This window comes from Caballeronia grimmiae (assembly GCF_022879615.1).
Classification (GTDB): Bacteria; Pseudomonadota; Gammaproteobacteria; order Burkholderiales; family Burkholderiaceae; genus Caballeronia; species Caballeronia grimmiae.
Genome location: NZ_CP084271.1, coordinates 964,979 through 1,078,766, shown reverse-complemented (window position 1 = coordinate 1,078,766; position 113,788 = coordinate 964,979). Strand labels below are relative to the sequence as shown.

Here is a 113,788-nt window from a genome sequence, read left to right as displayed (position 1 = left end):
CAACGAACTGCCTTCGCCATCGTCAGTATCTCCGAAGCTCTTCAGCATCGAATTGCCGCCGCTATCCCCGCTCGAACCCGCGCCGCCAAGCATCGCCCCGGCGACCCGTTCAACCGCGCCAAGCCAGTCAAAACCGCTTCCACTACCACCTGAACCACCGACCGCGCTTGCCGTGGCGGCAGCTTTGGCTGCAACTCGGCTGGACACGTATGGCGTGTCATCGATGAAGAAACCGTTCGCATCGAGCGGTGAATACTGGCCATTACAGAACCCGTAGACCGTAGGCTTCGGATCGGGTGTCCGCTTCGGCCAGCTTTGCGGCGCGTATTGCCGGGCGACCCGCCGACTACCCCGCCAAGCGCGGTCAATGGCAGGAATGAGTTGACCATCGCGTACCGCATCGCGAAGAATACACGTGATATCGTCCCCATCGACCGGCGGAGACAATCCCGAGATGCTCAAGTGTGCGCGGATAAAGGCAGCATACTCACCGAAATCCCTACAGGCGCGTGCGGCGCAGCGGTCGATGGAAAGTCGGAACAACCGGTCGAAGTCTCGCTGATCTTGCTCGATCTGTTCTTCGCACTCCTTGCGTGCTTTCTGACGCTCTTCGTAAGAGAGCTTCCAGCCGCGATCAACGTCCTGCACATCGCGGGCAGGTACAAGCGAACACTGCCAGTCGCTCGTTAGCGGCACCCACAACGCGTTATACGAACGCCCCCATTCTGGAAACGACATGTCACCTCCATCTTTAGCAGGAGTGCGAATCGTAAACGAGTGATGATGTGTATTTCGAGCCGCATCTCAATAATGCGAAGGGCGGCGCGATCACTTGCCAAGGACGCGCTTCGCCCTACTTCCGTCACCGGGCGGCGCAGCCCCAACAAGTCCGTGACGGTGATGCGCCCGTGTAAGCTTATTCGGCACCGTAGCGCAAGCGCTCGCTTCGCAGGGGCCACGGGCCTAGCCACGTTCGCTGGCCCACCGCGGAAGCTGCGGCGGCACCCGTAGGCCGTCGCAATGGCATATATCGATGCGAACGGAAACGCTTCGATGTCAGGTCAACGGCACATCGAGGTTTTTCAACAGACCTGGGTCATTTTGTGGGCCGGAAGAGCAAAAGCCCCGCAAGGCACAAACCTTACGGGGCTTTTCTTCCTACCACTGGCGGAGACGGAGGGATTCGAACCCTCGATCCAGTTTTTAGCCAGATGCTCCCTTAGCAGGGGAGTGCCTTCGACCTCTCGGCCACGTCTCCCAAACTTTTCGTCGCACCGGGAGTGCAGTGCAACGAGATCGAGATAATAGCGTGTTCCCCGGCAGTGGTCAAATTCACATGACGATTTTTTCCAATGGATCGACCACGAATGTTCCCGACGCCGACCACCGGAGCAAACCCCGCGCTTCTTACGCGCGATCCAGCTCGAACGCCTTGTGCAGCGCGCGCACCGCCAGCTCGGTGTATTTCTCGTCGATCAGCACCGAGATCTTGATTTCAGAAGTCGAGATCATCTGGATGTTGATGCCCTCTTCCGACAGCGTGCGGAACATCGTGCTCGCGATGCCCACGTGCGAACGCATGCCGACGCCCACCACCGACACCTTCGACACCTTCGGGTCGCCCAGAACCGTCTCCGCCTGCACGTGCCCCTTCACCTGACCGTTCAGGATTTCGAGTGCGCGCTGATAGTCGCCGCGGCCGACCGTGAACGTGAAGTCGGTCTTGCCGTTCACGCTCTGGTTCTGGATGATCATGTCGATGTCGATGTTCGCATCGGCCACCGGCCCGAGAATCTGATACGCGACGCCCGGCTTGTCGGGCACGCCCATGACCGCGATGCGCGCTTCGTCGCGCTGGAACGCGATGCCAGAAATCACTGCTTTTTCCATGTTCTCGTCTTCTTCAAAAGTAATCAGGGTGCCCGAGTGCATCTCTTCCTCGAGCGCCATCAGCGGGTCGGTCAGGCTGGAAAGCACACGCGTCTTCACCTGATACTTGCCGGCGAATTCCACCGAGCGGATTTGCAGGACCTTCGAGCCGAGACTCGCCATCTCCAGCATCTCTTCGAAGGTCACGCGGTCGAGCCGGCGCGCATCGTCGACGACGCGCGGGTCGGTCGTATACACGCCGTCGACATCCGTGTAGATGAGGCATTCGTCGGCCTTCAGCGCCGCCGCGATCGCGACCGCCGACGTGTCCGAGCCGCCCCGTCCGAGCGTCGCGATGTGCCCTTCCGGATCGACGCCCTGGAAGCCCGTAATGACCACGACCTTGCCGGCATCGAGATCGTTGAGCACGCGCTCACCGTCGATTTCGCTGATGCGCGCCTTCGTGAACGCGCTGTCCGTCTTGATCGGCACTTGCCAGCCGGCATAACTCACGGCGTCGAGACCTTCGGCGTGCAGCGCGATGGCCAGAAGGCCGACGCTGACCTGCTCGCCCGTGGAGGCAATCATGTCGAGTTCGCGCGGGTCCGGGTTCGCCGTGATGTCTTTTGCGAGGCCGAGCAAGCGATTCGTTTCGCCGGACATCGCCGACGGCACGACGACCATCTTGTGGCCGGCCTTGTGCCATTTGGCGACGCGCTTGGCGACGTTCTTGATGCGCTCGACCGAGCCCATCGAAGTGCCGCCGTATTTGTGTACGATGAGTGCCATTGTCGTTTTGAACAGAAGGGAAACACGCGCTGACGCGCTCAATGCAAGGTGCTGTGCGTTGCTCGACCGCTTCGGGGATGGATGAAGCCAGCAACGATACGCGGGATGCCGCCGCATGCCCGCCTTGCGGTCAGAACTCACGCAAGTGTGCTCAAGAGGTGCGTCAAGGGCGCGCGTTTGCAGGCGAAATTCGCGTCTTTTGAACGGAGATGCTGCGCAAAGCGCGTGGCGGGCAAGCGAGCTACGGTACCCGATCGAGGCCGAAATTACAAGATTGCACGCTTGCAACGGCCATTTTACCGGCTCGCGCGCAACGTCGCCGCTTCAGGCCAGCAGCAGGTCGGGCCGCCACACGATGCGGCGTAGCGGAGCGTTCGCGCTGTCCGGTCCGATCTCCGGCGCGACCTCACGATTCACGCCGATGCACGGCACGAACAGCAGCGCATCGCGGATGAAGAGCAACGGGACATCGCGTTTCCACGCCGGCACCCCGCGCTCCTGAAACAGGTTCTTGAGCGTGCGGCTCGGCGCATCCGCCGCGAGGCGCATCCGCTCGCCGCCCGCCCGCGAACGCGCGACGAGCGGCGCCGCGCGAAGCAAACCTTCCGCGATCACATCGGCGCCGGGCGTATCGACGGGCTCGAACACGAACGATCCCCGCCACTGCGGCAAGCGCCAGACCTCATCGCCTTGCCAGCGCAACTCGCCGGGCGCTCGCGCGATGGCCGCGCCCTGATCGAAATCGGGCGCATCAGCGCTATCGCCCTGCTCCCAGAACAACGCATTGCGATACACCCGCAGGCACTGCCCCGCATGATCGACGCGCAATGCGTGACCATCGCGCGCACGCGCCGCGTCCCGAAGCTGGCGCAGCATATCCGCGCTGCGCGCCGTCGATGCCGCCGGCAAGCCGCACACGCGCATCCAGTAGCGCAGCAGATTGATCGCGCGTTCGTCGTCGAGTGCGAGCAGCGTATCGAGCGCGAGCGCGCCCTCTTCGTCGCCGCGCGCCGTATCGAAGTCGATGCGCGCGAGGTCATCGAGCAGCCGCTGCGCCGAAGCCGCATGCGACGCCGTGCGCGCGAGCGCATCGCGAAAGCCGGGGAAATGCACGGCGAGCACCGGCAGCACGTCATGCCGCAGCGCGTTGCGCGCATAGCGAGTGTCGGCGTTGGACTCGTCGTCGATCCAGGTGAGATCGCGCTCGTGCGCGTATTGCTCCAGTTGCGCACGCAAGAGCCGCAACAGCGGACGCAGGCGCGGCGTCGCGCCACCGAGACGCTGCGGGGCCATCGCGGCCAGACCCGCGACGCCCGCGCCGCGCAACAACTGCAGCAGCACCGTCTCGGCCTGATCGTCGGCGTGATGCGCAATCAGCAGCGCCGACGCACCCGCTTCATCGCACATGTCGTCGAGGGCGCGGTAACGCGCATCGCGGGCGGCGGCTTCCAGGCTCTCGCCGCCCGAACGCATCACCTCGACGTGACGCGACGCATGGCGCACTTCGAGCGACGCAGCGAAGGCGGCGCAATGTGCGGCCCACGCATCGGCGTTCGGGCTCAGGCCGTGATGAACGTGCAGCGCCACGACGCGCGCCGCGCCGAAACAGCGCACGGCGGCATCGACGAGAACAGTGGAATCGAGACCGCCGCTCAGCGCGACGGCGAGCCGCGCATCGGAGGGCAGCGCGGCATCCGACACCGCAGCGCGCACCGCCTCGAGAACGAGGCGGCCGGCCGGGGTGTCGGTATCGGAGATCACGAGGACACGTGAAAGAGAGAAGGCCCGCTCATGCGCCGGGCAGCGATTCCTTGAACTTGCCGTATGCCATCAGCTTGTCGAAACGGCGATCGCGCAATTCCTGCACGCTCATGCCCTGGAACTGGCGCAGCGAGTCTGCGAGCGCACGCCGCAGCATCGCGGCCATGCCCTTCGGATCGCGATGCGCGCCGCCGAGCGGCTCGTTCACGATCTTGTCGATGAGCCCGAGAGCCTTCAGGCGATGCGCCGTCAAGCCGAGCGCTTCGGCCGCTTCCGGCGCCTTCGCCGCGCTCTTCCAAAGAATGGACGCACAGCCTTCCGGCGAGATCACGGAGTACGTGGAGAACTGGAGCATCATCACCGTATCGGCGACGGCGATGGCCAGCGCGCCGCCCGAACCGCCTTCGCCGATGATCGTCGTAATGATCGGCGTCTTGAGCTCCGCCATCACGTAAAGATTGCGTCCGATCGCTTCCGACTGTCCGCGCTCTTCCGCGCCGATGCCCGGATACGCGCCCGGCGTATCGACGAACGTGAAGATCGGCATGCCGAACTTCTCGGCGAGACGCATGAGCCGCTCGGCCTTGCGATAGCCTTCCGGACGCGGCATGCCGAAGTTGCGCAGCGCCCGCTCTTTCGTGTCGCGGCCCTTCTGATGGCCGATCACCATGCACGGCTGGCCGTTGAAACGCGCGAAGCCGCCGACGATCGCGAGGTCATCGGCGAATGAACGATCCCCATGCAGTTCATGGAAGTCGGTGAAAAGCTCGTTCACGTAGTCGAGCGTGTACGGACGCTGCGGGTGACGCGCGATCTGCGAAACCTGCCACGGAGACAGGTTGGCGTAGAGATCCTTCGTGAGCTGCTGGCTCTTCTTGGAGAGCCGCTCGATTTCTTCCGAGATGTCGACAGCGGAATCGTCCTGAACGAAGCGGAGTTCTTCGATCTTCGCTTCGAGTTCAGCGATCGGCTGCTCGAAATCCAGAAACGTGGTCTTCATGTGTTCGAGTCCTAGGAACAACGGGCAGGGCGCAGGGGCGTCTATTCTAACCGCGTCCGTCCCTGATAAATACGCGCGGAAGCTATCGATTATAAAGCAACGATAGCGCGCTAATTGCTGTGTGAAATCAGTGGTCTGCGGGAATCGGGTTGAGGCTGCGCCACATGTACCACGTCGCGACCGTGCGCCACGGCTCCCAGTTCGCCGCGACTTCGCGCGCTTCGCTGCGCGTGACGGGTTCGCCGCTGAAGTAATTGACGCTGATCGCCTGGATCAGGCCCAAGTCGTCGAGCGGCAGGACGTCCGGGCGCGACAGATTGAAGATGAGGAACATCTCTGCCGTCCATCGACCGATGCCGCGAATCTGCGTCAGCTCGGCGATGACGGCTTCGTCGTCCATCGACGCCCACGTGTCGACATGCAGCACGCCCGACACGAAATGCTGCGCGAGATCCAAGATGTACTCGGTCTTGCGCTTCGACAGTCCGCACGCCTGAAGCTTCTCCGGCCCGAGCTTGATGAACTGCGCGGGCACGACTTCCGGACACGCGGTCTTCACGCGCTCCCAGATGGCTTGCGCGGCTTTGACCGAAATCTGCTGTCCGGCAACCGACCGTGCGAGCGTCGAGAAGGGATCGCCCAGATTGACGAGATGGATCTCGCCGAACTTCGGAATCAGTTTTTTGAGGATACGGTCGCGCTTCATTAGATCAGCGCATGCCTTGTCCCAATAGTCAGGACGCGTGGCTTCGCGCGTCAGGCCGCCGACTTGCACCGATACCTCGGCATCCGCCGTGACGACGCGCGACTTGCGCACGACTTCGCCGTGCTCCTTGTCGGCGACGAGCGCCTGTGCGTTGGCGGCATCGGCCGCGACAGCGCGGCCATTGCCCTTCGCCGGCTGCGCTTCCGCTTCCACGGTGCGCGGCTTCGACGCACGCGCGGATACATCCTCGCCGTTGCCGCGCCGCGCGCTGCTTACGCTGTCGCTCGCCGCACGCAGCGAGATCGCGCGCTTGGCCGCGGTCTTGCGGGCCGTCGCCGTCGTTGCACCATTGCTCTTCTGCGTCGTCGATTCCGGTTGCGCACCGCGCGCGCGCTTCGTTGCGGGCGACGCGGCGCTTCCTGACGCGGGTCGCTTGACCGGCGTCTTCCTGGCCGTTGCCATCTTGCCTCCTGCCTGGCGAGTCGATCAGAGGGTTCGAAGGTTCGCGATCATACGCGGCGCCATTCGGTCGACCCACCCGGTTTGTCTTCAAGCGCAATACCGGCTTCGAGCAATGCGGCGCGAATCCGGTCTGCTTCGGCAAAATCTTTCGCCTGCTTGGCGGCGATGCGCTCGGCGATCTTCGCTTCGATCTCCTGCGGCGACAGTCCGTCCGCTGCCTCCGTGCCCGCCGCCTGTTGCAGGAACGCACGCGGCTCACGCTCAAGAAGCCCGAGCACCTGGCCCAGACCCTTCAGCTGGCGAGCGAGCGCCGGCTCGCGCGTGCGGTTCACTTCGCTTGCGAGATCGAACAGCACGGACACGGCCACCGGCGTGTTGAAGTCGTCGTTCATCGCAGACTGGAAACGCTGCGCGTTCGCCTCATTCCAGTCAAGTTGCTGATTGTCCGGCTCGACATCTTTCAGCGCGGTATATAGGCGAGTCAAGGCGTTCCTTGCATCGTCGATATGCACGTCGCTGTAGTTGAGCGGCGAACGATAGTGCGCACGCGCGATGAAAAAGCGCACGACCTCGGCATCGAACTTGGCCAGCACTTCACGGATCGTGAAGAAGTTGCCGAGCGACTTCGACATCTTCTCGCTGTCGATCTGCACGAAGCCGTTATGCATCCAGTAGTTCACGAAGGTCTTGCCGGTCGCGCCTTCGCTCTGCGCAATCTCGTTCTCGTGATGCGGAAACTGCAGGTCCTGACCGCCGCCGTGAATGTCGAACTGTTCGCCGAGCAAGGTGCAGGCCATCGCCGAACATTCGATATGCCATCCCGGACGGCCGCGTCCCCACTTCGAGTCCCAGCCTGAATCGGCAGGCTCGCCCTCCTTCGAATGCTTCCACAACACGAAGTCGAGCGGGTCTTCCTTGGCATCGTTCGCAGCAACGCGCTCGCCCGCGCGCAGGTCTTCGAGCGACTTGCCCGAGAGCTTGCCGTAGCCCGCGAACTTGCGCACCGCGTAATTCACGTCGCCGTCCTTCGCGTGATACGCATAGCCGTTCGCCTGCAACGCATCGATCATGCCGAGCATCTGCGGAATGTAGTCGGTGGCGCGCGGCTCGAGGTCCGGGCGCGCGACGCCGAGTGCATCGGCGTCTTCGTGCATCGCCTGGATGAAGCGCTGCGTGAGCGACTTGATCGGCTCGTTGTTCTCGACGGCGCGGCGAATGATCTTGTCGTCGACGTCCGTGATGTTCTGCACGAACGTGACCTTGTAGCCGATCGTCCGCAGCCATCGCTGCACGACATCGAACACGACCATCACGCGCGCATGACCGATGTGACAGTAGTCATAGACGGTCATTCCGCAGACGTACATGCGTACCTCGCCGGGGCGAAGCGGCGTAAAGGGTTGCTTGTCACGCGCGAGCGTGTTGTAGATGCGCAGCGAATTCATAGAGGGCAGTGCGTGTACCGGAACACCGTGCGTTGTCGACGAGGTGACGTGCTCGATGCTGGCGGTAACGGATGACACGCACACGCGAGCGCGAACACGACGGTCAGTCGACCAGGACGGAGACGGCCACGAGTGGCAAAGAGAGTCCGGCGTTGGCAACGCGCGACCACGTGTGAAACATGGCGTGCAAGGCGTGCGCGGAACGGGCGGACCTTTTGTTAGAATGGGTCGGAGTATAACACTCGGACTTGAGCCTATGAAATCTCCAAGCGGCCGCACGACGGGCGTTGCCAGTCATGCCGCGAGCCAGGCTGAAGCCCTCGCAGTGCATCGTGTTTCGAGTGGCGTTTCGCGCTTCATTCCCCTTCTCTTCCCGCTCCATTCCTTGACCCGATTCCAAGTGACTCACGCTCAAGCGCGCATGTCTTCGCAAGTTTCCCGCCTGCCGGCTTCAGTTCGTTCCCGCGATGCCTTCCGCGCGACGCTTTCGCGCGCCGCGGCCGTTGCCGTCATCGGCGTAGCCGCGTGCTTCGGAGCGTCGACGGCGGCGCTCGCGCAGGTTTCGTCGGCGACGGCGGACGGCACGCCGGAAATCGATGCGTCCATCGCCGGCAAGGACTGGAACGCCGCGCTCAAGCAACTCGACGCGCGCATCGCGACGAATCCGCGCGACGTGCAGGCGAAGTTCAAGCGCGCAACGGTGCTCGCCCGCCTGAATCGCGACGACGAAGCCATCACCGCGTTCACCGAACTGACGCAGGCCTACCCGGAACTGCCCGAGCCGTACAACAATCTGGCCGCGCTCTACGCGAAGAAGGGCCGCTATGAAGATGCGCGCGTCGCGCTGGAAACGGCGGTGAAGGCGAACCCCGGCTACGCGCTTGCCTATGACAATCTCGGCGATCTGTACCTTCGGCTCGCGAGCGAATCGTACAAGCGCGCGCAGTCGCTCGGCTCGACGAGCCCGCTCACGCGCCAGCGGGTTGCGGGCATCCAGAACATCATCACCCCGCCGCCGAAGAAGCGTGCCGCGAGCGCGGCTTCCGGCGCACAGGCCGCATCGGCGCCGCGCGTGCCATCGGACGAATGGACGCCGACGCAAGGCGAGAATTCGTCGACGATGCCATCGCCCGACAGTTTCTCGCCCTTCGGCGGATCGACCGGCTCGTTGCCGACGTCGCCCTATGTCGCGCCGAATCCGCAGCCGTGAAACGGACCAGCCGGCCCCGCCCGCGCAGGAGTTAAGCTGTAGTCTTCGCGCGGCGGCATTTCACGCACGCCGTCGCGGTTGACGCTTTGCATTCATCACCCGAGGATCGAACCTTCATGAAATTGCTGATGTTGGCGCTTTCCGGCGCCGCCCTGATCGCGACCGCCCCCGCCTTTGCTCAACCCGGGCAACCCGCGCAGGCCGCGCATCCGAACGTGCTCTTCAAAACTTCGCAAGGCGACATCCGCGTCGAGCTTTATCCCGAGAAGGCGCCGAAGACCGTCGAGAACTTTCTCGCCTACGTGAAGTCCGGACAGTACAGCGGCACGATCTTTCATCGCGTCATTCCGGGCTTCATGATTCAGGGCGGCGGCTATAACACGAGCTTCGCCGAGAAGCCGACCCGCGCGCCGATTCCGCTCGAAAGCCGTAGCGGCCTGAAGAACGCCACCGGCACGATCGCGATGGCGCGCACCAGCAACCCGGACTCGGCCACGGCCCAATTCTTCATCAATACGGTCGATAATGCGGGCCTCGACTATCCGAACCCGGACGGCAACGGTTACGCGGTGTTCGGCAAGGTCGTCGCGGGCATGGATGTCGTGAAGAAGATCGAAGGCAGCCCGACCACCACGCGCGGCCCGATGGCCGACGTGCCGCAGAAGCCGACCGTGGTCGAGTCGGCGACGGTGGTCTCGCAGTAACGCGAATATCCTGGCGGCGTGCCCTCGCGCGCCGCCCAACTACAACCGAACACACCGGAGAAAACACATGGTCGAACTGCATACGAACCACGGCGTCATCAAGCTCGAACTCGACGCAGAAAAAGCGCCGAAGACGGTCGAGAACTTCCTCAACTACGTGAAGAAGGGCCACTACGACAACACGGTGTTCCATCGCGTGATCGACGGCTTCATGATTCAGGGCGGCGGCTTCGAGCCGGGCATGAACCAGAAGCCGACGGACGCGCCGATCAACAACGAAGCGAACAACGGCCTCACGAACGACAACGGCACGATCGCGATGGCGCGCACCAACGATCCGCACTCGGCGACCGCGCAGTTCTTCATCAACGTGAAGGACAACGACTTCCTGAACCACTCGTCGCCGACGCCGCAGGGCTGGGGCTACACCGTGTTCGGCAAGGTCGTCGAAGGCATGGATGTCGTCGAAAAGATCAAGAAGGTCCGGACCGGCTCGAAGGGCTTCCATCAGGACGTGCCGGTCGATGACGTCGTGATCGAAAAGGCCGTGGTGGTCTGACTTCCCATCGCATGATCGAGTCGAAGTCTTTCGGTCGCGAAACGGAACAGGAAGCAGCGGGCGCAGCGCATGACGCGCGCCCGCTGTTTTTCATTTCGGACCTGCACCTGAGCGAGGCGATACCGAACACGGTCGCCGCGTTCGAGCATTTCATCGAGGTGACGGCGAACGAGGCCGACTCGGTTTTCATCCTCGGGGATCTTTTCGAATTCTGGATCGGCGACGACGTGCTCGATCCCGCCGTCACCGACGAGCGCGGCCGCTTTGCGCGCCGCATGACGAGGCTGCTGCACACGCTGTCCGAGCGCGGCATCGCGCTTTACGTGATGCACGGCAATCGCGACTTTCTGCTGGGCAGGCGCTTCATGAAGGAAGCCGGCGCAATGCCGCTGCCCGATCCCTTCACGATGACCGCGTTCGGCACGCGCATCGTGCTCGCGCATGGCGACGCCCTCTGTACCGACGATACCGGTTATCAGCGCTTTCGCCGTTTCGCGCGCAACGGCATCGCGCAGCGCCTCTTTCTCGCGCTGCCGCTGAAGACGCGGCTTGCCATCGGCCAGCGCATGAGAATGACGAGCGAAGGCGCGCGAACGCACGAGGCATCGGCGAAATACGACGTGACGCGTCCCGCCGTCGCGTCGCTGTTCGAGCAGAGCCACACGCATACGATGATTCACGGCCATACGCATCGCCCGGCGATGCATCGCGAAGCCGATGGCGTGCGCTGGGTGCTGCCCGACTGGGAACTCGATATCGACGAGCCGCGCGGCGGTTACCTGCGCGTCGATGCAAATGGCGTGCGCGCGCTGCCTCTATAACTGACGCTCGACGCCGCGCGTTTCGCCGTCCATCGCGGAGCACATGCGCTTCAGGTCGACGAGCGTCGCGCCATCCACGCCTTCCACGCCATGCAGCGCCTCCACACGCGCGCCGAGCCGCTCCAGCGCGGCGACGATCTCATCGGTGCGCAGCGACTGCTTCGACGCGTGATCGATCAGGCCGTGAATCGCGAGAGACACCGGGTCGTCCGCGTTCGGCGTGATGCCGTAGGCGCAGAAGCCGTCGCGGGCATCGGTCTTCGGCTTCGGCACCGCAGGCATCACGATGCGCGCCGGATTGCCGACCGCCGTGCCGCCCGCCGGCACCGGCTTCACGACGACCGCGTTCGAGCCGATCTTCGCATTCGCGCCGACGGTAAAGCTGCCGAGCACCTTCGCGCCCGCGCCGACGATCACGCCGCGCTCGAGCGTCGGATGCCGCTTCGCCCCGCGCGTGAGCGACGTGCCGCCGAGCGTGACGCCCTGATAGATCGTGCAGTCGTCGCCGATTTCCGCCGTTTCGCCGATCACCACGCCCATGCCGTGATCGATGAACACGCGCCGTCCGAGCGTCGCGCCCGGATGAATTTCGATGCCGGTCAGAAAGCGCCCCATCTGCGATACGAAGCGCCCCGACCAGCGCCAGCCGCGACGCCAGCACGCGTTCGCAAAGCGATGCAGCACGATCGCATGCAGGCCCGGATAACACGTGACCACTTCGAGCACGCTGCGTGCGGCGGGATCGCGCTCGCGGATGGCGGCAATGTCTTCGCGGATTCGGTCGAACATGTCGGACTCTCGGTCGGGGGAAGGGGCGCTGCTGCGCCGGTGGCTTAAGCAGATTTAGCGCAATGCTTATATCGGCATGCCGTTTTCGCCGATTGTAGGACGAGCGCGCGAACCGCGCCCGATGCCCCCGCTGACAGCGCGGTCTGCCTCAGTCCTTGTTCGTCCGCAAGAGAATGTGTTTCGCGATGCCGCGCAGGATGTTCACTTCCTCGTGTTCCAGCCCCGAGCGCGCGAACAACCGCCGCACGCGCGACATCAGCTTCTTGGGATTGGCGGGATCGAGAAAGTCCAGCGCAACGAGCGCCTCTTCGAGGTGCGCGTACATGCCCTCGATTTCATCGCTCGATGCGCTCTGCTGCGCCGGCGCCGCGAGCGACGGCGCAGGCGCGGCATCCTGAAACGCGATGCGCAGTTCGTAGGCAAGCACCTGCACCGCTTGCGCGAGATTCAGCGAGCTATATGCCGGATTGGCCGGGATGTGCGCCAGCGCGCTGCATCGCTCGACATCGGCGTTGGAGAGGCCCGTGCGCTCGTTGCCGAACACCAGGGCGATGTCGCCGTGCGGCACGAATTCATGCGCGCGCTGCGCGACGGCTCGCGGCGGCATGTGCGGCGGCCCGTATTCGCGCGTGCGCGCCGTCAGCGCCACGGACCAGCGCACGCCGACGAGCGCTTCCGCGAGCGTATCGACGACCTGCGCGCCAGCGAGGACATCGTCGGCGCCGCTCGCCATTGCGATGGCTTCCGGCTCGTTCTTGACGTCCGCGACGCGCGGCGCGACGAGCACGAGGCGCGAGAAGCCCATCGTCTTGAGCGCGCGCGCCGCTGCGCCGACATTGCCCGGATGACTCGGCTCGACGAGGATGAACCGCGTGGACGCGAAGCCGCCGGCGGGAGAAGCAAGTTGATTGGAGTCCAAGGCGCGGATTCTGCTGAAGGGTTGCGAAAAAACTGAAGCGGGGAATCGGCTATCTTATCCCGAAGCCCGGCCGCCGCTCGCGGCAATCGGAAACATCCGGCTTCGGGTAAAATGCTCCGTTCGCGCCGTGACCGCGTAGTGGTCCGCGAGCGCCCCGCTCTTATTCAATTCGTCTTTCGTCGACATAGTCGTTGTCGCCAACTTCATCGCCCGCGCCATTGCAAAGCACGCGGCGGTCAAAGGATTTCGCTCATGCAACCGATGCTCAATATCGCTGTCAAGGCCGCGCGCCGCGCCGGACAGATCATCAACCGCGCGTCGCTCGACCTGGATCGACTCCAGGTCAGCAAGAAGCAGCACAACGACTTCGTGACGGAAGTCGACAAGGCGTCCGAAGCCGCGATCATCGAGACGCTGCGCACCGCCTTTCCCGATCATTCGATCCTCGCCGAAGAATCCGGCGCGGACGAACGCGAGTCCGAGTATCAGTGGATCATCGATCCGCTCGACGGCACCACCAATTTCATCCACGGCTTTCCGTATTACTGCGTGTCGATCGCGCTCGTGCACCGGGGCATCCCGACGCAGGCCGTCGTCTACGATCCGACGCGCAACGATCTCTTCACCGCATCGCGCGGGCGCGGCGCGTATCTGAACGAGCGGCGCATTCGCGTCGGCAAGCTCGATCGCCTGTCGGACGCGCTCATCGGCACCGGCTTTCCGTTCCGCGACGGCCAGGGCCTCAACGCCTACATGCGCCTCTTCAGCGAAATGACGCTGTCGTGCGCCGGTCTGCGCCGCCCCGGCGCCGCCGCGCTGGATCTTGCGAACGTCGCGGCCGGACGCCTCGACGGCTTCTTCGAGCAAGGCATCCATCCGTGGGACGTCGCGGCGGGCAGCCTGATCGTGACCGAAGCGGGCGGGCTGGTCGGCAACTACACGGGCGAATCGGACTTCCTGTTCAAGAACGAGATCGTCGCGGCGAACCCGAAGGTCTACGCGCAGATGGTCAAGATTCTCGACATGTACTCGCGCACGCGTCTGACGGGCGAATAACACCGCTTCACGGGGCGCCGGGCGCGCCCCATGCTCCAATCGGCGCGCTGCTTCACGCCTGACGCGGCGCCGTCCGCTGTCCGCTTCCCGTACTTGCCCGCTCGATGCAAGACCGTCGCACGTTCTGCCGTTCCGCTCTTCCTCGTCGCGCCCCAGCCTCCGCCCGACATGAAAAAAGGCTTCTACACGATCATCGCCGCGCAGTTCGTTTCGTCGCTCGCCGATAACGCGCTTCTCATCGCGGCCATCGCGATGCTCGCCGTCGTGCAATCGGCGCCCTGGGTCACGCCGCTGCTGCAAATCTTCTTTACGATCTCGTACGTGGTGCTCGCGCCCTTCGTCGGTGCATTCGCCGACGCCCTGCAAAAGCGCCATGTGATGTTCATCTCCAACGCGCTCAAGGGGGGCGGCTGCGCGCTGATGATCGCGGGCGTGCATCCGATGATCGCGTATGGCGTGGTCGGCCTCGGCGCGGCTGCGTATTCGCCCGCCAAATATGGCATCCTCACCGAGCTGCTGCCGCCGGAGAAGCTGATTCCGGCGAACGCGTGGCTCGAATCGGCGACGGTCGGCTCGACCATTCTCGGCACCGTGATCGGCGGCGCGCTCGTGAGTCAGGTCGTCGGCCGCTGGGTCGAGCATGCGCACGTGCCGTTCGTGAGCACCGCCGCGCACGCCGCGATGTTCGCCGTGATGGTGATCTACGCGTCGGCGGCGGTCATCAATGCGTTCATCCCCGATACGGGCGCGCGCTATCCGAACCTGCTCATGCAGCCGACGCGCCTCGTCCACGATTTCTCCCACTGCTTCAAGGTGCTGTGGCGCGACAAGCTCGCGCAGATCGCGCTTTGGGTGACGACACTGCTCTGGGGCGCAGCCGTCACGCTGCAACTGCTCGTGCTCAAATGGGCCGACGCGAATCTCGGGCTGTCGCTGTCGAAGGCGGCGGTGCTGCAGGGCGTGACGGGCGTGGGCATTGCGCTGGGCGCTGCGGCGGCGTCGGCGTGGATCGTGCTGCGGCAGTCGCTCAAGGTGTTGCCGGTCGGCGTGCTGATCGGCGCGGTTGCGGTGGCGATGGCCTTCTACAACAAAGACCTGTTTCCGGCGGGCGCAGGCGTGCATGCCGGGCCGGTGTTCATGCCCGCGTACATTCTGATGGCCTATCCGCTGATGATCGCGCTGGGCGGCCTGTCGGGCTTCTTCATCGTGCCGATGAACGCGATCCTTCAGCATCGCGGCGCGACGCTGCTTTCCGCGGGCCATTCGATCGCGGTGCAGAACTTCAATCAGAACCTCGCCGTGCTCGCGATGCTCGGCTCCTACGCGCTGCTGCTGACGGAGAAGGTGCCGGTGCAGTGGATCATCGTGATTTTCGGCGTGTTCGTCTGCGGCATGATGGCGCTGGCGATGCGCCGCCACACGCAGAACGAACGCGAAGTCGACCTGGGCGCGCTCGCCGAGGAATGAAGCTTGCTTCGACGTGATATCGGTTCATCGCCTCGGGCCGCCCGATTCGCGACAGAGGGAGGGAACGATGGCGGACGAGTCGAAGTCGTAACAGCAGTGAACGAGAGGATGAATCAGCGCATGATGCGCAGGCAGCGCGCGATTGAATGCGCTGCCATTCTTCGGCACGTCAATAAAGGAGCATGAAAATGGGATTGTTCACACGTTCGACGCTCGATAGCAAAATCAATGGCGCAGCCGACGTCGGCCAGCGCGCGGTGCGCGGGGCGAGCGATGTCGTCGATTCGGCCAGCGACCAGTTGCGCAGCTTTCTCGATGAGTTGGAGGATTCGCTCCACAGCGCGAAGGACATCGACTCCGACAAGCTGCGCAAGCAATTGCAATCGAAGCTGAAGTACGCGCGCTCGCAAATGGGCGGCGCGGGTTCGGCGATTACCGACCGCTTCGGCAATGCAGCCGGCTACGCCGATGAGTTCGTGCACGACAGGCCGTGGCACACGCTCGGCGCGGTCGCGGGGCTTGCGCTCCTGATCGGCTTTCTGGCGGGCCGCGCCTGATCGCAGCGGCGTTCGACTGTCACATGCCGGGGTCATCGTTCGATGGCCCCGCTTCGCTTCGCGATTCGGCCTATCCCTCCCGGCCGCCTCCTTCCCCCAACCCCGACAGGTTAAACTCTTGCACTATTGGCTGACCCGCGGCTGAACGCACGCCGCGTTCGGTCCATTCGCTTTTACCGCACGCAAGATGGGCAATCACACGGCAACTCCCGACTCTCTTCCGGCATCGGCCGCACCCGCGCTTGCTGCGGATTTCTCGCAGCACACGCCGATGATGCAGCAATACCTTCGCATCAAGGCGGATCATCCCGGCACGCTCGTTTTCTATCGCATGGGCGATTTCTACGAGCTGTTCTTCGATGACGCCGAGAAAGCCTCGCGCCTGCTCGATCTCACGCTCACGCAGCGCGGCGCATCGGGCGGCAATCCGATCCGTATGGCCGGCGTGCCGCATCATTCGTGCGAGCAGTATCTGGCGAAGCTGGTGAAGCTCGGCGAATCCGTCGCGATTTGCGAGCAAATTGGCGATCCGGCCACGTCGAAGGGACCGGTCGAGCGCAAGGTGGTGCGGGTGGTGACGCCCGGCACGCTGACCGACGCGGCGCTTCTCTCCGACAAAAACGATGTCTACCTGCTTGCGCTCTGCCCCGCGCATAACCGTCGCGGCGTGGCGACGAACGTCGGCCTCGCGTGGCTCAATCTGGCGAGCGGTGCGCTGAGACTCGCGGAAGTCGCGCCCGAGCAAGTGGCGGCGGCGCTGGAGCGCATCCGCCCGTCGGAAACGCTCATCGCGGATACGGTCGTCGACGTGCAGGCGAATTTCGGCGTACCGACGCTCGCTGCCACCACGCGTGTGCCCGCCTGGCACTTCGACGTCGGCTCGGGCGCGGCGCGTCTTCGCGAACAACTGGACGTCGCGAGCCTCGACGGCTTCGGCGGCGAATCGCTCACGTGCGCGTGCGGCGCGGCGGGTGCGCTGCTCCTCTACGCCGCGGCGACGCAAGGCCAGCAGTTGCGCCATGTGCGCAGCCTGAAGGTCGAGTATGAATCGGAGTACATCGGGCTCGATCCCGCGACGCGACGCAATCTCGAACTGACCGAGACGCTGCGCGGCACGGAATCGCCCACGCTGTATTCGCTGCTCGACACCTGCGCGACGACGATGGGCAGCCGCCTCTTGCGGCACTGGCTGCATCATCCGCCGCGCGATGCGTCGATCGCGCAAGCACGTCAGCACGCGATCGGCGCGCTGCTCGATGCGCCATCATCGACCGGTCTCGACGCTTTGCGCACCGCGTTGCGCAAGATTTCCGACATCGAGCGCATTACCGGACGGCTCGCGCTGCTGTCGGCGCGTCCGCGCGATCTGTCGTGCCTGCGCGATACCTTCGCCGCCCTGCCCGATCTTCAGGCGATCGTCGCCGCGCTGCCCGCGCAACCGGCTGCGCTCACGCGCATCGGCGAGGCGCTCGAACCGCCTGGCGAATGCCTGCATCTGCTTACGAGCGCCATCGCGCCGGAGCCGGCCGCGCTGATTCGCGACGGCGGCGTGATTGCTCGAGGCTACGATGCCGATCTCGACGAACTGCGCGACATTTCCGAAAACTGCGATCAGTTCCTGATCGATCTCGAAGCGCGCGAGCGCACGCGCACGGGCATCGGCAACTTGCGCGTCGAATATAACAAGGTGCACGGCTTCTATATCGAGGTCACGCGCGGGCAGACCGACAAGGTGCCGGACGATTATCGCCGCCGTCAGACGCTCAAGAATGCCGAACGCTACATCACGCCGGAACTGAAGGCGTTCGAAGATAAGGCGCTCTCCGCGCAGGAGCGCGCGCTTGCCCGCGAACGCGCGCTGTACGATGCGCTGCTGCAGAACCTGCTGCCGTTCCTCGCGGATTGCCAGCGCGTCGCGAGCGCGCTCGCCGAACTGGATCTGCTCGGCGCGCTTGCGGAACGCGCCCGCGCACTCGACTGGGTCGCGCCGGAGTTCGCCGCCGATGCGGGCATCGATATCGAACAGGGACGGCATCCGGTTGTCGAGGCGCAGGTGGAGCAGTTCATCGCCAACGACTGCTGCCTGAGCGACGAGCGCAAGCTGTTGCTCATCACCGGCCCGAACATGGGCGGCAAGTCCACGTTCATGCGGCAGACCGCGCTGATCGCGCTGCTGGCGTATGTCGGCAGCTACGTGCCGGCGAAGCGCGCGCGCTTCGGCAAGCTCGACCGCATCTTCACGCGCATCGGCGCAGCGGACGATCTCGCGGGCGGCCGCTCCACCTTCATGGTCGAGATGACCGAAGCTGCCGCCATCCTGAACGATGCGAGCTCATCGAGCCTCGTGCTCATGGATGAAATCGGACGCGGCACGTCCACGTTCGACGGCCTCGCGCTCGCGTGGGCCATCGCGCGGCATCTGCTGTCGCACAATCACTGCTACACGCTTTTCGCCACGCATTATTTCGAGCTGACGCAACTGCCGGCGGAGTTCGCCCAGGCAGCGAACGTGCATCTTTCGGCGGTGGAGCACGATCACGGCATCGTGTTCCTGCATGCCGTCAGCGAAGGCCCGGCGAATCAGAGCTACGGCTTGCAGGTCGCCCAGTTGGCGGGCGTGCCGGCGGCGGTGATCCGCGCGGCGCGCAAGCATCTCGTGCATCTGGAACAGCAGTCGATCGGCCAGCCGACCGCGCAGTTCGATCTTTTCGCGAGCCCGCCGTACGCATTCGAAGATGCGGCCGACGAGCCCGCCCAAGCCGATGCGCCGGAGCATCCGGCGCTGGAAAAGCTGCGTGCGCTCGATCCGAACGATCTGCGTCCGCGCGACGCACTCGATCTGCTCTACGAACTGCATGAACTGGCGAAGTCCGCGCCGGATGCATCGCGATGAGCGTAACGCTCCGCGCGCGATGACGCGCAGTCGGTCGCGCATCGCGAGCGCGACGTTGCGCGCCATCCTGACGACGCTGCTGTTCGCCGTATGCCCGATCACCCATGCGCAGGACGGCGACCCGCTCACGTTCGCCGTCATCGCCGATGCGCTCGCCCGCCCCGCCGACGAAGCGCCCGTTCGCCAGATGCTCGACGCCATCGGGCGCGACCGCGATATCGCGTTCATCGTCTACGACGGCAACGTTAAGGGCAGCACGGAGGCGTGCCGCGACAGCATCTATCAGTCGCGCCGCGATGTGCTCGACGGCTCGCGCACGCCGCTCGTGCTGCTGCTAGGGCAACACGACTGGGCCGACTGCGGCCTCGCACATACCGCCGCCTACGATCCGGTCGAGCGGCTAGATTTCGTGCGCCAGCTTTTCTTCGCGGACGCCAATTCGCTCGGGCAACAGCCGCTCGCGCTATCGCGTGAAAGCGACGTCGCGCGCTTTCGGTCGTTTCGTGAAATCGTGCGGTGGCAGGCGCAAGGTGTGGCGTTCATCGGCCTCAATGCGCCGAGTCCGAACAATCACTATCTGACCGCGGGCGGGCGCAACGGCGAGTTCGAGGACCGCGCCGTCGCGACTTCGTTCTGGCTCGAACATGCGGCGGAATCCGCGCGGCGCTCGGGACTGCGTGCACTCGTGATCATCCTTCAGGGCGACCCCGACTTCGCGCGTTACGAGCGGCGCGACCGCTTCGCGTGGCTGCGCTTCTCGCGCACGACCCCGCCGCGTGACGGCTTTCTGGAACTCAAGCGCAGTCTCGTGAAAGCGGCCGAGACGTTTCGCGGGCCGGTCATCGTGATTCATCGCACGGAGGCACCGGAGCCGAATGGCTTCCATATCGATCAGCCGCTGCGCAACGACAAGGGCCTGACGGTCACGAACCTGACGCGCGTCGCGCTCGCGTTGAAGAAGCCGCAATCGCAATGGCTCGAAGTATCCACCGATGCCGGATGGCGGCCGCCGTTTCGCTTGCGTGTGCGCGACGGGCGGACCGTGCGCGATACACGCGGTGCGAACGAAGCCCGCAAACGCGAGCCGGTCGATCCGCAAGCTGATCCGTACGCGATACCGTATGGGTCGCCGTACTCCGCGCCGTACTCTGCGCCCGCATCCGGGCCGGCGGCGCCGTTGCATCACGATCTGCCCGACGCGTTGCCGCCTGCGCCATCGCTGATTCAGCCGGCGTCCGGTCTTCCGCCGATCCTCACGCCGCCGCAGGCGCTGCCGCCGATTTTGCCGACGCCGGCATCGAGCGTGCCGCCCTCCGGGCCTGGCAATACGAACGGTCGCGCACAATAAAAAAGCGCAGCCTCGCGCTGCGCTTTTTCTAACGACCGCCTGCTGCGTCCGATAGACGCTCAGTAAAGCCGCTCAATGAAGCGTCGGACCCGAGTCCTTGCGCGGACCGGCTTCTTCGTCGTCATCTTCGTCTTCATCCGCGATGTGCAGGCCGTCTGCACCGTGCGCATGCTGATGCTCGATCTCGTCTTCGGTCGCCGTGCGCACTTCCTGCACCGACAACGCAAAACGCAACGCCATGCCCGCGAGCGGATGATTGCCGTCGAGCACCACCTTGTCTTCGGCGACGTCCGTGACGGTGTAGATGAGCGAGTCGAGTTCGTCGTCGCTATCTTCGGGCGTGCCTTCGAACTGCATGCCCACTTCGAGCGGCTCGGGGAAGCGGCCGCGTTCTTCGACCTTCACGAGTTCGGGATCGTATTCGCCGAACGCGTCCTGCGGTTCGAGTTGAATCAACGTTTCGTAGCCAGGTTCGCGGCCGTCCAGCGCTTCCTCGATCTTGGGGAACGTGCCATCATAGCCGCCGTGCAGATAGACCATCGGCTCGTCGCTTTCTTCGATCAGATTGCCTTGTGCATCCGATAGCTTGTACGCGACCGAAACGACAGTGTCTTTCGCAATTTTCATTGAATCCTCCAAGATACAAGCCTCGATTATACGATGCGCCAGCGGCCCTCAGACGTTACTCCTTTGCCTCCAGACAACCATAACGAACCCGCCCGAGCGCCGCTTCCAGACGAAGTGTCGCCCCTTTTGGGCAACCGTACGCCGCGACAGTTCATGCGGCGTTACTGGCAGAAAAAACCGCTGCTGATTCGCCAGGCGATCCCCGGCATTTCTGCCCCGCTCCCTCGCGAGGAACTCTTCGGACTCGCCGATTCTGACGACGTCGAATCGCGCCTCATCACGCATTTTCGGAACACGTGGAATCTGGAGCACGGACCGTTCGCAGCCGACGAACTGCCATCGGTCAAGAAGCGCGAATGGACACTGCTCGTGCAAGGCGTGAACCTGCATGACGACCGTGCACACGCGCTGATGAACCGCTTCCGCTTCATTCCCGACGCGCGGCTCGACGATCTGATGATCTCCTACGCAACGGATGGCGGCGGCGTAGGTCCGCACTTCGACTCCTACGACGTGTTTTTGCTGCAAGTGCATGGCAAGCGCCGCTGGCGTATCGGCGCGCAGCGCGACCTTTCGCTAAAACCCGGTTTGCCGTTGAAAGTTTTACAGCACTTCGAAGCGGAAGAAGAGTGGGTGCTGGAACCGGGCGACATGCTGTATCTGCCGCCGCATATCGCGCATGACGGGGTCGCCGAGGGCGAATGCATGACGTGCTCCATCGGCTTTCGCGCACCGTCGGCGCAGGAACTGACGTCGCAGTTCCTGTATCACCTCGCCGAGCGAACCGGGGACGGCGCACGAGCCAAGGCAGACGCGCGTTATCGCGATCCCGCGCAACCGCCTGTCGATACGCCCGCCGCGTTGCCGCCGCTGCTCGTCGAACGAGTAGGCGCGATCCTTGCAAACGTCAGTTGGACTGATAAGGATATTGCGGAGTTTTTGGGCAGTTATCTGAGCGAGCCGAAAGCGAATGTGGTATTCGATCCGCCGGTTCGCGCGCTGAATGAGCAAAAATTTGTAGAGCGCGCGAAAAAGACGGGTATCAGGCTAGATAGAAAGACGAATTTGCTCTACAACACGCACTCGTATTTCGTTAATGGCGAAGCCGCTGCGTTATCCGCAAAGGCTAAAAAGTGGCTGCCCGAACTCGCTGATACTCGGCGTCTGGAGGCGAAACGCTTTGTAACACTTACAGACGATCTGACAATGACATCGTTGCTGCACGAGTGGTATCGTGCGGGCTGGATTCAGACGGAGTCATCGGCCTGAAACGCTTGACGTGCAAGCGCTCGGGAGTTTCTGGAATGCCGGGGTTTTGCTGTTCCGCAATACGAAAATTTGTATGAGAAAGACAACGTATCGGCCCCTCATTTATCGACGGTCGTTGCGAAAGTGCCTATAATTTCCGGCCAAGCCGTAGTTGGTCTCACACCAAAAAGAATTGTGAGGCTCCACAGCGGCCCTGGTCGGTGTTGGAGCACACATTACCGGTACTTTGCGCTGTTGCTTACCTTTAACCATAAAAGGACGTGATCATGAAGAAATCCCTCCTCGTAGCATCCCTGTTGGCTGCTGTTGCTCTGGCTGCATGCAACAAGTCTAGCGATACGGCTGCTCCGAGCGCTGCAAGCGATACGTCGGCTGCTTCGGCTCCGGCTGCTGCCGCTTCGGACGCTAACGTTGCTGCATCGAGCGCTTCGGCCGCTGCAAGCGACGCAGCTTCGGCTGCTGGCGCGGCTTCGGACGCTGCTGCTTCGGCTTCGGCTGCTGCTCCGGCATCGGGCGCAAGCCAGTAAGGCCGTCAGGCGCTTACGCCAGCGCGTTAAGCCTGGCACAGGCCGCTCACCGCGGCCTGAAACAAAAAAACCGGCTCTTGGGCCGGTTTTTTTGTGTCTTCGCAATGAATGCGTCGAACGCTTCGCTCATCTCATAGCGACAGCCAGTCGAACCCTTCTGCTTGTGTCGCCACGACGACATCCGGCGCCGCTGCACCGAGCACCGCTGCCAGCGCAGCCTGTGCAAGATGAGGCAGATTGTTTTGCTGGCTGAGATGCGCGGCCACCAGGTGACGCAGCTTCGAACGATCCAGCGAAGCAAGGATCGCAGCCGCCGCATCGTTGTTCAGGTGCCCGTGCGTGCCGCCAATGCGCGCCTTCAGCGACGCCGGATAACGGCTCGCGGAAAGCATCGCAAGGTCGTGATTGGATTCGAGCACGAGCGCGTCGCAGCCGCTCAGCACGTTCGTGATATGCGGCGTCGCCACGCCCACGTCCGTCAGCACGCCTAAGCGGCTTGTACCGTCGGAGAAGACGTATTGCAACGGCTCGCGGGCATCGTGCGGGACGGTATAGGGCAGCACGCTGACATCGCCGATGGCGACGCTTTCATCGCCCCACAGCACGCGCAGGTCGATCTTGCCTTCGTCCGCGCCGACCGCGCGCGCGGTGCCCCAGCTCATGTGAAGCGGGATGGACCACTTGCGCGCCAGGGTCAGCGCGCTGCCGATGTGGTCCGTATGTTCATGCGTGATGAGGATGGCGTCGAGATGTTCGGCGCTGGTCCCGAGCCGAAGCAGCCGACGCTCCACTTCCTTCGCGGAAAAACCGCAATCGAGCAGCACGCGCGTGGTGGTCGCGCCGCTCGTCGATTCGACGAGCAACGCATTGCCTTCGCTACCGCTGCCGAGACTGGCGAATCTCACAATCGCTCGCGCCGCCCGCCTAGTTCAACTGCGCGTGCAGCAGGGACACGATGCGCTGTGCGTCGGACGAGTTGTCCGGCTGGCCATTGGCATCGACGACGGCGACCTGCGTCACCGCATCCGCCTTCGGACGCACGTTCACGAGGAACTGGCGCGTGGGCTTCGGCGTGTTGCTGGAGAAGAGCTTGCCGAAAAGGCCTTCCTTCTTCAGTTCCGCCATCGAGTCCGAGTAATGCACGTAGTAGATGCCCTTCTCGCGGTCGCGATTGTCGACCGTGAAGTTGGTGCGATCGAGCGCGAGGCCCACGCGCAGCCAGGCGCGATCGAACGGCTCGGCGAGATCGAGCGTCGATGCGCCCGCCGTCTGCTCCACGGCCACCTTCGCGCCCGCCGGACGCGCCTGCGCAATCAGTTGCTTCGACTGGTCTTCGGTCAGGCCGAACTTCTGCATCATCTTTGCAAGGAACGCGGCCTCGAGCGCCGGATTGCGCGGCCGTGTCTCCCAGCGCGACGATGTCTTGTCCTGACCCGTCAGCACTTCTTCCATGGCGCTATGCGTGACGGAGATATCGGTCGAGCCGTCCGCCGCGCGATCGACCTGCGTGCGGAACATGTCGCGCGTGCCCGACGAGTAGGCGAAATCGAGCAGCTTGCCGACGCTCTTTCTGAACCAGTCGTCCGGAATGTTGGCGCGGTTCTCGGCCCAGTCCGTCGCCATGATGCCGGTCTGTGCGGAATCGGTTTTCAGCGTGAAACCGTTCTCCGTCCAGAACTCCTGCAGCTGCGGCCAGATCTGATCCGGCGCGCGGCCATCGACGACAAGCCAGCGGCGGTCGCCATCGCTTTCGACGTGCATGCCATACGGGTCCTGCGCGTTCGGCACGCCGAGCGTCAAATTGCCGGCCGGCGTGACGTTGCGCTGCGTCGCGCCGCCGAGCGTGTTGATCGGCGGCGGCGCGGCGTAGCGCTGGCTGATGTCGGCCGTGCTGAGATCGGACGGCACGTTGAGCGCCGGTGCGGTCTCGGCCGCCTTGTAGTTGACGCGGTCGGGCGCGAGCCAGTCGTTCAGCGTTTCGCAGCCCGCAAGCGAGAAAATGACGCCGGCGCCCAGCGACAGCACGCTCAGGCGTTTGGCTTGAGTAAGAAGAGCGGAAGATTTCATGAGGTCCTTCTTTGCTGCAGATAACGGCTGAATACGCATTGCCCCGCGTCGGTTCCGGCGCGCGGACGCGCGGTTCATCGAGGTCAACGAATGGCAGTGGATGAGTGGCTCGGCTTCATTCGATCAGTGCTGCGGCGCGGTCACGTTCGATTCATCGCCTGACGTGACGCGCGCCGCTGCGCATGATCAGCCGAGAAGCCCGGCGTCGCGCAATGCGCCGCGCACGACGTCGTGGTAGCGCGCATCGAGCGGCGTCAGCGGCAAGCGGATGCCGCCTTCCATGCGGCCGAGCGCTTGCAGCGCCCACTTCGCCGGAATGGGGTTCGATTCGCAGAACAACTGCTTGTGCAGTTCCAGCAGGCTCAGGTGGATGCGGCGCGCGGTGATTGCGTCGCCTGCCAGCGCGGCGCGGCACAGATCGCTCATCTGCTTCGGCGCGACGTTGGCCGTCACCGAGATGTTGCCGTGGCCGCCGAGGAGCATCAGCGCGATGGCCGTGGGATCGTCGCCGCTCAGAATCGCGAAGTTGGCCGGCGCGTGCTTGATGAGATACGCGGCGCGATCGATGTTGCCGGTCGCCTCTTTCACGCCGATGATGCCCGGCACCTCGGCGAGACGCAGGATCGTCTCGTTGCTCATGTCGGCAACGGTGCGGCCCGGCACGTTATAGAGGATCACGGGCAAATCGACGGCTTCCGCAATCGCGCGGAAATGGCGATACATGCCTTCTTGCGTCGGCTTGTTGTAATACGGCACGACTTGCAGCGTGGCGTCGGCGCCGACCTTCCTGGCCTGCTTCGACAGCTCGATGGCTTCCGCTGTTGAATTCCCACCCGCGCCCGCGATGACCGGAATGCGCTTCGCGGCGTGCTCGACCGCGGTTTGCACCATCAGGACGTGCTCTTCGACCGACAGCGTCGCCGATTCGCCGCTCGTTCCCACGACGACCAGCCCGTTCGACCCCTGTTCGACGTGCCAGTCGATCAGCTTTCGAAACGCCGGCAGGTCGAGGCTGCCGTCCTCGTGCATCGGGGTGACGATGGCAGGAATGCTGCCACGGATCTGGATGCCGCCGTTGGTGCCGCTGCTAGTTCCGTTTGTCATGAAACTCTATGAATTTAATCGTGAATTTAATCGCGAAAAGCGATATTACGCGATTGTAGCGGATTAGCCCGCCAAATCGTAACGCGGCGGACCCGGGGGTGTGTTACCAATCGTGAGCCGGTTACCGGTTGCCTCGACTTCACTTACCGCGCAGATTCGCTGCACGTAGGCAGCACGCGGTGTCTCGACAAAACCGTCTTCGAAGGCGATGACGCGAAGCCGGCCGCGCACCGCTTCCAGCAGCTCGCCGGCTTCCAGCAGGAACGCGGGATTGGACGGCTTGCCGATACATTCGTTGCCTGCGGCAAACGTCTCGTAGATCAGGACGCCGCCGGGCGCGAGGCTGTCGATCAGGCGCGCAAACAGCGGCCGATGCAGATAGTTCGTCACGATCACCGCGGCAAACCGGCGGTCGGCGGGCAACGGCCACGGCCCGCCTTCGATGTCCGCAACCAGTGTCTCGACGCCCTCGCATCCGGACATCGACGCGAGCGCGTCAGCATCGCGATCGACGGCGAGCACCGCATGGCCGCGCGCCGCAAACCAGCGCGCATGACGCCCGCCGCCCGATGCGACATCGAGCACTGGCGCGCCGGCCGCGACCAGACGCGCCCAGCGCGTGACCCATGTGCTCGGGATGCCCGCTTCCATCAGTTGTACGAGAGTCCCATTGCCTCGCGCACGTCGCGCATGGTTTCGACGGCGAACTTGCGCGCCTTGTCACAGCCATCGGCGACGATTGCGCGCAGCAGCGACGGATCGTCCATGTACTTCTGCGCGCGCTCGAGCATCGGCTGCTGTTCACGCAGGATGCCTTCGATCACCGGCTGCTTGCAGTCGAGGCAACCGATGCCCGCGCTGCGGCAACCCTTGTGCACCCACTCGTGCGTGGCTTCGTCCGTGTAGACCTGATGCAGTTGCCACACAGGGCACTTGTCGGGATCGCCCGGATCGGTGCGGCGCACGCGCGCCGGGTCGGTCGGCATCGTGCGGACCTTCTTCGTGATGGTCTCGGCATCCTCGCGCAAGCCGATGGTGTTGCCATACGACTTCGACATCTTCTGGCCATCGAGACCCGGCATGCGCGACGCTTCGGTCAGCAGCACCTGCGGTTCGACCAGGATGATCTTGCGCGCGCCTTCGAGATAGCCGAACAGGCGCTCGCGGTCGCTCATCGACAGGCTCTGCGATTCCTGCAGCATCGCGCGGGCTTGTTCGAGCGCTTCGGCATCGCCTTCCTGCTGATACGCGACGCGCAGTTCGTGATAAAGCTTCGCGCGCTTGCCGCCGAGCTTCTTCGCGGCGTCGAGCGCCTTCTCCTCGAAATCCGCTTCCTTGCCGTAGAGGTAGTTGAAGCGGCGCGCGATCTCGCGCGTCATTTCGACGTGCGGCACCTGATCCTCACCGACCGGCACCAGCGACGCGCGATACAGCAGAATGTCCGCCGCCATCAGCACCGGATAGCCGAGGAAGCCGTACGTCGACAGATCCTTTTCCTTCAGCTTCTCGATCTGCTCCTTGTAGGTCGGCACTCGTTCGAGCCAGCCAAGCGGCGTACCCATGCCGAGCAGCAGCGACAGTTCCGCATGCTCGGGCACGCGGCTCTGGATGAAGAGCGTCGCCTGCGCCGGGTCGATGCCCGATGCCAGCCAGTCGATCAGCACTTCCCAGACGTTTTTCTCGATGACCTCGGGCGTCTCGTAGTGCGTCGTGAGCGCGTGCCAGTCGACGACCGCGAAGAAGCACGGGTATTCGGACTGCAGCCGCACCCAGTTTTTCAGCACGCCGTGATAGTGGCCGAGGTGCAGCGACCCGGTGGGCCGCATGCCGGAAAAGATACGGTCAGGGAACATGATCTTATGGGAATAGTGAAGCGAAGGGATTCAGAATGGCCGTTACCGCCGCATAACCGACGCTCACGAGCGGGCTCAGCCAGAAGCGCGTGAGCACGCCCGTCACGACGAGCGCCATCACGATGAAGAAACCGTAAGGTTCGAGCTTCGAAAACGCAATCGATGCGCGCGCCGGCAGAAGCGCCATCAGCACGCGCCCGCCATCGAGCGGAGGCAGCGGGAACAGGTTCAGCACGCCGAGCACGAGATTCACGCCGACGCCCGCGGCGGCCATGCGCGTGAGAAACGCTTCGTCGACATTGAAAGCCGCGAGCAGCACCGCCGTCACGCCCCAGACGAGCGCCTGCACGAAGTTGCTGCCGGGCCCGGCCGCCGCGACCCACAGGCTGCCCCAGCGCGGATTGCGCAGGTTGCCGAACGCGACCGGCACGGGCTTCGCATAGCCGAACATGAAACTGCCGTTCGTGACGAAGTACAGGACGATGGGAATGACGATGGTCCCGATGGGGTCGATATGGCGCATCGGGTTCATGGAAACGCGGCCGAGCACGTAGGCCGTGTTGTCGCCGAGCAGACGCGCGGCATAGCCATGCGCGGCCTCGTGCAGCGTGATCGCGAAGATCACCGGGAGCGCGTAGACCGCGATGGTTTGTATCAGAGAAGGATCCATGGGGCGTTATTGTATCAAGCGGGAGGCCGTCTACAGGCGCGCGCGACGCCCCTTGGCACGACGAATCGCGCGTTGGCCGAGCGGCCTATGCCGCCAGTCCGAACGGCTCGAGGCTTCCCCGTCCGGCGCGCACGAGCACCGGCTGGCCGCTGGAAAGATCGATCACCGTCGACGGCTCGGCGGGACACGCGCCCGAATCGACCACGAGTTCGATTTGCTTTTCGAGCCGCTCGCGGATCTCCTCGGCGTCGTTGAGCGGCTCGGTGTCGGGCGGCAGGATCAGCGTCGACGCGAGCAGCGGTTCGCCGAGCGCTTCGAGCAGCGCCAGCGTGATCGCGTGATCCGGCACGCGCAGCCCGATCGTCTTGCGCGACGGATGCGACAGCCTGCGCGGCACTTCCTTCGTCGCCTGAAGCACGAAGACGTAAGGCCCCGGCGTCACCGACTTGATCAGCCGGTATTGCCGGTTGTCGACCATCGCGAAGTTCGATAGCTCCGACAGATCGCGCACGAGCAGCGAGAGCAACTGCTTGTCGTCGATGCCGCGAATGCGCCGCAGCCGCTCGACCGCGTCCTTGTCGTCGAGATGGCAGGCGAGCGCATAGCTCGAATCGGTCGGCAGCGCGACGATGCCGCCGTCGCGAATGATCTGTACCGCCTGATTGATGAGCCGCGGCTGCGGATTGTCCGGATGAATACGAAAGAATTGGGACATGGCGACGCCTCTTGTTCCGATCGTGTTCGCGGTTCGACGCGCTCGCGCGTGGGACTTCTGCGACGCGGACGCGGGCTAGTCAGGCATGATGCGACGCAAGGCGCATGCGCGCCAGTCATTTGCAACCGCAGCTTCAGACCCAGCGGTGCCAGACGGGCGTGAGGTCTTGCGGCAGCGGCGGAAGCTGCCCCAGATCGATGCGCCCTTCTCCCGGCGCATGAAAGTCCGAACCACGCGACGCTTCGAAGCCATAACGGCGCGCGACGTCCGCGTACTCGCGATACTGGTCCGGCGTATGGCTTCCGGTCACGACTTCGATCGCGTTGCCGCCGAGCCCGATGAATTCGTCGAACAGCGCGGCGAACTCGACCGGCGTGTAATCGTAGCGCCCCGGATGCGCGATGATCGGCTCGCCGCCCGCATGTCGAATCCACGTCATTGCGTCCGCGAGCTTCGCCCAGCGATGCCCGACGAAGCCGGGCTTGCCGTCGCCGAGATAGCGCGCGAACACATCGGACGTGCTCTGCGCGTAGCCTTCGTCCACCAGAAAACGCGCGAAATGCGTGCGCGAGATCATGTCGGGGTCGTCCGTGTAGCGCAGCGCACCCTCGTAGGCATTCGGAATGCCGACCGCCGCGAGCGCTTCGCCGATCGCCACGCCGCGCGCCGCACGGCCATTGCGCGTCGCTGCGAGACCGTTCGCGAGCTCCTCGTTCTCCGGATCGACGTTCATGCCGACGACATGCACCGTGCGCCCCGCCCACGTCACCGAAATCTCCACGCCCGCGAGATAGCGCATGCCTAGCGCCTCGGCCGCCGCGCGTGCTTCGCGCTGGCCGCCCAACTGGTCGTGATCGGTCAGCGACCAGATGGCGACGCCGCCCGCATGCGCGCGTGCGGCCACGTCGGCGGGCGCGAGCCGGCCGTCGGAAACGGTGGAATGGCAGTGAAGATCGGCGTTGATGGTGGTGGGATTCATGGACGTGATTTTACGTTAAGGGCGCGGATCGCCGCTCGCGGCGCCCGCAGCCGCTCACGACGGTTCACGCGCAGAACGACTCGATTAATTCCGCGACGCGCTCGGGCTGGTCGTGATGAATCATGTGCCCCGCGCCGCTCACGACTTCCTCGCGCCAGTCGCGGAAGGCGGCGAAGCGCGTCTTGAATTCGGCGATGGGCATGTCCCCGGCGAAGCGCGCGAGCGTCGGCGACGCCTCGGCCTCGAGGTGCAGCACTTTCGCCTGCACGCGCGACCAGACGGCCATCACTTCGTCGAGCCGGTACAGCGTAGGGCTGCGCAGCTTATGTGCCGGGTCCGCGAGCAGGTGGTAAGCGCCGTCGGCTTCGCGGCGCGACCAGTGATCGGCGAGAAAGCGCGCCCGCGAACGCGCAAGACGCGGATTCGTCTTGATCAGACGATCCGCGACGTCATCGAGCGTTGCGTAGCTGCGCAGTTCGGACGGTACGCGCAACTCGTCGAGCCATCGCGCGATGGCCCCCGGCGCCTGCGACGGACGCGCCGCCGCGAGTCCGAAGCCCTCCAGATCGACGACGCGCCGCACCCGCTCCGGCCTGATCCCGGCATAGTGAAGCGACACGTTCGCGCCCATGCTGTGGCCGACGAGATTGACCTCGCCGGCAGGCGCGTAGTGGTCGAGCAGCACGTCAAGATCGGCGAAATAGTCCGGAAAGTAGTAATGCCCGCCGCCCCGTTGAGCCACCGGCCAGTCCGACAGGCCGAAGCCGCGTGCGTCGGGGGCGAGCACCTGCCAGTCGCCAGCCAGCGCGTCGACGACGAACTGGAACGACGCCGCCACGTCCATCCAGCCGTGCAGCATGAAGAGCATGGGCGCGCCGGGCGAACCCCAGCGGCGCACGTGCAGCCGCACGCCGCGCGCGTCGACGAACTCGGAGCGCGAATCTTTCATGGTCCCGCCTTCGATCAGAAAAGGATGATCGTTCGAGTATAACGGCGACCGCGCAGCTTCCGCCGTGGCGTCAGGCGGAATCGTCGAGACCCGCCAGCGCGCGAAGCTCGGCCTCGTCGAAGCCGGCGTCGCGGCGCGCTTCGAAGTTGAACGGGCCGCGCAGCTTCGGCGCGTGGTACTGCTCGGCCAGGCGCTCGTACGTCGTGTGCGGGTCCAGCGAAGCCTCGTCGCACAGATGCCGGAACCAGCGATTGCCGATCAGCACGTGGCCGATCTCGTCGCGCAGAATCACGTCGAGGATCGCGGCGGATGCATGATCGCCCGCCTGCGCGAGCCGCTTGCGAATCGGCGGCGAGGCGTCCAGTCCGCGCGCTTCGAGCGTGCGCGGCACGAGCGCCATGCGCGCGAGCACGTCGGCGCGCGTGCGCTGGGCCGTGTCCCACAGGCCGTCGTGCGCGGGGAAGTCGCCGTATGCGTGACCGAATTCCGAGAGCCGCGCGCTCAGCAGCGAAAAGTGATGCGCCTCTTCCGCCGCGACTTTCAACCAGTCGAGATAAAAATCGCCGGGCATCGACGGGAAGCGCCAGACGGCGTCGAGCGCGAGGTTGATCGCGTTGAATTCGATGTGCGCGAGCGCATGCAGCAACACCGCGCGCCCCGCTTCCGACTGCATGCCCCGCCGCTTCAGCGACGACGGCTCCACGAGCTCGGGCCGCGCCGGGCGGCCGGGCAAGTCGCCGGGGTCGGGCAGCGCGAGCGCCGGATCAATCCCTAACGCGCTCGCGCGGGCCGCTTCGTATAGCGCCCGCGCCTGCTCGGCCTTCGTGGCGGGATCGCGTTCGCGCAGAATCGCCAACGAGCTGCGGCGGGCGCATTCGAAAGAGGACGGAAAATTCGGCATGGCACGTCTGAACAAAAGCGAAAAGGCACGCTCGGCGGCGGAATGCCGCAAACGGCTAAAATGTTAACCCCGGCGCAGGCACAAGGCGCTCGAGGTGTACAGCGATTCGCGCTAGGCGAGGCGCGCATTCTAGCGCCGCGCGGCTGCGATCCCATCGACGACCAGACGAAGACCTGAGGAGACACCGTGGCAATTTACAAACTCGGCGACGACGCCCCCACCATCCATGAAAGCGTGTTTCTCGCCGATACCGCGACCATCATCGGCCAGGTGACGCTCGAAGAGAACGCGAGCGTCTGGCCAGGCGCGGCGCTGCGCGGCGACAACGAGCCGATCGTCGTCGGGCGCGGCAGCAATGTGCAGGAAGGCGCGGTGCTGCACGCGGACCCGGGCTTTCCGCTGACCATCGCGAACGACGTGACCGTCGGCCACCAGGCGATGCTCCACGGCTGCACCATCGGCGAAGGCACGCTGGTCGGAATTCAGGCCGTGGTCTTGAATGGCGCGGTAATCGGCCGCAATTGTCTGGTTGGCGCGGGCGCGATCGTTACCGAAGGCAAGGTGTTTCCCGACAACACGCTGATACTCGGCGCGCCTGCCAAGGCGGTGCGCGAGATCGGCGAAGCGGACATCGCCCGCATGCGCGCCGCGACGGCAAGTTATGCCGACCGGCGTGAATACTACAAAGCGCAGCTCGTGCGCATCGGCTGAACGGCGGCGCTGCGCGATACGCAGCGCCGCACGTTCCGCCTCAACACCCAAGGAAGAGTTGTGAACGACCAGTTGCAGAAATTCATGTTCAACGCGGCGCCCGTGCGCGGCGAAATCGTCTCGTTGCGCAACACGTGGCAGGAAGTGCTCGCGCGCCGCGCGTATCCGCCGGCCGTGCGCAACGTGCTGGGCGAAATGATGGCCGCGTGCGCCCTGTTGTCCGCGAACCTCAAGTTCGACGGCACGCTCGTCATGCAGATTTATGGCGACGGCCCCGTGAAGATGCTGGTCGTGCAGTGCAACTCGAATTTGTCGCTGCGCGCGACGGCCAAGCTCGCCGAGGGCGCGGAAAGCGAACTGCAGAACGACATGTCGCTCGCCGACCTGCTCAACCGCCACGGACATGGCCGCTGCGTCATCACACTCGATCCCTCCGACAAGAAGCCCGGCCAGCAACCGTACCAAGGCATCGTGCCGCTGTCGGGCGAGCATGGGCCGCTCGCGTCGATGGCCGAGGTGCTGGAACACTACATGCATCACTCGGAGCAGCTCGATACGCGCATGTGGCTCGCCGCCGACACCGACCGCGCCGTCGGCGTGCTGCTGCAAAAGCTGCCGGGCGATGGCGGCATCGTTCCGCATCCGGGCGAGCATGACGCCGATACGTGGCAGCGCGTCTGCCACCTCGGCAGCACGCTCTCGACCGAGGAATTGCTGAAGGAAGAACCGGAGACGGTGTTCCGTCGTCTCTTCTGGCAAGAGAACGTGCAGCACTTCGAGCCCGCGTCCGCGCGCTTCCAGTGCACGTGCTCGCGCGAGAAGGTCGGCGGCATGCTGAAGATGCTCGGTCGCGAGGAAGTGGACAGCGTGATCGACGAACGCGGGGCCGTCGAAGTGCATTGCGAGTTCTGCAACCAGCGCTACGAGTTCGACCCGGTCGACGTTGCGCAACTTTTTGTCGCAAAAGAACTCTCACAGGGCGTGAGCCCCGCAGCCGACCGGCGCCATTGAGCGCCGCCGGAGCCTTGTCCGGCGTGCCGTCGAGCGTGCCGGGCGGGCGTCGGATCGCCTGAGCGGGGGAAACGGTGCGCGTGGCTCATGCGAGCCACCGCACGCTATGATGGACCTTTGTTTAGTTGTCCGACCGGCTGGAGGTCGAAAATGAGAAACGTCCCGTTCCTGTTGAAATTATCGTCCGGCGTGGCCGCGGTATCGCTCGTCGCCGGCTGCGCGATGGACCCGCCCGGCCCCTCGCCGATCTATAGCCGCCTGCCCAGCACGTCGGCTCCGGTGCAGCAAATTGTCACGCCCGAGCAGGAGATGGAGCGTTATAACGCCATCGACAAGCAAGCGCTGGCCGAATCGCAGCAATCGGCGACATTCGGCAACAGTGCGAAGATGATGTCCGGCTACGCGACGACGCCGATCAACGTGTACGGCGGATATTCGAGTGGCGGCTGGGGCGGTCCTTATTGGGGAACGGGCGTCGGCTTCGGGACCCGGTGGTAATCAACCCGCTTTCTGCCGGACAAAAAGAAATGGCGCAGTCGATGACTGCGCCATTTGTCTTTTCCGCCCGCGATATTACTCTGCCGCGCCCTGCTTTTTCTTCGCGTCTTTTTCCTTGCGCGCCTTGCGATCGAGATCGCGCAATTCCTGTTTCGAACGCGATACCGGATTCGGCACCACCCGCAGCGGCGCCGCCGATACCTGCCCGCGCGTCGAGCCGTTCACCGCCGGCGCATTTGCCGAGTTGACCGGCGCCGTCGAGTTGGGCGACACGAACTGCACGAACACCTCGCTGTCCTTCACCATGCCCATTTCATAGCGGGCGCGTTCTTCGACGGCGGCGGTGCCGCTTTGCAGGTCCTGCACTTCGCCCTGCACGCGCTCGTTGCGCAGTTTCAGGTTTGTGTTCTTGTCGGTCTGCTGCGCGAGTTGCTGCTGCAATTCATGCACGCGCAGCCAGCCGCCGTGCCCCCACCAGAGCGGGTATTGGATCAGCACCAGCAACAAGACCAGAACGACAGTTACAAGCCGCATTCGAGTAGCCGAAATAAGCGCCGCCGGACGGCTTCAGTGACACCGAAGCCGGCGCGGCGGACAGAGAATAAAGCTAACGTCCTTATCGACTAAAGCGGCGAAAGCTTTAGCGCAAGTTGTAGAACGCCGACTTGCCGGGGTAGCTTGCGATATCGCCGAGATCTTCCTCGATACGCAGCAACTGGTTGTACTTCGAGATGCGGTCGCTGCGCGACAGCGAGCCCGTCTTGATCTGACCGGCGTTCAGGCCGACGGCGATATCGGCAATCGTCGAATCTTCCGTCTCGCCCGAGCGGTGCGAGATGACCGCCGTATAGCCCGCGCGCTTCGCCATTTCGATTGCCGCGAACGTCTCCGTCAGCGTGCCGATCTGGTTGATCTTGATCAGGATCGAATTCGCGATACCCTTCTCGATGCCTTCCTTCAGGATGCGCGTGTTCGTGACGAAGAGATCGTCGCCGACGAGCTGCACCTTCTTGCCGAGGCGATCGGTCAGCGTCTTCCAGCCGTTCCAGTCGCTTTCGTGCATGCCGTCTTCGATGGAAACGATCGGGAACTTGTCGGCGAGCGTCGCGAGATAGTCGCTGAATTCGCCCGACGAAAGCTGCAGGCCTTCGCCCGCGAGCTGGTACTTGCCGTCGTGATAGAACTCGCTCGCCGCGCAGTCGAGCGCGAGCAGCACGTCTTCACCCGCGCGATAGCCCGCCTTCTCGATTGCCTGAAGGATGGTGGACAGGCACTCGTCGTTGCTGCCGAAGTTCGGTGCGAAGCCGCCTTCGTCGCCGACTGCCGTGCTCATGCCGCGATCCGACAGAATCTTCTTGAGCGCATGGAACACTTCCGCGCCGCAACGCAGCGCTTCGCGGAAGGTCGGCTGGCTCACCGGCACGATCATGAATTCCTGGATGTCCAGGCTGTTGTTTGCGTGCGCGCCGCCGTTGACGATATTCATCATCGGCACCGGCAGTTGCATCGCGCCCGAGCCGCCGAAGTAGCGATACAGCGGCAGGCCGGCTTCTTCCGCAGCGGCCTTCGCGACCGCCATCGACACGGCCAGCAGCGCGTTCGCGCCGAGACGCGATTTGTTTTCGGTGCCGTCCAGCTCGAGCAGAGTCTTGTCGAGGAAAGCCTGTTCCGAGGCGTCGAGGCCCATGATGGCTTCGGAGATCTCGGTATTGATGTGTTCAACCGCCTTCAGCACGCCTTTGCCGCCGTAGCGGCCGGCTTCGTCGTCGCGCAGTTCGATGGCTTCGCGCGATCCCGTGGACGCCCCCGACGGCACCGCGGCGCGGCCCATCGTGCCCGATTCGAGCAGTACGTCGCATTCGACGGTGGGGTTGCCTCGCGAATCGAGAATCTCGCGGCCGATGATATCTACGATAGCACTCATGGTTTCCTCAAATTGACGATGAATTCGGTCGGTCACGATGAAGCGATGACTCGTTGCTGCACTGGCTTCGCTCAGACCTTCTGACGGCTGCGTGGTTCGCGCCTGCTTTCACGCGACCATTCTTGTGCTTGTGAAGCGGACGCCGACCGCGAGGCGCCCGCTCGACTGTGCTCAACCGTGTATCAGTTGAAGTCGTTTTCCAGAAACGGGCCGCTCTTGACCGCGCGATCGAGGGCGACGAGCGTCTCGAGCAGCGCTTCCATGCGATGCAGCGGCACCGCGTTCGGACCGTCCGACTTCGCGCACGCGGGGTCCGGATGCGTCTCCATGAAGAGCCCCGCGACGCCCGTGGCCACCGCCGCACGCGCCAGCACCGGCACGAACTCGCGCTGGCCGCCGGAACTCGTGCCCTGCCCGCCCGGCAACTGCACGGAATGCGTCGCGTCGAACACGACGGGCGCATTAGTTTCGCGCATGATCGCGAGCGAGCGCATGTCGGACACGAGGTTGTTATAACCAAACGACACGCCGCGCTCGCACGCCATGAAGCGGTCATCGGAGAGACCCGCTTCGCGTGCCGCGTCGCGCGCCTTGTCGATAACGTTCTTCATGTCGTGCGGCGCGAGAAACTGGCCCTTCTTGATGTTGACCGGCTTGCCCGAACGCGCGCACGCGTGGATGAAGTCGGTCTGGCGGCACAGGAACGCGGGCGTTTGCAGCACGTCCACCACCGATGCCACCGCTTCGATCTCGTCTTCGGTGTGCACGTCCGTGAGAACGGGCACGCCGAGCTGCTTCTTCACTTCGCCGAGGATACGCAAGCCTTCATCCATGCCCGGACCGCGATACGACTTGCCCGAACTGCGGTTCGCCTTGTCGAAGGACGACTTGTAGATGAACGGAATGCCGAGCTTGCCGGTGATTTCCTTCAGCCGGCCCGCGACGTCGATCGTCATTTGCTCCGATTCGACGACGCACGTGCCTGCGATCAGAAAGAACGGCTGGTCGAGCCCCGCTTCGAAATGACACAGCTTCATGCCTGCGCTCCTGCCGTTGCGGCGACGCGCGCGCCACCCTCTGCGCCGCCCGCTGAGAGCGCGTGCGTGCGCGCTGCTTCGACGAACGCCTTGAAGAGCGGATGTCCATCCCGAGGCGTCGAGGTGAACTCCGGGTGAAACTGAACGCCGACGAACCACGGATGCAGCGAGTGCGGCAACTCCATCATTTCCGGCAAATCTTCGCTCGGCGTGCGCGCGCTGATGATAAGCCCGCCCGCTTCGAGTTGCGGCACGAAACGGTTATTCACTTCATAACGGTGACGATGACGCTCGTTCACGTCCGTGCCGTAGATGCGCTCGGCCATCGTGCCGGGCTTGATCGGGCACTTCTGCGAACCGAGGCGCATGGTGCCGCCGAGGTCCGATTCTTCGCTGCGCTTTTCGACGCGGCCCGCACGGTCGTACCACTCGGTGATGAGCGCGACGACCGGGTTCGTGGTGTTCGAATCGAACTCGGTGCTGTTCGCATCGGCGAGGCCGGCGACGTCGCGGGCGAACTCGATGACCGCGAGCTGCATGCCGAGGCAGATGCCGAGATACGGCGTCTTCGATTCGCGCGCATAGCGGATGGCCTTGATCTTGCCTTCCGTGCCGCGACGGCCGAACCCGCCCGGCACCAGCACGGCGTCGAGGTGTTCCAGCGCGCCCGTGCCTTCGGCTTCGATCTGCTCGGAATCGAGATATTCGATGTTGACCTTCGTCGACGTATGGATGGCCGCGTGGCGCAGCGCCTCGATCAGCGACTTGTACGACTCGGTCAGTTCGACATACTTGCCGACCATGCCGATGGTCACTTCGTTCTTCGGATTCTCGAGCTTCTCGACGAGGTCCGACCACATCTTCAGGTCGGCCGGCGGCGGCGAGAGCTTCAGTTCCTCGCAGACGATGTCGTCGAGATGCTGGTCGTTGAGCATCTTCGGAATCTTGTAGATGCTGTCCGCGTCCCACACGGAAATGACCGCGTCTTCCTGCACGTTCGAAAACAGCGAAATCTTCTGGCGCTCGTCGTCCGGAATCGGGCGATCCGCGCGGCACAGCAGCACGTTCGGATAGATACCGATTTCGCGCAGCTTTTGCACGCTATGCTGCGTCGGCTTGGTCTTGAGTTCGCCCGCCGTGGCGATGAACGGCACGAGCGTCAGGTGCACGAAGCACGCGCTGTTGCGACCCATGCGCAGGCTCATCTGACGCGCGGCTTCGAGGAACGGCAGCGATTCGATATCGCCCACCGTGCCGCCGATTTCGACGATCGCGACATCCGGCTGACCGCACGTGGCCGCAGCCGCGCCGCGCTCGACGAACGCCTGAATCTCATTGGTGATGTGCGGGATGACCTGCACCGTCTTGCCGAGATACTCGCCGCGGCGTTCCTTGCGGATCACCGATTCGTAGATCTGGCCCGTGGTGAAGTTATTGGCCTTGCGCATCTTCGTGCTGATGAAGCGCTCGTAATGGCCGAGGTCGAGGTCGGTCTCCGCGCCGTCTTCCGTGACGAATACCTCACCGTGTTGAAACGGGGACATCGTGCCGGGGTCGACGTTGATGTAGGGATCGAGCTTGAGGAGAGTGACTTTCAGACCGCGCGATTCGAGGATCGCGGCGAGGGAGGCGGCGGCAATACCCTTGCCGAGGGAAGAAACTACGCCGCCGGTGACGAATACATATTTGGTCATCGCTAGATGCTCGCGGGAAAAACGGATTATACCGTAAAGGCCGCGCGCGACCCAACGCGCGCGCCGCCGAAATCCGCCTTGCGCGCCCTGCTTTTGACGCCATTTATCGCGGCCGTTTCGTTCTTACGACGCCTCTATCGCACCATTGCGGTGAGGAGCCGCCGTACCGCGCGCGCCGTCTGGATGGGCCGTTCCATCGGAAAGAGATGGCTGCCTTCCATCCACTCGAAATGCGCAGCCGCGATGCGCCGCGTCATCGCGAGTCCGACCTGCCGCACCTCCGTCGATTGCGTGCCCGCGATGAACCCGACCGGCACCGGCGCGCCGTGTGCGAGCCGCGCGCCAAGCGTATGCGGCAACGTGCGATAGATCAGATATTCGATGTGCCGGTCGAACGCAAGCGTGCGGGTGCCGTCGGCGTGCGCCGGGATGCCGAACTCGATGTAATCCGACAGCATCCGCTCGTCCCAGCGCGCGAACGCGGGTTTCGCGCGGAAATGGCGCCAGGCATCGTCGCGGCTCGCCCAGCGCGTGCGGCGTTTGCGCGTCGCGGCGGCGGGAGACAGGCGTTCATCGAGCCCCGTGCGTTGCATGACGCGCAAGAGACCGCTGCGCCAGCCCGCGATGACCGGCGAGTCCAGCATGACCACGCCCTTTACCCACTGCGGCCGCCTCAATGCCGCCATCAGCGACAGATAGCCGCCGAGCGAATGCCCGACCAGCCACACTTTCGGATACGCGCCGCCCGCGTCCTCCCGATGGCGGCTCATGTCGTCGATGAGTTCATCGACGAGATTCGGCCAGTCGCGCGTGACCGGAAAGCGCGGATCGTGGCCGTATCGTTCGATGCTGCGAATCTCGTAATCGTCGGCGAGTTCGGCGAATACCGTGCGATACGTCGACGCCGGAAAGCCGTTCGCGTGCGAGAAATGGATGATGTCCTTCAAGCGCTTCCTTGTCAGTGGTCCATCCAGTAGCGCGCATGCGTTTGCCGGAAGCGTTCGAGCACGATGTCCGGCCCGGCGTCGATGCGTGCCGCGCCGTCTTCGTCGCTGCGCGACAGCGCGATGCCGCGCATCCGGTAGCGCGCATACACCGTCGGGTTCGGATGATGAAAACGGTTGCGATAGCCTACCTGAAATACCGCGGCGAGCGGCTCGACGGAATCGAGGAAAGGCTCGGTCGACGACGTGCGGCTGCCGTGATGCGGAACGATCAGGACATCGGCGCGCAACGCGGACCGGTCGCGGGCGATGAGCGTGCGCTCGACGTCGGCCTCGATGTCGGCGGTTAGGAGCGCGCTGCGCCCCGCCGCGTTCGTGACCTTCAGCACGCAGGCCTGATGGTTCGGCTTGCCCGTCAGCGGGCCGGGGTCCGGCCAGAGGATGCGGAAATCGACGCCGTCCCACGTCCAGTGCTGTCCCGCCGCGCATCGCAGCGTGTCGCTGCCGCGCTTGCGGGCGTTCGACCACAGCGCGTCGCCGGCCGGAAGCGATGCGAGCAGTTGACGCACGCCGACCGTTTGCAGCACGGCGGGCGCGCCGCCGGCGTGATCGGAATCCGAATGGCTGATGACGAGCGCATCGAGCGCACGCATGCCGGTCGCCAGCAGATACGGCGCGACGATACGCTCGCCCGCATGCGTCGATTCCGGGCCGGGACCGGCGTCGAACAGCAGTGCGTGTTTCGCCGTCTCGACGACGAGCGCCGAGCCTTGGCCGATATCGAGCGCCGTGATGCGAAACGCGTCATGCGGGATCGGGTGCGGCGCAGGAGCGACGAGCGGCAGCCAGGTCAGCGGCGCGGCGAAGCGCAACGGCCAGCCGCGCGGGGCGAGCGCCCACGCGGCGCCCGCCAGCGCGGCGGCGAGCGCGAACGGTTGCGGCTGCGGCAGACGCCAGAGGGACCATGCCGCGCCCGCATCGGCGAGACGCGTTAGGGCGTCGCAGAGAACGGAGAGCGCGGCATGCGCGATGTGGAATGCAGGTGCATCGACGGGCGCGGGCAGCACGAGACCGGCGAGCGTCGCGGGCGTGACGACGAAGCTGATCCACGGAATCGCGAAGGCGTTGGCGAGCGGCCCGGTGAGCGGGATCTGTGAGAACCAGTACGCGGTCAGCGGCGCAAGTGCGAGCGTCACGGCATATTGAACGCGGGCGCTCGATCCGATGTGCGCGCGCAGCTTCCAAGCGGCACGGCGCGATACCGCTGTCATTCGGCGCGCGAGACTCGTCGACTTCGATGCAGCCGCCTTCGCGTCTCTATTGCTCGCCGCTGGGAGTTCATCGGGCAGCACCGGATCGCGCGCTTCCATCCCGGCTAACCAGTCGTCGTTATCGGCTGGCGCTTTCTTGGCCCGCCGTCCAGCCGATGCAATCGCGTGCAGGATCGCAGCCACCGCGCAAAACGACAGCCAGAATCCCGGCGATGTGACCGCCCACGGATCGGCCAGCAGCACGATCGCGAGCGCCCACGCGAGCACGAGCGACGATGCCGGCCTTCGTCCAAACACGAAGGCGACGGCGAATACCGTCAGCATCCACAATGTGCGCTGCGCCGGCACGTTGAACCCGGCGAGCGCCGCATACATCGCCGCGAAGGCCGCCGCGCCGAGCGCCGCGACTTTCGGCGTCGCAATCATGAGCGGCCCGTCCACGCCACGCACCGTGATGCGCCTCCAGACGAAGCCGCAAGCCAGTGCCGCCAGTCCCGCGACGAAGCCGATATGCAGCCCCGAGATCGCCACGAGATGACTCGTGCCGGTTGCGCGCATGATGGCCCAGTCGTCGTCGCTGACGGATTCTTGCGCGCCCACCGCAAGCGCGACGATGATGCCGCGATGCGGCGCATCGCCGAGCACCGTCTCGATGCGATGGCGGATATGGTCGCGCCATCGGTCCCAAAGCAGCCTCACGATCCTCGGGAAGTCGCGCAGCTTCGCACCGTTCGCTTCGACTTCGAACAGAAACCGCGTGCCTTGCGCCTGCGGTTCGGGCAAACCGCGCACGAAGCCGGTCAGTTCGATATCGCGCTGTTCGTACTCGACCGGCAGATGCGGCCGCAAACGAATCTCGGCGCGCACAGCCGCATACGCGAAGCCCGCGACGGCCGCCGCGAGCACGAACACGCCGATCCCGAACCGTCGCCGCGCGATCCAACCCACGCCCAGCGCGATGCAGAAAGCAACAGAACAGATCATCAAGCCCGGCAGATGCGCCTGCTGCTGCAGCCACCAGACGCCCAACGCAAAACCCAGCAACATCGCACGCACACGCTTCCTCTTCCGTCGTCGACGCGAACGCATTCCACCCGGACAACATCAGTCATCCGAATCAAATGAACCTGCGAACGATTATGAAGAAGCGAGCGCCAGCCGGGGCAGCGCCGCGTGCGCGTTAGCCCTTGTGCCTAGGGAAAGCGCGTGTTCGTCGATGCCGCGCAACTCCGCCAGCACCTTCGCGATGCCCGCGACCTGATCTGGCGTATTGCGGCCCTTGTAGCGCCATGCCGGCGCGATATCGGGCGCATCGGTTTCCAGCACGATCGCGTCGAGCGGAAGTTCGGCGGCGAGCCGGCGAATCTGCCGCGCACGCTCGAACGTCAGATTGCCGCCGAAGCCGAGCCGCATGCCTTGCGCGATGAACGCATCGGCCTGCTGAAAGCTGCCGTTGAATGCGTGCGCAATGCCGCAGTGAATCTGATTGACGCGCAAGCCCTTCAGCACCTTGTCCTGAGACTTGCGCACGTGGCAGATCACCGGCAACCCGAACTCGCGCGCCAGTTTCAGTTGCGCGTCGTAGAAGAACTGCTGGCGGGCATCGTCGAGCGTCGGGACGAAATAATCCAGCCCGATCTCGCCGATGCCGACGAACAGCGGATCGTCCAGGCTCGCCGCAATCTGCTCGCGCAGCACGCGCAGATCGTCGTCGGTGGCGCGCGGCGTGAACAGCGGATGAATGCCGAGCGCATACGCCCCGCCCTCAATGCGATGCGCGAGCTTGCGCACCGTGCCGAAGTTCGCGCGTTCGACGCCCGGAATCACGATCCGCTTCACACTGGCATCGAGCGCCGCGCGCGCGACGTCATCGCGGTCCGCGTCGAACTCCGAGGCATCGAGATGGCAGTGCGTATCGATCCACATGGCGCTCTCCGCGATTTAAGCCGTTCAGACCGGCACGGACGGCTCTTCGTGCAACACGCCGTCGCGCAGCCGCATGATGCGGTCGCAACGCGCGGCGAGGTCGGCATCGTGCGTGACGATCACGAAGCTCGTTTCCAGCGTCTGCGACAGCTCGAGCATCAGGTTGAAGACGGTATCGGCCGTGCCGCCATCGAGATTGCCGGTCGGTTCGTCGGCCAGCACGCACGCCGGACGCGTGACGAGCGCACGCGCAATGGCCACCCGCTGCCGCTCGCCGCCCGACAGCTCGCCTGGCCGATGCTTCGCGCGATGCCCGATGCCCACGCGCTCGAGCATCCCCATCGCTTCCTGGCGCGCGGCCTCCTCGGGCATGCGGCGGATGCGCAGCGGCATCGCGACGTTATCCAGCGCGGTGAATTCCGGCAGCAAGTGATGGAACTGATAGACGAAGCCGAGCGCGCGATTGCGCAGGTCGTTGCGCTCCTTTTCCTTGAGTTCGGTGAACGGCTTGCCGAGCAGGGACACCTTGCCCGCGCTCGGTTCGTCGAGCCCGCCGAGCACATGCAGCAGCGTGCTTTTGCCCGAGCCGGACGCGCCGACGATTGCGAGTTTCTCACCGCGCCGCACATCGAGTTGCGCGTTGTCGAGCACCTGCACGTTGAAGCCGCCCTGCACGAAGGTCTTCGAAATCGCCGACGCGCGCAGCACGATATTGTTGTCTGGAATCATGTCACTCATAACGCAGCGCCTCCGCCGGACGCACCTTCGCACCGCGCCAGCTCGGATAGAGCGTGGCCAGCGACGACAACAGGAACGCGATCACGCCGATCTTCGCGACATCGGCCGGCACGAGTTCGGACGGCAGTTCGCTGATGAAATAGACCGAAGGCGGCAGGAACTGCACGCCGATCAGATGCTCGATCATCGGCACGAGCCACGGGATGCTCCACGCGATCAGACAGCCGAGCGACACGCCGAGCGCCGTGCCGATGAACCCGATTGTCACGCCCTGCACGACGAATATCTTCATGATGGAACCCGGCTGTGCGCCGAGCGTGCGCAGGATCGCGATATCGGCCTGCTTGTCGGTGACGGTCATCACGAGCGACGAAACGAGATTGAACGCCGCCACCGCAATGATCAGCGTCAGAATGATGAACATCATGCGCTTCTCGATCTGCACGGCGGAGAACCATGTCTTGTTCTGCTGCGTCCAGTCGCGGATATACAGATCGCCGGACAGCGTATGCGACAGTTGCCGCGCGACTTCGGGCGCGCGCTGCATGTCCTTCAGGCGCAGGCGCACGCCGGTCGGCGCGGGCAGGCGAAAGAGCGCCTGGGCATCGCGGATGGCGATCAGCGCGAGCGTCGAGTCGTACTCGTAGTGCCCCGACTCGAAGATGCCGACGACCGTGAACTGCTTGAGCCGCGGCATCATGCCGGCGGGCGTGATGGTGCCTTCGGGCGCGACGAGCGTGATCTTGTCGCCGGTCATCACGCCGAGGTTCGTCGCCAGATCGCGGCCGAGCACGATGCCGAATTCGCCCGGCACAAGATCCGCGAGCTTGCCCGCGCGCATCTCCTTGCCGATGTCCGACACTTGCGGCTCCAGCGACGGCTCCACGCCTCGCAGCGCGACGCCGCTCACCGCGCCCTGGCGCGTCAGAAGCGCCTGCGCTTCGACGTAGGGCGCGGCGCCGGTCACTTCGGGATTGCGGCGCGCTTCCTGCGCGGTGAGTTGCCAGTTAGGCATCGAGCCGGTCGGCGAAAAGATCTCGACGTGGGCGAGCACCGAGAGCATGCGGTCGCGCACTTCTTTCTGGAAGCCGTTCATGACCGACAACACGACGATCAGCGCGGCGACGCCGAGCGCGATGCCCGCCATCGACACCAGTGCGATGAAGGAGATGAAGCCGTTGCCTGTGGTGCGTTTGCTGGCGCGCGTGTAGCGCCAGCCAATCTGCCATTCGTACGGAAGTTTCAAGCGAATCCTTGTGTCTGCTGTTGCTGCGTTGGTCTTGCGTCCCGCTTTGCCCGGCTGGCCCGCGTCGATGCAACGCGAGGTCTGCGCAGCGAAATTTGCGAAAGTTTGCCATAGGTGGCGCGAGCGCCGTAACAAGCGGGCGCTGGCATCGGCCATTCGGCGGTGTGCGAAACGGCCTGTCGGCGGGTATTTCGACCGGTCATCAGACGCTCCCGCCGATGCGCGGGGCATCGGCGCATGCCCTACAATGCCGACCATCATGCCCGTTCCCGACCTTCACCTTCTGCTGCCGTTCGCGCTGCCCTCGGCGGCGGACGCCGCCACCGCGTTGCACGGACTGGAGAGCGCGGCGCTCGACAAGCTGCTCGCCCGCGCCACGCTCGAAGAACGCGTGATCGGAGAGGATTTCCAGCGCACGCTGCCGCACGAACGCTGGATTGCGCAACGCTTCGGCGTGGTCACGCCGAGCGCCGGTCAGCGCCACGCCGACGACGCCCCGCTCGCCCCGTTCATGCTCCTCGCCGATGGCGGCACGCCCGGCGATGCGCTGTGGGCCTGCATCGAGCCGGTTCATGTCCGGATCGCGCACGATCATCTCGTCCTGATCGATCCCGCCACGCTCGGCGTGCGCACCGAAGAAGCGCGCGCGTTGCTTCAGACGGCACGGCCCGTCATCGAAGAGCTGGGCATCGCTTTTCAAGCGCCGACGCCGCTGCGCTGGTATGTATCGGGCGAGGCGCTCGGCGCGCTCGCGGGTGCATCGCCGTTGCGCGCGACCGGACGCAACATCGAAATATGGCTGCCGCACGAAGCCCGCACGGGCGAACGCTCGCGCGCGTGGATGAAGCTGCAGAACGAAGTGCAGATGGCGTGGTTCGAGCATCCGCTGAACGTGGAGCGTGAATCGCACGGATTGCCCGCGATCAATTCGATCTGGCTGCACGCGCAAGGCGCGATGCGTCCCGTCCAGAGTCCGTTCGCGCGCGTGTTGTCGGATGCCGCCGCGACGCGCGGGCTTGCGCTCGCAGCGGGCATCGAACCGCACACGCCGCCGGAGAGCTTCGCTGCGCTGGCAAACGCCAAGCATACGAACGCGGAAGGCGCGACGCTCGTCGAACTCGATCCGTTTTCCGCGCCGTTCATCGAACAGGATTGGGCTCGCTGGAATGCGTCGCTTCAGTCGCTCGAGAAGGACTGGTTCGCACCCGCGGTCGACGCGCTGTCGAACGGTTCGCTGAAGCGCCTCGGCATCACGCTTTGCGGCGATACCGGCTCGGTGACGCTTTCCATCACGCGTTCGGACTTGCGCAAGTTCTGGCGTCGCAGGCCGATTGCGGCGCTTTTCATCGAATGAAGGCCCTAGCTGAATGACGCGAATCATCACGCGCGCTTCCTCCCCCGCCGACGCCGAAGCGCTGATGCGCCACGGCCTGCATCCCGTGATCGCGCGGCTCTACGCGGCGCGCGGCGTGACGTCGCCGGATGAGATCGAGACAGAGTTCAAGCGCCTCCACGCGCCCGTCGGCCTCAAGGGTTGCGACGATGCCGCCGTCGTGCTCGCCGATGCGCTCGCCGCGGGCAAGCGCATGCTCGTCGTCGCCGATTACGACTGCGACGGCGCGACCGCCTGCGCCGTCGCCGTGCGCGGCTTGCGGATGTTCGGCGCGACCGTCGACTATCTGGTGCCGAACCGCTTCGAATACGGCTACGGACTGACGCCCGAGATCGTCGATCTCGCCGGGCGCTCGCCGCTCGGCCCGCCCGATCTGCTGATTACCGTCGATAACGGCATCGCCAGCGTGGAAGGCGTCGCGGTGGCGAACGCGCTCGGCATCGACGTGCTCGTGACCGATCATCACCTTCCCGGCGACGAATTGCCCGCCGCGCGCGCGATCGTCAATCCGAATCAGCCGGGCTGCGGCTTCCCGAGCAAATGCATTGCGGGCGTGGGCGTGATGTTTTACGTGCTGCTCGCGCTGAGGGCCGAATTGCGCCGGCGCGGCGCCTACGAAAACGCGCCCGAGCCGCGTCTGGACGGCCTGCTCGATCTCGTCGCGCTCGGCACGGTCGCGGACGTCGTGAAGCTCGATTCGAATAACCGCATCCTCGTCGCGCAGGGCCTCAAGCGGATTCGCGCAGGCCGCATGCAGCCGGGCATCGCGGCGCTTTTCCGCGCGGCAGCCCGCGATGCGCGCGCCGCATCGGGCTTCGATCTCGGCTTTGCGCTGGGGCCGCGGCTGAACGCGGCGGGCCGGCTGTCGGACATGTCGCTCGGCATCGAATGCTTGACGACCGACGACATCGGCCGCGCATGGGAGCTCGCGCAGCAACTCGATTCGATGAACCGCGAGCGGCGCGAAATCGAAGCCGGCATGCAGCAGCAGGCACTCGCGGAACTGCAAAGTTTCGAGCCGGGCGAGCGCGCGACGCTCACGCTATTCGATCCGGGCTGGCATCAGGGCGTGATCGGCATCGTCGCGGGACGGCTGAAGGAGCGCTTTCACCGGCCGTCGTTCACGTTCGCGCACGCCGACGACGCCGGCACGCTGTCTAAAGGCTCCGGCCGCTCGATTCCGGGCTTCCATCTGCGCGATGCCGTCGATCTGATCAGCAAGCGCGAGCCCGGCCTCATCCACAAGTTCGGCGGCCACGCGATGGCGGCGGGCCTCACGCTCGCCACCGCCGATATCGCGCGCTTCACGGACGCGTTCGAAGCGGTCGGGCGCGAATGGCTGACGGCCGAAGCGCTCGCGCGGACCATCGAGACGGACGGCGAACTGGAAGACGCGTACTTCACGCCGCAATTCGTCGAAATGCTCGATGCCGCCGTCTGGGGTCAGGGATTTCCGGCGCCGACTTTCTCGGGAGAGTTCGACGTCGCATCGCAGGCGCTCGTCAAGGAGAAGCATCTGAAGCTGTCACTCACGCGCGGACGGCAGCGCTTTAACGCGATCTGGTTCAATCACGTCGATCCGTTGCCGCCGCGTGCGACGGTTGCGTACCGGCTCGTCAGCGATTCGTGGAACGGTGTGGCGCGCGTGCAGTTGATCGTGGAGCATGCGACATAATTTGGCGTGGCGGCAAGCCGTGGGATGCGTTTGCCAGCCGATATAATGCCGCGACCCGAACCCGCGTTTCGGGCTTTTTTGAAGGTATGAGGCGGCTGCGTTATGCATGCACCGGCTCATGTTTATTAGAAGTACGAAACAAGAACAGTCGCGGATCATGAGTAACGAGAAAGTCGATTTAAGTCAGGTCACGCTGTGCGCCGTTGATTGCATCAATCCAGTCCTCACAATAAGAGCGCTGCAGAATTCCAGAAGACACTGCCTCTTTGGCGAAACACTTCTGCTGACAGACCAGCACATCGAGTGCGATGCGCGAGTCGCTCTCATTGCCCCTATTCGCAGCAAGCAGGAATACAGTCAGTTCATTCTTAAAGAACTCGGCCAGTACATCACAACGCCCTGGGTGCTGCTCGTTCAGTGGGACGGTTATGTAGTCCGTCCGTCCGCCTGGACAGACGAATTCCTGGCTTACGACTATATCGGCGCGCGCTGGCCCTCTTACTCCGACGGCATGGCCGTCGGAAACGGCGGCTTCTCGCTCCGCTCGAAACGGCTTCTGAATGCGTTGTCGAGCGACAGCGCATTTACGCCCGACGCGACGACCGGCGAAGATGAACTGATCTGCCGCGCATTTCGCCCCGCCTTGGAGACGAACTATGGCATCCGCTTCGCACCTGAGGACGTGGCCGACCGTTTTTCCGTCGAGATAGCCCCGACACCCGGCCCGACCTTCGGCTTCCACGGGCTGTTCAACATGCATCGGCTTCCCGAAGACGACATCTTGTTCGTGACCGAACACGCGCATGAGCGCACGGTCTCCACGAGCGAGTTCATTGGCTTCTGGGCTCGTTGCTCCGCAGGGGGCCGCACCTCCGCGGCTAACCAGATCTACGACCGGATCCGGAAAGTGTTCAGTACGGCAATCATCGAGCATGTTCTTGCGAACAATGGCACCACGGCGGCCGAAGCTGCCGAGCAGGTGGCACGGGCCGAAGCGCTGTACATCGAGAGACAGGCCGTGTCGAATCGCGATTAGCGCCTGACGCGCTCACCCACTGATGTCGCGCCACGGGACGGCGGAGAGATCGCGCAGCGTCAGCCGCCACGCTGGCAAACGCTTCTCCCCCCATTTTCGGTGGCGGCGCAACCGGTGCGGACGCGGGCTGGCGGACGCGAATAACGGTGTCAATCGGCTATAATTGCACCTTTTTACGAAGCCGAAGATCGACAATGGAAGCAGAACGTCTCAACGCGATCGAAAGCCTCCTGGCCGACCTGCGCCGCCGCGCGGACGAGCTACGGGGGTATCTTTGACTACGACGCCAAGTCCGCGCGTCTGATCGAAGTCAACAAGGAACTCGAAGACCCCAACGTCTGGAACGATTCGAAGAACGCCCAGGCGCTCGGCCGTGAGAAGAAGCTGCTTGACGGCGTGGTGACGACGCTCACCGCGCTCGGCAACGATCTTCGCGACGCGCAGGATCTCTTCGACATGGCGCGCGACGAAAGCGACGAAGACACGCTCGTCGCCTGCGAAGCCGACGCGGAAGCGCTCAAGGCGCGCGTCGAGGACATGGAGTTCCGCCGGATGTTCTCGAACCCGGCCGATCCGAACAACTGCTTCATCGACATTCAGGCTGGCGCGGGCGGCACCGAAGCGTGCGACTGGGCGTCCATGCTGCTGCGCCAGTACCTGCGCTACTGTGAGCGCAAGGGCTTCAAGACCGAAGTGCTCGAAGAATCCGAAGGCGATGTCGCCGGCATCAAGAGCGCGACGATCAAGGTCGAAGGCGAATACGCGTACGGCTATCTGCGCACCGAAACCGGCATTCACCGCCTCGTGCGCAAGTCGCCGTTCGATTCGTCGGGCGGCCGGCATACGTCGTTTTCGTCGGTGTTCGTGTATCCGGAAATCGACGATTCGATCGAGATCGAAATCAATCCCGCCGATATCCGCACGGACACGTATCGCGCATCGGGCGCGGGCGGCCAGCACATCAACAAGACGGACTCCGCCGTGCGACTCACGCACGCGCCGACGGGCATCGTCGTGCAGTGCCAGAACGACCGCTCGCAGCACCGCAACCGCGCGGAAGCCATGCAGATGCTGAAGGCGCGTCTCTACGAATTCGAGATGCGCAAGCGCCAGGCCGAACAGGACAAGCTCGAATCGAGCAAGACCGACGTGGGCTGGGGCCATCAGATCCGCTCCTACGTGCTCGACCAGAGCCGCGTGAAGGATCTGCGCACCAGCGTGGAAATGAGCAACACGCGCGCCGTGCTCGACGGCGACCTCGACGACTTCATCAGCGCAAGCCTGAAACAGGGCGTCTAAACCGCCAGCGCGGGTATCGGCTTCGGTATCCGCGTTTTCGTTTCGACTCACCGCGCATCCGCCTCGCTTTAAAAGCCAAGAATCATCATGACCGAACCGACCCAGACGAGCGCCGCTCCCGAACTGGAACACAACCAGATCATCGCCGAGCGCCGCGACAAGCTGCGCGCGCTGCGCGAGCAAGGCATCGCTTATCCGAACGACTTCCGCCCGACGCATCAGGCGGCCGCGCTGCAAAGCGAGTACGCCGACACCGACAAGGAAGCGCTCGAAGCGAATCCCCTGCCCGTCGCGCTCGCCGGCCGCATGATGCTGAAGCGCGTGATGGGCAAGGCCAGCTTCGCGACGGTTCAGGACGGCAGCGGCCAGATTCAGTTCTTCGTCACGCCCGCCGATGTCGGCGCGGACGTGTACGAAGCGTTCAAGAAGTGGGACCTGGGCGACATCATCGCGGCGCGCGGCGTGTTGTTTCGCACGAACAAGGGCGAGCTGTCGGTGCGCTGCACGGAACTGCGGCTGCTGTCGAAGGCGCTGCGCCCGCTGCCTGACAAGTTCCACGGCCTCGCCGATCAGGAAATGCGCTATCGCCAGCGTTACGTCGATCTGATCGTCACGCCTGAATCGCGCAAGACGTTCATGGCGCGCACGAAAGCGGTCACGTCGATCCGCAATTTCATGGCGCAGGCGAACTTCATGGAAGTCGAAACGCCGATGCTGCACCCGATTCCGGGCGGCGCGGCGGCGAAGCCGTTCGTCACGCATCACAACGCGCTCGACATGCAAATGTTCCTGCGCATCGCGCCGGAGTTGTATCTGAAGCGGCTGATCGTCGGCGGCTTCGAGCGCGTGTTCGAGATCAATCGTAATTTCCGGAACGAAGGCGTATCGCCGCGTCACAATCCGGAATTCACGATGATGGAGTTCTACGCGGCGTTCACGGATTATCGCTGGCTCATGGATTTCACCGAGCAACTGATCCGCCAGGCCGCGATCGATGCGCTCGGCACCGCGACCATCACGTATCAGGGCCGCGAACTTGATTTCAGCAAGCCGTTCCATCGCCTGACGATCAATCAGGCGATTCAGAAGTACGCCCCGCAATACACCGACGAGCAGTTGAACGACGGCGTGTTCGTGCGCGCCGAACTGAAGAAATTCGGTGTCGATACGGCGCAGCCCGCGTTTCTCAACGCAGGAATCGGCGCGCTGCAACTGGCGCTCTTCGAAGAGACGGCGGAGTCGCAATTGTGGGAGCCGACGTACATCGTCGATTATCCGATCGAGGTGTCGCCGCTGGCGCGTGAGTCGGACAGCGTGCCGGGCATCACGGAGCGCTTCGAGCTGTTCATCACGGGGCGCGAGATCGCGAACGGTTTTTCGGAACTGAACGATCCGGAAGATCAGGCCGCGCGCTTCCAGAAGCAGGTCGACCAGAAAGACGCTGGCGACGAAGAAGCGATGTATTTCGACGCCGACTACATTCGCGCGCTCGAATACGGCATGCCGCCGACAGGCGGTTGCGGGATCGGCATCGACCGGCTGGTGATGCTGCTGACCGACAGCCCGAGCATTCGCGATGTCATTCTGTTCCCGCATTTGCGGCGGGAAGACTGAGCGGCAAGCTTGGCCGGTTGATGGTGAGAGCGCGTCCTTGGGGGCGCGCTTTTTTTTGCCCTGTGGAGGTTTTTCAAGCGATGCGGTGCGGAGCGTCGAGAAGATGAATTTCGCGTCGCGGCAGGCTTGGTTGCCTGGCACGCGATTTCACGCCCGTTCCTAACTTGCAACGATGTAATTCCAGACTTCGCCACGATGCACAAAACCGTTGAGCATCGTGGCGGCGAAAGATGCACCCCCGCACGCGACCTGCGAATGGCAGTGCCCGCAAGGGCAACAGCGTCCACCGCGTCAGACCGAAAACCAAAGAACCGCGCGTCGTCGATTGAGCAAGCGGAACACCCTTTCTGGTGGCTTTGTGACGGGATCCCAAAGGCCAAAATCGTCGTCGCACACCGCCCCGCATTTATTTCCACACTCGACGCCTGGCATCAGATGTGCTTCCGAGTAAGAAAAACAGTGGTCAAAACCAGCAAAGCTCTAGGCGGAAAATCCCATCAAAATCGATCCGTCTAGCACTTCGCCTCGAACGGAGGTTCAACCATGGATAACGGGACCAACAAGCTCGCGTCCTCCCCCTCTCCCGACGCCAGCCAGCCGCTGCCGCAGCAACGCCGTCTGCATCCACTCGTCGCGACGGCGGCGGGCGCGGTGATCGTCGCAAGTCTTGCCGCTACGGCAGCCATTACCGGCGTATTTCCCAGGGCGTCGAGCACGTCCGCGCAGAATCCGCAGACTCAGACGGCGGCCGTCGCGCAGCAGCACGCAGTGCCCCCCGCCACGCCTGCCGCCGCGCCCGCCCAACCGGTCGTGCAGCAACCCGCCCCGCAGCCCGTGCAACAGGCGCCTGTCCAGCCAGCACCCGCGCAACCGTCCTATGCACAACAGCCGCCGCCGAAAGCGGCGTACTGCTCGACGTGCGGCACCGTCGAATCCATCTCCGCCGTGCGTCGCGAAGGACACGGCACGGGGATCGGTGCGGTCGGTGGCGCGGTGGCCGGGGGTGTCGTCGGCAACCAGTTCGGGCGTGGCGGCGGCCGGACCGCGATGACCCTGCTCGGCGCGCTCGGCGGCGGTCTCGCGGGCAATTCGGTGGAGAAGCACATCCGCAGCGAAACCGATTACTCGGTGCGCGTCAGAATGGAAAACGGCAAGACGCGTTACTTCACGTACAAGCAGCAGCCGCCGTTCGCGCAAGGCCAGCATGTGCGCGTGCGCAACGGCGTGCTGGAAGCGGGTTGACCGATCGACGCGTCAGGCGAAAAAAAGGCGGCGGGTCTTGCGAACCGCCGCCTTGTGCATCGAGTAACGCGCCTCAGTGATCCCGTTGCGAACTGCGCGCGGGATTCGGTTTGCCGCGTATCGCCATGTAGGCCCACCAGACGTAGCCGGACAATCCGTACAGCACGAAGAGGCAGAACAGCATCACAGGCGGATCGGACGATACGAGCACGAACGCCACCACGATCAGCAGCACGCCCGCGAACGGCACGCGATACCGCACGTCGAGCGCCTTGCCGCTGTAGAACGGCGCGTTCGATACCATCGTGACGCCCGCGTAGATCGTCAGCACGAACGCGACCCACGGCAGCCAAACGAGCTTGAGCGGTACGCGGTTGTCGGTGGCGAGCCATACGAAACCGGCGATCAGCGCAGCCGCCGCCGGCGACGGCAAACCCTGAAAATAGCGCTTGTCGACGACGCCGACGTTCGTGTTGAAGCGCGCGAGCCGCAACGCCGCGCCCGAGCAGTAGACGAACGCCGCGAGCCAGCCCCAGCGCCCGAGGTCCTTCAGCACCCATTCGTACATCACCAGCGCGGGCGCGACGCCGAACGACACCATGTCCGAGAGGCTGTCGAACTGCTCGCCGAACGCGCTTTGCGTATGCGTCATGCGGGCGACGCGGCCGTCCATGCCATCGAGGACCATCGCGACGAAAATGGCGATGGCCGCGATCTCGAAGCGCACGTTCATCGCCTGGACGACGGCGAAGAAGCCGCAAAAGAGCGCGGCCGTGGTGAACGCATTCGGCAGCAGATAAATGCCGCGCTTTCGCAGGAACTGCTGCCGCTTCGCGCGCCGCGTCTCCACGACGCCCACGTCCTGAATGGCCTTGTTGCGGCGGAACGCGCGCGGCGGCGTCGCGTTCGCGCGGTTACGGCGCGTCTTGAATGCCGCCATCGGACCCCCCGCGTTATTCTGCGAATTCGGCAAGAATGGTCGACGAGGCGGACACCTTCTCGCCGATCGACACGCGCGGCCGGCTTCCGACCGGCAAATACACATCGACGCGCGAGCCGAAACGGATGAAGCCGTAACGCTGACCGCGCGTAAGCGGCTCGCCGGCGTGCACGTAGCAGAGAATGCGGCGCGCGATCAGACCCGCGATCTGCACCGACGTCACCGTATGCCCAGCCGCCGTGTGCAGGACGATCGCGTTGCGCTCGTTCTCGGTGGACGCCTTGTCGACGGCCGCATTCAGATACGCGCCGGGAAAATACTGAACCTTGCTGATCGCGCCGTCCACGGGCGAACGCTGCGAGTGGACGTTGAACACGTTCATGAACACGCTGATCTTGAGCGCTTCGCGTCCCGCGTACGGATCATGCGCCGTCTCGACCGCGACGATGCGCCCGTCCGCCGGACACAGCACTGCGTTCGGCTGAGTGGGAATGGGCCGCGGCGGATCGCGGAAGAACTGGACGACGAAGATCACGATCAGCCAGAAGAGCCAGGCGAAGCCGAAGCCGCCGATCGCCTGCACGAGAACGGCAACGACGGCCGCGATGGCGATAAACGGCCAGCCTTCGCGGGCAATGATCGGATGAGGATAGTTCATGAACGTGTTCTGTGTTTTATAAAAACCGTAGGATAGCAAAAGCCGCCCGGCGCACAGCGGCTTCCGGGCGGCTTTCGATGCAGCAAGAACCGTGACGCGAGGTCACGCAGACACGTTTAGTTCTTCGACTGGTCGACGAGCTTGTTCTGCGCGATCCACGGCATCATCGCGCGGAGCTTCTCGCCCACTTGCTCGATCTGATGCTCGGCCGTCAGGCGGCGGCGCGATTGCAGCGTCGGCGCACCCGCGCGGTTCTCGATGATGAAGCTCTTCGCGTACTCGCCGGTCTGGATGTCCTTGAGCACGGCCTTCATCGCCTTCTTCGTCTCTTCCGTGACGATGCGCGGACCCGTCACGTACTCGCCGTACTCGGCGTTGTTCGAGATCGAGTAGTTCATGTTGGCGATGCCGCCTTCGTAGATCAGATCGACGATCAGCTTCAGTTCGTGCAGACACTCGAAGTACGCCATTTCCGGCGCGTAGCCCGCTTCGACCAGCGTTTCGAAGCCGGCCTTGATGAGGTCGACGGTGCCGCCGCACAGCACGGCCTGCTCGCCGAACAGGTCGGTTTCGGTTTCTTCACGGAAGTTCGTTTCGATGATGCCGGCACGGCCGCCGCCGTTCGCCGCCGCATACGACAGCGCCACGTCGCGCGCCGAGCCCGACTTGTCCTGCGCGACCGCGATCAGGTGCGGCACGCCGCCGCCCTGGCTGTACGTGTTGCGCACGGTGTGGCCCGGAGCCTTCGGCGCAATCATGATGACGTCCAGATCCGCACGCGGGATCACCTGGCCGTAGTGAACATTGAAGCCGTGCGCGAATGCGAGCGCCGCGCCGTTCTTGGCGTTGGCGTGCACTTCGTTCTTGTACACCTCGGCGATCTGCTCGTCGGGCAGCAGCATCATGACGACATCGGCGCCCTTCACGGCTTCGGCCACTTCCTTCACCGGCAGGCCGGCGTTCTCGGCCTTGCTCCACGAAGCGCCGCCCTTGCGCAGGCCGACCGTCACGTTCACGCCGCTTTCCTTCAGGTTCAGCGCGTGTGCATGGCCTTGCGAGCCATAGCCGATGATGGTCACTTGCTTGCCCTTGATGAGGGAGAGGTCGGCGTCTTTGTCGTAGAAAACTTTCATGGTGGTTCCTTGAGTCCTGATGCGTGAATTGGTGTGCTTGTTTGCGCTGCTAATTGGATGGTCTGGCGGTCAGACCTTGAGGATGCGCTCGCCCCGGCCGATGCCGGAGCTGCCCGTGCGAACCGTCTCGAGGATCGCCGTGGCGTCGAGCGCCTGGATGAACGCGTCGAGCTTGTCGGACGCGCCCGTCAGTTCCATGGTGTAGGTCTTCTCGGTCACGTCGATGATGCGGCCGCGGAAGATATCCGCCATCCGCTTCATTTCTTCGCGTTCCTTGCCGACCGCCCTTACCTTGATGAGCATCAGCTCGCGCTCGATGTGGGCGCCCTCTGTCAGGTCGACCACTTTCACCACCTCGATCAGGCGGTTCAGGTGCTTCGTGATCTGTTCGATCACGTCGTCCGAGCCAATGGAGACGATGGTGAGCCGCGACAGCGAACTGTCTTCGGTCGGCGCCACCGTCAGCGTTTCGATGTTATAGCCGCGCGCGGAAAAGAGCCCGACGACACGCGATAACGCGCCCGGCTCGTTTTCCAGCAGTACGGAGATGATGTGTTTCATGTGTCTTTTCCCGATGTGGTTCCAGTCAAAGCCCGTCTGTGAAACCCGCGCGCCACGCATGTCCTTTGTGAAGACAGGCGCGCGCGAGCCTCGCGAGACGAACCCGCGTTATAGATCCTCAGACCCGAGCAGCATTTCCGTGATGCCTTTACCGGCTTGCACCATCGGGAATACGTTTTCGGTGGGATCGGTCTGGAAGTCGAGAAACACGGTGCGATCCTTCAGGCGCAGCGCTTCCTTCAGCGCCGGCTCGACATCCGCGGTCTTTTCGACGCGAATGCCGACATGACCGTACGCCTCGGCGAGCTTCACGAAATCAGGCAACGCGTCCATGTACGAACTGGAGTAGCGCTTCTTGTATTCGATCTGCTGCCATTGGCGAACCATGCCGAGATAGCGGTTGTTCAGCGAAATGATCTTGACGGGCGTGTTGTACTGCTTGCAGGTCGACAGCTCCTGAATGCACATCTGGATGGAGCCTTCGCCCGTGATGCAGACGACTTCCTCGTCCGGATAGGCCATCTTCACGCCCATCGCGGCGGGCAGGCCGAAGCCCATCGTGCCGAGACCGCCCGAGTTGATCCAGCGGCGCGGCTTGTTGAACGGATAGAACTGCGCCGCCCACATCTGGTGCTGGCCGACGTCCGAACAGACGAACGCGTTGCCGTCGGTAAGCTCCGCGAGCTTTTCGACGACGTACTGCGGCTTGATGATCTCGCTCTTGCGGTCGTACGCGAGACAGTCCTTCGCGCGCCAGCTTTCAATGTCGTCCCACCATTGCTTGAGCGCCTGCGTGTCCGGACCGTGCTCCGCGTGCTGAAGCTGCTCGATCAGTTCCTTCAGGACTTCCTTCACGTCGCCGACGATCGGAATGTCCACCTTCACGCGCTTCGAAATGGACGACGGATCGACGTCGATATGGATGATCTTGCGCGGCGACGACGCGAAATGCTTCGGATCGCCGATCACGCGGTCATCGAAACGCGCGCCGATGGCGATCAGCACGTCGCAGTGCTGCATCGCCATGTTAGCTTCGTACGTGCCGTGCATGCCGAGCATGCCGAGGAACTTCTTGTCGCTCGCGCGGTAGCCGCCGAGGCCCATCAGCGTGTTGGTGACCGGATAGCCGAGCAGATCGGCGAACTGGTTCAGCTCGCGCGACGCATCCGCGAGGATGATGCCGCCGCCGGTATAGATATACGGGCGCTTCGCCGACAGCAGCAATTGCACCGCCTTGCGAATCTGGCCGGAGTGGCCCTTCGTCACCGGGTTGTACGAGCGCAGCGACACGCTCTTGACCGGTTCGTACCGGCACGGCGCCTTCGACACGTCTTTCGGAATGTCGATCAGCACCGGACCCGGACGGCCTGTGCGGGCAATGTAGAACGCTTTCTTGATGGTGGCGGCGAGATCGCGCACGTCCTTCACGAGGAAGTTGTGCTTCACGCAGGGACGCGTGATGCCGACGGTGTCGCATTCCTGAAAGGCGTCGAGGCCGATGGCCGCAGTGGGCACCTGCCCGCTGATGACGACGAGCGGAATGGAATCCATGTAGGCCGTCGCGATGCCGGTGACGGCATTGGTGACGCCCGGACCCGAAGTCACGAGGCATACGCCGACCTTGCCGGTGGAACGCGAATAGGCGTCCGCGGCGTGCACGGCGGCTTGCTCGTGGCGCACGAGAATGTGTTGAATCTGGTCCTGCTTGTACAGCTCGTCGTAGATGTAGAGTACCGAGCCGCCGGGATAGCCCCAGATGAACTCGACGTTCTCGTCGGCGAGCGCGCGCATGAGCACGGTCGCGCCGATAGAGTCAGCGTCGTGGGGAGGAGTGGTATCCGACGTGGAGAATTCCGCGCTAGGCATATTCATTCATCACCTTTCGAATTTTCGGCAAAAAATTGATCGGGTGCTCTCTGCCGGGCTTGTGGCTCGGGTTCAAGCGGCGCGTCTTGGTTTGACAGGCGTGCTTCTTGGGCTCGCCTCAAAGCAGACATTTCACTTTATGATGCGAGTCAGAAAAGATAGCCCGGTTTCGCGCATCGGGTCAAGCAAAAATTTTCCGATCATTGCGCGTCAGGCTTGCGGACTGGGTTTCAATCGTCCGGACCATGCGCCTATCCGGCAACAAATCGTCCCGATTCGTCCGGGCGCGGCGAAAATTTGCTAGCATCCGCAGGTTTCCCTGCAACTCCCTATTCTCTTTCGACGCAATTCGCTGCGCCGGGTCCCCAACGGATGGCATCAGACAAGGAACTCGCCGACTTCCTGGCGGGCGTCGAAAGACGCGCGTTCAAGCAGACCGTCTACACCGTACGCGATGACGACGCGGCGCTCGATATCGTGCAGGACGCGATGATCAAGCTCGCCGAAAAATACGGCGACCGTCCGTCCGCCGAGCTTCCGCTTTTGTTCCAGCGTATCCTTCAAAATGCGACGCACGACTACTTTCGCCGCCAGAAAGTCCGCAACACCTGGGTGAGCCTGTTTTCGTCGTTCGGCAGCGCGGACGACGACGAATTCGATCCGCTCGAAACGCTGGAAGCGCAAGGCGGCGGCACGGGCACCGAAAGCAGCGAGAACAGGCTGGAGCGCGAACAGGTGCTGAATCTGATCGACGCGGAGATTCAGAAATTGCCGGCGCGTCAACGAGAAGCTTTTCTCATGCGTTACTGGGAAGATATGGATGTCGCCGAGACGGCCGCCGCGATGGGCTGCTCCGAGGGCAGCGTGAAGACGCACTGTTCACGCGCCACGCACGCGCTCGCTCAAGCCCTGAAAGCCAAAGGGATCACGCTATGAGTTCCGCTCCTGAATTAAACGAAAACGAGTTCGCGCTGAAAGTCATTCGCGCGCTCGACGAAAATGCGTCGAATATTCCGGCCGCTGCGAGCGACCGCCTTGCGCTTGCGCGCCGGGCGGCGCTCGCGCGCAAGAAGCCGGAGAAAGTACCCGTCGCCGCCTTTACGCCGGCCTTTACGCCCGCGTTCGCCGGCGCGGCGGGCGGCCTGGGCAACGCCGGCGGGTCCGGCGGCGAGCCTTCGCACAAGAGCCTGTTCGCGCGGATCGGCGGTTTCGGGCTGGCGTTGCCGGTGCTCGCGCTCGCCGTCGCGCTGGCGGGCGTCGCGTATTGGGAAGATCAGGAACGCAAGGCCGAACTCGCGGATATCGACGCGGCCATGATGAGCGACAGCCTGCCGCTCGACGCCTATCTCGACCACGGGTTCAACGCATACCTGACGCGCAATCACTAAGCATCGGCCAACGAGCAACGCACATAGCGGGGGAATTTTCGGGTGAGTTACAAGCGCGGTCTCGCGATTGTTTTTGGCTGCGCGATTGCGGGTATGGTCGCGTTCGCCGCCACTTACCCGCGTTTCTACTCGTCCCCCGCCTCCCCCGCTTCCGTGGCCGCGCCCATCGGGGCGAGCGCCGCCGCTGACAGTGACGTCCTGCCCCTCGCCGCCCTGTCGGCGAATCCGCTCTCCTGGAACCGCCTGACCGAGGCGCAGCATGTCGCGCTCGCGCCGTTCGCTACGCAGTGGGATTCCTTCAGCGACGAGCGCAAGCAGAAGTGGCTGAGGATCGCGTCGCGCTATCACCGGATGTCGCCGGAAGCGCAGAAGCGCCTGCAGCAGCGCATGCAGGAATGGGTTCGCATGACGCCCGACGAACGCAAGGTCGCGCGGGAAAATTATCAGGTCTCGAAGTCGGTGCCGCTCGATAAGCGCGAGCGCGCGTGGGACGCGTACCAGAAGCTCCCTGAAGAACAGAAGAAGAAGCTCGCCGCGAGCGAGCACAATCGCCGTCCGACTGTCGTCAGCGCGCCGCCAACAGGCAAGACCGAGGTCAAGGACATCAACCGCCTCGTCACCGCACGCGAGCAGGGTCACGCCGCCGGGCACGCGCAAGGCGAATCGGGCGCATCGGCGTCGCCGTCCGCAGTGCCGCCGCTGCCGGGCATCCCCAACGCGGCGAGCATCGTGCCCGCCACGCCGATTCCCGTTTCGCCGCAGCAAGCGCCGTCGATGTACAACGGCTCGTGAGCGCGCGATGAACGCCGACACGACCGTCCCGCCGCTTTGCGCGCCCGCGCTGCGCCGCCGCCTCGCGACGATGATCTACGAAGGCGTCATCCTGTTCGGCGTCGTGTTCATCGCCGGCTATCTGTTCAGCACGCTCACGCAGCAGCGCAACGGCCTAACGCATCACAACCTGCTGGCGTCGTGGATCGGCATCGTGCTTGCCGCCTACTTCGTATGGTTCTGGACGCACGGCGGACAGACCTTGCCGATGAAAACCTGGCGCATGAAAGTCGTCGATGCGCACGGTCAGCCGGTCAAGCCCGGCCGCGCCCTCGCGCGTTACGCCCTCGCGTGGCTCTGGTTCCTGCCGCCGCTCGCGCTGCATCCGCTGATGTCGCTGGCCGTGCCGCAAACGCTCGTCGTGTTCGGCGTCTGGGTGACGCTGTGGGCCGCCGCCGTGCGGCTCGATCCAGCGCGCCAGTTTCTGCACGATCGTCTCGCGGGCACGCGCATCGTCGCCACACACGCAAGCACCGCGAAATAATTGCCGCGTAATAAGAAGTTCTCGTGACCGTCATGGCTCCGTCACGGCCGCATGGCGCAATGCGCATACCGAAACCCGATGCGCGAGCCAATGCCTTCCAACTCGTCAGTCACGCCGGCAATCGATTCCTCCTCGGCTTACTGGTTCCGCAGCACCGGATTCACGCTGCCGTCCAGTCCGCCCGACACCACCGAGCCGGTCACTGAAGGCGATTCCCCGGACGGTCCGCACCGCTACCGGACGATCTGGCTTTCCGATATTCACCTCGGCTCAGGCGGCTGCCAGGCGCCTTATCTGCTCGATTTTCTGCGGCATCACGAGTCGGACTATCTATATCTCGTCGGCGACATCATCGACGGATGGCAGCTTCGCAAAGGCTGGTTCTGGCCGCAGGCGCACAACGACGTCGTGCAGAAAATCCTGCGCAAGGCGCGCAAAGGCACGCAGGTTGTCTACATTCCCGGCAATCACGACGAAGCCGCCCGCCAGTTCTGCGATCTCGCGTTCGGCGACATTCACGTGCGCGGCGAAGCGTTCCACACGACGCTCGCGGGCAAGCGCCTGTGGATCGTGCACGGCGATCTTTTCGATGGCGTCATCCAGCACGCGAAGTGGCTCGCCTATCTCGGCGATACCGCCTACACCGCGATTCTCCTGCTCAACCGCTGGTTCAATCGCGTGCGCACGAAGCTGGGCTTCGATTACTGGTCGCTCTCGCAGTATCTGAAGCATCAGGTCAAGAACGCTGTCAGCTTCATTTCGCAGTTCGAACGAGTGATGACCGATGAAGCCCGCCGGCGCGGCTGCGACGGCGTCGTGTGCGGCCATATCCACAAGGCGGAAATCCGCGACATCGACGGCATTCTCTATTGCAACGACGGCGACTGGGTCGAAAGCCTCTCCGCGCTCGTCGAGACCCACGACGGCGAGCTGAAGATCGTCTACTGGACCGTCATGCGCGCGTCCGGTCAACGCCCCGCCACCACGCACGCGACGGTTTGAACGTACGCGTCATCCAATCCGGGACTGCTATGAAAATCATGATCGTGACCGATGCATGGGAGCCGCAGGTCAACGGCGTCGTGCGGACGCTGAAGAACACGCGCAAGGAATTGATGGCGCTGGGGCATCGCGTGGAGATGCTCACGCCGCTCGAATTCAGGACCATTCCCTGCCCCACTTATCCCGAGATTCGCCTCTCGCTGATGCCGCGCCGCCGCGTGGCCGAGCGCATCGACACATTCGATCCGGACGCGCTGCACATCGCCACCGAAGGCCCGCTCGGGCTCGCGGCGCGCGCCTATGCGTTGCGTCACAAGCTGCCGTTCACGACCGCGTACCACACACGCTTTCCCGAATACGTGAAGGCGCGTTTCGGCATTCCGCTCGCGGCGACGTATCGGTTTCTGCGATGGTTTCATCGGCCCTCGCAAGCGGTGATGGCGCCGACGCCCGTCGTCAAGAATGATCTCGAGCACTACGGATTCACGAACGTCGTGCTGTGGACGCGCGGGGTCGATCTCGACATCTTTCATCCGATGGACTCGAAAGTGCTCAACACCGCGCGGCCGATCTTCCTTTACGTGGGGCGCGTGGCCGTCGAAAAGAACGTCGAGGCGTTTCTCAAACTCGATCTGCCCGGCTCGAAGTGGGTCGCGGGCGAAGGGCCGGCGCTCGCGGAACTGAAGTCGCGCTATGCGGGCGTGAACTATCTCGGCGTGCTGTCGCAGCCGGAGCTTGCCAAGGTCTATGCCGCCGCCGATGTGTTCGTGTTCCCGAGCCGCACCGATACCTTCGGCCTCGTGCTGCTCGAAGCGCTGGCCTGCGGCACGCCCGTGGCGGCGTTTCCGGTGACGGGCCCGATCGACGTGCTTGGTCAGCACGGCCCCGGCGCGCTCAACGAGGACTTGCGCGAAGCCTGCCTGCAGGCGCTGACGATCGATCGCGCCGATGCGCGCGCGTGGGCCGAACGCTTCTCGTGGCGCGCGGCGTCGGAGCAGTTTGCCTCGCATTTGCGGCGATTCGAGCCGCGCGCGCCGAGTTCCGACCGGGCGGCTGCATGACGCGTCGCGCGCTCGCCGACGACCGCGCCGAAGACGACGAAGCGGAACGCGTCGAACCGCTCGGCCCCGACGACCTGCCCTTCAATCCGTACAAAGGCAATCGCGGCGTCACTCGCGCATGGCACGCGATGAAGAACTCGATCTCCGGGTTGCGCGTCGCGATTCGCGAGGAAAGTGCTTTTCGGCAGGAGTTGACGCTCGCCGCGATCCTGCTGCCGTGCAGCGTCGTCGTGCCGGTCGTTCCGGTCGAGCGCGCGGCGCTGGTTGCGTCGGTGCTGCTCGTGCTCATCGTCGAGTTGCTCAATTCGAGCGTCGAGGCGGCCATCGACCGCATCTCGCTCGAACGGCACGAACTCTCGAAGCGCGCGAAAGACTTCGGCAGCGCCGCCGTGATGGTAGCGCTGGGCGCGTGCGTGCTCACGTGGACGCTGATCCTATGGCCGCTTGCGCCGGCACTTGCCGCGTGGCTCGCAGAGTCCGCGAAGTGATGGCACCGAACTTTGCTCCATCTCAGAAAAGGGAAGCGCCTGCCCGAGAGTCAAGCCCGGGCAGGCAAAGACGCGGTTTATAATCGTCCGATATTCTCAAAAATAGCAACGGAAGCGGACGGGAGCACTCTCTGCACGCCCGCGCGAGCCGGATGCCAAGGTCGGACGACATGGAAGCGAAACCTCCCCGCCGCACCCGCGAACGGATTCTCGAGCTGTCACTGAAGTTGTTCAACGATATCGGCGAGCCGAACGTCACGACGACGACCATCGCCGAGGAAATGGAAATCAGTCCAGGCAATCTGTACTACCATTTCCGCAACAAGGACGACATCATCAACAGCATCTTCGCTCAGTTCGAGCAGCAGATTCAGAAGCGGCTGCGCTTTCCGGACGATCATCGTCCGACGATCGACGAGATGTGGTCCTATCTGCAGTACATGGCCGATTTTCTGTGGGCGTACCGGTTCCTGTATCGCGACCTGAACGACCTGCTCGCGCGCAACCGCACCCTCGAGACGCATTTCAAGCAGATCATCACGCACAAGGTGCGCTTTGCCGGCCAGTTGTGCGAGGCGCTCGTCGCCGATGGCGAGATGGTCGCGACGCCCGATGAGATCAAGGTGATCGCGACGAACATCGGCGTGATCTCGACGTACTGGCTGTCGTATCAGTACGTGATGAACCCGCGCAAGTACAACGATCAGGAAGCGATCCGCGCGGAACTGCATCAGGCGAGCCTGCACATCATTTCGATCATGGCGCCGTATCTGCGCGGCCGCTCGCGTCAGCTTTTCGATGACCTGGTGTCCGGTAAACTGGCCAAGCGCGAATATGCGGACTTTCTGCCGCCGCGCGACGATGCCTCTGCCGCATCGAAGACCGAAACACCAAAGGATTCCCGATAATGAAGGCAGTCTGTGTCTACTGCGGCTCCGCGACCGGAGCCCGCCGCGTCTATGCCGAAGCGGCCAAAGCGTTTGGCCGCGCGCTCGTCGAAGCCAATCTGTCGCTCGTGTATGGCGGCGGCCGTGTCGGCTTGATGGGCCTCATCGCCGATGAAGTGCTCGCCGCTGGCGGACGCGCGGTCGGCGTCATCCCGGAGTTGCTGCTCGCGAAGGAAGTGGGCCATACGGATCTCACCGAACTGCACGTCGTGCCTGACATGCACGAGCGCAAGAAAAAAATGGCCGATCTCGCCGACGCGTTCGTCGCGATGCCCGGCGGCGTCGGCACCTTCGAAGAGTTCTTCGAGGTCTACACGTGGGCGCAGCTCGGCTATCACCAGAAGCCGGTCGGCCTGTTGAACGTGAACGGCTATTTCGAGCCGCTGATGTCGATGCTTCGCCATACCGTCGACGAAGGCTTCATGCGCAAGCCGTATCTGGACTTCATCCAGATCGCCGCCGAACCCGGCGGGATGATCGCGAAGCTCGAAGCGTACACGCCGCCCGCCCACGACAAGTGGACGCAAAACCGCAACGTCGTTTGAGGATCGAATCGATGTCCAAAGTCATCCTGATCACCGGGGCAAGCCGCGGCATCGGCCGTTCGGCTGCGATTCTCGCGGGCGCGCGCGGCTGGTCGGTCGGCGTCAACTTTGCGACGAACGCTAGTGCCGCCGATGAAACCGTCGCCGCCGTGCAGGCCGCGGGCGGCAAGGCCATCGCCATTCAGGGCGACGTTTGCGACGAAGCCGCGACCATCGCGATGTTCGACGCCACCGAAGAGGCGTTCGGCCAGCTCGATGGCGTGGTGAACAACGCGGGCATCGTCGCGCCGGGGTCGGCGCTGGCGGACATGGACGTCGCCCGTCTGAAGCGCATTTTCGACACCAACGTGCTCGGCGCTTATCTGTGCGCGCGCGAAGCGGCACGGCGTCTCTCGCGCTCGCGCGGCGGCAAGGGCGGCGCGATCGTGAACGTGTCGTCGGCGGCGGCGCGGCTGGGCGCGCCGAACGAATATGTCGACTATGCCGGCTCGAAAGGCGCGATCGACGTGCTGACCATCGGGCTGTCGAAGGAACTCGGGCCGCAAGGCGTGCGCGTGAACGCGATCCGCCCCGGCCTTATCGAAACCGAGATTCACGCGAGCGGCGGAAAGCCGGATCGCGCGCAGGTGCTCGGGGTGCAGACGCCGCTCGGGCGGGCGGGCACGGCGGACGAAGTCGGGGAATCGATCGTGTGGCTGTTGTCGGATGCGTCGTCGTATGTGACGGGAGCGATCGTCGATGTGACGGGCGGGCGGTGATCGCAGAGCAGCGCGTCACGTCGGCTCGGGCGCGAATCCAACCCGATACCCGCGTTGGACAAGCATCTGCGCGAAATCCATCTCGCGTAACGCTGACGCGACCGTGCTTCGCGGCGACGGATAGTGCACAGTCGGCGGATCAATGCCGACGAGACGGCGCCATTTACCGTGATGGCCGAAAAGCCGCGAGAGATCGGCGCCTACGTGCAGACTTCCGCTGTCTTCCATGGCGAACTGCGTGCAGAGATTGAGCGGCGCAAAGCGGATGCCGACTGCTTCCAGTTGCGGTCTCAGCAGGCAGGTGAGTTGCACGTCTTCGTTCGTCGGATCGGCAACCCAAAACGGTTTGAATGGATCCGTGAGATAGCCGTCGGGCGGTACGACGACGACCTGTATTTCCGGGTGTGTGAACAGCGTCTGCATCATGCGGCGGCTACGCAAGCTGAATCCGCCGTTCAGTATGGGCAGGACGGAATGGCCGGGCTTATTCAGGAAAGGCAACCAGGAAAATTCGTCCATCCACCGTGTGCCTTCGGGCGAATGAACGCGCGCGAGATGAACCGGCGCGCCGATATAGTCGTATTCAAAGTATTCGTCGCGCCAGTTCGCGCCATCCAGCACCCACCCATCATCCTGCACGACGAGCGCGTAGTCGGTCTCGACGAAATGCCAGAGGACGAACATCATGAACCAGCTGTATTCGATGTAGCTCATCGGCGCGATGGCCTCGTGCCGGATGCTCGCTGGCAGATCGGCGGGCGCGTGAGGACAACATAGCACTGCGCGTGCGCCCGGCATGTTGCGCTGACTGAGCGTCAGGGCATAGGCGGCACTTTGCGCATCGGACACACCGGTTACGGCAATGAGCGTAATGCGGCTGAAGGCTGAGTGGGACATGGTGCGGCATTCATCGAGAAGAGCAGCCGCTCAGGATAAATCCGGGCAGCACATGCAGACTACTGGCTGCAGTGCCCGACGTCCATGCCGAAATGTGAAATTTCAGCCGGGCGCGATGCTTCGCATCAGAACCCTCCATGCTTCGCGAGCCACGCCTCTTCCTCCGCCGAAGTCTCGCGCCCAAGACTGCGGTTGCGATGCGGAAATCTCCCGAACCGTGCGATCACGTCCGCATGCTCCACCGCCGATTCGTAGAAGCTCGCGACACCCGTCTCGTCTTTCAGCTTCTCGAAGAGACGCAGCGATTCGCGCTGGCTCGGCATCGTTTCATCGTGTTCGAACGGCATATACGCGAACGCGCGATGGTACGCAGTCGGCAAACGCAGATCGTCGCCCTTCTCGACCATCGATGCAGCCAGCGCGAGCGCCCGCCGATCGCCCGCGAACGCACGCGGTGTATTGCGATGGCAATTGCGCGACAACTGATCCAGCAGCACGATCAGCGCGAGCGCGCCAAGCGGCGTGCGCTCCCAATCGCGTAAGCCGCCCGCCTGCGCTTCGTCGAGCAGCGGACCGAAACGCTCGCTGAGCATCGCGTCGAACGCGCGCTTTTTCGTCCACCATTGCTTGCGCTCGGTCCCGAACTCGGGTGATCCCGCAATGCCGAACCACGCGTCGAGAACCGCCTGCGCGCGGGGATCGATGCTCAAGCCAGTTCCAGTACGAGCCGTCGCGTCCGCGCGCTCTTCTTCTCGAGCTTCGCGATGCGCAGCCCGCCGATCTCGCCGGTATTGCGCACATGCGTGCCGCCGCACGGCTGCAAATCCACGTTCTCGATGCGCAGGAGCCGCACGCGGCCGAGACCCATCGGCGGCTTCACGCTCATCGTGCGAACGAGTTCGGGGCGCGCGGCCATTTCGTCGTCGGTGATCCATTCGGTGCGCACGTCGTGCGATCCGCCGATCAGCTCGCGCAGTTTCGTCTCCACGTCTTCCCGCTCGATCGGTTCGACGGTGGCGAGATCGAGCCGCGCGTAATCCATCGTGATGCTGCAGCCATCGACCGGATACGGCAGCACGGCGCAAATCAGGTGGCTCGCCGTATGCAGCCGCATATGCCGATATCGCCGCTCCCAGTCGATTTCCGCGCTCACCCTGTCACCCGCCTTCAGCTTCGCGAGCGCGTCTTCCTGGCCGGGCGCGGGCACGTGCACGGCGGCGTCGGGCGTCGCGCCTTCGAACTTCGCCTTGCGCGTGTCGGCGATGGCGATGATCGTGCCGTCCGCGAGCGTCAGCGTGCCGGCATCGCCGGCCTGACCGCCGCCGAGCGGATAGAACACGGTCTGATCGAGATGGATGCCCGCTTCGTCGATCGCGGTGATGATCGCGTCGCAGCGCGTTTGATAGGCGTCCTCGCGAAAGAGTGCGCGTGTGCTCATGACTTCATGTCCTCGATTGGCTTGCCGGTAATCGACAGATGATGCCGCAAACGAACGCGGACTCGCCCGATACAAAAGCAGGCGATTCAACCGGGACGGTTGCGCATCCAGTCGGCGGTATCGAAGAAGGAAGTCAGCAGGCGTTCGCGCAGCGGCTCGGGCAGGCCGATGTCTTCCATCGCCCAGGCCATGCAGCGCAGCCATTGATCGCGCTCGGCGGATGCAATCGCGAACGGCAGATGCCGCGCCCGCAAGCGCGGATGCCCGAAGCGGCTGATGTAGTGATCCGGCCCGCCCATCCAGCCGCACAGGAACCAGAAGGTCTTGTCGCGCGAATTGTCGAGCGTCGGCGGATGCAGCGCGCGGATGCCCGCGAACTCCGGCTCCAGGTCCATCAGATCATAGAAACGGTCGACGAGCGCACGCACGCGCTCCTCGCCGCCGACCAGCTCGAACGCGGTCGGCGCGTTGTCGCGATTGCTCGTTTCGTCGCCGGAGGATGGTTGGTTCACTTCGCTCATTGCTTTGCTTTCTACGAAAAACTACGCGTCACGCAAGGATTGCAGCGCCGGACGCGCCAGCACGCGGCGCAGGCTCATCCAGCCGCCTAGCCCCGCGCACGCGATGCCCGCGACGATGCCCGCCGGCACGAGCCACGGATTGAAATCGATATGGAATTCGAACACGCGCGAGGCCAGCACGTAACCGATGCCTTGCGCGCCGAGCGCGGCCATCAGCCCCGCGAGCGCGCCGACCGCGACGAATTCCGCGACCTGCACCGACCGCACCTGCCGATGCGACGCGCCGAGCGCCCGCAACAGCGCCGATTCACGCATGCGCTCGTCGCGCGTGCCCGCGAGCGCCGCGTACAGCACGAGCACCCCCGCCGCCAGCGTGAACAGGAACAGGAACTGGACCGCGCCGATCACCTGCGCGAGCGTGCGCTGAATCTGCGCGAGGATCGGCGCGGTATCGATGGCCGTCACGTTAGGGTAAGCCGCGATCAGGCCGTCGATCATGCGCTGGTCGTCGGCGGGCAGATGAAAGCTCGTGATGAACGTCGCGGGCAGATCGGCGAGCGCCTCGGGCGGCATCAGCACGAAAAAGTTGACCTTGAACGAATTCCAGTCGACCTTGCGCAGGCTCGTCACGGGCGCTTCCACCGGCAGACCGGCGACATCGAAGCGCAGCACGTCGCCCATTTTGACGCGGATGGTCTTCGCGATGCCCTCTTCGATCGACACCTGCGGCTTCACGCTCGTGCCGAACCACGCGCCCTGCGTCACGCGGTTGTCGTCCGGCAAGGCGGTCGTGTAAGAGAGGTTGAACTCGCGGTCGACGAGCCGCTTGGCATCGGCTCTTTCGTAGCTGTCCGGGTTGACCGGCTTGCCGTTGATCGAGACGAGACGCGCGCGCACCATCGGCGATAGCGCGGCCTGCGGCTGACCGTGTCCATGCAGATAGGCGAGCACGCCGTCGCGCTGCTCCGGCTGGATGTCGATCAGGAATTCGTTGGGCGCGTCGGGCGGCGTGGCGTCGCGCCATCCCTTGATGAGATCGTTGCGCGTCATCGCGATCAGCAACAGGCACATCAACCCGATGCCGAGCGCGGTGATCTGCAACGCGCTCGCCCCGCTGCGCCGCTCCAGCGACGCGAGCGCATAGCGCCAGCCGACGCCCGCGCGGCTCTTCTCGCGCCGTACGAAGCGCGCCGCCGCCCACAGCGCCGCCCGCGCGATCGCGCCGAACAGCAACAGCCCCGCCGCGAAGCCGCCCGCGACGATGCCGCCGAGCTTCCATTCCCCCGCCGCGATGACGAGCAGCCCCGCGAACAGCAGCACGCCGACACCGTAGGCCGCGTAAGCGACGCGCCCGGCGTCGCCGAGTTCGCGGCGGATCACGTGGACCGGCGGCACGCGCGTGAGCGGCAACAGCGGCGGCAGCGCGAAGCCGAGCAGCAGCACGAGCCCCATCGCGATGCCTTCGAGCGCCGGCCAGACGCTCGCTCGCGGCAGTTCGACATCGACGAGCGAGCCGAGCCAGTGCAGCAACACGAGATGGCCGATGAAGCCGAGCGCGATGCCCGCCGCGCTGCCGATCACGCCGATCGCCAGGAATTCGTTCAGGAAGAGTGCGCGCAGCGTGCGCTGGCTGACGCCCAGACAGCGCATCGCGGCGCAGCCCTCGAGGTGGCGTCGCGCGAAGCGGTGCGCGGCCATCGCGATGGCGACCGCCGCGAGCAGCGCCGTCAACAGCGATACCAGCGTCAGGAAGTGGCTCGCGCGGTCGATCGTCTGCCGCACTTGCGGCTGACCATCCGACAGCGATTCGAGCGACACGCCGCGCAGCTTGCCGCCGTCGGTCTTGTCGCGGGCGAACTGCGCGAAGCGCTCCACTTGCGCGTCCGGCCCGGCTACGAGCAGCCGATAGGTCACACGGCTTCCATACCCGAGCAGGCCCGTCCCGGCGATTTCATCGGCGCGCATCATCAGACGCGGCGAAAAGTTGACGAACGAGAAGCCGCGATCCAGCTCCCGCGTAATGACGGCGGCCACCGTGAAGGTCCGCGTGCCGACTTTGACCGTCCCGCCGACTTTGGTCTTCAGTGCATCGAGCAGCGCCGGATCGACCCAGACCGTGCCTGGCGCGGGAATGCCTTGCGCGGGCGCGTCGGGCGTATCGGGCGCCGGCGCGATGCGCAGCGCCCCGCGCAGCGGATAGCCGGCCGTCACGCCCTTGATCGCCGCGAGTCGCGACAACGGTTCGCGCGATGTCCCGCTGATCATGCTCGGGAAGATGGTCGTGCCGGCGGTCTCCAGCCCGAGCGAGCGAGCTTGCGCGGCGAAGGTCGCATCGACGGGATGATCGGCGCGCACGACGAAATCGGCTGCAATCATCTGACGGCCATCGCGCGCGAGGCCCTGACGCATGCGATCCGCGAGAAAGCCGACGCTCGACAGCGCCGCGACGGCCAGCACCAGCGCGAGCAGCAGCATCGTCAGTTCGCCGGCGCGCCAGTCGCGTGCGGTCATGCGCCACGCCTGGCGCACGGTCTGCAGGAAGTCGAGTCCGGCTGTCGGATGCGTTTCGTGGAGAGAGGGCGACGCTTTGGCCGCGGGTTTGTCGTTACGGGCCGCGGTGCTCAATCGTGCTTGCTCCGCAGTCGGCTGATCGGATGGTGCGTGCCCGGCATCATGTGCTTCGCCATGCGCAGCACGCCGCCGTGCACGCCGCGCACGAGACGCGGCAGCGCCCAACCGGCGACGATGAGGAACGCGATCAGCATGACGAGGAAGAGCAAGGGCAGGAAGAACGCGAGCGCGAGACCGCCGAGCGCGCCGACGTCTTCGGTGGCGGACGCCGCCCAGTTCGACACCGGTTCCGGCGACAGATTGATGAGCGCGCGCGTGCCGGCCTTCGCGAAGTGCGACGCCCCGGCGAGCGTGCCGCCCGCGAGCGCCGCGACGGTGAGCATGGCGGGATCGGCGTGACCGAGCGAGCCGGCGGCGAGCACGGCGCCGGCGGGAATGCGGATCAGCGTGTGGACGGCGTCCCAGAGCGAATCGAGCGCGGGAATTTTATCGGCGAGGAATTCGACGACCGTGAGGAAGCCTGCGACGCCGATGACCCATGGCGAGGCGAGGACTGCGAGGGAATCCGGCAGGTGGATGAGGCCGATGCGCTCGAACAGGCCGGCGATGAAGACGGTGAGGTACAGGCGCAGCCCGCTCGCCCATGAGAGGCCTGCGGCGAGCGAAAGTGACTCTAGCATTGCTGTCTCCTGTCGGCCGGAGTTAGCGCTTTAGCGCTTACTCCAGCCCCATGCAAAGCTGTCGACGGCAGTTAGCGCTTTAGTGCTTACTGGCGTCCCATGCAAACTTGTCGGCCGGAGTGAGTGCTTGAGCGCTTACCCCGACCCCATGCAAACTTGTCGACGCCAGTCAGCGCTTCAGCGCCTACTGCCGCCCCATACAGCGCTGTCGGCCTGAGTTGGCGCTTGAGCGCCTGCTTCGGCCCCAAGCAAAACCGTCAACGAACTGACCGCCCAACCGCCCAACCGCCCTCGAACCAATATTAAGACGGATCTGAGACCATTATATCCACGCAAAAAGCGCGCGGTGCACCGGGCATCCAAGCCATTACCGTTCCCGGCACCACCGCCCGCCCCGCCGTCAAGCGCAGCTATGCAACGACTCAATGTCCCGACGTCATCTTGAGGCCAACCAGCCCCGCGATAATCAGCACCGCACTGGCGATGCGCCCTGCCGACACCGCCTCGCCCATGAACACGATGCCGAACACGAACGCGCCGACCGCGCCGATGCCGGTCCACACCGCATAGGCGGTGCCGAGCGGCAACTGGCGCATGGCCATGGCGAGCAGCACGAAGCTGCCGGCGGCGGTGATGAGCGTGAAGACGGACGGCCCGAGCCTGGTGAAGCCCTCGGACGATTTGAGCCCGGCGGCCCACGCAACTTCGAGCAAACCGGCGATGAAAAGAAGGATCCAGGACACGGGGTGGACTCCCTGTAGAAGCGGGGCCGTCCCCGATGAGTCGAAGCGCGTGCGGTCGTCCGGCACGGCTATAGCTAAAGCGAAAATCAACCTGCGATTGTATCGCAGCCGCGCATCGGCACAGGGCGACGCCCGATCGGCAAAACTGGTGTATCAAGAAGCAACGAACCAAGCGACCAACGAAGCAACGAAGAACCCGCCAGGGAGCGTTCATGCATATCGACTCGGTGCTGCTGTCCCGTTTCCAGTTCGCGTGGGTGGTCGCGTTCCACATCCTGCTGCCCGCTTTCACGGTCGGCCTCTCGTGCTTCATCGCGACGCTCGAATTCAACTGGTGGGTCACGAAGCGCGATGTCTTCCGCCGCCTCTCTGCCTTCTGGCTGAAGATCTTCGCGGTGTCCTTCGGCATGGGCGTGGTATCGGGCATCGTGATGCCGTTCCAGTTCGGCACCAACTGGAGCCGTTACGCCGACAAGACCGCCAACGTGGTCGGCTCGCTGATGGGCTACGAAGTGCTGACCGCATTCTTCCTCGAATCGGCGTTTCTCGGCGTGCTGCTGTTCGGCCGCAAGCTCGTGCCGCAGTGGGCGCACGTGATGTCCGCGATGTTCGTTGCGATCGGCACGCTCATCTCGTCGTTCTGGATTCTCGCCGTCAATAGCTGGATGCAGACGCCGCAGGGCTATCGCATCCTGCCGGATGGGCGCTTCGATGTGGTGAGCTTCTTCGACGTCATCTTCTCGCCGTCGTTTCCGTTCCGGCTCGCGCATACCGTGACAGCGTTTCTGGTGACGACCGCCTTCGTCATACTCGGCGTCGCCGCGATGTACATGCGGCAGCAGCGCGCGATCGAAGAAAGCCGCGTGATGCTGAAAATGTCGCTGATCTTTCTCGCCATCATGGTGCCGCTCCAGATGGTGATCGGCGACGCGCACGGCCTCAACACGCTCAAGCATCAGCCCGCCAAGCTCGCGGCGATGGAGGCGCTGTGGGAAACCCGATCGCGCGTGCCGGCCAATCTCTTCTCGATTCCCGATCAGGACGAGGAGCGCAATCACTTCGAAATCTCGATACCCGTGCTCGGCAGCCTCTACCTCACGCACGATCCGAACGGCGTCGTGCGCGGCCTGAAGGATTTTCCGCGCGAGGATCGTCCGCCGGTCGCGGTCGTGTTCTTCGCATTCCACATCATGGTCGGCGTGGCGCTGCTGATGCTCGCGACGGTCGTGACGGGCATCGTGCTGTTCGCGCGCGGCAAGCTGGAAAACAGCCCGCGATGGCTACGCGCGGCGACTTTCACGATGCCGCTCGGCTTCATCGCGGTGATCGCCGGGTGGACGACGACCGAAGCCGGCCGCCAGCCGTGGACCGTGTACGGCATCCTCCGCACGCGCGATTCGGTGACGCCCTCGCTCACCACCGGCGATGTCGCGCTGTCGTGGCTGCTCTACGTGCTCGCCTATACGGTGATCTTCGGCGCGGGCTTTATCCTGCTGCGGCGTCTGGTGCGTATCGGGCCTGCGCAGGCGACGCAGGATCACGAGAACGAGAGCCTTCAGCCGAAGACGCGGGCGGCGCGGCCGCTGTCGGCGGTGTCGTCGGGCGGCGAGACGTCGCGGCAGTCGGGACGCGTCGCAACCAGCGACGACATCGTGCCGCCGCGCCGGCGCAACTAGCCAGTCGATCACCCTAGCGAACCATCGAACGGAGAACCGCGATGCTCGATCTCGTGCCGCTGTGGGCCGCCATTCTCGCGCTGGCCGTGTTCATGTACGTGCTGCTCGACGGCTTCGACCTCGGGGTCGGCATGCTGTTTCTGCTGCGCCGCGATTCCGAAGAACGCAACCTGATGATCAACTCCGTCGCGCCCGTATGGGACTTCAACGAGACGTGGCTCGTGCTCGGCGGCGGCGGCCTGTTCGCCGTGTTTCCGCTCGCGTTCGCGATCATCGTCCCGGCGGTCTACTTCCCGATTCTCTTCATGCTGCTCGGCCTGATCTTTCGCGGCGTCGCGTTCGAGTTCCGCGAAGTGACCGGCGCGCGCAAGTGGCTGTGGGATCGCGCGTTCGCGTACGGCTCGCTCGTCGCGACCTTCGCGCAAGGCATCGTGCTCGGCATGTTCATTCAGGGCTTTCCGATCAGCGGACGCCAGTTCGCGGGAACGAGCTGGGACTGGGTCGCGCCGTTTCCGCTGCTCGTCGGCGTCGGGCTGATCTTCGGCTATTCGCTGCAGGGCGCGACGTGGCTCGTCCTGAAAACGGAAGGCGAATTGCAGGACTGGGGCCGCAGGATGGCGCGTTACGCGCTGATCGGCGTGATCGCGTTCATCGTGCTCATCAGTGTGTGGACGCCGCTCGAGGATGCGCGCATCGCCGCGCGATGGTTCGGCTTTCCGGGCAGCATCGCGTTCGCGCCGGTGCCGATACTCACCGCGCTCCTCGCGTGGACGCTCTGGTCGAGCCTCGGCAAGGGCCGCGAAGCCCTGCCCTTCGTCTGCTCGATGGGCCTGTTCTTTCTCGCCTTCACCGGGCTCGTCATCAGCCTGTGGCCGTACATCGCGCCGCCGTCGGTGACGCTGTGGGAGGCATCGGCGTCGCCGATCTCGCATCAGTTCTTCCTGATCGGCACGATGTTTCTGCTGCCCGTGCTGATGGTCTACGTGACGTGGTCGTATTGGGTGTTTCGCGGCAAAGTGCGCGGCGATATCGGCTATCACGTCGAATGACGCGACGCCCGGCTCAGAGCTTCTGCTGCACCGCGAGCGACAGGATGCGCGCCCACTGACGCGCCTCCGCGCGATTGCGCATCGGCAGACGCCACTGGCCGTGCGCCGGATCGACGACATCCAGCAGTACATGCCATCCGCTGCTTTCATCGGCCCGCGCCCCGCGCAGGTCCGCGAAGATATAGCTGCCGCGCGCCTCGCCGACGCGCACGTCGAGCAGCCGCTTGCCCGCCGCGAGCCGCACGCCGCCCCACTCGCGCGCAAGTTCGTGCGTCCAGCCGGCGCCGTCGTCGCCCTTGATGCGCGGCAGATTCGGCGCGATCTCGCGACGCCGCGCGAGCCAGAAAGCGACGCCCGCCGCGATTGCCGCCGCCACCGCCAAAGCGACGCCGATCGCGACCGAAAGCCCGAAGCGCGCATTGATCGCGTCGAAGGACCACACTGCGCCGTAGATGAGCGCGCCAAGCGCGATGAGCGCAAGGACGATCGGCATGTCGCTTATCTCCGTCTGATCGCGTGAACTGCGGCCGTCACTGCGCCTTGTGCTTTGCGTTCCAGTCGCGCAGCGCCTGCAGCGTGTTCGTGACATGCTGATCCGGCGACAGACTCGTGTATTCGTAGATCACCTTGCCGTCGGGCGCGATCACATACGACACGCGATTCGCCATCGAGCTTTTCATCGGCATGGCGGCGTCGTAGGAACGGATGATCTTCGAATCGGCATCGGCGGCGACCGGAAACTTGCTGCGGCATTCGCTCACCGAGAAGCGCTTGAGCGTGTCGATGTCGTCGTGCGATACGCCGATCACCGTCGCGCCTTCGGCCTTGTACTGATCGACCGCTTCGGCGAACTGATGCGCCTCGATCGTGCAGCCCTTCGTGAATGCCGCCGGATAGAAATACAGCACGACGGGGCCTTTCTTCAGCGCGTCGGCGAGCGAGTAATCGTAGACATTGCCGCCCAGCGACGCTTTCGCGACGAAGTCGGGCGCGGCATCGCCCGGTCCGAGCGTCGCGCCTGCCGTAAGCGGACAAGCAGCAGCGACGCAGACGATCGCCGCGACGGCCTTCGCGATTCTGTTCTTCATGTGCATTCTCACCGTGAGGTTGATCGAAGCGCGCTCAGTCGAGCGGCTGCCCCGCGAACCACGCCGCCGCCTCCACTTGCAGCCTCGCGAGCAGCGCGGGCGTCAGCGCGTCGAGCGCGGGCTCGGCGAGCCGGCACGTATCGATAGCGCGGGCATCGCCCCGTTCGGCCGCCTGCGCGATGCCGAGCAGCGCGCCGAGCACGCCTTCGCCGCCAAGTATCGCCGAGCGGATATCGGCCGCCAGATGCAGCTTATCGACAATTTGCGCCGGCTGCATGTCGAGCACCACGTGCACGAGCGAGAACACGCCGGCCATGAACGCGGCATCGGAGAAGGCTTCGTCCGATGGACGCAGCGCGCGCGCCGCGAGTTCCATGAACCGCGCCCGCGCGCCGACGAGTTGCAGCAGCGGATCGGAGCGCCACGGCAGGCCGCTGCCATCGGCATAGAGCAGCAATTGCGTCCAGCGCATCAACTGGCGCGTGCCGGCCGCGGCCACCGCATCGCGCAGCGACGACACGCGCCGCCCGCGCGCATGGGCGCTCGAATTGGCGAGGCGCATGAGTTGCAGCACGATGTCCGGATTGCGCTTCAGTTCGGCTTCGAGTTCGCGCAGCCCCGGCTCGGCGCCGAGCACCGCGAGCAGCCGCAACAGCGTGCCGCGCGCAGGGCTCGCGCGACGCGCCGACAGCACTTGCGGCCGGGCGAAGAAATAGCCCTGAAACAGATCGAAGCCGAGATCGCGTGCTTCGATGAAATCCTCGTGCGTTTCCACCTTCTCCGCGACGAGCAGTTTGCCGTGCTTCTTCGCGATCGACGCGAGTTCGGGCAGTTCGGCGCGCTCCGCCGCGAGCAGATCCACCTTGACGATATCGACCGATGGCAGCGCGGCGAGCAGCGTGTCGTCGATGCGCGTGACGTCGTCGAGCGCGAAGCGGAAGCCTTCGCGGCGCAACTGCGCGCATCGCTTGAAGAGCGCGTCGTCGAACACGATGCTTTCGAGCAGTTCCAGCACGAAGCGCTCGGGATGCATCAGATGCACGATGTCGTCGAAGATCAGCTCGCGGTTCATGTTCACGTAGCCCGGATGCAGTCCGAGCACCGCCGATACGCCCATCTCCCCGACCGTGCGCGCGACGACGTGGGCGGTCGCCTGGACGTCGTCGTGCACGCGCGCGCGATTGTCGGGGCTGTCGCGAAAAAGCAGTTCGTAGGCGGCGAGCGCGCCGGCGCCATCGAGAATCGGCTGGCGTCCGACATAGACGCGCGGAGCACGCGTCGACGGGAAATCGTTCATGACGGGAGCAGGCTGAACGCAACGCCGCGGCGTGCGGTCGCGCCCGCCGCGTGCGCAAAGGTTTGCGCGAAGGGCCAAGAGGCGCAGGCGAGGCACGCGGGCCGGTGGGTGCGGGCGGACGCGGGAGGCGGTCTAACGGCGTCGAACATGAGGCAAAACGTGTCGAGCAGGTTCGCGGATTGGATCGAACCGCGCGGCGCGGGACGCGCGGCGGTCAATCGCCAAAACGCGCCACTGTAAACGAAATCGCGGGCGCGAGCATGAAGCGGCGTTCACCCGGCAGATTAAAGAAATCGCCCGTGCCGCCGATAACTCGCCTGATAGAGCGTGCCGCGCCGTGCCGGCACGGCCAGCCCGGTAGCCGCTCGATGCGGCCACCGCGCCGCCGCGAGCGTCCGATGCGTGCGTTGCGTCGACCGCTGACGGCGAGCGTCGCCGCGAGAACCTAAACAGACCATGCAAGCGAACCGGATCAACGTCTCCCGCCGCGCACCCTGGCGCATCGCGCTCGATGCGCTGCGCCGCGCATGGGGCGCCCCCGCGCAAGAGAACCGCGAGACTCACGACAACGCGCCCCTCGTCGACGACGCCCCCGCGCCGGCCGTGCGGCCGGCCCGTTCGCCGCAACTGGAGCCGACGCTCGCCCCCGTCGATTTCCTCGCGCAACTCGACGACGCGCTGCGCTTTCAGTATGTGTCGGATGCGAGCATCGATTTCATCGGCTATCACCGCGACTATCTGAACATGCTGACGCTGCACGATCTCGTGCCGTCGGAAGAAGCGGATGAACTGAACGCGCTGATCACCCGCGCCCGCACGAGCGGCAAGCTCGAATCCGCGACGCTCAATCTCGTGAAGTCGCTGACCTATCCGATCTGCGTCGAGCTGCGCCTGATGTCGACCGACGCGCTCGGGACGCCGGGCTTCGCGCTCGCCGCATTCGACGTATCGCGCTGGCGCGAGCGGGAACTGTCGCTCGTGCATGCGCTGCATCACGATCCGCTGACGGGCCTCGAAAACGCGACGGCGCTCGAAGGCGCGATTCGCGCAGCGCAGGCCGAAGCCGAACAGACGCGCTCGCAGGCAGCGCTCGTGCTGCTCGATATCGACGACTATCAGCGCATCAACCGCGCGCTCGGCTACGACGCCGGCGACGACATGCTGCGCGAGACCGCGCGGCGCATCCAGCACACCGCCGCGCATGGCGAGCGCGTGGCGCGCATGGCCGGCGACGAGTTCGCCGTGCTGCTGCCCGCCGGCGCGACCGCGGAAGCCGCCGAAAGCCTCGGCCGGCGGCTCTTGACCGCCATCGCGCAGCCGTATCGATATCGCGGACAGCACACGCATTTGTCGGCGAGCGTGGGTGTCGCGCTCTATCCCGATCTGGCAGCGGCGAACAAAGCCGCGAGCAAGCAAGGCAAGCCCGGCGTGCAGGCGAGCCTCCTGCGCATGGCCGATCTGGCGCTCGCGCAGGCGAAGGCGGCGGGCGGCAACACGCTGGTGTTCCATACCTTCGACGACAACCCCGCCGACGCGGAGCGCCTGAAGCTCGAAGCCGATCTTTACGAAGCCGTGCGCAACGGCGAGTTTTCGCTGTTCTTCCAGCCAATCACGAAGATCCGCACGGGCGCGGTCGTCGGCGTCGAAGCGCTGATGCGATGGAACCATCCGGTGCACGGGCTCGTGCCGCCGTCGCTGTTCATTCCGCTCGCCGAGTCGATCGGCCTCATCAATTACCTTGGGAACTGGGTGCTGAAAGCGGCGTGCATGCAGCTCGTGCAGTGGGACGCGATCGGCATCCGGCTGGATTACGTGTCGGTGAACGTGTCGCCGCAGCAGTTCCGCGACAAGCGTTTCGTCACGGCGGTGAAGGAAGCCATTGCGCTGACGGGCATCGACGCCGGACGGGTCGTGTTCGAGATCACCGAGAGCCTGCTGATGAAGGACCCGGAAGAAGCGACGCGCCTGCTGGAGACGCTGCGTTCGCTCGGCATCCGCTTCGCCGTCGATGACTTCGGCACGGGCTATTCGAGTCTTGCGTATCTGCAGCGCTTTCCGCTGTCGAAGCTCAAGATCGACCGCAGCTTCGTCGACAACCTGATTACGTCGCGCAACAACCGCGCGATCGTCAGCGCGGTCGTGAGCCTTGCGCAGTCCCTCGGGCTGGAACTGGTCGCCGAGGGCGTCGAAACGGAGGCGCAGCGCGATCTGCTCGCGGATCTCGGCTGCGATCACATACAGGGCTGGCTGATCAGCCATGCGCTGCCGTCCGAGGAACTGGCGCGCTCGTTCCAGACGCACTCACTGCTGCTGCACGAGACATTATGAGAGTACGCGTGTTCGTGGTCTAATCGACGATCGCGCCTCGATTTATCGACGCCGTCGGTCTCTTCGGAACAAGACGCCGAATGGATGGATGAGCTTCAGCCGCTTCGGATTAGCCGTTGCGAGAACGATGGGTTTTATTACGCATGGCACGCACCAAGGCCGAACTACTGGACAAGCTGTGGGGGCGCATGAGCGAGCGCGGGGATTTCCCGATGCTGTCTCAGGCGCTGCGCACGACTGTGTCCGCGATGAGCGATGACGACCTCGACTTCACGGCGCTCGTGCAAGTCGTGCTGTCGGACTTCGGGCTCACGCAGAAGGTGCTGCGCCTCGCCAATTCCGCCATGTACATGGCCTTCGGCGGCAACATCACGACGGTCACCCGCGCGCTGATGGTGCTCGGCATGGACGCGGTCGGGCATCTGGTCGTGGGCCTCAAGCTCGTCGATCACTTTCATCACAGCGCGCCGCGCCGTATCGACGCGAAGCTGGAACTGAACCGCACGCTGCTGTCCGGCACGGTGGCGCGGCAGGTCACGGAACGCATCGACCTTCGATCGGCCGAGGAAGCCGTCGTCTGCACGCTGATGCGGCAGATCGGCAAGCTGCTCGTTGCGTTCTATCTCGAGCACGAATGGGATCAGTTGCGGCGCAAGGCCGCTGCCGAGCAGATCAGCGACAGCCACGCGTGCGCCGAGCTGCTGGGTGTCACGTTCGAGGAAATCGGCATCGAGGCGGCGGATCGCTGGCGTCTTCCCGAGACCATCCGCGCGGGCATGCGCGCGAGCGACCCCACTGCCCCGCCCGACGAGAGCGTGCCGAAGCACGTGCGCTGGCTGCAGGCCGTCACCAACTATTCGACCGAAGTCGCCGATGCGCTCACCGCGCAGAACGTGGCGGCGGACGGACGCGAATCGATGCTGGTTGATCTCGCCGAACGCTACTGCGGCGCGCTCAATACCGATGCCGAGACGCTCGCGGCGATGAGCCTCGCGCTCGCCAGTGAAGAGAGCGGCGACGGCGTGATGCGCGAGATCGTCGAGTTGCTGGCGGATGCGGACGCCATTGCGCGAGCGGGCGTGTCGGCGGAGGCGCGCATCGGCGCGAGCCTCGAGGACATGCGCTCGCTGCCGTCGAAAAACGCGCTCGGGCCGGTGCTCGCGCTTGCATCGGAAGCGGTGCTGGCGGGGCTTGGGCTGTCGCGCACGGTCGTGTTCGTGCGCCAGGCCAACAATGAATTCCAGGCGCGGCTCGGGCTGGGTGCGGGTATCGAGACGATGCTGCCCGCGTTGCGCTTTGCCGCCGAGTTCCGGCCGGACGTGTTCCACCTTGCGATCACGAATCCGGTGGGCATCTTCATCGAGAATGCCCACGATGCGCGCATCGACGCGCGGCTGCCTCGCTGGTACAAGGAGACGCTCGGCGAAGCGCAGGCATTCGTGCTGCTGCCGGTGAAAGCGAACGATACGACGGTCGCACTCGTGTATGGCGACTGGACGGTTGGCCAGCACGTGCACAAGATTTCGCCGCAGGAAATGAGCGCGCTCAACGAGCTTACGCGGGAGTTAAGCCGTTTTTTTTCTAACGCGAACTGGAAGGAAGTCGAGCTGATCTGATTGCTCGATGTCGTTCCAGTTCGCGTGCCCCTCAGCTCTTCAGGATCGCCACGGCTTGCTCGCCGTATCGCACGATGTAGCCGCCGTGGCTGCGTTGCCAGCCGAGCGCGTCGGTCTCGCTTGCGAACCAATTTTTCTCGAAGTCGTTGAACGCGCCGGCGTCGAAGCGGTATCGGTCGATGCTTCTGGATTCGCGTGTGTCGATGTCGGCCTTGCATGCGTCCCAGGTTGCGTAGCCGAGTTCGGCGGCCAGCATCGATAGCATGTGCTTCAGTTGTAAATCTCTGCGCGAGGCGTGGAGGTTTGTGAGGCTTCGACTGCGGGTTGCGTTCGAGCTTGCTGCCAGCAGGCGGCGCAGGACGGGCAAGGCGGCGCTCGCATCGCCGTCGCGGGCTTGCCGGAGCAGACGGCGCGCGTGCTCGCGCAGGTAGTCGCTATTGCTGACGGGAGATTCGATCGGACAGGATGTGGACCACATAACGTTGTTCCCTTATATGCGCCGTTCTCGCTGCGGCTGTAAAGGTTCGACGTTGCGGTTCGATCCGGGATGGAGTTGCGTGGCAGGAGCGTAGGACTTTCGCGAGAGGGGGCGCCGCTGCCGCGCCCTTGGTCGGGGATTTTAGTCTCGGCTTGCTGTTGCTGGCAAGGGGCGCTTTGGGTTTTGCGCGGTGAGAGGGTTTGTGTCGGTCTTATTGTTTGCTTGCCCGTTCCCGGGGCGAGGTTACTTCGTTGCCTGTCGAAGTGAGTTGGCGCTTCCTTATTCTCGTTCCATGCAAAGAATGCAGCATTCCTTTTCTCCGCAACTTGCATTTGTTTTTCGCTGAACTTGTATTCGTGTCGGTCTATTGGCTCGCCCCTCCCCGGGGCGGGGGTCACTTTCTTTGCTGCTGCAAAGAAAGTAACCAAAGAAAGCAGCTTTTTTTCGAACCGCCCAATCCACTAACTTGCGTGGCCACTCCGTAGAACAGCAGTGGCACTCAGCTTGATAGAGCCTTGAATCACTTTCCGCGCCCGCTGACTACTAACGTCCTCCGAGCCCCTTGGCTCGTTAACGCCATCATTAGTTCCGCCACCTCGAAAACGCATCTCTCATCAGCAGCCCAAGCAATCGAGTTTCGCTTACCGCATAGATCGCAAATTACACCGCTCGCGCATCGACTCCCTTGAGTCGTCCCGCGCCGTAGCAGTCAGTCGTTTTGCCATTGTCCGACTTCCTAAGACGTGTACGTTGTGCCGTTAGCATTTAAGGTCCGGCTGCTGCTTGGCTTGTGCTTGTGCGTGCCTTTTGCGTTTTGCGTTTTGCGTTTTGCCTTTTGCGTTTTGCCTTTTGCGTTTTGCCTTTTGCGTTTTGCGTTTTGCGTTTTGCGTTTTGCGTTTTGCGTTTTGCGTTTTGCGTTTTGCGTTTTGCGTTTTGCGTTTTGCGTTTTGCGTTTTGCGTTTTGCAGTCTGCGCGCATTGTCGCTCGATGTCGTCTTGTTTGCGCGCTACGTGATGGACGATCGGTGTTAACGAGCCAAGGGGCTCGGAGGACGCTAGTTGTCAGCGGGCGCGGAAGGTGATTCAAGGCTCTTCCAAGCTGAGTGCCACCGCTGTTCTACGAAGTAATCACACGTACTGTGCTTCGGGCCTGGAAAGCTGCTTTCTTTGGTTACTTTCTTTGCAGCGGCAAAGAAAGTGACCCCCGCCCCGGGGAGGGGCGAGCCAATAGACCGACACGAAAACAAGCTCACCGACAAACAACCGCCAACCGCAGACCAAACACCCTCAGCAAAGCTGAAACTTCCCCACAAGTTCCTTAAGCGCCCGCGCCTGATCATCGAGCGACTGAGCCGCAGCCGCCGCCTGCTCCACGAGCGCGGCATTCTGCTGCGTCCCCGCGTCCATCTGCGACACCGCGTGTCCGATCGCCTCGATGCCTGTCTTCTGCTCCGCCGATGCGGCCGATATCTCGCCCATGATGTCCGTCACCCGGCGCACCGCCCTCACGACTTCTTCCATCGTCGCACCGGCTTCCTGCGCATAAGTCGATCCATCGGACACACGCGACACCGACGTATCGATCAGCGTCTTGATCTCCTTCGCCGCCGCCGACGAACGCTGCGCAAGGCTTCGCACCTCGCCCGCAACGACCGCAAAGCCGCGCCCCTGCTCGCCCGCGCGCGCCGCTTCCACCGCCGCGTTCAAAGCAAGAATGTTCGTCTGGAACGCGATACCTTCAATCACGCCGATGATGTCGCCAATGCTCTTCGCGCTCGCATCGATACGCTGCATCGTCTCGACGACGCGGCTCACTACCGTGCCGCCCTTCTCCGCAATCTCCGACGCGTTGTGCGCGAGCGTCGTCGCCTGCATCGCGTTGTCCGCGTTCTGACGCACCGTCGACGTAAGCTGTTCCATGCTCGCCGCCGTCTTCTCCAGCGCGACAGCCTGCTCTTCCGTGCGGCGCGACAAATCGACATTGCCCGTCGAAATTTCGCTCGACGCCGACGCAATCGCCTCCGCGCTCGCCGCAATATCGCCGACCGTCGCGGACAAGCCCGACTGCATTTCGGACAGCGCGTAGAGCATGCTCGCGTCGTCGCGACGCTTGAGCGCGATCGGATACGCGAGATCGCCCGAAGCAATGCGGCTCGCAATCTCCTTCGCATAAGCCGGCTCGCCGCCGAGTTGGCCGGAGAGACGCCGTACCATCCATTCACTGACGACGATCGCCAGCACGAACAGCGCTGCCGTCAACGCCAGCACCATCACGAACGACGACTGGAAAATGAACGAGGCCGCATCGATCGTGCGCTTGGCCGCCGCGCCGCGCCGCTCGACGAGCTCATCGACCATCTTCTCGAGCTTGCCGGTCTCGACGAGCAGCGAGACGTCCTGCGTGCCGACTTGCCAGTTCATCTGCGACAGATCGAGCGGCTGTTCCTTTACAAGCTTCACGAACGTGCGCAGGTTGCCGCTCCACGTCGCGAGCGCGGCGGTAAAGCGCTTGTGCTGCGCGAGCGCATCGGTGTCGGAACGATCCATGTACTGCGACAACTGCGACTGCTCCTTGCCGATGTCCGTCAGCGCGTGCTCGATCTGATCGCCGAGTTCGTCGCGCTCCTTCGCCGTCGACGCGGTCAGCAGCATCTTCTGCGAACGGCTCGCGCGCAGCAGATAACCGCGCGTTTCCTCGGCCGCCCGGCTCGCGACATAACCCTGCGTATAGATCGATTCCGTTGCGCCGTTGAGACGGCTGATCTGCGTGAGCGAGATCGCGCCGATAGCCAGCGTGCCCGCCAGCACGAGGCCGAACGCGAGGCGCAGCGACGCTTTCACGGATAGTCCGCGCCTGGTCGCTCGCGGTGAGCCCGCGCCCTTGCCGGCGCGCAGCGTATGCAGTTTCATCGATGATCCCCGTAATCGTTATGGTCGAGCGATGCGCTTTGTGACGCGCTTTCATGCTCTGCTTCTTTGCTCATCTACGGCATGAGTCTGGTTTTCTTTAACGGCATAGGCACGACCGTGCGCGTTCGTTGGCTTCAGTCGATGCGATTCCTGCCCGCACTTATAACCGGCCAAAAAGTGCATGTGTCTGATGAATACCCGACCCCTCGTGTCCGATTCGCGACAAATCTTGGCAGCACACCGCGAGCGAGACATCCTAAACTTGGCAAACATGCGGTTCGCGCATGAATCGCAACGAAGAAGAGTCCGAGACAACCGCTTTTTTAACTGCCATCGACATGCAAACGAGCATCGACAAGGGCGCGTTTCCGCCATCGGAAACGCCTGCCGCCACCGCGCCGTCCGTGCAGCGCACCGTGTATTCCGTGTTGGGTGCGATCAGCTTTTCGCACCTGCTCAACGACATGATCCAGTCGCTGATCCTCGCCATCTATCCGATGTTCAAGAGCGAATTCGCGCTCACGTTCGGGCAGATCGGGCTGATCACGCTGACGTATCAGATCACTGCGTCGCTGTTGCAGCCCCTCGTCGGGCTATACACGGACAAGCATCCAAAGCCGTATTCGCTTCCCGTCGGCATGGGGTTCACGCTGTCCGGGCTGTTGCTGATGTCGGTTGCGGGCAGCTTCGGGACGCTCCTGGTCGCGGCGGCGCTGGTGGGCTGCGGATCGTCGGTGTTTCATCCGGAGTCGTCGCGGGTGGCGCGCATGGCGTCGGGCGGCAAGCATGGTCTCGCGCAGTCGCTGTTTCAGGTGGGCGGCAACGCAGGCTCGTCGCTGGGGCCGCTGCTCGCCGCGCTGATCGTCATTCCGCATGGCCAGCGCAGCATCGCGTGGTTTTCGGCGGCGGCGCTTTTGGCGATGGTCGTGCTCGCGAACATCGGCCGTTGGTACAAGCGTCATCCGGCGACGAAAAAGGGCCGCGCGCAAGCGACGCACGCCGCGCTCCCGCGCGACAAGGTCTTCATGGCGATGAGCGTGCTCGTGCTGCTCGTGTTCTCGAAGTACTTCTATCTGGCGAGCATCACGAGCTACTTCACGTTCTATCTGATCAGCAAGTTCGGCGTATCGGTGCAGACCGCGCAGATTCATCTGTTCGTGTTCCTCGCGGCGGTCGCGGCGGGCACGATCATCGGCGGGCCGGTGGGCGACAAGGTCGGGCGCAAGGCCGTGATCTGGGTATCGATTCTCGGCGTCGCCCCGTTCACGCTGCTGATGCCTTACGTCAACCTGTTCTGGACGGGCGTGTTGTCGGTGATCATCGGGCTCGTGCTGGCGTCGGCGTTTTCGGCGATCCTGGTGTACGCGCAGGAACTGATTCCGGGCAAGGTCGGCATGGTCGCGGGGCTGTTCTTCGGCTTCGCGTTCGGGATGGGCGGCGTCGGCGCGGCGGTGCTCGGGCATCTCGCGGACGTGACGAGCATCGATCACGTGTACAAGCTGTGCGCGTTCCTGCCGTTGATCGGCATGTTGGCGGTGTTCTTGCCGAAGACGAGGGATGCGAAGGCTTGATGGGCCGATGCGGCGCTGAAGCGCCGGCACGCACGAAACGCCCGGTCGAGGTTTTATGACCGGGCGTTTTGTTTGTTTAGTCGCAGGTTGCGATGAGTTTTTTATGACCGTTGCCGTCGATTGATTCGGACGTGCGGCATCGCGTGAGGGCTCGCGGTAGCTTTCGGGAGAGCAGAATCGTGTTCCCGTATCCGCACGATAACCAGATACCCTCCTCGTTCTCGGCGGCGACGAATGTCCATTCGAACGACTTGCGTCCATTCTTCGAGCTGATTTCCGGCTTCAGGTCGCGCCGGTCCGCCGGTGGCCCGATGGTCACGAGCATGTCCTGAACGGGCAGCGTCGTGCGCCGCTGCTGGGGCTGCCAGCCGTCGGGGGCATCGGTGACGACTGCGGGCTGCATGTTGATCCGCGCGGGGCACTCGATCTGCATCGCCATGCCGGCGGCCGACACGAGCAGGCAGGCAAGGCCGGCGGAGCATCTCGACAATCGATTCATCTTCGCCGTCATTCGATGATGGCGAACGCGTCTGCATTGTTGCTCGGGTCCTCGTATCGGCCGCTTCTCAGCGTGCCCTTGGGACATATCTTGCGAGACGATACAAACGGCTTGTTGCTGTCGTTTTGCCACTGGTCCATTACCCAGATGCAATCGCCTTCGCGGCGCAGAAAGAGCGCGGCGTGGTTTCCGTGAGCGTGGCTTCGGTATCGTCGTTCGACGAAGGTCGCGATGGCCGTGCCAGGCAGAATCGTTGCGGTATCGAGCACCCTCGCGCCCGCGCGCCAGCTGGCGGTCGCGGGTGCGTGCGCGTAGTGCTTGACAAGATCGACGCACTGGTGGGAGCCAACCATTTCGGTGTCTTCCAGGTTGGCTGCGTCGTTGTATCGATAGGACATGAAGACCTCCAGTGGAAAGGTCTTCGGACCATAGGGTCGACGCCTGCTTCAGGTTCGCCGAAGCGCGCGAAATCCCGCCCTCCCTTGCCGCAAATCAATGCCGCCCGTCCACTACTTCCCTTCCAGCGCCGACCTCACCTGCGCCAACGCCCCGGCATCCTCGATGGTCGGCAAATCGCCCGGATCGCGTCCTTCCGCCAGCGCCGCAATCGCGCGCCGCAGCAGCTTGCCGGAACGCGTCTTCGGCAGCATCGACACGAAATGCACGCGCGCCGGCCGCGCGATCGCGCCGAGCTGCGTATCGACCGCATGGCACAACTCCGCTTCCATGCCCTCGCGCGCGCCGGGCGCATTGATGCGATCGGCATCGCGCAACACGACGAACGCCGTCGCCGCCTGCCCCTTCACCGGGTCCGCCACGCCGACGACCGCCACTTCCGCCACCGCCGCATGCGCCGACAGCGCCTCCTCGATCTCGCGCGTGCCGAGCCGATGTCCCGCCACGTTGATCACATCGTCCGTGCGCCCGAGTATCGACACGTAGCCGTCCTCGTCCTGCACGCCCCAGTCGAACGTCGAATAGACCATTTGGTTCGGCACACTGCGCCAATACGTGTCGATGAAACGCTGGTCATCGCCCCATACGGTCTGCATGCAGCCGGGCGGCAGCGGATAGCCGAGCGTGACGACGCCCTTCTCGCCCGGCGCGCAGACATCGCCCGTCAGTTCGTCACGAAGCGTCAGCGCAAAGCCCATCGACGGCACGCCCGGCGAACCCAGCTTCGACGGCAATGCCTCGATGCCGCGCGGAATCGCGAGCATCGGCCAGCCGGTTTCGGTCTGCCAGTAGTTGTCGATGACGGGCTTCTTGAGCGCGCTTTGAATCCACTGCGCGGTAGGCTCGTCGAGCGGCTCGCCGGCAAGAAACAGCGTGCGCAGGCTCGACAGGTCGTATTTCTCCATCAGCGCCGGGTCCTGCTTCTTCAGCACGCGCAGCGCGGTCGGCGCGGTGAACATCAGATTGATGCCGTATTGCTCGACGAGCCGCCACCAGACGCCGCCATCGGGACGAACCGGCGTGCCTTCGTACATCACCGTGGTCAGTCCCGCGATCAGGGGCGCATAGATGATGTAGCTATGCCCCACGACCCAGCCGATGTCCGATGCGGTGAACATGGTGTCGCCCGCCGCGCCCTGAAAAATGTGCTCCATCGACGCCGCGAGCGCCACCGCATAACCGCCGACATCGCGCTGCACGCCCTTCGGCCTGCCCGTCGTGCCGGACGTATAAAGGACGTAGGACGGATCGTTCGATTCGAGCCATTCGCAAGGCACGTGAGCGTCGAAGAACTGCTCGCGCAGCGGCTCGTAGGCGACGAGATAGCTGGCCTGCAAGCGCTCGGGCGCAAGCTGGCGGTCGATTAGCAGCACTTGCGTCACTTTGAACTCGGCGCGCGACAGCGCCTCATCGACGAGCGGCGTGTAGTCGATCACCTTGCCGGCACGCGCGCCGGCGTCGGCGGTGACGATGAGCGCAGGCTCCGCATCGTCGATGCGCGCCGCCAGATTCGGCGCCGCAAAGCCGCCGAACACGACCGAATGAATCGCGCCGATACGCGCGCACGCGAGCATCGCGAAGACCGCTTCGGGGATCATCGGCAAATAGATGAGCACGCGGTCGCCTTTCTTGACCGACAGCGAGCGCATCACGGCCGCCATGCGGTTCACCTCAGCGTGAAGTTCGGCGTACGTGTAGCGCCGCTCGATGCCGGTTTCCGTCGATACATAAACGAGCGCGTCCTGTTGCGCGCGCGTCGCCAGATGGCGATCGACCGCGTTGTGGCAGAGATTCGTCCTGCCGCCGATGAACCATCGCGCGAACGGCGGATTGCTCGCGTCGAGCACGCTGTCGAACGGCGTCTGCCAGTGGATTCGGCGGGCCTGCTCGGCCCAGAACGCCTCAGGCTCCTCGATAGACCGTCGATACGCTTCTCGGTAAGTCGGCATGCGCGTCCTCTGCAAAGCGGCGTTGGCTCCACAGAATAGAGCAGCCGGCGAACGGCTGGCTAGAGAGGGCGCGCCCTGATCGGTCCGACGGTTCTACACCGCGCGGCTTTGCGAAACGCGCGCGGCTGCTTTCGTGGCCGCGTGCTTGAGCAGCACCGGCGCAAGTTCGCTCGCCACCCGCATGCTCGATACGACGACCGTGCGGACGCCGCTTCCTTCGGCGAGCGTGCGCAGCGTTTCGCGCGTGCCGGCCCGTGCTTCGATGCGCGGCTCGATCACGATGAAACCGCGGCAGTGCGCGCCCAGCGCCGCGCGATGCGTGCGCAGCCAGGCCGCGCGAAGCCGGAAGTCGTCGGGCGTCTCGTCGCCGGCGTGTTCCGCGACGACGACGAACGGCGTCGCCAGCGCGAGCAGCCGTCGCATCTGCGCGGCCCACGCGAACGCGCAGCCCGGCTGGATCGCGCGGCGGCGCACTCGAACGAGCGGGAAACGGCTGGCGTCGAAAAGCTGCGAGTCCAGCGCGAGCGGGGGATTCTTAAAAAGGTCGGCGTTCACAGCGGCTTCGGGCTCCAGTGATTCAGGGCGGCGATCAGGCTCGGCCAGCGGGAACGCCGCAGCACGACGCGCTTCTTCCGCACCGCGTGCGGCGGCCGGCGATCGGCCTGCTGCTCCGCTTCGACCGCAGGCGCAGCCGTCCAGGCGCGGCGTGTCGTGTCGAGCACCTTCGCGGCGTTGACGGCGACAGAGCAGCCCTGGACCGCGTCGCACGCATCGCTTGTGGAATCGTTCGTCATGTCGGGCGTCCTCCAGATGCATCTCGCGAACGATTGTATTGAGAATCATTCTCAATAACAAGCGCGATCGTGGATTTCAGGAGGAGATGCGGCGAGAAGACGCGGCAGTGTCAGCCGCGCGCTTGCAGAAAGCGTCCGAGAACGCCCGACGAATACGTCCCGGCGATGGCCGCCAGAAACTCCGCGAAGGAAACGGGCGCGGCGGCGTCGGCGGTATCGGAGATGGTCCGCACGACCGCGCACGGCACGCCATGCTCGAAGCAGACCTGCGCGAGCGCCGCGCCTTCCATTTCGACGGCGAGCGCGTCCGGCAGCGCAACGCGCAATGCGGATACCTCGTCGTGACTCGCGATAAAGCGGTCCCCGCTCACCACCAGCCCGCGATGCACTCGCGGCGCCACCACCGCGAAGCGTTCGGCGAGCGTAGCGGCTTCCGTCTCGACGAACGCACGCGCCGCAGCGGCGAGCGCATCCGACAACGCGCCATCCGATTCGAAGCGCGCCCGGTCCAGCAACGGCACTTCGTAGCGCGGGAATAACGGCGATGCATCGAGATCGTGCTGCAGCAACGCATCGGCGATGACGATATCGCCCACGCGCACATCGCGATGCACGCCGCCCGCGACGCCGGTGAAGACGATCGCATCGGTCTTGAAGACGTGGATAAGCGCGCTCGCCGTCGCCGCCGCCGCGACCTTGCCGATGCGCGCGAGCGTCACCACGACGCGCACGCCATGCGCCTCGCCGACGTGATACTCGCGCTGCCCGAGCGTGACCGTCTGCACGTCGCCGGCGTCGCGCATCCGGGCGATGAGATCGCCCAGTTCCTGCGGCAGCGCCGCCATGATGCCGAGCCGCTTCATTCGACCGCTTGGAGTTTCGCGACCGCGAGCGCGAGCCACTTCTCGCCGTGGCGCTTGAAGCGCACTTGCGCGCGCGCATCGCCGCCGGAGCCTTCGAGCGCGGTCACGGTGCCTTCGCCAAACTTCGTGTGGAAAACGGCCTGTCCGACCTTGAAGCCGGTGTCGGCTGCGCGCTGCTCGTTGGCAAACGATGGCAGCGCCGCGCTCACCGTCGAGGAACCTCCGCGCTCCTGCCCCGGCCGCGCGAACCAGTCGCGGCCCCAGCCGGCGTTGTCCGACCGGCCGCCCCAGCGCGCGCCCGCCTCGACCTTAGGCGTGAGCCATTTGAGCGAGCCTTCCGGCAACTCGTCGAAAAAGCGCGAGCGAATGTTGTAGCGCGTCTGTCCGTGCAGCATCCGGCTCTGCGCGAACGACAGATACAACCGCTCCTTCGCCCGCGTGATCGCGACATACGCGAGCCGCCGCTCCTCTTCGAGCCCGTCGGATTCCTGGGCGCTGTTCTCGTGCGGGAAAAGCCCCTCCTCCAGCCCGGTGATGAATACCGCCGTGAATTCCAGCCCCTTCGCGGCGTGGACGGTCATCAGTTGCACGGCGTCCTGCCCGGCCTGCGCCTGGTTGTCGCCCGCTTCGAGCGATGCATGCGACAGGAAGCCCGCGAGCGGCGTCATCGTGTCGGGATTCTGCGCGGGATCGGCGATGCCGGGCGCATCGAGCACTTCGATCTCGCCATCCTCGCTCACCGCGGCGATTCCCGGCGCGGCGGTCGCGCCCGGACGCAACGGGATGGAACGCGCGGGCGTATCGAGGCCGTAGCCCTCCTCGCTCACAAACGCTGCCGCCGCGTTCACCAGTTCCTGCAAGTTCTCCAGCCGGTCCTGCCCCTCGCGCTCCATTTCATAGAACGCGGCGAGGCCGCTCGCGCGCACCACGTATTCGACCGTTTCCGGCAGACTCATCTGCTGCGTCTCGGCGCGCATTTTCGCGATCAGCGTCGCGAACGCGCCGAGACTCGATCCCGCCTTGCCGGCCACATACGGCACGGCTGCGGCCATCGAACAGTTGTAGAGGCGCGCCGCGTCCGCGAGCTGTTCGATCGACCGCGCGCCAATGCCGCGCGTCGGGAAATTGACGACGCGGGCGAACGCGGTGTCGTCGTTCGGATTGTCGATCAGGCGCAGATACGCGAGCGCGTGCTTCACTTCCTGACGCTCGAAGAACCGCAGGCCGCCGTACACGCGATACGCGATTCCCGCGTTCACGAGCGTATGTTCGATCGTGCGCGACTGCGCGTTGCTCCGGTACAGCACCGCGATCTCGCCGCGCGCCATCCCGGTATTGATGAGCGCCTTGATTTCCTCGACGATCCAGCCCGCTTCCTGCGAATCGGTCGCGGCCTCGTAGACGCGCACCGGTTCGCCGTGTCCGGCATCGGTGCGCAGATTCTTGCCGAGCCGGCGCGCGTTGTTCGCGATCAGGAAGTTCGCCGTGTCGAGAATATGCCCGTGCGAACGGTAGTTCTGTTCGAGCTTGATCAGATTGCGCACGCGGAACTCGCGCTCGAAGTCGTGCATGTTGCCGACGTTCGCGCCGCGAAACGCGTAGATGGATTGATCGTCGTCGCCGACTGCGAAGATGGCGTTATGCTCGCCCGCCAGCATCTTGAGCCACGCGTACTGCAGCTTGTTGGTGTCCTGGAACTCGTCGACAAGGATGTTGCGAAAGCGCGCCTGATAGTGCGCGCGCAGCGGCGGATTGTGCGCGAGCAGTTCGTAGCAGCGCAGCAGCAGCTCCGGAAAGTCGACGACGCCTTCGCGCTGGCACTGCTGATCGTAGGCCTCGTACAGCTCGACGAACTTGCGATTGAAGTTGTCGGTGGCGTCGACATCCTTCGGGCGCAGGCCCTGCTCCTTCGCGTTGTTGATGAAGTACTGCAGGTTCTTCGCCGGATACTTCTCGTCGTCGACATTCAGCCCCTTCATGAGCCGCTTGATCGCGGAGAGCTGGTCGGCGGTATCGAGAATCTGGAACGACTGCGGCAGGCCCGCGTCGCGGTAATGCGCGCGCAGCATGCGGTTGCACAGGCCGTGGAACGTGCCGATCCACATGCCGCGCGTGTCGATCGGCAGAAGCGCGGACAGACGCGACATCATTTCGCGCGCCGCCTTGTTCGTGAACGTGACGGCGAGGATGGTCGGCGGCGATGCATAGCCCTGCTGGATCAGCCAGGCGATGCGCGTGATGAGCACGCGCGTCTTGCCGCTGCCCGCGCCCGCGAGAATCAGCGCGGGCTCGTTGGGCAGCGTCACGGCGGCGAGCTGTTCGGGGTTCAGGTTGGCGAGTAAGTCGGGCATGGGGAAATTGGGACGCGGGTCAAGCAGGCGGGCCGCTCATTATAAGACCGTGCCGATGGCGGCGTTCAGGCCTACGCCATCCGGCCGAAGGCGCGAATCATCCGACGCAGCCTTGCGGAACTTATAATTGGGGATTCCACGCACTTTTTCACGCATTTTTCGGCAGATTTCACGATGAGCGACAACACGCTTGCGAAGAGCTTCGAGCCCCAGAACATCGAGTCCCAGTGGGGCCCCGAATGGGAAAAGCGCGGCTTAGCTGCGCCCACGTTCCGGCAAGGCGCGAAAAATTTCTCCCTTCAACTGCCGCCGCCGAACGTCACCGGCACGCTGCACATGGGGCACGCGTTCAACCAGACCATCATGGATGGCCTGACGCGCTATCACCGCATGCTCGGCGACAACACGCTGTGGGTGCCGGGCACGGACCATGCGGGCATCGCGACGCAGATCGTCGTCGAACGTCAGCTCGATGCGCAGGGCATCTCGCGCCATGACCTCGGCCGCGAAGAATTCCTGAAGCGTGTGTGGGCGTGGAAGGAACAATCCGGCTCAACCATCACCAATCAGGTGCGCAGGCTCGGCGCGTCGATCGACTGGTCGCGCGAATACTTCACGATGGACGAGAAGATGTCCGCCGCCGTGCGCGATGTCTTCGTCACGCTGTACAAGCAGGGCCTCATCTACCGCGGCAAGCGCCTCGTGAACTGGGACCCGGTGCTCGGCACCGCCGTGTCGGATCTGGAAGTCGTCAGCGAGGAAGAAAACGGCAGCCTGTGGCACATCAGGTATCCGCTGCCGGATGGCTCCGGTTACATGACGGTCGCGACCACGCGCCCCGAAACGATGCTCGGCGACGTCGCGCTGATGGTGCATCCGGAAGACGAGCGTTATCAGCATCTGATCGGCAAGACGGCCGTGCTGCCGCTGTGCGATCGCGAAATTCCGATCATCGCCGATGACTACGTGGACCGCGAGTTCGGCACCGGCGTCGTCAAGGTGACGCCCGCGCACGATTTCAACGACTATGCCGTCGGCCAGCGCCACAAGCTGCCGCAGATCGAAATTCTCACGCTCGACGCGAAGATCAACGACAACGCGCCCGAAAAGTATCGCGGCATGGATCGTTTCGAGGCGCGCAAGCAAGTCGTCGCTGATCTCGAAGCGCTCGGCCTGCTCGACTCCGTGAAGCCGCACAAGCTGATGGTGCCGCGCGGCGATCGCACCGGCGTCGTCATCGAGCCGATGCTGACGGACCAATGGTTCGTCGCGATGACGAAGCCCGCGCCCGAAGGCTCGTTCCATCCGGGCAAGTCGATCACGGAAACGTCGCTCGATGTCGTGCGCAGCGGGCAGATCAAGTTCGTGCCGGAGAACTGGACGACGACCTACTATCAATGGCTCGAGAACATCCAGGACTGGTGCATCTCGCGTCAATTGTGGTGGGGCCATCAGATTCCGGCGTGGTACGGCGAAAACGGCGAGATCTTCGTCGCGAAGAGCGAGGAAGAAGCCCGCGCCGAAGCCGATGCCAACGGCTACACGGGCTCGCTCAGGCGCGACGACGACGTGCTCGACACGTGGTTCTCGTCCGCGCTCGTGCCGTTCTCGTCGCTCGGCTGGCCGAACGAGACGCCGGAACTGAAGGCGTTTCTGCCTTCGTCGGTGCTCGTGACGGGCTTCGACATCATCTTCTTCTGGGTCGCCCGGATGGTGATGATGACCACGCATTTCACCGGCAAGGTGCCCTTCGAGACCGTCTATGTGCACGGCCTCGTGCGCGACGCCGAAGGCCAGAAGATGTCGAAGAGCAAGGGCAATACGCTCGATCCGATCGACATCGTGGATGGCATCGATCTCGAAACGCTGGTCGCGAAGCGCACGGCCGGCCTCATGAATCCGAAGCAGGCCGCGCAGATCGAAAAGAAGACGCGCAAGGAGTTCCCGGAAGGCATCCCGTCGTTCGGCACCGATGCGCTGCGCTTCACGATGGCGTCGATGGCCACGCTAGGCCGCAACGTCAACTTCGATCTCGCGCGCTGCGAGGGTTATCGCAACTTCTGCAACAAGCTCTGGAACGCCACGCGTTTCGTGTTGATGAACTGCGAGGGCCAGGATTGCGGTTTCTCGAAACCCGGCGCATGCGAGCCGGGCGATTGCGGCCCCGGCGGCTATACGGACTTCTCGCAGGCGGATCGCTGGATCGTCTCGCTGCTGCAGCGTGTCGAAGCGGAAGTCGAGAAAGGCTTCGCGGATTATCGTTTCGACAACGTCGCGAGCGCGATCTACAAGTTCGTGTGGGACGAGTACTGCGACTGGTATCTCGAACTTGCGAAGGTGCAGATCCAGAACGGCACGCCCGCGCAGCAGCGCGCCACGCGGCGTACGCTGTTGCGTGTGCTGGAGACGGTGCTGCGCCTCGCGCATCCGGTGATTCCGTTCATCACCGAAGCGCTGTGGCAGAAGGTCGCCCCGCTGACGGATGCGTACCCGGAAGGCGCGAAGGAAGGCGAAGCGTCGATCATGACGCAGCCGTATCCGCGCGCCGAAGTCAAGAAGATCGACGAATCGTCGGAACAGTGGGCGGCCGAACTGAAGGCAGTGATCGACGCATGTCGTAATCTGCGTGGCGAAATGAATCTCTCGCCCGCGGTGAAAGTGCCGTTGCTCGCGCACGGCGACGCGGCGCGTCTTTCCACGTTTGCGCCTTACGTTGCGGCGCTCGCGCGTCTTTCGGAAGTGAAGATCATCGACGACGAAGCCGCGCTCGATAAAGAGGCGCATGGCGCACCGGTGGCGATCATCGGCGCCAACAAGCTGGTGCTCAAAGTCGAGATCGATGTCGCCGCCGAACGCGAGCGCCTTTCGAAGGAAGTCGACCGGCTCAGCGGTGAAATCGCAAAATGTAACGCCAAGCTCGGTAATGAAAGCTTTGTTTCAAAAGCGCCGGCTGCTGTCGTTGATCAGGAGCGCAAAAGGCTGGCAGAATACGAGACCACTATCGAGAAGCTTCAGGCGCAATTATTGCGACTGCCCGTTTGAACCGGGAGTTTTATACCGACTCCCCTTCGGCTACTGGCTCGATGTTCCAGATGATTAACAGGATCAGGGTTATCACATGCTAAAAGTTACCAAAGCAGTTTTCCCGGTCGCGGGTCTCGGTACGCGGTTTCTGCCCGCGACCAAGGCCAGCCCGAAGGAAATGCTGCCGGTCGTCGACAAGCCGCTGATTCAATATGCGGTTGAAGAAGCCATGGCCGCCGGCATCACCGAAATGATCTTCGTGACGGGCCGCAGCAAGCGCGCCATCGAAGATCACTTCGACAAGTCATATGAGATCGAAGCCGAGCTCGAGGCACGCGGCAAGGAAAAGCTGCTCGAACTCGTGCGCAGCATCAAGCCGAGTCATGTCGATTGTTTCTATGTGCGTCAGGCCGAAGCGCTGGGTCTCGGTCACGCGGTGCTGTGCGCCGAAAAGCTCGTCGGCGACAACCCGTTCGCCGTGATCCTCGCGGACGACTTGCTGTACGGCAAGCCGCCCGTGCTGACGCAGATGATCGAAGTGTTCGACCACTATCACAGCTCGGTCATCGGCGTTGAAGAGATTCCGCCGCAGGAAACCAAGTCGTACGGAATCATCGACGGCAAGGAGTGGGAAGACAACATCGTGAAGCTGTCGGGCATCGTCGAGAAGCCGGAGCCTGCTGTTGCGCCGTCGAATCTCGGCGTGGTTGGCCGCTATGTGCTGAAGCCGCGCATTTTCGACCACATTCGCGCGGTGAAGCCGGGTGCGGGCGGCGAATTGCAACTGACGGACGCGATCCAATCGCTGCTGTCGGATGAGCAAGTGCTGGCGTACAAGTATCACGGCACGCGCTTCGACTGCGGCAGCAAGCTGGGCTATCTGAAAGCGACGGTGGAATTCGCGCTGCGTCATCCGGAAGTGGCGAAGGACTTCGAAGAATATCTGCGTACGCGTTCGCCGATTCTCGAAGGCTAAAACGCCCTCGTTCGCAGCATAAAAAAATGCCCGTCACGATCGTGACGGGCATTTTGCTTTATAGCCTTCGAATCTAGCGGCGACGCATGAGAAAGACGAAGGTCTTGTCCTGCGACGTTGCCTCAACGATCTCGTTGCCGGTCTGTCTGGCGAAGGCTGCGAAATCGCGCTGCGATCCGGGATCGGTAGCCAGCACTTTGAGAATCTGGCCGCTCGTCATGTCGGCGAGCGCCTTCTTGGCGCGCAGAATCGGCAACGGGCAGTTGAGCCCGCGCGCGTCGACTTCCTTGTGAACTTCCATCGCGATTGAACCTTCCGTGTGCCTGGGTGATTGAGCGCTGCGAAAAGATCGATTTTAGCGCAGAGGTTAAAGATCCACCGGGCGCCCCGACGCACACGCCTCGCGCAACGCAATCCCGATCCGCGTCGCCTCTCGCGCATCTTCGAGCGTCAGCCCCGTCGGCTTGCCACCGCTAACCCAAGCCACGAACGCTTGCGCCTCGCGCAGAAACGCATCTTCAAAGCGCTCGAAAAACGTCGGCGTGCAAGCGTTGCGAACGCCGTACTGATCCGCAAGCTCCACGCGGTTCAAGCGCGGATTCTTTCCCACCGACAACGCCCCCGCCGTGCCGATCACTTCGGTTTGCGTATCGTGTCCGTGCGCCATCGTGCGCGACGCGTAGAACACGGCGAGCCGGCCATCGTCGAATTCGACGATGCCCACGCCGTTATCGATATCGCCGCATTCCCGCAAGCCCTCGTGGATCGCGATCGTCCCGCTTGCCATTACGCGCGTCGCTCGTGGATTGCCGAGCAGCCACCGCGCAAGATCGACGTCGTGCACGCTGCAGTCTAGAAACAGCCCGCCTGACGTTGGCGCGAAACGCACGAAGAAGCCATCGGGGTCGTTCTTGTCGCAAGTCTGCGAGCGCACCATGAAAGGCCGCCCGATTGCACCCTTCGCAATACTGTCGAATGCATCGCGATAACTCGCGTCGAAGCGCCGCACGAAGCCGATCATCACATGCAGATGCGCATGACGCACATGCACCTCGATCACGCGATCGCACTCCGCGAGATCGAGCGACAGCGGCTTCTCGCAGAACACGTGCTTGCCCGCCTCCAGCGCGGCGATGATCTGCGTCGCGTGCAGCGATGTCGGCGTGACGAGCCACACCGCATCGACCGATGCATCGGCGAGCAGCGCGTCGTAATCCGCATGAAGCGCGGTATCGGGGAAATGCGCCTTGGCCCACTCGCGCTCTTCCGGCAGCGGGCTGCACGCCGCGACGAGCCGCGCGCCCGGCACGTGCCACGCGAGATTCTCCGCATGCCGCCGCCCGAGTCTCCCGAGCCCGACGATACCCACGCGCACCGGGTTCATGCCGCGTGCTCGCCGAGATGAACGACGCGCTTCTCGCGCCACGAAAGCGTCGCGGCTTCCGCAAGCTCGAGCGCCTTCACGCCGTCGGCGACGGTCGTTCGCACCGGCTTGCCGTGCTCGACGGCATCGAAGAAATGCGCGATTTCCAGCGCATACGCCGCACGGTATCGCTCCAGAAAGAACGCCTCGGGCACGTCGCACGATACGGCCGTCTTCGAGTACGCGGTGACTTCGGTCGGCCGCACGTTGCCCGCCTGCAGCATGCCCGCGCTGCCGAGCAGCTCGAAGCGCTGGTCGTAACCGTATGCCGCACGCCGCGCCGTGTTGATCTGACACAGCCGCCCGCGCCTGGTGCGGATCGTGACGGCGGTCGAGTCGATATCGCCCGCTTCGGCGATGGCAGGATCGGACAGCACGCTGCCCGTCGCGTGCAGCGTGTCGGCTTCGTCGTCGAGCATCCAGCGGAAAATGTCGAAGTCGTGAATCAGCATGTCCTTGAAGATGCCGCCCGAATGCCTGATGTAGTCGACAGGCGGCGCGCCCGGATCGCGGCTCGTCACGATCAGCATTTCCGGATCGCCAATTTCGCCCGCATCGACGCGCGCCTTCAACGCCGAGAAGGTCGGGTCGAAGCGCCGCTGAAAACCGATCATGCAAACGACGCCCGCGCGCGCCACCGCATCCGCGCATGCCCGCGCACGCTCCACCGTGAGATCGACGGGCTTCTCGCAGAACACATGTTTCTTCTGCGCCGCCGACGCCAGGATTAGTTCGGCATGCGTATCAGTGCTGGAACAAATGACAGTCGCGCCGACGGACGCATCGCCCATTGCGCCGTCCACATCAGCGACCTGTGCGCCGTATTGCGCCGCCAGCGCGGCCGCCGCATCGCGGTTCACATCGACGACATACCTGAGCCGCACGCCCTGCTGCCGCGCCAGATTCGCCGCATGAATCTTCCCGATGCGCCCCGCCCCAAACACCGCCACGTCAATCGTCATAGCCGCTTGTCTCCCTGGATTCTTCGACGTTCAATTCGAGCCGGTACGCGAGCGCGACGAAGAGCGCCTGGCACAGGCAGATGGTGCTCGTGAGCGAGCGAAACGCAAACGCGCTGCCCTCCTTCACGAACAGACTGGCGCTCGCATGACGCGCGAGCGGCGAAAGCTGACTATCGGTGATGACGAGCGTCCTCGCGCCATGATGCTGGGCCGCGCGCACGCAATACTGCGTCTCCTTGCCGTAGGGCGCGAAGCTGATCGCGATCACGACATCGCCCTTTTTTACGCTGCGAATCTGTTCGTGAATCATCCCGCCGATGCCCGACACCAGATGCACGCGCTTCTTCGTATGGCCGAGCGCATAGACGATATAGCTCGCCACCGCGAACGAGCGGCGCACGCCGACGACGTAGATGTTCTCCGCCTGCTGCAGCATTTCGACGGCGGCTTCGAACTGCGCATCGTCGAGGCCGGCTTCGAGTTCGACGAGTCCCGCACGGCTCGCCGCGATGAACTCGCGCGCCACCGACACGCCCGAAGCCTCGCCCGCCTTCTCGTCGATCAGCCTGCGAATGCGCTGCTGATAACTCTGCGACGCATTGCCGCCCGCGTACGCCTGCCGGAACACCGCCTGCAAATCCGAGAAGCCCGAGAAACCGAAGCGCTGCGCAAAGCGCACGACCGCCGACGGATGCACGCCGCAGGACGCCGCGATGTCGCTCGTGCGATCCATCATCACGCTAGGGCGATGCTGCTCGATATACGTCGCCACGCTCTTCAACTGGCGCGGCAGCGAATCGTAGGCATCGGTGATCCGTTGCATCAGTTCGTCGACGCCAGGAACGTCGGTGCTGGTTTCGTCCTGCATGAAAGGCTCGCTTCGTCGGCGCTCGAAGTGAGCCCCGGTGGAAGCGATTATAGGAAGGCGGCAAGCAAATTGGAATGCATTTTCCATTTGTCGCACCGATGAAATACCTATTGCAGACCGCCAAAAACTGACCTAATCTCGCTCGTGAGCACGATGCACCGTTTCATCGACTCATCGGCTGCAAGCAGGCATCGGCTCATGGACGATCACACCGAACAACAACCGAGATAGGTGGAGACAATGACCCTTTGCAACGGTCGGGCCGCGCTGCGCGCGCTGGCGGCTGCTGCTGCGTTATGCAGCGCCGCGTTGTTGACGACGTCCCCCGCGCAGGCGGCGCCGGACGCCAGGTTCGTGCTCATCAGCCACGCGCCGGATTCCGACTCGTGGTGGAACACCATCAAGAATTCGATCAAGCAGGCCGACGAAGACTTCAACGTGCAGACCGACTATCGCAATCCGCCGAATGGGGATATCGCGGATATGGCGCGTCTGATCGAGCAGGCCGCCGCGCGCAATTACGACGGCGTCATCACCACCATCGCGGACTTCGACGTGCTGAAGAGCGCGATCAACAAGGTCACGGCGAAGAAGATTCCGCTCGTCACGATCAACTCCGGCACAGAAGAGCAAAGCGCGCAGCTCAACGCGATCATGCATATCGGCCAGCCGGAGTACGTGGCGGGCAAGGCCGCGGGTGAAAAGGCGAAGGCTGCCGGCATCAAGTCGTTCCTGTGCGTGAACCATCTGGCGACGAACACCGTCTCGTTCGATCGATGCCGTGGTTTCGCCGATGCCATCGGTGCGGACTACAAGGCCGCCACGCTCGACTCAGGCCAGGACCCGACGGAGATTCAGTCGAAGGTATCGGCGTATCTGCGCAATCATCCGGACACGCAAGCCGTGCTCACGCTCGGGCCGACGCCCGCGTCTGCGACGCTCAAGGCCGTGGCGCAAATGGGCCTGCAAAACAAGCTCTATTTCGTGACCTTCGACTTCTCCGACGACATCGCGAAGGCGATCAAGGACGGCACGATCAAGTTCGCGATCGATCAGCAGCCGTATTTGCAGGGCTATATTCCGGTGGCGGTGCTGGCCATCGTGAAGAAGGAACACACCACCGATCCCGCGAAGATCCGCCAGCTTCTCGAAGCGAACCCGAAGTTCAAGGCGCGCCTCGAAACGTATGGCCTTCAGCCTTCCTATGGGCCGAAGAACATTCGCTCGGGACCGGGTTTCATCACCAAAGAAAATCTCGACAAGGTCGTGAAGTACGCCGGGCAGTATCGCTAATGCACGGCTGACCTTCTTCGGGCGGCGGCATCCGCCGCCCGCGTTTCTCCCTCAGGATTTCCTGCTGCGTCCATGCGAGGACGCGGCAGGCACGCACGCATCGGTACTGCATTGCATTGATGTTTCAAGGAGCCATCATGGGCGTAGCCGGCAAGCACTATCCCCCACACGCGAACCCGCAGCAGGACAACGCCGATGCCGCGACGGACAAGGACAAGCCGTCGGACGAACGCGTACGCCAGCAATCGTGGTTCGGGCATTTGCTGAATCGCCCGGAATTCGCCGCGATTTCCGGAACGGTGCTCGTATTCCTCGTGTTCGGCTTCGGCGCAGGATCGTCGGGCATGTTCAATCTCGACGGCGTGATGAACTGGTCGCAGGTCGCCGCCTATCTCGGCTTGCTCGCGGTCGGTGCGTGTCTGCTGATGATCGCGGGCGAGTTCGACTTGTCCATCGGCTCGATGATCGGCTTTGCCGGCATGATGGTCGCGCTGCCCTCGGTGTACTTTCATTGGCCGATATCGCTGTCGATTCTCTTTGCGTTCATCGCGTCGATGCTGCTCGGCGCATTGAACGGCTATCTCGTGATGCGCACCCGACTGCCGTCGTTCATCGTGACGCTCGCGTTTCTGTTCATCCTGCGCGGCCTCACGCTCGCGCTTTCGATCATGTTCGCCGATCGCACCATCATCTCGGGCGTCGGCGATCTTGCTCAAAAGGACTGGCTCGCCAACACGCTGTTTCATGGCGTCGCGCTGCATGGCTTCTTCACCTGGCTCGCGCATATGGGCATCGGCAGCCTGCTCGATAGCGGCGAACCGCTCGTGCCCGGCATACCGAAAGTCATCCTGTGGTGGTTCGCGCTCGCGGCGATCGGCGCATTCGTGCTCGCGAAGACGCGCTACGGCAACTGGATTCTCGCGGTCGGCGGCGATGCGAATGCTGCGAAGAACGTCGGCGTGCCGGTCAAGCGCGTGAAGATATCGCTCTTCGTGCTCACCGCGTTCTGCTCGTGCCTGTTCGCGGTCCTGCAAGTGTGCGATATCGGATCGGCGGCGGCCGATCGCGGCCTGCAGAAAGAGTTCGAGGCCATCATCGCGGCGGTGATCGGCGGCACGCTGCTGACGGGCGGTTACGGCTCGGTCGTCGGCGCTTGTTTTGGTGCGCTTATCTTTGGCGTCGTGCAGATCGGCATCACCTATACGAACGTGAGTTCCGACTGGTTCCGCGTATTCCTCGGCGTGATGCTGCTGATTGCCGTGCTCTTCAATCACTACGTACGCCGTCGCGTATCGCAGGCTCAATGAGGGCGACCGCCATGAACGACGACAAAATTCTCGCGCTGGAGAACGTCAGCAAGTTCTTCGGCAAGGTCATTGCACTGAACGGCGTGACGCTGCGCCTGCGGCGCGGCGAAGTGCACTGCCTGCTCGGCGATAACGGCGCGGGCAAGTCCACGCTCATCAAAACGCTGGCGGGCGTGCATGCGCCCTCTTCCGGCGAATATCTCGTCGATGGCAAGCCGGTGCATTTCGAATCGCCGAAGGAAGCACTCGATCTCGGCATCGCGACCGTGTATCAGGATCTGGCACTGGTGCCGCTGCTTTCCGTTGCGCGCAACTTCTTCATGGGCCGTGAACCGCAGAAGAAGCGCTTCGGCCTCTTAAGCGTGATGGACCTGGATCTTGCCGCCGAAACGTCCCGCGCCAAGCTCGCGGAAATGGGCATCAACGTGCGCGATCCGCATCAACCCATCGGCACGATGTCCGGCGGCGAGAAGCAATGTCTCGCGATTGCCCGCGCGATCCACTTCGGCGCACGCGTGCTGATCCTCGACGAACCGACCGCCGCGCTCGGCGTGAAGCAGAGTTTCAACGTCCTGAAGCTCATTCACAAGGCACGCGAGAAAGGCATCTCGGTGATCTTCATCACGCACAACGTGCATCACGCTTATCCGATTGGCGATTCGTTCACGCTGCTCAATCGCGGCCGCTCGATGGGCACGTTCACGAAGGACACCATCACGAAGAACGAAGTGCTCGACATGATGGCGGGCGGCGCCGAGATGCAGACGATGATTAGCGAACTCGAAGGCGCGACGATATGAGGACACGAGCCATGTCGACAGACTATCCATCACGCTTCGCGACGAACCGGACGCGCGACATCGTGTGTCTCGGCCGTCTTGCCGTCGATCTGTACGCGCAGCAGGTCGGCGCGCGGCTCGAAGACGTGTCCACGTTCGCGAAGTACCTGGGCGGCTCGTCGGCGAACATCGCCTTCGGATGCGCGCGGCTCGGGCTGCAATCGTCGATGCTCGCGCGCGTCGGCAACGATCACATGGGGCGCTTTCTCACGGAGACGCTCGAACGCGAAGGCTGCGATGTGAGCCACGTTCGCATCGATCAGGACAGGCTCACTGCGCTCGTGCTGCTGGGCATCGAGGACCGCGATACCTTCCCGCTCGTGTTCTATCGTGAGAACTGCGCGGATATGGCTGTCGATGAAAGCGACTTCGATGAAGCGTATATCGCGTCATCGAAAGCCTTGCTCATCACCGGCACGCACTTCTCGACCGAGCAGGTCAATCGCACGAGCCGGCGCGCGCTCGACCATGCACGGCGCAATGACGTTCGCACGATTCTCGACATCGACTATCGGCCCGTGCTCTGGGGTCTCACCGGAAAGGCGGATGGCGAAACGCGCTTCGTGGCGAACGAAGGCGTGACCGCACATTTGCAGCGCATTCTGCCGCTCTTCGATCTCGTGATCGGCACCGAAGAAGAGTTTCGCATTGCAGGCGGCAAGGATCGTCTGATCGATGCCCTCGCGATGGTCCGCGCGGTGACGAGCGCAACGCTCGTGGTGAAACGCGGGCCGCTCGGCTGCTCGATCATCGAAGGCGCGACGCCGGCGTCCATCGACGATGCGCCGATTCACGGCGGCGTCGAAGTGGAAGTGCTGAACGTGCTCGGCGCAGGCGATGCGTTCGCTTCAGGCTTCCTCTCCGGATGGCTGCGGGACGAGCCGCTCGAAGCCTGCGCGCGTGCGGCGAACGCATGCGGCGCGCTCGTCGTCTCTCGACACGGCTGCGCGCCCGCGATGCCCACGCCCGCCGAACTCGATTACTTCCTCGCTGCTGCAAAAGAAGATCCGCTGCGCATGCGCCGGCCCGACAAGGACGCAACGCTCGCGCGGCTGCATCGCGTGAGTCCAGCGCGCAAACAGTGGGACGAAGTGCTGGGTTTTGCGTTCGATCATCGCAACCAGTTCTTCGAGCTTGCGCAGCAGGCGGGCGTCGATGAAACGCGCATCGCAACGCTGAAGGGCCTGTTCGTCGATGCCGTCGCGCAGACCGAAAGCGAGCTCGGACTGGCGGGCCGCATCGGCGTGTTGATCGACGACCGCTACGGACAGGACGCGCTCAACGCGGCGACGGGACGCGGCTGGTGGATCGGCCGGCCGGTCGAATTGCCGGGTTCGATGCCGCTCGTGTTCGACCACGGACGATCGGTCGGCACGACGCTGATCGAATGGCCGCGCGAGCATGTCGCGAAGTGCCTCGTTCACTATCACCCCGATCATCCGCATGACGTGCGGCTCGAACAGGAAGCGCAACTGCGCGCGCTCTACGACGCGGTGCAGGCAAGCGGCCACGAGTTGCTGCTCGAAGTGATCGTGCCGAAGCACGGGCCGCCCGTCGAGGACGATACGGTCTACCGCGCGTTGAAGCGCCTCTATAACCTCGGGATATGCCCCGAGTGGTGGAAGCTCGAACCGATGAGCGCGACGCAATGGCAGGCCATCGATGCGCTCATCGCCGAGCGCGATCCGTATTGCCGCGGCGTCGTGCTGCTCGGCTTGTCGGCGGGCGTCGAGCAGTTGCGCGAGGGGTTCATCGCGGCGGCATCGTCGAAAACGTGCAAGGGATTCACCGTCGGCCGCACCATCTTCCATGAACCGAGCCAGGCGTGGCTCACGGGCGGCATCGACGATCACGAACTCATCGCACGCGTGCGCCGCACTTTCGAATCGCTGATTACGGCATGGCGCGACGCGCGGGCATCGTCGCAGGCGTCCATCGAACGAACTCAGGAGCAAGCCGCATGAACGTCGTCAGACTGACCGTTGCGCAAGCCCTCGTGCGCTATCTCGCCGCGTTGCGCACGGAGAACGGCGAGCCGCTATTCGGCGGCGTGTTCGCTATCTTCGGACATGGCAATGTCGCGGGCATGGGCGAGGCGCTTTATCGGCATCGCGAGGCATTGCCGACGTATCGCGCGCACAACGAACAGGCGATGGCGCACAGCGCGATTGCTTATGCGAAGGCGCATATGCGACGCCGCATGATGGCGGTGACAACGTCCATCGGCCCCGGCGCGACCAATCTCGTGACGGCGGCGGCCCTTGCACATGTGAACCGCCTGCCGGTGCTGCTGTTGCCGGGCGATATCTTCGTCTCGCGTGCGCCCGATCCTGTCCTGCAGCAAGTAGAAGATAGTCAGGATGGCGGATCATCCGCAAACGATGCGCTGAAAGCGGTCTCGCGATACTTCGATCGCATCGTTCATCCGGCGCAATTGCTGAGCGCTCTGCCGCGCGCGATTCGCGTGCTGACCGATGCCGCGCTGTGCGGTCCTGTCACGCTGGCGCTGCCGCAAGACGTGCAGGCGATGGCCTACGATTACCCCGCTTCGTTCTTCGAGCCGCGCACGGTCGACTTTCATTCGCCCGCTGCGCTGCCGCGTGAAGTCGAACGCGCCGCCGCCATGCTGCGTGAATCGCGCGAGCCGATGATCGTATCGGGCGGCGGCGTGCTTTACGGCCTCGCCAGCGACGCGCTGCGTGACTTCGCGCACCGGCACGGCATTCCTGTCGCGGAAACGCAGGCGGGCAAAGGCGCACTCGCGTGGGACGATGCGTTGAACGTGGGCGGCATCGGCGTGACGGGTTCATCGGCGGCCAACGAACTGGCGCATGAGAGCGATTGCGTGCTCGCCGTCGGCACGCGCTTGCAGGACTTCACGACCGGATCGAACACGCTATTCACGCAGGCACGCCTCGTCGCAATCAACGCGAATCCATTCGATGCGCTCAAGCAGCACGCCGCCGCGATCGAAGCCGATGCGCGCCTCGCACTCGATGCGCTGTCGCAAGCACTCGGCGACTGGCGCGCATCGCCGCAATGGACGACGCGCGCGCATCGCGCGGCGAACGACTGGCGCGAGACCGTCGCGCACGTGACGAACATGCCGCTGCCGGATGGGACATTGCCGCGCGAGGCGGACGTCATCGGCGCCGTACAGCGTTCGGACGATGCGTCGGCTGCGAACGATATCGTCGTGTGTGCGGCGGGCACGCTCCCCGCCGATCTGCAGAAGCTATGGCGCACGAGCACGCCGGGCGGCTATCACGTCGAATACGGCTATTCGTGCATGGGCTATGAAATCGCGGGCGGCGTCGGCGTCAAGCTCGCGCGGCCGGAACGCGAAGTCATCGTGATCGTCGGCGACGGCAGCTATCTGATGATGAACAGCGAGCTGGCCACATCGGTGATGCTGGGTGCGAAGCTGATCGTCGTGCTGCTCGACAATCGCGGCTATGGCTGCATCAATCGCTTGCAGCAGGCGTGCGGCGGCGCTCCGTTCAATAATCTGCTCGACGATTGCAAGCACGGTTCATTAGGCATCCCTACGATCGACTTCGCGATGCACGCCCGTTCGATGGGCGCGCTGGCCGAGCACGTCGCCAGCATCGACGAACTGCAAGCGGCGATGAAACGCGCGCGCGCGGCGGACCGCAGCTATCTGATTTCCATCGACACCGATCCCGCCCGCATCACAGAAGAAGGCGGCTGGTGGTGGGAAGTCGCGGTCCCGGAAGTATCGGATCGCGATGCAGTCGTGTCCGCGCGGGCCGAGTACGAACGCGCGATCCGTGCGCGCCACGGCAACGACGACTAGACGAGGACGCACGTCATGACCCTGCAAGTCCGCATCGGAATCAATCCCTTGTCGTGGATGAACGACGACCTTCCCTCGCTCGGCGGCGAAACGCCGTTATCCGTCGCGCTGACCGAAGGCCGCGAGATCGGCTATGAAGGCTTCGAACTCGGCAACAAGTTTCCGCGCGAACCGCAAGCGTTGAAGGCGCTGCTCGCGCAATACGATTTAGCCCTTGTTTCAGGCTGGTATTCGGGCCGGCTTGCGCAACGCAGCGCGCAGGAAGAGATCGAAGCCGCCGGTCCCCATATCGACCTGCTCGCGCAAAACGGCGCGACCGTCATGGTGTACGGGGAAGTCGCGGATTCCATTCAAGGCGCGCCTCGTCCGCTGTATCAACGGCCCCGCTTCTTCTCCGATACGCAATGGTCGGAATACGCCGAGCGGCTCGACCGCTTCGCCGAATACACGCTGTCCAAGGGCGTGCGCGTCGCCTATCATCATCACATGGGCGCATATGTGGAAACGCCCGCGGACGTGGACCGCCTGATGGCTTCGACGAGCGACGCCGTCGGCCTGCTCTTCGACGCGGGCCATATTACGTTCGCCGGCGGCGATGCGGTCACGACGCTGCAAAAGCATATCGCCCGCGTATGCCATGTGCATTGCAAGGACGTGCGCCCTGAGATCGTGAAGCTCGCGCGCAACCGTAACTGGAGCTTTCTCGATGCCGTCATCAATGGCGCGTTCACGGTGCCGGGCGATGGCGCAGTGGATTACGCGGGCATCGTCGCGTGTCTGGCGAGGCACGATTATCGCGGCTGGCTCGTGGTCGAAGCGGAGCAGGACCCCGTTATCGCGCCGAGCCGTGCGTATGCCGAAAAGGGATACCGCACGCTACGCGGGCTCGTCGACGCAACGCATCAGCACAATTCGAAGGAGGCCGCATGAGCCTGCTAGTGAAAGCATCGCGTGAAGGGCAGACCATCACGCGCGTCACACCGGATTCCGCGGGCTGGAAGCACGTCGGCTTCGCGGCGTATCGTCTCGACGCGGGCGACGTCATTCATGTCTACGACGCGGACCGCGAAAGCTGCATCGTCGTGTTGACGGGCACGGTGAGCGTCGAAGCCGGCGATGAGCATTGGCCCTCGATCGGCTCGCGTGACAGCGTGTTCGAGGATGCCGCGCCGTATGCGGTCTATGTGCCGCCGAAGCTCGCCGCGATCGTGCGGGCCGAGCGCGAATCGGAGATCGGCGTGGCGAGCGCGCCGGCGAAGGGCGTGTATCCGCCGCGGCTCATCACGCCTTCGCAGATGGCGCGCTCGACGCGCGGCAAGCACGCGAATACGCGCTACGTCTGCGATATTCTTCCGCAGACCGAGCCTGCCGAATCGCTGCTCGTGGTGGAAGTGAGAACGCCGGGCGGGCATGCATCGAGTTATCCGCCGCACAAGCACGACCGGGACAACGTGCCGGCCGAGAGCGCGCTGGAAGAGACGTATTACCATCGGCTGGACCCGCCGCAAGGCTTCGCGTTCCAGCGCGTTTATACCGATGAACGCGATCTCGATGAGACGATGTCGGTCGAGGACCGCGACGTGGTGATGGTGCCGCGCGGCTATCATCCGGTCGTCGTGCCTTATGGCTACGACAATTATTATCTCAACGTCATGGCGGGAGAGAAGCGCACGTGGCACTTCAAGAACGATCCGAAGCATGAGTGGATCGTGGAGAAAGATGCCAAAGAGTGAGCATCAGCCCACCGCGAGCCACTCGCGTACCACGTCGTCGCGACGCGCCAGTTCTGTAAGCGGCCCATCGAACTGCACTGCGCCATGCCCCATCACGGCGACGCGCGCATCGAGCACGCGCGCGATCGTCAGGCGTTCTTCGATCAGGAGCATCGCGACACCGCGCGAGCGCAGCGTCAACAGCGCCTGCGCCACCTGCCCGATCACACGCGGCGCGAGTCCTTCGCCCGGCTCGTCGATGACGATCAGCGCCGGATCACCCATCAGCGTGCGCGCCAGCGCGAGCATTTGCTGCTCGCCGCCCGACAGCGCGCCTGCCTTCACCGTCGCGCGTTCGAGCAAGGACGGAAAGAGCCCGTACGCATCGTCGAGCGTGAAGCGCGCGCCCTTTCTTTCTCCGAGCGAGAGATTCTCGCGCACGCTCAGCGTCGGAAAGACATCACGCGTTTCCGGCACATAACCGATACCCAGCCGTGCGATGCGAAACGCACGCAAGCCGACGAGCGGCACGCCGCGAAAGCGGATGTCGCCCTCGCATCGCACGAGGCCCATGATGGCCTTCGCGAGCGTTGAACGCCCCGATCCGTTGCGTCCTGCGAGCGCGACCGCTTCGCCCTCGCGTATCGTAAGTTGCACGCCATGCAGCACTTGCGCCGCGCCGTACCACGCGCGCAAGCCGTCGATGTGCAGCAGTTCGCTCATGGCGCGGCCCCGAGATAGGCTTCCTGCACGTCAGCGTTCAGGCGTATCGCGGCGGGCGTATCCGAGGCAATCACGCGGCCTCGCACCAGCACCGAAATGCGATCCGCGAGCGCGAACACCGCGTCCATATCGTGTTCGACGACGAGCAGCGTGCGGCCTTCCGTCGTCGAGCGAATCAACGAGAGTGCGCGGGCAGCCTCCGCGCGATTCATGCCCGCAGTCGGCTCGTCGAGCAGGATCAGCGGCGCGTCGGTGGCGAGCGCGATGCCGAGATCCAGCGCGCGCTGCTCCGCATAGGCGAGGCGCGCGGCGGCATCGTCGGCGCGAGAAGACAAGCCGATCGCATCGAGCATCGCGCGAGCGCGATCATCGATCGCCCGGGAATGCAGCCAGCGATCCACCACGCGCGACGAACTCGCGCCCAGCGCCGCGCAACGCAGATTGTCGAGCACCGAGAGACCGCCGAACACGCTCGTCGTCTGGAAGCTGCGGGCGAGCATGCGGCTCACGCGTTGCGGTGGCCGCCCGGTGATATCGACGCCTCGCGCGACGATGCGTCCTTCGTCGGGCCGCGTGCGTCCGGAGATCACGTCGAAGAGCGTCGATTTGCCCGCGCCGTTCGGACCGATGATCGCGTGCCGCTCGCCCTGCGCCACGCGCAGATCGACGCCGCGCAGAACGTCGGTCGCGCCGAAGCGTTTGACGACGCCGCGTAGGTCGAGCGCGGCGGTCATCGTGCGGCTCTCCGTCGCGCGAGCCACATGGCCAGCATCGCGAGCGGCAGCGCGACGAGCCACATCATGCGCGGCATGTTTTCGCGCGCATACAGCGTTTCGATCGCGACGACCGCCGCCACGCCCCAGGCAAGCGCGCTCAACAGCCGAAGCGCGACCGTGCGCGCATCGCCCGCCAAGCAGCCGGCGACGCCATCCGGCGACGCCACGACCACCCACATGAATAGAAGCCCGAGGTACATCGGCCATGCGGCGGACACGCTCGCCACCGCGACGCTCACGAACGTCAGCAGCACCGCGCCGATCACCGGCCCGAAGAACGATGCCGTCCCGCCGATCACCGTCGCCACGAGCACACTGGTCGAACGTGCGAGGCCGACGCTTTCCGCCGACACCAGTTCCACATTGATCAGCGACAGCACGCCCGCGATGCCCGCGAAGAACGCCGATACGACGAGCATTCTGAAGCGCACGCCGCGCGGCGCGAAGCCGATCGCCGCCGCGCGGGCCGGGTTGTCGCGCACGGCGTTGGCCAGGCGGCACATCGGCGTGCGCGAGAACGCGAACATCGCGATCGACGACACCACGCACCAGCACGCGATCAGCGCGTACGCCTGCCGCAGCGGCCCGAAGGTCCACGCAAACAACGAAGGGCCGCTCGCCCGATCGATCGTCACGCCCGCTTCGCCGCCGAACCAGCCCGGCACGAGCCACACGCTGGCCGCGACGAGTTCGCCGATGCCGAGCGTGATCATCGCGAACGGCGTGCCGGCGCGTGGCGTCGAAATCGCGCCGATCGGCAAGGCGACGAGCGCAGCCGCGCATCCACCGGCAAGAGGCAACAGCGGCAACGGCACGCCGAACGCATTGAACGCGTGCGCGGCGGCGAACGCGCCGAGTCCCGCATAGACCGCATGGCCGAACGACAACAGCCCGGTTTCGCCGAGCAAGAGGTTGTAGGAGAGCGCGAAGACGATGAGCGTCGCCGTCTGCGCGAGATACGCGAGCAGCCACGATTGATCGATGAACAACGGCGGCAGCGCGAGCGCCGCGATGAGCGCGATGAACTTAAGCATCGCTTGCACGTTCGCCAAGCAAGCCATGCGGCCGCGCGGCTAGCATCGCGACGAGCAGCGCATAGGGCAGCACCGGCGCGAGTTGCGCCACGGTCAGCGCCGCCCACGCATCGGGCAAGCTCAATCCGAACGAGGCCGCGATGCTCCCCGCCGACGCCGTCGATCCCACCGAAAACGTCTGCACGCAGCCGATCACGAGCGATGCGATCAACGCCCCCGCCAGCGATCCGATCCCGCCGATCACGACGACGACGAACACGATCGGCCCCATCGCATCGGCCATCGCGGGTTCGACGACGGCGAGCGGCGCGCCGATCACGCCTGCGAGCGCGGCCAGCGCGCAGCCGCCGGCGAAGACCGTCGTGAAGATGCGCGGCACGTCGTGGCCGAGCGTTTCGACGGTGGCGGGATGCGTCAATGCCGCGCGCACGATGAGGCCCGTCTTCGAGAGACGCAGCGCAATGGCGAGCGCGGCGAGCATCGCGATCGAGAGCGTCATCATGAACACGCGATAACGCGGAAACGCTGCGCCGTAGAGCGTGAAAAGCGGGCTATCGAGCAGAGGCGGAACGGCCGCGGGCACGGGGCCGAGTCCCCAGATCAGCTTCACGCCTTCGCCGATGACTATCGCCGCGCCGAAAGTCAGCAGCAGTTCAGCGAGCGCGCCGCGCGGATGCACGCGCCTGAGAAGGTATCGCTCGAAGACCGCGCCGAGCACGCCCACGACGACCGGCGCGATCACGAGCGCGCCCCAGTAGCCGAGATGAACCGCGAGCGCCTGCGCCACGTAGGCGCCGAGCATATAGACGCTCGCGTGCGCGAAGTTGAGCACGCCGAGCATCGAAAAGATCAGCGTAAGACCCGCCGACAGCATGAAAAGCAGCAGCCCGACGCTCACGCCGTTGAGCAGGCTGACGATGAACCACTGAAGCAAGACGAAGCCCTCAAGCGTGGACGAGCGGCTTCAACGCAGCGACGAGCGGCGCGGGCAACGGCACCGGCCGGCGCGTCACGCGATTCACGTACACATGCACGAAATGCCCTTGCGCCGCCGCTTCTTCCGAGTCTTCGGCGAAAATCGCGACTTCATAGCGCACGCTCGTATTGCCGAGATTTTCGATGCGCAAGCCTGCATCGATACGCTGCGGAAACACGACCGATGCGAAGAAGTTGCAGCGCGTCTCGACGACCAGCCCGATCGTCTCGCCTTCGCTGAAATCGAGCACGCCGGCGCGCAGCAAATACTCGTTCACCACGGTATCGAAGTAGCTGTAATAGACGACGTTGTTCACATGCCCGTAGACGTCGTTATCGGACCAGCGC

General features: G+C 64.2%; 105 protein-coding genes and 1 tRNA gene (2 of these 106 cut by a window edge). 44 read left to right on the top strand and 62 right to left on the bottom strand.

The features are described 5' to 3' along the window. The 7 genes from LDZ21_RS05140 to cysS form a co-directional block, all read right to left on the bottom strand. Positions 1-738, bottom strand: the 5' portion of a protein-coding gene (locus LDZ21_RS05140) for a hypothetical protein (RefSeq protein ID WP_244794487.1). It extends 261 nt beyond the left edge of the window; the window shows 738 of its 999 coding nt (coding positions 1-738); it begins with the start codon at positions 736-738; its stop codon lies off the left edge, out of view. A 427-nt stretch (positions 739-1,165) separates the two neighbouring features. Further along, positions 1,166-1,258 (bottom strand) — tRNA-Ser (locus LDZ21_RS05135). A 149-nt stretch (positions 1,259-1,407) separates the two neighbouring features. Continuing rightward, a complete protein-coding gene (locus LDZ21_RS05130; RefSeq protein WP_244794485.1) occupies positions 1,408-2,658 on the bottom strand; it encodes an aspartate kinase in 1,251 nt (416 codons plus the stop codon). Positions 2,659-2,982: 324 nt separating this feature from the next. After that, a complete protein-coding gene (gene tilS / locus LDZ21_RS05125) occupies positions 2,983-4,419 on the bottom strand; it encodes a tRNA lysidine(34) synthetase TilS (protein ID WP_244794484.1) in 1,437 nt (478 codons plus the stop codon). 28 nt (positions 4,420-4,447) lie between these two features. Continuing rightward, positions 4,448-5,419 (bottom strand): acetyl-CoA carboxylase carboxyltransferase subunit alpha, encoded by a 972-nt coding sequence (locus LDZ21_RS05120; protein WP_244794483.1) that lies wholly within the window; start codon positions 5,417-5,419, stop codon positions 4,448-4,450. A gap of 127 nt (positions 5,420-5,546) precedes the next feature. Next, on the bottom strand, positions 5,547-6,587 hold the full coding sequence (locus LDZ21_RS05115) for a DNA-3-methyladenine glycosylase family protein (protein WP_035959410.1): 1,041 nt from the start codon (positions 6,585-6,587) through the stop codon (positions 5,547-5,549). 47 nt (positions 6,588-6,634) lie between these two features. Continuing rightward, positions 6,635-8,032 carry a cysteine--tRNA ligase gene (gene cysS, locus LDZ21_RS05110; protein ID WP_244794482.1) on the bottom strand — a complete coding sequence of 466 codons (1,398 nt, stop codon included), beginning with the start codon at positions 8,030-8,032 and terminating at the stop codon, positions 6,635-6,637. Positions 8,033-8,453: 421 nt separating this feature from the next. Here cysS and LDZ21_RS05105 point away from each other — a divergent pair, with 421 nt between their 5' ends. The 4 genes from LDZ21_RS05105 to LDZ21_RS05090 all read left to right on the top strand — a co-directional run bounded on the left by LDZ21_RS05105 (position 8,454) and on the right by LDZ21_RS05090 (position 11,326). Next, complete coding sequence (locus LDZ21_RS05105) at positions 8,454-9,242, top strand: tetratricopeptide repeat protein (protein ID WP_244794481.1); 789 nt, start codon at positions 8,454-8,456, stop codon at positions 9,240-9,242. Between the two features lie 116 nt (positions 9,243-9,358). Further along, the gene (locus LDZ21_RS05100; protein WP_244794479.1) at positions 9,359-9,946 is read left to right on the top strand and encodes a peptidylprolyl isomerase; all 588 of its coding nucleotides are present in this window, start codon (positions 9,359-9,361) and stop codon (positions 9,944-9,946) included. Positions 9,947-10,013: 67 nt separating this feature from the next. After that, on the top strand, positions 10,014-10,505 hold the full coding sequence (locus LDZ21_RS05095; protein ID WP_035959415.1) for a peptidylprolyl isomerase: 492 nt from the start codon (positions 10,014-10,016) through the stop codon (positions 10,503-10,505). A gap of 11 nt (positions 10,506-10,516) precedes the next feature. Beyond that, a complete protein-coding gene (locus tag LDZ21_RS05090) occupies positions 10,517-11,326 on the top strand; it encodes a UDP-2,3-diacylglucosamine diphosphatase (protein WP_244794478.1) in 810 nt (269 codons plus the stop codon). Here LDZ21_RS05090 and cysE read toward each other — a convergent pair. Both cysE and LDZ21_RS05080 read right to left on the bottom strand, forming a co-directional pair. Beyond that, a complete protein-coding gene (gene cysE, locus LDZ21_RS05085; protein WP_244794477.1) occupies positions 11,321-12,115 on the bottom strand; it encodes a serine O-acetyltransferase in 795 nt (264 codons plus the stop codon). The genes LDZ21_RS05090 and cysE overlap by 6 nt on opposite strands. A 148-nt stretch (positions 12,116-12,263) precedes the next feature. Further along, a complete protein-coding gene (locus tag LDZ21_RS05080) occupies positions 12,264-13,034 on the bottom strand; it encodes an RNA methyltransferase (protein ID WP_244794476.1) in 771 nt (256 codons plus the stop codon). Positions 13,035-13,286: 252 nt separating this feature from the next. Here LDZ21_RS05080 and LDZ21_RS05075 point away from each other — a divergent pair, with 252 nt between their 5' ends. From LDZ21_RS05075 to LDZ21_RS05055, 5 genes are all read left to right on the top strand, one after another. Then, positions 13,287-14,090 carry an inositol monophosphatase family protein gene (locus LDZ21_RS05075; protein ID WP_035959419.1) on the top strand — a complete coding sequence of 268 codons (804 nt, stop codon included), beginning with the start codon at positions 13,287-13,289 and terminating at the stop codon, positions 14,088-14,090. Positions 14,091-14,258: 168 nt separating this feature from the next. Beyond that, positions 14,259-15,557, top strand: coding sequence for a lysophospholipid transporter LplT (lplT, locus tag LDZ21_RS05070; RefSeq protein ID WP_244794768.1), 1,299 nt, complete (start codon positions 14,259-14,261; stop codon positions 15,555-15,557). Positions 15,558-15,745: 188 nt separating this feature from the next. Then, positions 15,746-16,114 (top strand): ElaB/YgaM/YqjD family protein, encoded by a 369-nt coding sequence (locus LDZ21_RS05065; RefSeq protein WP_244794475.1) that lies wholly within the window; start codon positions 15,746-15,748, stop codon positions 16,112-16,114. 187 nt (positions 16,115-16,301) lie between these two features. Then, on the top strand, positions 16,302-19,007 hold the full coding sequence (gene mutS / locus LDZ21_RS05060; protein ID WP_404980531.1) for a DNA mismatch repair protein MutS: 2,706 nt from the start codon (positions 16,302-16,304) through the stop codon (positions 19,005-19,007). A gap of 19 nt (positions 19,008-19,026) precedes the next feature. Next, on the top strand, positions 19,027-20,355 hold the full coding sequence (locus LDZ21_RS05055) for a hypothetical protein (protein WP_244794474.1): 1,329 nt from the start codon (positions 19,027-19,029) through the stop codon (positions 20,353-20,355). A 72-nt stretch (positions 20,356-20,427) separates the two neighbouring features. Here LDZ21_RS05055 and LDZ21_RS05050 read toward each other — a convergent pair whose 3' ends face one another. Continuing rightward, the gene (locus LDZ21_RS05050; RefSeq protein WP_035959424.1) at positions 20,428-20,982 is read right to left on the bottom strand and encodes an FKBP-type peptidyl-prolyl cis-trans isomerase; all 555 of its coding nucleotides are present in this window, start codon (positions 20,980-20,982) and stop codon (positions 20,428-20,430) included. A 33-nt stretch (positions 20,983-21,015) separates the two neighbouring features. Between LDZ21_RS05050 and LDZ21_RS05045 the strand changes: the two genes are divergently transcribed. Further along, positions 21,016-22,251, top strand: a complete 1,236-nt coding sequence (locus LDZ21_RS05045) for a cupin domain-containing protein (protein ID WP_244794472.1) — start codon at positions 21,016-21,018, stop codon at positions 22,249-22,251. Between the two features lie 266 nt (positions 22,252-22,517). Further along, positions 22,518-22,778, top strand: a complete 261-nt coding sequence (locus LDZ21_RS05040) for a hypothetical protein (protein ID WP_075583072.1) — start codon at positions 22,518-22,520, stop codon at positions 22,776-22,778. Positions 22,779-22,909: 131 nt separating this feature from the next. Here LDZ21_RS05040 and LDZ21_RS05035 read toward each other — a convergent pair whose 3' ends face one another. The 10 genes from LDZ21_RS05035 to LDZ21_RS04990 all read right to left on the bottom strand — a co-directional run bounded on the left by LDZ21_RS05035 (position 22,910) and on the right by LDZ21_RS04990 (position 32,016). Continuing rightward, on the bottom strand, positions 22,910-23,683 hold the full coding sequence (locus tag LDZ21_RS05035) for an MBL fold metallo-hydrolase (protein ID WP_244794471.1): 774 nt from the start codon (positions 23,681-23,683) through the stop codon (positions 22,910-22,912). Between the two features lie 19 nt (positions 23,684-23,702). Continuing rightward, on the bottom strand, positions 23,703-24,845 hold the full coding sequence (gene bamC, locus LDZ21_RS05030) for an NlpB/DapX family lipoprotein (protein ID WP_244794470.1): 1,143 nt from the start codon (positions 24,843-24,845) through the stop codon (positions 23,703-23,705). Between the two features lie 186 nt (positions 24,846-25,031). Next, a complete protein-coding gene (gene dapA / locus LDZ21_RS05025; RefSeq protein WP_244794469.1) occupies positions 25,032-25,949 on the bottom strand; it encodes a 4-hydroxy-tetrahydrodipicolinate synthase in 918 nt (305 codons plus the stop codon). A 63-nt stretch (positions 25,950-26,012) separates the two neighbouring features. After that, complete coding sequence (locus LDZ21_RS05020) at positions 26,013-26,600, bottom strand: class I SAM-dependent methyltransferase (RefSeq protein ID WP_244794468.1); 588 nt, start codon at positions 26,598-26,600, stop codon at positions 26,013-26,015. Continuing rightward, the gene (locus LDZ21_RS05015; RefSeq protein WP_244794466.1) at positions 26,600-27,802 is read right to left on the bottom strand and encodes a tryptophan--tRNA ligase; all 1,203 of its coding nucleotides are present in this window, start codon (positions 27,800-27,802) and stop codon (positions 26,600-26,602) included. Before LDZ21_RS05015 ends, LDZ21_RS05020 begins: the two co-directional genes overlap by 1 nt. A gap of 4 nt (positions 27,803-27,806) precedes the next feature. Next, positions 27,807-28,472: a site-2 protease family protein gene (locus LDZ21_RS05010; RefSeq protein ID WP_035959432.1), complete on the bottom strand. Its 666-nt coding sequence runs from the start codon at positions 28,470-28,472 to the stop codon at positions 27,807-27,809. A gap of 85 nt (positions 28,473-28,557) precedes the next feature. Next, the gene (locus LDZ21_RS05005; RefSeq protein WP_244794465.1) at positions 28,558-29,187 is read right to left on the bottom strand and encodes an L-threonylcarbamoyladenylate synthase; all 630 of its coding nucleotides are present in this window, start codon (positions 29,185-29,187) and stop codon (positions 28,558-28,560) included. Positions 29,188-29,320: 133 nt separating this feature from the next. Further along, entirely contained in the window at positions 29,321-30,166 is an 846-nt protein-coding gene (locus LDZ21_RS05000; protein ID WP_244794464.1) for a 3',5'-nucleoside bisphosphate phosphatase, read from the bottom strand. A gap of 64 nt (positions 30,167-30,230) precedes the next feature. Continuing rightward, on the bottom strand, positions 30,231-31,115 hold the full coding sequence (locus LDZ21_RS04995) for an alpha/beta fold hydrolase (RefSeq protein WP_244794462.1): 885 nt from the start codon (positions 31,113-31,115) through the stop codon (positions 30,231-30,233). Positions 31,116-31,185: 70 nt separating this feature from the next. Beyond that, entirely contained in the window at positions 31,186-32,016 is an 831-nt protein-coding gene (locus LDZ21_RS04990) for a ferritin-like domain-containing protein (protein WP_244794461.1), read from the bottom strand. Positions 32,017-32,202: 186 nt separating this feature from the next. On the opposite strand from LDZ21_RS04990, the gene LDZ21_RS04985 reads away from it, so the two are divergent. The 3 genes from LDZ21_RS04985 (at position 32,203) to LDZ21_RS04975 (ending at position 34,236) form a co-directional block, all read left to right on the top strand. Then, on the top strand, positions 32,203-32,727 hold the full coding sequence (locus LDZ21_RS04985) for a gamma carbonic anhydrase family protein (RefSeq protein WP_035959436.1): 525 nt from the start codon (positions 32,203-32,205) through the stop codon (positions 32,725-32,727). A gap of 60 nt (positions 32,728-32,787) precedes the next feature. Beyond that, positions 32,788-33,738, top strand: coding sequence for an Hsp33 family molecular chaperone HslO (gene hslO, locus LDZ21_RS04980; RefSeq protein ID WP_244794459.1), 951 nt, complete (start codon positions 32,788-32,790; stop codon positions 33,736-33,738). Positions 33,739-33,888: 150 nt separating this feature from the next. Then, a complete protein-coding gene (locus tag LDZ21_RS04975) occupies positions 33,889-34,236 on the top strand; it encodes a hypothetical protein (protein WP_035959439.1) in 348 nt (115 codons plus the stop codon). 75 nt (positions 34,237-34,311) lie between these two features. Here the strand turns inward: LDZ21_RS04975 and ftsB are convergent, their stop codons facing one another. The 9 genes from ftsB to LDZ21_RS04930 form a co-directional block, all read right to left on the bottom strand. Next, positions 34,312-34,770, bottom strand: a complete 459-nt coding sequence (ftsB, locus tag LDZ21_RS04970) for a cell division protein FtsB (RefSeq protein WP_035959440.1) — start codon at positions 34,768-34,770, stop codon at positions 34,312-34,314. Between the two features lie 106 nt (positions 34,771-34,876). After that, on the bottom strand, positions 34,877-36,160 hold the full coding sequence (gene eno / locus LDZ21_RS04965; protein ID WP_035959441.1) for a phosphopyruvate hydratase: 1,284 nt from the start codon (positions 36,158-36,160) through the stop codon (positions 34,877-34,879). Positions 36,161-36,342: 182 nt separating this feature from the next. Beyond that, entirely contained in the window at positions 36,343-37,197 is an 855-nt protein-coding gene (kdsA, locus tag LDZ21_RS04960; protein WP_244794458.1) for a 3-deoxy-8-phosphooctulonate synthase, read from the bottom strand. Then, a complete protein-coding gene (locus tag LDZ21_RS04955) occupies positions 37,194-38,891 on the bottom strand; it encodes a CTP synthase (protein WP_244794457.1) in 1,698 nt (565 codons plus the stop codon). Before LDZ21_RS04955 ends, kdsA begins: the two co-directional genes overlap by 4 nt. A gap of 134 nt (positions 38,892-39,025) precedes the next feature. Next, a complete protein-coding gene (locus tag LDZ21_RS04950; RefSeq protein ID WP_244794456.1) occupies positions 39,026-39,838 on the bottom strand; it encodes an alpha/beta fold hydrolase in 813 nt (270 codons plus the stop codon). An 11-nt stretch (positions 39,839-39,849) separates the two neighbouring features. After that, on the bottom strand, positions 39,850-42,162 hold the full coding sequence (locus LDZ21_RS04945) for a DNA internalization-related competence protein ComEC/Rec2 (RefSeq protein WP_404980532.1): 2,313 nt from the start codon (positions 42,160-42,162) through the stop codon (positions 39,850-39,852). A gap of 81 nt (positions 42,163-42,243) precedes the next feature. Beyond that, complete coding sequence (locus LDZ21_RS04940; protein ID WP_244794454.1) at positions 42,244-43,032, bottom strand: TatD family hydrolase; 789 nt, start codon at positions 43,030-43,032, stop codon at positions 42,244-42,246. 24 nt (positions 43,033-43,056) lie between these two features. After that, the gene (gene lolD, locus LDZ21_RS04935) at positions 43,057-43,770 is read right to left on the bottom strand and encodes a lipoprotein-releasing ABC transporter ATP-binding protein LolD (RefSeq protein WP_035959448.1); all 714 of its coding nucleotides are present in this window, start codon (positions 43,768-43,770) and stop codon (positions 43,057-43,059) included. Then, a complete protein-coding gene (locus LDZ21_RS04930; protein ID WP_244794453.1) occupies positions 43,763-45,016 on the bottom strand; it encodes a lipoprotein-releasing ABC transporter permease subunit in 1,254 nt (417 codons plus the stop codon). The genes lolD and LDZ21_RS04930 overlap by 8 nt, the downstream gene beginning before the upstream one ends. A 247-nt stretch (positions 45,017-45,263) precedes the next feature. Here LDZ21_RS04930 and LDZ21_RS04925 point away from each other — a divergent pair, with 247 nt between their 5' ends. The 6 genes from LDZ21_RS04925 to LDZ21_RS04900 all read left to right on the top strand — a co-directional run bounded on the left by LDZ21_RS04925 (position 45,264) and on the right by LDZ21_RS04900 (position 53,275). Further along, positions 45,264-46,370: a regulator gene (locus LDZ21_RS04925; RefSeq protein WP_244794452.1), complete on the top strand. Its 1,107-nt coding sequence runs from the start codon at positions 45,264-45,266 to the stop codon at positions 46,368-46,370. 13 nt (positions 46,371-46,383) lie between these two features. Beyond that, on the top strand, positions 46,384-48,084 hold the full coding sequence (recJ, locus tag LDZ21_RS04920) for a single-stranded-DNA-specific exonuclease RecJ (RefSeq protein ID WP_244794451.1): 1,701 nt from the start codon (positions 46,384-46,386) through the stop codon (positions 48,082-48,084). A gap of 157 nt (positions 48,085-48,241) precedes the next feature. Next, entirely contained in the window at positions 48,242-49,120 is an 879-nt protein-coding gene (locus LDZ21_RS04915; RefSeq protein ID WP_244794450.1) for a DUF5672 family protein, read from the top strand. A gap of 194 nt (positions 49,121-49,314) precedes the next feature. Further along, positions 49,315-50,419, top strand: a protein-coding gene (gene prfB, locus LDZ21_RS04910) for a peptide chain release factor 2 (protein WP_174447175.1) whose coding sequence is annotated in 2 segments (ribosomal slippage) — positions 49,315-49,386 and positions 49,388-50,419 — 1,104 coding nt in all. Because the reading frame shifts where the segments join, the coding sequence is not laid out codon by codon here. Positions 50,420-50,506: 87 nt separating this feature from the next. Continuing rightward, the gene (gene lysS / locus LDZ21_RS04905) at positions 50,507-52,033 is read left to right on the top strand and encodes a lysine--tRNA ligase (RefSeq protein WP_244794449.1); all 1,527 of its coding nucleotides are present in this window, start codon (positions 50,507-50,509) and stop codon (positions 52,031-52,033) included. Positions 52,034-52,576: 543 nt separating this feature from the next. Next, positions 52,577-53,275, top strand: coding sequence for a glycine zipper 2TM domain-containing protein (locus LDZ21_RS04900; protein WP_244794447.1), 699 nt, complete (start codon positions 52,577-52,579; stop codon positions 53,273-53,275). Positions 53,276-53,348: 73 nt separating this feature from the next. On the opposite strand, the gene pssA is transcribed toward LDZ21_RS04900, so the two are convergent. The 5 genes from pssA to LDZ21_RS04875 all read right to left on the bottom strand — a co-directional run bounded on the left by pssA (position 53,349) and on the right by LDZ21_RS04875 (position 58,439). Beyond that, positions 53,349-54,215 carry a CDP-diacylglycerol--serine O-phosphatidyltransferase gene (pssA, locus tag LDZ21_RS04895; protein ID WP_035959456.1) on the bottom strand — a complete coding sequence of 289 codons (867 nt, stop codon included), beginning with the start codon at positions 54,213-54,215 and terminating at the stop codon, positions 53,349-53,351. Between the two features lie 13 nt (positions 54,216-54,228). Further along, positions 54,229-54,873, bottom strand: a complete 645-nt coding sequence (locus LDZ21_RS04890; RefSeq protein ID WP_244794445.1) for a phosphatidylserine decarboxylase — start codon at positions 54,871-54,873, stop codon at positions 54,229-54,231. A gap of 116 nt (positions 54,874-54,989) precedes the next feature. Beyond that, complete coding sequence (gene ilvC, locus LDZ21_RS04885; RefSeq protein WP_035959458.1) at positions 54,990-56,006, bottom strand: ketol-acid reductoisomerase; 1,017 nt, start codon at positions 56,004-56,006, stop codon at positions 54,990-54,992. A 69-nt stretch (positions 56,007-56,075) separates the two neighbouring features. Then, on the bottom strand, positions 56,076-56,567 hold the full coding sequence (gene ilvN / locus LDZ21_RS04880; RefSeq protein WP_008341906.1) for an acetolactate synthase small subunit: 492 nt from the start codon (positions 56,565-56,567) through the stop codon (positions 56,076-56,078). Positions 56,568-56,675: 108 nt separating this feature from the next. Then, positions 56,676-58,439, bottom strand: a complete 1,764-nt coding sequence (locus tag LDZ21_RS04875) for an acetolactate synthase 3 catalytic subunit (protein WP_035959460.1) — start codon at positions 58,437-58,439, stop codon at positions 56,676-56,678. A gap of 366 nt (positions 58,440-58,805) precedes the next feature. Here LDZ21_RS04875 and LDZ21_RS04870 point away from each other — a divergent pair, with 366 nt between their 5' ends. From LDZ21_RS04870 to LDZ21_RS04825, 10 genes are all read left to right on the top strand, one after another. Next, a complete protein-coding gene (locus LDZ21_RS04870) occupies positions 58,806-59,369 on the top strand; it encodes an RNA polymerase sigma factor (RefSeq protein ID WP_244794444.1) in 564 nt (187 codons plus the stop codon). Further along, positions 59,366-59,821 (top strand): DUF3619 family protein, encoded by a 456-nt coding sequence (locus tag LDZ21_RS04865; protein WP_244794443.1) that lies wholly within the window; start codon positions 59,366-59,368, stop codon positions 59,819-59,821. Before LDZ21_RS04870 ends, LDZ21_RS04865 begins: the two co-directional genes overlap by 4 nt. Positions 59,822-59,863: 42 nt before the next feature. Continuing rightward, positions 59,864-60,613 carry a DUF3106 domain-containing protein gene (locus LDZ21_RS04860; RefSeq protein WP_244794442.1) on the top strand — a complete coding sequence of 250 codons (750 nt, stop codon included), beginning with the start codon at positions 59,864-59,866 and terminating at the stop codon, positions 60,611-60,613. A gap of 7 nt (positions 60,614-60,620) precedes the next feature. Beyond that, on the top strand, positions 60,621-61,136 hold the full coding sequence (locus tag LDZ21_RS04855) for an RDD family protein (protein WP_244794441.1): 516 nt from the start codon (positions 60,621-60,623) through the stop codon (positions 61,134-61,136). Between the two features lie 90 nt (positions 61,137-61,226). Continuing rightward, on the top strand, positions 61,227-62,138 hold the full coding sequence (locus LDZ21_RS04850) for a UDP-2,3-diacylglucosamine diphosphatase (RefSeq protein WP_244794440.1): 912 nt from the start codon (positions 61,227-61,229) through the stop codon (positions 62,136-62,138). 29 nt (positions 62,139-62,167) lie between these two features. Then, positions 62,168-63,199, top strand: a complete 1,032-nt coding sequence (locus LDZ21_RS04845; protein ID WP_244794438.1) for a glycosyltransferase family 4 protein — start codon at positions 62,168-62,170, stop codon at positions 63,197-63,199. Next, positions 63,196-63,687 carry a diacylglycerol kinase gene (locus LDZ21_RS04840; RefSeq protein WP_244794437.1) on the top strand — a complete coding sequence of 164 codons (492 nt, stop codon included), beginning with the start codon at positions 63,196-63,198 and terminating at the stop codon, positions 63,685-63,687. Before LDZ21_RS04845 ends, LDZ21_RS04840 begins: the two co-directional genes overlap by 4 nt. A gap of 170 nt (positions 63,688-63,857) precedes the next feature. Continuing rightward, positions 63,858-64,595: a TetR/AcrR family transcriptional regulator gene (locus LDZ21_RS04835; protein ID WP_244794436.1), complete on the top strand. Its 738-nt coding sequence runs from the start codon at positions 63,858-63,860 to the stop codon at positions 64,593-64,595. After that, a complete protein-coding gene (locus tag LDZ21_RS04830) occupies positions 64,595-65,179 on the top strand; it encodes an LOG family protein (protein ID WP_244794435.1) in 585 nt (194 codons plus the stop codon). The genes LDZ21_RS04835 and LDZ21_RS04830 overlap by 1 nt, the downstream gene beginning before the upstream one ends. A gap of 11 nt (positions 65,180-65,190) precedes the next feature. Then, a complete protein-coding gene (locus LDZ21_RS04825; RefSeq protein WP_244794434.1) occupies positions 65,191-65,937 on the top strand; it encodes an SDR family oxidoreductase in 747 nt (248 codons plus the stop codon). A 15-nt stretch (positions 65,938-65,952) separates the two neighbouring features. Here LDZ21_RS04825 and LDZ21_RS04820 read toward each other — a convergent pair whose 3' ends face one another. The 7 genes from LDZ21_RS04820 to sugE all read right to left on the bottom strand — a co-directional run bounded on the left by LDZ21_RS04820 (position 65,953) and on the right by sugE (position 72,787). After that, a complete protein-coding gene (locus LDZ21_RS04820; protein WP_244794433.1) occupies positions 65,953-66,834 on the bottom strand; it encodes a DUF5672 family protein in 882 nt (293 codons plus the stop codon). A 125-nt stretch (positions 66,835-66,959) separates the two neighbouring features. After that, positions 66,960-67,538: a DUF924 family protein gene (locus LDZ21_RS04815; RefSeq protein WP_244794766.1), complete on the bottom strand. Its 579-nt coding sequence runs from the start codon at positions 67,536-67,538 to the stop codon at positions 66,960-66,962. Between the two features lie 2 nt (positions 67,539-67,540). Continuing rightward, entirely contained in the window at positions 67,541-68,272 is a 732-nt protein-coding gene (locus tag LDZ21_RS04810; protein ID WP_244794432.1) for an alanyl-tRNA editing protein, read from the bottom strand. Between the two features lie 86 nt (positions 68,273-68,358). Next, positions 68,359-68,793 carry a group II truncated hemoglobin gene (locus LDZ21_RS04805; protein WP_244794431.1) on the bottom strand — a complete coding sequence of 145 codons (435 nt, stop codon included), beginning with the start codon at positions 68,791-68,793 and terminating at the stop codon, positions 68,359-68,361. Positions 68,794-68,814: 21 nt separating this feature from the next. Beyond that, positions 68,815-71,304, bottom strand: coding sequence for an ABC transporter permease (locus LDZ21_RS04800; protein WP_244794765.1), 2,490 nt, complete (start codon positions 71,302-71,304; stop codon positions 68,815-68,817). 110 nt (positions 71,305-71,414) lie between these two features. Further along, entirely contained in the window at positions 71,415-72,044 is a 630-nt protein-coding gene (locus tag LDZ21_RS04795) for a DUF4126 domain-containing protein (protein WP_035959477.1), read from the bottom strand. A gap of 422 nt (positions 72,045-72,466) precedes the next feature. Next, complete coding sequence (gene sugE, locus LDZ21_RS04790; protein WP_035959833.1) at positions 72,467-72,787, bottom strand: quaternary ammonium compound efflux SMR transporter SugE; 321 nt, start codon at positions 72,785-72,787, stop codon at positions 72,467-72,469. A 212-nt stretch (positions 72,788-72,999) separates the two neighbouring features. Between sugE and LDZ21_RS04785 the strand changes: the two genes are divergently transcribed. Continuing rightward, entirely contained in the window at positions 73,000-74,463 is a 1,464-nt protein-coding gene (locus LDZ21_RS04785) for a cytochrome ubiquinol oxidase subunit I (RefSeq protein ID WP_244794430.1), read from the top strand. Between the two features lie 41 nt (positions 74,464-74,504). Continuing rightward, positions 74,505-75,512 (top strand): cytochrome d ubiquinol oxidase subunit II, encoded by a 1,008-nt coding sequence (cydB, locus tag LDZ21_RS04780; RefSeq protein WP_244794429.1) that lies wholly within the window; start codon positions 74,505-74,507, stop codon positions 75,510-75,512. A 13-nt stretch (positions 75,513-75,525) separates the two neighbouring features. Here the strand turns inward: cydB and LDZ21_RS04775 are convergent, their stop codons facing one another. The 3 genes from LDZ21_RS04775 to LDZ21_RS04765 are packed head-to-tail and all read right to left on the bottom strand — an operon-like array spanning position 75,526 to position 77,897. After that, a complete protein-coding gene (locus LDZ21_RS04775; RefSeq protein WP_244794428.1) occupies positions 75,526-76,005 on the bottom strand; it encodes a hypothetical protein in 480 nt (159 codons plus the stop codon). Positions 76,006-76,042: 37 nt separating this feature from the next. Further along, a complete protein-coding gene (locus LDZ21_RS04770; RefSeq protein WP_244794427.1) occupies positions 76,043-76,600 on the bottom strand; it encodes a peroxiredoxin in 558 nt (185 codons plus the stop codon). A 34-nt stretch (positions 76,601-76,634) separates the two neighbouring features. After that, positions 76,635-77,897, bottom strand: a complete 1,263-nt coding sequence (locus tag LDZ21_RS04765) for an EAL and HDOD domain-containing protein (RefSeq protein ID WP_244794426.1) — start codon at positions 77,895-77,897, stop codon at positions 76,635-76,637. Positions 77,898-78,353: 456 nt separating this feature from the next. Between LDZ21_RS04765 and LDZ21_RS04760 the strand changes: the two genes are divergently transcribed. Then, positions 78,354-80,225: a putative bifunctional diguanylate cyclase/phosphodiesterase gene (locus tag LDZ21_RS04760; protein WP_244794425.1), complete on the top strand. Its 1,872-nt coding sequence runs from the start codon at positions 78,354-78,356 to the stop codon at positions 80,223-80,225. A 143-nt stretch (positions 80,226-80,368) separates the two neighbouring features. Then, positions 80,369-81,841, top strand: coding sequence for an HDOD domain-containing protein (locus tag LDZ21_RS04755; RefSeq protein WP_244794424.1), 1,473 nt, complete (start codon positions 80,369-80,371; stop codon positions 81,839-81,841). 31 nt (positions 81,842-81,872) lie between these two features. On the opposite strand, the gene LDZ21_RS04750 is transcribed toward LDZ21_RS04755, so the two are convergent. Then, positions 81,873-82,319 carry a hypothetical protein gene (locus LDZ21_RS04750; protein ID WP_244794423.1) on the bottom strand — a complete coding sequence of 149 codons (447 nt, stop codon included), beginning with the start codon at positions 82,317-82,319 and terminating at the stop codon, positions 81,873-81,875. Between the two features lie 1,286 nt (positions 82,320-83,605). Then, positions 83,606-85,228: a methyl-accepting chemotaxis protein gene (locus LDZ21_RS04745; RefSeq protein WP_244794422.1), complete on the bottom strand. Its 1,623-nt coding sequence runs from the start codon at positions 85,226-85,228 to the stop codon at positions 83,606-83,608. Between the two features lie 338 nt (positions 85,229-85,566). Here LDZ21_RS04745 and LDZ21_RS04740 point away from each other — a divergent pair, with 338 nt between their 5' ends. Next, complete coding sequence (locus LDZ21_RS04740; protein ID WP_244794764.1) at positions 85,567-86,799, top strand: MFS transporter; 1,233 nt, start codon at positions 85,567-85,569, stop codon at positions 86,797-86,799. 76 nt (positions 86,800-86,875) lie between these two features. Here LDZ21_RS04740 and LDZ21_RS04735 read toward each other — a convergent pair whose 3' ends face one another. The 7 genes from LDZ21_RS04735 to LDZ21_RS04705 all read right to left on the bottom strand — a co-directional run bounded on the left by LDZ21_RS04735 (position 86,876) and on the right by LDZ21_RS04705 (position 93,711). Continuing rightward, positions 86,876-87,298 carry an STY0301 family protein gene (locus tag LDZ21_RS04735; RefSeq protein WP_244794421.1) on the bottom strand — a complete coding sequence of 141 codons (423 nt, stop codon included), beginning with the start codon at positions 87,296-87,298 and terminating at the stop codon, positions 86,876-86,878. 8 nt (positions 87,299-87,306) lie between these two features. Continuing rightward, positions 87,307-87,696, bottom strand: coding sequence for a BPSL0067 family protein (locus tag LDZ21_RS04730; RefSeq protein ID WP_244794420.1), 390 nt, complete (start codon positions 87,694-87,696; stop codon positions 87,307-87,309). A 111-nt stretch (positions 87,697-87,807) separates the two neighbouring features. After that, on the bottom strand, positions 87,808-89,703 hold the full coding sequence (locus LDZ21_RS04725) for a propionate--CoA ligase (RefSeq protein ID WP_244794419.1): 1,896 nt from the start codon (positions 89,701-89,703) through the stop codon (positions 87,808-87,810). Positions 89,704-89,796: 93 nt separating this feature from the next. Continuing rightward, positions 89,797-90,258 carry a hypothetical protein gene (locus LDZ21_RS04720; protein WP_244794418.1) on the bottom strand — a complete coding sequence of 154 codons (462 nt, stop codon included), beginning with the start codon at positions 90,256-90,258 and terminating at the stop codon, positions 89,797-89,799. Then, entirely contained in the window at positions 90,255-90,497 is a 243-nt protein-coding gene (locus tag LDZ21_RS04715) for a hypothetical protein (RefSeq protein WP_244794417.1), read from the bottom strand. The genes LDZ21_RS04720 and LDZ21_RS04715 overlap by 4 nt, the downstream gene beginning before the upstream one ends. Positions 90,498-90,607: 110 nt before the next feature. Then, the gene (locus tag LDZ21_RS04710) at positions 90,608-91,360 is read right to left on the bottom strand and encodes a 5'-methylthioadenosine/adenosylhomocysteine nucleosidase (protein ID WP_244794416.1); all 753 of its coding nucleotides are present in this window, start codon (positions 91,358-91,360) and stop codon (positions 90,608-90,610) included. After that, positions 91,357-93,711, bottom strand: a complete 2,355-nt coding sequence (locus tag LDZ21_RS04705; RefSeq protein WP_244794415.1) for a UvrD-helicase domain-containing protein — start codon at positions 93,709-93,711, stop codon at positions 91,357-91,359. Before LDZ21_RS04705 ends, LDZ21_RS04710 begins: the two co-directional genes overlap by 4 nt. A gap of 174 nt (positions 93,712-93,885) precedes the next feature. Between LDZ21_RS04705 and LDZ21_RS04700 the strand changes: the two genes are divergently transcribed. Continuing rightward, entirely contained in the window at positions 93,886-96,753 is a 2,868-nt protein-coding gene (locus LDZ21_RS04700) for a valine--tRNA ligase (protein WP_244794414.1), read from the top strand. A 76-nt stretch (positions 96,754-96,829) separates the two neighbouring features. Continuing rightward, complete coding sequence (galU, locus tag LDZ21_RS04695; protein WP_035959495.1) at positions 96,830-97,711, top strand: UTP--glucose-1-phosphate uridylyltransferase GalU; 882 nt, start codon at positions 96,830-96,832, stop codon at positions 97,709-97,711. A 73-nt stretch (positions 97,712-97,784) separates the two neighbouring features. Here galU and LDZ21_RS04690 read toward each other — a convergent pair whose 3' ends face one another. The 4 genes from LDZ21_RS04690 to LDZ21_RS04675 form a co-directional block, all read right to left on the bottom strand. Then, positions 97,785-98,012, bottom strand: coding sequence for a sulfurtransferase TusA family protein (locus LDZ21_RS04690; protein ID WP_035959497.1), 228 nt, complete (start codon positions 98,010-98,012; stop codon positions 97,785-97,787). Positions 98,013-98,078: 66 nt separating this feature from the next. After that, on the bottom strand, positions 98,079-99,095 hold the full coding sequence (locus LDZ21_RS04685) for a Gfo/Idh/MocA family oxidoreductase (protein WP_244794413.1): 1,017 nt from the start codon (positions 99,093-99,095) through the stop codon (positions 98,079-98,081). Next, positions 99,092-100,096, bottom strand: coding sequence for an inositol 2-dehydrogenase (gene iolG / locus LDZ21_RS04680; protein WP_244794412.1), 1,005 nt, complete (start codon positions 100,094-100,096; stop codon positions 99,092-99,094). The genes LDZ21_RS04685 and iolG overlap by 4 nt, the downstream gene beginning before the upstream one ends. Then, positions 100,086-100,964: a MurR/RpiR family transcriptional regulator gene (locus LDZ21_RS04675; protein WP_244794411.1), complete on the bottom strand. Its 879-nt coding sequence runs from the start codon at positions 100,962-100,964 to the stop codon at positions 100,086-100,088. Before LDZ21_RS04675 ends, iolG begins: the two co-directional genes overlap by 11 nt. 240 nt (positions 100,965-101,204) lie before the next feature. Here LDZ21_RS04675 and LDZ21_RS04670 point away from each other — a divergent pair, with 240 nt between their 5' ends. The 7 genes from LDZ21_RS04670 to iolB all read left to right on the top strand — a co-directional run bounded on the left by LDZ21_RS04670 (position 101,205) and on the right by iolB (position 109,953). Continuing rightward, on the top strand, positions 101,205-102,257 hold the full coding sequence (locus LDZ21_RS04670; RefSeq protein WP_035959501.1) for a sugar ABC transporter substrate-binding protein: 1,053 nt from the start codon (positions 101,205-101,207) through the stop codon (positions 102,255-102,257). A gap of 137 nt (positions 102,258-102,394) precedes the next feature. Beyond that, entirely contained in the window at positions 102,395-103,564 is a 1,170-nt protein-coding gene (locus LDZ21_RS04665) for an ABC transporter permease (protein ID WP_244794410.1), read from the top strand. Positions 103,565-103,575: 11 nt separating this feature from the next. Next, positions 103,576-104,364: an ATP-binding cassette domain-containing protein gene (locus LDZ21_RS04660; protein WP_244794409.1), complete on the top strand. Its 789-nt coding sequence runs from the start codon at positions 103,576-103,578 to the stop codon at positions 104,362-104,364. An 11-nt stretch (positions 104,365-104,375) separates the two neighbouring features. After that, positions 104,376-106,367 carry a bifunctional 5-dehydro-2-deoxygluconokinase/5-dehydro-2-deoxyphosphogluconate aldolase gene (locus tag LDZ21_RS04655; protein WP_244794408.1) on the top strand — a complete coding sequence of 664 codons (1,992 nt, stop codon included), beginning with the start codon at positions 104,376-104,378 and terminating at the stop codon, positions 106,365-106,367. Then, the gene (gene iolD, locus LDZ21_RS04650; RefSeq protein WP_244794407.1) at positions 106,364-108,220 is read left to right on the top strand and encodes a 3D-(3,5/4)-trihydroxycyclohexane-1,2-dione acylhydrolase (decyclizing); all 1,857 of its coding nucleotides are present in this window, start codon (positions 106,364-106,366) and stop codon (positions 108,218-108,220) included. Before LDZ21_RS04655 ends, iolD begins: the two co-directional genes overlap by 4 nt. Positions 108,221-108,235: 15 nt before the next feature. After that, the gene (iolE, locus tag LDZ21_RS04645) at positions 108,236-109,150 is read left to right on the top strand and encodes a myo-inosose-2 dehydratase (protein WP_244794406.1); all 915 of its coding nucleotides are present in this window, start codon (positions 108,236-108,238) and stop codon (positions 109,148-109,150) included. After that, the gene (gene iolB / locus LDZ21_RS04640) at positions 109,147-109,953 is read left to right on the top strand and encodes a 5-deoxy-glucuronate isomerase (RefSeq protein ID WP_244794405.1); all 807 of its coding nucleotides are present in this window, start codon (positions 109,147-109,149) and stop codon (positions 109,951-109,953) included. Before iolE ends, iolB begins: the two co-directional genes overlap by 4 nt. Before the next feature lie 3 nt (positions 109,954-109,956). On the opposite strand, the gene LDZ21_RS04635 is transcribed toward iolB, so the two are convergent. From LDZ21_RS04635 to LDZ21_RS04615, 5 genes are all read right to left on the bottom strand, one after another. Continuing rightward, positions 109,957-110,655 carry an ABC transporter ATP-binding protein gene (locus LDZ21_RS04635; RefSeq protein ID WP_244794404.1) on the bottom strand — a complete coding sequence of 233 codons (699 nt, stop codon included), beginning with the start codon at positions 110,653-110,655 and terminating at the stop codon, positions 109,957-109,959. Beyond that, positions 110,652-111,389, bottom strand: coding sequence for an ABC transporter ATP-binding protein (locus LDZ21_RS04630; RefSeq protein WP_244794403.1), 738 nt, complete (start codon positions 111,387-111,389; stop codon positions 110,652-110,654). The genes LDZ21_RS04635 and LDZ21_RS04630 overlap by 4 nt, the downstream gene beginning before the upstream one ends. Then, complete coding sequence (locus LDZ21_RS04625) at positions 111,386-112,465, bottom strand: branched-chain amino acid ABC transporter permease (protein ID WP_244794402.1); 1,080 nt, start codon at positions 112,463-112,465, stop codon at positions 111,386-111,388. Before LDZ21_RS04625 ends, LDZ21_RS04630 begins: the two co-directional genes overlap by 4 nt. Beyond that, entirely contained in the window at positions 112,458-113,339 is an 882-nt protein-coding gene (locus LDZ21_RS04620) for a branched-chain amino acid ABC transporter permease (RefSeq protein WP_244794763.1), read from the bottom strand. The genes LDZ21_RS04625 and LDZ21_RS04620 overlap by 8 nt, the downstream gene beginning before the upstream one ends. A gap of 70 nt (positions 113,340-113,409) precedes the next feature. Next, positions 113,410-113,788: the 3' portion of an acyl-CoA thioesterase gene (locus LDZ21_RS04615; protein ID WP_244794401.1), read on the bottom strand. It continues 59 nt past the right edge of the window; only the last 379 of its 438 coding nucleotides appear in the window; its start codon lies beyond the right edge, outside the window; it ends in the stop codon at positions 113,410-113,412.

Excerpts from the sequence above, each read along its gene's own strand:
- LDZ21_RS05130 (WP_244794485.1), bottom strand. The coding sequence starts at position 2,658 with ATGGCACTCATCGTACACAAATACGGCGGCACTTCGATGGGCTCGGTC.
- LDZ21_RS05120 (WP_244794483.1), bottom strand. The coding sequence starts at position 5,419 with ATGAAGACCACGTTTCTGGATTTCGAGCAGCCGATCGCTGAACTCGAA.
- LDZ21_RS05115 (WP_035959410.1), bottom strand. The coding sequence starts at position 6,587 with ATGGCAACGGCCAGGAAGACGCCGGTCAAGCGACCCGCGTCAGGAAGC.
- cysS (WP_244794482.1), bottom strand. The coding sequence starts at position 8,032 with ATGAATTCGCTGCGCATCTACAACACGCTCGCGCGTGACAAGCAACCC.
- LDZ21_RS05105 (WP_244794481.1), top strand. The coding sequence starts at position 8,454 with ATGTCTTCGCAAGTTTCCCGCCTGCCGGCTTCAGTTCGTTCCCGCGAT.
- LDZ21_RS05100 (WP_244794479.1), top strand. The coding sequence starts at position 9,359 with ATGAAATTGCTGATGTTGGCGCTTTCCGGCGCCGCCCTGATCGCGACC.
- LDZ21_RS05095 (WP_035959415.1), top strand. The coding sequence starts at position 10,014 with ATGGTCGAACTGCATACGAACCACGGCGTCATCAAGCTCGAACTCGAC.
- LDZ21_RS05090 (WP_244794478.1), top strand. The coding sequence starts at position 10,517 with ATGATCGAGTCGAAGTCTTTCGGTCGCGAAACGGAACAGGAAGCAGCG.
- cysE (WP_244794477.1), bottom strand. The coding sequence starts at position 12,115 with ATGTTCGACCGAATCCGCGAAGACATTGCCGCCATCCGCGAGCGCGAT.
- LDZ21_RS05075 (WP_035959419.1), top strand. The coding sequence starts at position 13,287 with ATGCAACCGATGCTCAATATCGCTGTCAAGGCCGCGCGCCGCGCCGGA.
- lplT (WP_244794768.1), top strand. The coding sequence starts at position 14,259 with ATGAAAAAAGGCTTCTACACGATCATCGCCGCGCAGTTCGTTTCGTCG.
- LDZ21_RS05065 (WP_244794475.1), top strand. The coding sequence starts at position 15,746 with ATGGGATTGTTCACACGTTCGACGCTCGATAGCAAAATCAATGGCGCA.
- mutS (WP_404980531.1), top strand. The coding sequence starts at position 16,302 with ATGGGCAATCACACGGCAACTCCCGACTCTCTTCCGGCATCGGCCGCA.
- LDZ21_RS05055 (WP_244794474.1), top strand. The coding sequence starts at position 19,027 with ATGACGCGCAGTCGGTCGCGCATCGCGAGCGCGACGTTGCGCGCCATC.
- LDZ21_RS05050 (WP_035959424.1), bottom strand. The coding sequence starts at position 20,982 with ATGAAAATTGCGAAAGACACTGTCGTTTCGGTCGCGTACAAGCTATCG.
- LDZ21_RS05045 (WP_244794472.1), top strand. The coding sequence starts at position 21,016 with ATGCGCCAGCGGCCCTCAGACGTTACTCCTTTGCCTCCAGACAACCAT.
- LDZ21_RS05040 (WP_075583072.1), top strand. The coding sequence starts at position 22,518 with ATGAAGAAATCCCTCCTCGTAGCATCCCTGTTGGCTGCTGTTGCTCTG.
- bamC (WP_244794470.1), bottom strand. The coding sequence starts at position 24,845 with ATGAAATCTTCCGCTCTTCTTACTCAAGCCAAACGCCTGAGCGTGCTG.
- dapA (WP_244794469.1), bottom strand. The coding sequence starts at position 25,949 with ATGACAAACGGAACTAGCAGCGGCACCAACGGCGGCATCCAGATCCGT.
- LDZ21_RS05020 (WP_244794468.1), bottom strand. The coding sequence starts at position 26,600 with ATGGAAGCGGGCATCCCGAGCACATGGGTCACGCGCTGGGCGCGTCTG.
- LDZ21_RS05015 (WP_244794466.1), bottom strand. The coding sequence starts at position 27,802 with ATGTTCCCTGACCGTATCTTTTCCGGCATGCGGCCCACCGGGTCGCTG.
- LDZ21_RS05010 (WP_035959432.1), bottom strand. The coding sequence starts at position 28,472 with ATGGATCCTTCTCTGATACAAACCATCGCGGTCTACGCGCTCCCGGTG.
- LDZ21_RS05005 (WP_244794465.1), bottom strand. The coding sequence starts at position 29,187 with ATGTCCCAATTCTTTCGTATTCATCCGGACAATCCGCAGCCGCGGCTC.
- LDZ21_RS05000 (WP_244794464.1), bottom strand. The coding sequence starts at position 30,166 with ATGAATCCCACCACCATCAACGCCGATCTTCACTGCCATTCCACCGTT.
- LDZ21_RS04995 (WP_244794462.1), bottom strand. The coding sequence starts at position 31,115 with ATGAAAGATTCGCGCTCCGAGTTCGTCGACGCGCGCGGCGTGCGGCTG.
- LDZ21_RS04990 (WP_244794461.1), bottom strand. The coding sequence starts at position 32,016 with ATGCCGAATTTTCCGTCCTCTTTCGAATGCGCCCGCCGCAGCTCGTTG.
- LDZ21_RS04975 (WP_035959439.1), top strand. The coding sequence starts at position 33,889 with ATGAGAAACGTCCCGTTCCTGTTGAAATTATCGTCCGGCGTGGCCGCG.
- ftsB (WP_035959440.1), bottom strand. The coding sequence starts at position 34,770 with ATGCGGCTTGTAACTGTCGTTCTGGTCTTGTTGCTGGTGCTGATCCAA.
- eno (WP_035959441.1), bottom strand. The coding sequence starts at position 36,160 with ATGAGTGCTATCGTAGATATCATCGGCCGCGAGATTCTCGATTCGCGA.
- kdsA (WP_244794458.1), bottom strand. The coding sequence starts at position 37,197 with ATGAAGCTGTGTCATTTCGAAGCGGGGCTCGACCAGCCGTTCTTTCTG.
- LDZ21_RS04955 (WP_244794457.1), bottom strand. The coding sequence starts at position 38,891 with ATGACCAAATATGTATTCGTCACCGGCGGCGTAGTTTCTTCCCTCGGC.
- LDZ21_RS04940 (WP_244794454.1), bottom strand. The coding sequence starts at position 43,032 with ATGTGGATCGATACGCACTGCCATCTCGATGCCTCGGAGTTCGACGCG.
- lolD (WP_035959448.1), bottom strand. The coding sequence starts at position 43,770 with ATGAGTGACATGATTCCAGACAACAATATCGTGCTGCGCGCGTCGGCG.
- LDZ21_RS04925 (WP_244794452.1), top strand. The coding sequence starts at position 45,264 with ATGCCGACCATCATGCCCGTTCCCGACCTTCACCTTCTGCTGCCGTTC.
- recJ (WP_244794451.1), top strand. The coding sequence starts at position 46,384 with ATGACGCGAATCATCACGCGCGCTTCCTCCCCCGCCGACGCCGAAGCG.
- LDZ21_RS04915 (WP_244794450.1), top strand. The coding sequence starts at position 48,242 with ATGAGTAACGAGAAAGTCGATTTAAGTCAGGTCACGCTGTGCGCCGTT.
- lysS (WP_244794449.1), top strand. The coding sequence starts at position 50,507 with ATGACCGAACCGACCCAGACGAGCGCCGCTCCCGAACTGGAACACAAC.
- LDZ21_RS04900 (WP_244794447.1), top strand. The coding sequence starts at position 52,577 with ATGGATAACGGGACCAACAAGCTCGCGTCCTCCCCCTCTCCCGACGCC.
- pssA (WP_035959456.1), bottom strand. The coding sequence starts at position 54,215 with ATGGCGGCATTCAAGACGCGCCGTAACCGCGCGAACGCGACGCCGCCG.
- LDZ21_RS04890 (WP_244794445.1), bottom strand. The coding sequence starts at position 54,873 with ATGAACTATCCTCATCCGATCATTGCCCGCGAAGGCTGGCCGTTTATC.
- ilvC (WP_035959458.1), bottom strand. The coding sequence starts at position 56,006 with ATGAAAGTTTTCTACGACAAAGACGCCGACCTCTCCCTCATCAAGGGC.
- ilvN (WP_008341906.1), bottom strand. The coding sequence starts at position 56,567 with ATGAAACACATCATCTCCGTACTGCTGGAAAACGAGCCGGGCGCGTTA.
- LDZ21_RS04875 (WP_035959460.1), bottom strand. The coding sequence starts at position 58,439 with ATGAATATGCCTAGCGCGGAATTCTCCACGTCGGATACCACTCCTCCC.
- LDZ21_RS04870 (WP_244794444.1), top strand. The coding sequence starts at position 58,806 with ATGGCATCAGACAAGGAACTCGCCGACTTCCTGGCGGGCGTCGAAAGA.
- LDZ21_RS04865 (WP_244794443.1), top strand. The coding sequence starts at position 59,366 with ATGAGTTCCGCTCCTGAATTAAACGAAAACGAGTTCGCGCTGAAAGTC.
- LDZ21_RS04855 (WP_244794441.1), top strand. The coding sequence starts at position 60,621 with ATGAACGCCGACACGACCGTCCCGCCGCTTTGCGCGCCCGCGCTGCGC.
- LDZ21_RS04850 (WP_244794440.1), top strand. The coding sequence starts at position 61,227 with ATGCCTTCCAACTCGTCAGTCACGCCGGCAATCGATTCCTCCTCGGCT.
- LDZ21_RS04845 (WP_244794438.1), top strand. The coding sequence starts at position 62,168 with ATGAAAATCATGATCGTGACCGATGCATGGGAGCCGCAGGTCAACGGC.
- LDZ21_RS04840 (WP_244794437.1), top strand. The coding sequence starts at position 63,196 with ATGACGCGTCGCGCGCTCGCCGACGACCGCGCCGAAGACGACGAAGCG.
- LDZ21_RS04835 (WP_244794436.1), top strand. The coding sequence starts at position 63,858 with ATGGAAGCGAAACCTCCCCGCCGCACCCGCGAACGGATTCTCGAGCTG.
- LDZ21_RS04830 (WP_244794435.1), top strand. The coding sequence starts at position 64,595 with ATGAAGGCAGTCTGTGTCTACTGCGGCTCCGCGACCGGAGCCCGCCGC.
- LDZ21_RS04825 (WP_244794434.1), top strand. The coding sequence starts at position 65,191 with ATGTCCAAAGTCATCCTGATCACCGGGGCAAGCCGCGGCATCGGCCGT.
- LDZ21_RS04820 (WP_244794433.1), bottom strand. The coding sequence starts at position 66,834 with ATGTCCCACTCAGCCTTCAGCCGCATTACGCTCATTGCCGTAACCGGT.
- LDZ21_RS04810 (WP_244794432.1), bottom strand. The coding sequence starts at position 68,272 with ATGAGCACACGCGCACTCTTTCGCGAGGACGCCTATCAAACGCGCTGC.
- LDZ21_RS04805 (WP_244794431.1), bottom strand. The coding sequence starts at position 68,793 with ATGAGCGAAGTGAACCAACCATCCTCCGGCGACGAAACGAGCAATCGC.
- LDZ21_RS04800 (WP_244794765.1), bottom strand. The coding sequence starts at position 71,304 with ATGACCGCACGCGACTGGCGCGCCGGCGAACTGACGATGCTGCTGCTC.
- LDZ21_RS04795 (WP_035959477.1), bottom strand. The coding sequence starts at position 72,044 with ATGCTAGAGTCACTTTCGCTCGCCGCAGGCCTCTCATGGGCGAGCGGG.
- LDZ21_RS04785 (WP_244794430.1), top strand. The coding sequence starts at position 73,000 with ATGCATATCGACTCGGTGCTGCTGTCCCGTTTCCAGTTCGCGTGGGTG.
- cydB (WP_244794429.1), top strand. The coding sequence starts at position 74,505 with ATGCTCGATCTCGTGCCGCTGTGGGCCGCCATTCTCGCGCTGGCCGTG.
- LDZ21_RS04775 (WP_244794428.1), bottom strand. The coding sequence starts at position 76,005 with ATGCCGATCGTCCTTGCGCTCATCGCGCTTGGCGCGCTCATCTACGGC.
- LDZ21_RS04770 (WP_244794427.1), bottom strand. The coding sequence starts at position 76,600 with ATGAAGAACAGAATCGCGAAGGCCGTCGCGGCGATCGTCTGCGTCGCT.
- LDZ21_RS04765 (WP_244794426.1), bottom strand. The coding sequence starts at position 77,897 with ATGAACGATTTCCCGTCGACGCGTGCTCCGCGCGTCTATGTCGGACGC.
- LDZ21_RS04760 (WP_244794425.1), top strand. The coding sequence starts at position 78,354 with ATGCAAGCGAACCGGATCAACGTCTCCCGCCGCGCACCCTGGCGCATC.
- LDZ21_RS04755 (WP_244794424.1), top strand. The coding sequence starts at position 80,369 with ATGGCACGCACCAAGGCCGAACTACTGGACAAGCTGTGGGGGCGCATG.
- LDZ21_RS04750 (WP_244794423.1), bottom strand. The coding sequence starts at position 82,319 with ATGTGGTCCACATCCTGTCCGATCGAATCTCCCGTCAGCAATAGCGAC.
- LDZ21_RS04745 (WP_244794422.1), bottom strand. The coding sequence starts at position 85,228 with ATGAAACTGCATACGCTGCGCGCCGGCAAGGGCGCGGGCTCACCGCGA.
- LDZ21_RS04740 (WP_244794764.1), top strand. The coding sequence starts at position 85,567 with ATGCAAACGAGCATCGACAAGGGCGCGTTTCCGCCATCGGAAACGCCT.
- LDZ21_RS04735 (WP_244794421.1), bottom strand. The coding sequence starts at position 87,298 with ATGAATCGATTGTCGAGATGCTCCGCCGGCCTTGCCTGCCTGCTCGTG.
- LDZ21_RS04730 (WP_244794420.1), bottom strand. The coding sequence starts at position 87,696 with ATGTCCTATCGATACAACGACGCAGCCAACCTGGAAGACACCGAAATG.
- LDZ21_RS04725 (WP_244794419.1), bottom strand. The coding sequence starts at position 89,703 with ATGCCGACTTACCGAGAAGCGTATCGACGGTCTATCGAGGAGCCTGAG.
- LDZ21_RS04715 (WP_244794417.1), bottom strand. The coding sequence starts at position 90,497 with ATGACGAACGATTCCACAAGCGATGCGTGCGACGCGGTCCAGGGCTGC.
- LDZ21_RS04710 (WP_244794416.1), bottom strand. The coding sequence starts at position 91,360 with ATGAAGCGGCTCGGCATCATGGCGGCGCTGCCGCAGGAACTGGGCGAT.
- LDZ21_RS04705 (WP_244794415.1), bottom strand. The coding sequence starts at position 93,711 with ATGCCCGACTTACTCGCCAACCTGAACCCCGAACAGCTCGCCGCCGTG.
- LDZ21_RS04700 (WP_244794414.1), top strand. The coding sequence starts at position 93,886 with ATGAGCGACAACACGCTTGCGAAGAGCTTCGAGCCCCAGAACATCGAG.
- galU (WP_035959495.1), top strand. The coding sequence starts at position 96,830 with ATGCTAAAAGTTACCAAAGCAGTTTTCCCGGTCGCGGGTCTCGGTACG.
- LDZ21_RS04690 (WP_035959497.1), bottom strand. The coding sequence starts at position 98,012 with ATGGAAGTTCACAAGGAAGTCGACGCGCGCGGGCTCAACTGCCCGTTG.
- LDZ21_RS04685 (WP_244794413.1), bottom strand. The coding sequence starts at position 99,095 with ATGAACCCGGTGCGCGTGGGTATCGTCGGGCTCGGGAGACTCGGGCGG.
- iolG (WP_244794412.1), bottom strand. The coding sequence starts at position 100,096 with ATGACGATTGACGTGGCGGTGTTTGGGGCGGGGCGCATCGGGAAGATT.
- LDZ21_RS04675 (WP_244794411.1), bottom strand. The coding sequence starts at position 100,964 with ATGCAGGACGAAACCAGCACCGACGTTCCTGGCGTCGACGAACTGATG.
- LDZ21_RS04670 (WP_035959501.1), top strand. The coding sequence starts at position 101,205 with ATGACCCTTTGCAACGGTCGGGCCGCGCTGCGCGCGCTGGCGGCTGCT.
- LDZ21_RS04665 (WP_244794410.1), top strand. The coding sequence starts at position 102,395 with ATGGGCGTAGCCGGCAAGCACTATCCCCCACACGCGAACCCGCAGCAG.
- LDZ21_RS04660 (WP_244794409.1), top strand. The coding sequence starts at position 103,576 with ATGAACGACGACAAAATTCTCGCGCTGGAGAACGTCAGCAAGTTCTTC.
- LDZ21_RS04655 (WP_244794408.1), top strand. The coding sequence starts at position 104,376 with ATGTCGACAGACTATCCATCACGCTTCGCGACGAACCGGACGCGCGAC.
- iolD (WP_244794407.1), top strand. The coding sequence starts at position 106,364 with ATGAACGTCGTCAGACTGACCGTTGCGCAAGCCCTCGTGCGCTATCTC.
- iolE (WP_244794406.1), top strand. The coding sequence starts at position 108,236 with ATGACCCTGCAAGTCCGCATCGGAATCAATCCCTTGTCGTGGATGAAC.
- iolB (WP_244794405.1), top strand. The coding sequence starts at position 109,147 with ATGAGCCTGCTAGTGAAAGCATCGCGTGAAGGGCAGACCATCACGCGC.
- LDZ21_RS04635 (WP_244794404.1), bottom strand. The coding sequence starts at position 110,655 with ATGAGCGAACTGCTGCACATCGACGGCTTGCGCGCGTGGTACGGCGCG.
- LDZ21_RS04630 (WP_244794403.1), bottom strand. The coding sequence starts at position 111,389 with ATGACCGCCGCGCTCGACCTACGCGGCGTCGTCAAACGCTTCGGCGCG.
- LDZ21_RS04625 (WP_244794402.1), bottom strand. The coding sequence starts at position 112,465 with ATGCTTAAGTTCATCGCGCTCATCGCGGCGCTCGCGCTGCCGCCGTTG.
- LDZ21_RS04620 (WP_244794763.1), bottom strand. The coding sequence starts at position 113,339 with ATGCTGTCGGCGGGTCTTACGCTGATCTTTTCGATGCTCGGCGTGCTC.